Here is a 101047-nt window from a genome sequence, read left to right as displayed (position 1 = left end):
CCCTCCCCACTATTTCCAGTAAAGTACTACGAAAGAGGGTCGGATAGTGAGAGAGAACTCTGAATCAGGGAAAAGTTTATATCCTTACCATCCGAGTTAGTCCGTAGGAGAGCTAGAGGGATTTACTGTTGGGTTTGATTCTAGTGAAACAAAATAACACCACAGCTCAGGAGACCCTTGCTACTAGCTTTACTGGAAACAGTGGGGGGGGAGTGGATAAGACACGATCATCAGTTCATTGTGTGAGCGTATTAGTGGAAATGGTGGTGTCTGACTCTCGTCAGACGACCTACACCGATTAACCAACAAGTGGACGGGTTTCCGCCTTGTGTTGGTTAATTACGCTTCGCGAGTAGAACGCTGTTCTAACCGAGATCAACGAACAAATGAAATCAGTATTCCCAACTTCCACACCACTGTTTCCAGTAAATCGATGTCTCCCCGACCAACCGACCTCAACGAGGACTATTTTTCCGGATCAACTGGGCCTTTGTATTTTGAGCGTATCTTTTCTCCATCCCGCCACTGCCAATAGTAGTAGCGGTTGTCGTTAATCTCCTTCACTGTGATCGTGGCCTTCGACGGGACGTCATCTGGAAGGTCCTCTGGTTCCTCCTCGATCTGGTTGTCCCCTTCGTTTTCCGCTAGTCGTGCCTCTCGCTCGCGGTATTCCGCAAGATCCTTAGTGTACCTGGCGACGTGCCGAAGGAGTTCAGGCGAGTAGTGGTCAAGTGTATCGACGACGTCGGCGGGAAGTTCCTGTGGGGGTGTCGGTGGCTCGTAGGACATGGCAACTCAATCCGTGTTAACCAACAAAAACGTTGCTGACATAGTATTGTTGGTTAAGACTGTGTTTGACCGTTCTCCTTCAATCCTCCCTCTGGTGTAACACTACTCGAAACTTGTTTAAATATAAAATTCGTACTGTGTTACAACGTGCTGCGACGAATCGAACTCGAGGTCCTCGCTACCGTCGAACGTGGTGATACGATCTCGGAGCTCGCGACGAAGCTCGACCACAGCGAGAGTTACCTCTCCCGTGCTGTCGGAGATCTCGTCGAGAAGAGGCTGGTCTATACGGAACGTGACGGCCGCCGTAAATGTGTCACACCCTCAGATTCCCGGGCTGTTGAAATATACCAGGATCTCGTCCGCCAGCACTCTCATATCGACTTTTCCGAGTTACTGACGGGAAAAGCCCTCGAGGTACTGTATTACCTCGACCAGCCACGGACCGTTACTGACGTCGCCGAACGGAGCGGCAACTATCGCAACACCGTCAACCGGATTCTCAAACAGCTGCGCGACCGTGGCCTCGTCGGCACTGATGACAGCCGCTACCATTTCAACGGTGACTTCGACCGACTGCACAAGTTTGCTCGCGAACTTGTGCACCATCTGCATCGACAGCGTCTCGAATCGGTTGCGCCGAACGGGACGATTCTCTGGAGGGACTACGACGAATTTCTTTCCCAGACCGAGATAGAGATCGAGGCAGAGAACTTCCACGAGACCGGGCTTGCGCGGTTCGCGGCCTTCGATCTCCAGTTTCTGCTGACCCACCACCGATACTACCTCTACTCTGAGGACCTAGAGGACGTCTCGCCGGCGGAGCTCTGCTGTCACACGTTGCTGATCGACGATGGGTCCCGTCACCACTCGTACTGTCTCCTGTTGCTCAGCCACGTCGACATCGACAAGAGCGACCTCCGAGAGCAAGCCGCGAAATACGGCCTCGATGACGAAATCGACACCCTGCTCCGATATCTCGAGACGCAGGGAGCAGTCGACAGCGACCGCCTCCCCGAGTGGGACGAGTTCCAGAAGCTAGCTGCTGACTATGAGGTGGACCTACCCCAATGAGACCAACGTTCGGACGCGAGTACATCGAGAACGAGTTCCAACGAATCGCAGATGGATTATCTGACCCGCTCACGGTCTATCTGATTGGTGGGGGCGCGATGTCGCTACACGATCTTAAGGGCGCGACAAAGGATATCGATCTGGTCGTCGCTGACAGTGACGCGTACGGCCAGCTGTGGGCTGTCCTAATGGGCCTCGGGTATGCGGAGGTACAATCGCTGGACGCCGATTACCGGGCGCTGGGCGCGACCAGCTGCGTCGAGAACGCTGACAGGTGCCGCCTCGACATCTTCAATCAGCAGGTCGCGAACAAGCTCGTGCTGACTGAGGGAATGCGGGAACGCAGCAAGTCGTTCCTCGCGACGGATCAACTGACCGTCCGCCTAGTCAGGAACGAGGATATCTTCCTGTTCAAGTCGGTCGCAGGGCGGGACGACGACATTGAAGACATGAATATGCTCGTGCAGACTGGTCTCGACTACGACGTCGTCCGAGGTGAACTCGAAGCGCAGATCGACCGGCTCGGCGACGACCAATTCGCCACCTTCGTGAACGAGGCCTTGGTTGACCTCGAGGAGCAGTACGGAGTGACCACGCCAATCGAGGACCGCGTCCAGGAGCTAACGACGCGGTACTACCGTGGGCTCGAAGTGCTCCAGGCGCTTGACGTTCCGATGACCGTCGACGAACTAGCTGCCGATCTGGACCTAGACGTCGCTGAGGTCCGAGACCGGGTTGCATATCTTGCGGAGTTCGATCGGATCGTACATGATGACGAAACGGTCCGCCCGACGGAATAGCACTAGATAACCATCGTTCAACTACCTTACGAGGCGATGCTCGTGCTGTCTCGCCCCACATCTCTCTTAGGGGGTCGAACAACACCTACGGATCAACTAAGATCATCGTGATAGTCGGATCCAAGCCGTGCGTAAGCCTCTGCAGTAGCGTTTACTTCCCTGATCGAATCTGTAAGCGACAGCGGCTCTGGAAGGTGTTCATCGAGTTGTTGGAGATCATTCCGGACATCGAGGAGCGCTTCGTGAAGGTTGTCGACGGGACCTCGGTCAGCATCTGTGACATCTTGTTCTGGATGGTATTCTTGATCCCCATACTCAGCGTCAGGAACTGGGTCATCGATGCCAAGTGCTCTATCGAATCCAGGGACATCGTGTGGATCTTGATTTTGTTCGTTCGGTGTCATCGCTCGAGTACCTCAACCTCGGGGTGTTTCCCAGCTGGACCGGCAACTGCTTTTGCACGTTCGAGTTCACAGAGTTCGTGCTGGGCCTGTCGTTCGAGTGCCTCTGCTCGCTGACAACGTTCGATGGCTATCTCGTCGGTAGCATCTTCGTGACCAATCGTGAACCGCTTACCGCGGTGATCGCGCTGTTCGAGCATCAGTGACCTTCCTCCCGTTCAGCGTGCGGCATCCCGCGCATCTGCTTGGAGGTGGTCGTACCGAACCTCGCACCTGTTCGAACAGAAGCGGCCGGCGTATCCCGATCGATCGCGAGCAGGTACTGAGCAGGTTGGTACTCGACACTCACCGCCTCTGCTCATCTGGCGACACCTCGGTGAAGAAACGCCACTGTGTTTGTCAACTCCGTTGGTTTTTCGATTATTTCCATAATTCACCGTGAGAGCTCTCGTGAGCCCCCGCAGTCTTTCAGGGGCAGATAAACCAACGAGAACGAGTTTGTTGACCTTAGAAAGTCACAACTCACTGTGAATCTCTGGATCGTCGAGTCTGATTTGAATATACTTCACGCAGGCTCTGCTAGGACCCTTAGAATTTGACAGGAGTTACGTGCTGCATCCAGAGTATGAGGGCGCAGTAAAAAGGAGTCCCTTTTGACGATTCATTGGTCACAGGTAGGCACTGAAAAACTTACCGAGATTATATGCGATAGCTATACGTTACTTCAGCTCGATTAGTTGCTAAACTGGGTGAAAATGTGTTTAGGGAAAACTACGAACATCAGCAGGAGAAGCTCTTTTCGCCCGTCAAAGACCTTCCTACTGGACCGAAGAAGAAATTGCGAAATCACTGGTCTACCCATTTTTACGAACACGTCTTCACTCAGATAGATGAGAGAACGTTCGGACGGCTATACCATGGCGGGTATAGCCGTCCGAACAAGCCAGTCAACGAGTTGGTTTCGCTGGAGATTATCAAGCACCTGCTTGGACTGTCCGATAAGCAGCTCGAACATGCCTATCTGTTCGATTTTCGCGTCCGAAACGCCCTGGGTAAAGAAACACTCGGCGACAATATCTGTGCGAAGACGTTCACGAATTTCCGCCGACGGTTGATGGAGTACGAGGAAGAAACCGGTCGAGACCTGTTGCACGAGGTTTTCCAGGATCACCGAAGTTACATCCAAGACGAGTTCGAGATTGACGCCAGCACCCAGCGGATGGATTCAACGTTTATCGAGGCTAACGTCAAGCAACTCTCTCGAATCGACCTCATCGCTAAAGTCGTTCACAACTTCCTGGACGATCTCCCTGACGAGATCGTCCAGGAACTTCCGGCTGGTCTAGACGAATTCGCCGACACGGAGAACCTGGAACTGTCCTATGAACTGGACCCAGGTGAGGTTGGGTCGACCATGGAAACGCTCATCGAGCACGCTGTCTGGTTAATCGACGCGTTCGAAGCGGAGGAAAACTACGCTGAACTGGAGAGCTTTGCTCATCTCCAGCAAGTCCTCGACGAACAGTGCTACCGCATTCCTGATCTCGAAGATGATCACCGTGAGCACGATGAAGACGAGGATGACGACCATCCCGGTGACTCGCCGTCACCGGGATGGGAACCACTCAGAACGTTCACATCCAGCGACGGTGAGCCAAGCCACGAGCAGGCGACCGATGAGCCAGCTCAGCCCGACGAGGACGGTCCCGAGCACGATCGCATTGGGCTGAAAAAACCTGAGGAGATCAGTAGCGGTTCGATACAAAACCCGCATGACGTGGACGCGACTCACCGCCGGAAGGGCGGTGAGTCGTACTGCGGGTATAAAGCGAACGTCGCCGAGACCTGTGATGCGGAAAACCCGTTTCGCCTGATCACGACGATTCGCGTTGACACGAACAATACAGCCGATGGCGACCTGTTAGCCGAAGACGTCCCAGAATTGCCAGAAGAGACCGGGTTAACTGATCTCCTCGTCGACGGCGGCTACATGCACAAAGAAGTGGAGGCGTGCTGCGGTGATCACGGGATCACGCAGCACTTCACAGGACTAACGGGGCAGCCCCCGCCTGCCGAGAAGTTGTCGCTAGCAGAAGCAGAGTGGGATGAGCATCGAATGGTTGCCTGTCCTGCCGGACACGAACCATTCGAGCAGCGATACATGTCCGAGAGTGGTCGTATCTCAGGACGAATGGACAAAGAGTTCTGTGAAGGCTGTCCACACAAGGAGACCTGTTTCGTCAAGGAGAAAGAGGAGTTCTACAGTTACGGCTTCTACGAGCGAAAATTAGCTCTCGCCCACCGACGCAAGCGGTTGGACGATCCGGCAGAGAAGGAGTTTCTGAACTTACGCGCTGGGGCTGAGTCGTTGGTCAATGAGGTGTATCACCAGGACGGGGAGAAAACACGGTTCACCGGGACGATCAAGGTGAAAAACGCGTCGATAGCGAAAGCTATCGGGACAAATCTCAAGCGGGCCTCACGATTCCTCGAATCGGAGGCCCAGCGGAAGCAATCGGCGGGATAAACCGGGAAAGGATTGGTTTTTGTCGATATAGCGGATGGAGAGCGACGCATTTGGCTTAAGTGTGTGATCACTGCCGGAGATGAGCATGTCATCCGGGTCGGGGTGCTCCTGCCGGAACACCCCTTTCTCCTGCGCCCTCAGAGTATCAGTTCAGTACCGTGATTGATTTCTATTCGGTCGAATATGCATGAATAATACGTTAGGATTTCGTTGCCCTTGCACCGTCTACAGAAACTCAATCGCTGCTAGCAGCGCTAACACTCTCAGGTTCCGAAATCCGTAGTAACCCCGAGGCACCGAGTACATCCTCGTTCGTCCGATTCAGACAGCAGTCCTCCCTGTGAGCCTCCGCCGAAATCCGCCAGCGAATGATTCGTTGTTTCCTGCTCAATCGTCTCATCCAAGGTTTCGAGGTGCTTTCGGATATCCGTCGACGTGAGATACAGGTCGATGTACTCGTCGGGAGCGCATTCCTGATAGAAGTCGCGAAGGAAGTCGAATTTCCCGGTATACCAAACTTCCCGTATGTCGTAATCGTTGAAGAAAACCTCGGACGCGAAGTAGTCCCGATACTGTTGCACTTCCTCGCTTTCCCCGTGATCGCGTCGAATCCCAGCCGTGTTGGTGGTCATCCGGCCTGGGGCGTTGTCAGGCTCGCCGGCAACCTTCGTGTAGGCGCCAGCAAGGTACCAACTATAGGTAATAGGGAGGTCAAACTCCTTAATCGCGAAGTAGCACAGCTTCTCTTGCTCCGTTCGCGTGATGTTTCGACCGGGATCGTCGAACACGTCCTCTATTGCAAGCTCAATACCGCGTAGAAGCGCGTCTGCAAAGGGTTCCTCCTCACTATATGGGTTGTTCGCGCCGGGTGTGGGAGGAGTCATGATTAGGGTATTCCCGCTATGGTGCGGATAGGTCTTGTGATACTGCTTCGGCAGTTCGATACCTGCTGGTGAGTACTGTTCCTAGTATCGTATTCAACAGGGACAGTCAAAGATGGTGGCCTCGGACTGAAAGTAAAATTCGACAGGCATTTTCCGTCTCTGCCGATTCGAGTAGCCCTAATCACGATCTTCGTCTGAAATCGATTCGCGCCCTGTAATCAGCAGCCCTGCTGAAACCTATCACCAGTTGACGATTCGAACAAGGCTTAAATAACGAGTATCCTGGCAAGTAGTAACAGATCTAGACAGAAATTTCCTTCATGCAGACATTAGTAGACCTCAGATCTTCACAAGTACAATCCTCCTTTTCTATAAACGCCATATCCTCCCAGCTATCATCATCTTCAGATAGTCCATCCAACACGCCAAGATCACTTTCCGTGATGAACTCGCCTACCTCTGTAATAATCCGTTGAGCAAATTCACGGACAGCTTGGACAATCCCCTGATCGATTTTGACAACTATGTTCTTCACCAAATATGCAAACAACCTTAGCCCGGCTATTTCACGCATATACCCGAGTACAAAGGTTTCTGCAGGTCTGATCACTGCACGAGACACCTGCCGGACAACACCCCATTTCAAGAATATAACCTGGACCGCTAAACCCGCAACACTGGACAAGAACGCCTCCACTTTCTCAGCGGATTCCTCCTCGCTACTATCAAGATCAGCATGAGCCAGGTCACACGCATTCTCTGCGACCGCAGCTGCTGAAGCAACAATCGGAACCATCGTAGAACCCCACTTCACCAGTCTATTGAACCGGTCTACAATATCGACTGGGAAACCTGTCTGATAGCGGTTATTGGCAAGTTGAAGAACCCCTTCGATGAATTCTCCGTATTTTTCCACCTGATCAATATCGTCTTCTAACTCCTCCACCGGCTCGCTACTGATTTCATTGGCACCGGTCGAATCACAAACTTCCTGAGCAAACTTTTGAGCATCACTCATCGTCTGTTCAGGCGAGTCCGGTTGTTCTGAAAACCAGCCTTGGAAGGCTTGAACAGTTTCTGACTGAGCGGTTTCAAACGAGTGATCCAATACTCGGACTTTTGTCTTGATATCCATCTTGGAGACGCTTCGATCCGGATCCGTACTCACATATTTCCCGCCCACAGCGTTGCTACCGTCGATAGACAGTAAGAAATCTCTATTCGGGAGAAGATAACGTGCGTACTTGGTGTCTCCAGGCTCGATCTCTACAACGTCTCCAGACACTCCATCTCTATCGTACTGCTCAGGATTTGTTGTACAGTTCAACTCGATACCAAGCGGCTCCCAGCAATTTTCGAGCTCGAGTGAGTCTTCAAATTCGCTTCTGCTATTTTCTGGGATCAGAGCAAGATTCGCTTCCTTGTCGTCGGAAAGGATTGAATCGGAAGTGTCGATTTCGCATTCAAGAATGTGGCATTCACCGTATCGAATACTGTTATCTTTTGGTTCGGGAGGTACGATCTCTGTAGTCCAGTGGGGCTGTTCCTCGGTCAATTCTAATGTGCCGTGCCATTCATCAACGGTATATTCCTCGGAAAGCGTGTAGTCTTCTGCCGCCAGCGGTTCTGGTTTGGACGGTTCTTCGTTTGATTCTTCTACGTTGTTTTCCGCATCTTCGGATTCATTCCCTGGGGGGTAGTCGTTGTCTTCGCGATTTGTATCTTGCCCGGAGCAGCCCGCAAGTGTTACGATGCTCAGAGAAGATCCGGCTTTGAGAAGGTCTCGTCTGTCTATTTGGACCTCTCCCATTTACCGATGTAAGATCAATTACATGCACAAAAGACTTTCCCAACTATAGAATTTTCTCCTTTTTCTATTGAGATTCAAGTGTGATCTGATGAGTTCAGTACGACTCCGGAAAACATCAAAATATAATATTTTCAATAAAGACTTCACTCTGGATCGGGGCCATACTGCGGTGTTTCGCACCGACTACAATTCCAAATCGGTGTCCTGGGTTTAGATGGATCAGGCACGGACTCGCGGCTATCGAACCCATGAACCGTCTCTTGGTCGCACTGATGACAGAAGAGTCGTTTCTTTGTTGGGATACACGGTTCTTCTTGCGTAGCGTCTTGCGATTGCAGTTGTTCGTGAAGTGCAAGTGCCGGTACCAACCAACGGTGGGCTTTCTCGTCGAGTTGAAGCACATCCTCGAGGTCGTTGATCGATTGCCCCCACTCGTCGTAGAGCAGTGGTGGCTTGCCATGGACCATTGACCATCTGATGGACTCCTCATCGCCAACGTTGGCGAGTTGCTCAAGTAGCTGTTGTCCGGGTTCGGAATCGAGTGTAGCCGCTGAGGGCAGTGAGGACCAGGGATCGACGAGCTGTGGTGCTGGATCGTTGATGTCGTACACGAGTTGATACCCATCGATTGGCCCCTCGTCAGTGACGAGTTGGCGGCAGGCGGCTGTTCCTTTCGCCACAGCCTCGTAGTATGACCGTGCGTCTGTGACGATGAAAACCACGCTCAAGAGTGTCTCAGCAGATCGTGACGCGTCTTCATCGATTGGATCGATATGCTTGCTCAGACAGAACTGGCATTTGGTCTGGTCCGATGGAATTGATGCACCACATGAGCGACAGTCTGACTCCGATTCGCGCTCTTCGGTTTCTCTGCTTCCATACCTCATCCGCCTGGCACGAAGATTGCGGTCTTGTTTTTCTTCAAGGACGGGATCTACACCACGAAATGCCTCTCCAAGCGGCCGAAGTTCATGGCGATCATGTTCTCTTTGATCCATTGTCGTACTCTTCGTAGGCCGCGTCCTCCTATTTAAAATCGAGGTCGGGATCGATCAACGGATTTCTGAGGCGATTGTCCAGCTTTCAGTACGAGTTACCCCACGACACTTTCCAGTTGAACTGTATGGGGTAACTACTCCTGTTCCTCGAGGACCTCGCGCAAGCAGTCACGATGTGCTCGAATCGTCGTCGTCGACGTGTTTGCACTGTCCGCAACCTCTTGTTGTGAGAGCTCGTAGCCGAACTCGTGGCTGGCTCGGTATAGACAGGTTGCAGCGAAGCCTCGAGGACGACGTCCACTTGTGATACCAGCATCTTCTGCGAGCGTTGCTAACTCATGTGCTCGGTGTCGAATCTCATCTGGAACCTCGAGCGTGGCTGCGAGTTGCGGGAGGAAATTCTGCGGCCGTGGAATCGTTGTAGGAAGTTCGAGTTCGGTGTTCATCGCCGAGTACGCACACTCGAGGTCTGACCGTGAGCACGTCGCCAGCTGACTGATCTCCTCGAGGGTTCGTCCGAGTCCGTTGCACCGACACACTGCGTAGACGCTCGCTGCTGCAACTCCCTCGAGTGACCGTCCCTGACAGAGGTCCTCTCCTTGAGCACGCCGAAAGAGCAGACACGCCTGTTCGCACAGTGAGTCTGGAAACTCGAGGGCACTTACGATCCGACGGACTTCGCTGAGACTGTATCCAAGATTTCGTTCACGCTTTGTTCGCCACTGACTGCGGCGATGCTCCCTCCGAAGGCGGTTGAGTTGACTACGTTTTCGTCCGGGGAGTGCGTTCCCTTGCCCATCTTTCTTCCATCCAATCTCCGTCGACAGCCCACGGTCGTGTCGGCCTGCTGTGAGCGGAGTGCCTGTTCGGCGCCGGCTCGAGCTCTCAGGTGAGTCGAACCACTCGGGTCCGTAATCGAGGTGGTCTTCATCGACGATCAAGCCACACTCTCGACAGCGTGTTTCGTGGTTCGCTGTGATGACATCTCCACTGCACTCAGGGCACAACGTCGTCGATCGCGTTGTTTGCGCTGTCTCTCGAGTAAAGTGACTGCTGCATATCTCGTTTGTAGCCATCTTGCTCCGACGAGGCAACTGTTTTTTTTCACCCCGTCACCCTTTTCGGGGCCATAAACCGTCTCGAGCGAGTATTCCAGTCGTTTCAGCTATCGAATGAAAGTCCCGTCTGGAGCTGGGACGAGTCCAGTCCGAATCTCGAGGTCGACACGTCGGAGATGCTTGCAGCCACCATCTGGTTGGCGCTGTTCGAAATCAGGACAGGCGCACGTCTCTTTCTCGACGTCGACCACGTAGGTGCTGCCACTCTGACTGAGAACATCGTAGACAGGTCCTTGTTGGCCGAATCGGACATCCATGTTTTCGGTAAGCGCGCGGCGGGTCCGTGGCTCGTCGATCGAGTATCCGCCGGCCTCGAGTGCAGTCGGTGGCTGTGGGTCATCACAAAGACTGGTGAATTCGTCTCGACGGTTACGTTCTTGCCTACACTTCCTGCAGCGCCAGTAGCGGGTACGGTATTCGTAGCCCTCTGTAAGGTCGATCTCGTACGGTGATGGCTCAGTGCCGGGAAGCCACTCGTCGATTGCTACGAGTTCGTGGCCGTTCAGGCGAGCCACGCCACCTGGATAACTTCGATCCCGGTTGCTCGTTGACTGGTGATTCGATTGATGTTCTTGATGCGGCTCGCTCTGGGTGGAGTGATCTATACTCATTGATGACTGAGGCTGTTGGATGTGCGCCTCAGCCATTCAGGCGCAAAAATGCTGCACGGTTCTTATAGCGGTACCCACTTCCGAAATGCAGAGATGACGATTGAACTGTTACACCGTACTGGCCACATCACGCTATGGACAACGGAATAGCATTCACTCCCTGGACAGAACAAATTTTCAATCCAGAATAGTAATCGCCACGAGGCTGGTCGTCACCAAAAAATTCGTAGACCGGTGTGATGTTCTATTGCTCGTCTTCGCGCGCTTCTTCGACCTTCTCTGCGACCGTCTCGTAGGCATTGTCATCTGCAAACCGATAGGTACTCGGTTCGGAGACAATGACGAGCACGGTCTTTCCGACCGCCTGGTTCACCGCTCTGATGACCGCATTGAAGTCAGTCATGTCGACATCGCCCAGTGCGGCCTCAGAGAGCCCGTACAGGTCGAGAATTTGGAAGACAAGATCGTGGAACCTGCTCAGATCACCGAAGGGTGCGACCTCGTGGTCGTCTCGGTTCTCATCGTACTCTAAGAAGAGCACGATGGGGCTGGATCCGCCTTGGAACGTCTTGCTTAGGAATCCAACTTCCACAAGACGATTGAGCAGGGATGTGCTGTTGAGCGATTTCAGCACTCGGGCCTTGTCGTCAACGACTTCCTCGACGTGGGAAGAGGCCTTGATCTCGTCTCGAAGCTCGGGGCGTTCGAAGTCACTGTGACCATTAACTGCGGCAATGGCCATCAGCAGCTGCTGTCTCTGGTGAGTCAGTTCGACCCACCGAACGTTGCGATCGTCGGAATCTGGTGTAGAGCTCATTTGTCGAGCCTGCCGCCACCTGAAGAGAAGGGAAAATTACTTGTCTAGGTACACCTAAGACCTTGACAAGCCCCTCAATCCCTTCTCAGACCCCCAATCCGGGTGGTCGACGCAGGGGTGATTTGGGGCTGCACCTTCGACCCACGGTAGGCCATCAACCAGATCGTGGGTCGAGTTCTCCGATGTTGTCTTCCTCAATCAGGCTGACCTTTGTCAGCGTTGATAGGTGTTGGTGTGCGATCTACATAAATCCTGTGCATAGACACATCCCAATGTCAAAAACCCCCAGAACTACTATTTCGGGGGTCTGATGCGGTTTTAGTTAGGTTTGAGGTTTGTATTAGTAGATAATACGGGGCAACATTGGTATACAGAACCCAGATATAATTAGGCGTCTCTTAGGAAAATAACCTCATCTGAATGCTGCAAACGATCTTCTTGGCCTAGCAAGAGCTTCTGGCATCAAGGTATATACTTCTGGCTTGTCATTCCCAACTATACGATGGGTCTCGAGTTAACAGAAGGTCAGATTCAAAGTAGGGTAAATGAATATAAGCGAAATGAGGATTGGGAAGAGAAGATAGAAACAACAAACGAAATTGCTGCAGCTGTCCGTGGACTGGCAGAAAGTATAGTAGAGTACTACGATGACCAAGTTGGAACAGATGAGATGTCTACTCTATTTCGGTTATGTCAGATCTCATCAAAAGCCACACTTTCTAAAAAACGAAGTAGAGTTGAGGGACTGGATCTTCCAGAACACGTTAAAGAGGACATCAAATCAGAAATTCCTGATGTGGGTATTGTTGGTGGAGGGCAAGCCCAAATTTCGATTCCAGCGGAATACGAGTCAGATGCGTATCAGCTGTTAGATGTTCTTGTCAACTCTGACGATCAACACGAACTTGACGTTGCTATCGATGAGTTTGCTGCGTTGAATATCAAAGGAATACAGGCTGGTGTTTTGTCCCCGATTTTGTTCTTTCTTCATCCAGCGAAGTATCCTATTATCAACAGTGCATCTCGCAACGGAATGGAAGCGCTCCTTGATTACCCGGTGAGCTCTCAGCTATCCGAATATACGAAAGAAGCCGAGAAATTCAGAGAGTTTAGAGACGAATATGATTTAGGCGGTGACGATGGAAATCTTCGTGATGTTGACTGGTTCTTTTATACACTTGAGCTTGATGCTACGCCAGCTGTGTGGATCGAAAAGACAGCGATTCATGGTGAATATAAAAAGCCTGGTGCAGGTGAACTTTCTCTGGGCAAGGCAATTATGTCTCCGCAACGGGCAAGTGGTGGAAGAGATTTCTATTCGACCCTTCGTGACGCTGAAATCGGAGATATTGTTGTTCACCTATTGAAGGACAAAAAAGAGATTACTGGTGTCTCAATTATCGATTCAGAACTCATCACAGACTATGACTTTCCAGAAGCAGTTGAACAGCGGTGGGAGGAGGATCAACGTGAACGAGGTGGGTATCTCAGGCGATTAACCAATTTTCGAGACCTTGACAATCCTCCAGCCGTTTACGACGATCTCCTTGACAACGAGTCGTATGAAGAAGAGCTACAGAGAATCTATGACGAGCATTCTGGCTTATTTTACGACAAGAATCAAAACATCGTCCAAGGGACATACTTTACTGCATGTCCGGATCCTCTCGCTGAGGTGTTAGCTGATACCTCGTCTGAGCTTGCGGAGTATTTCCGTGCACATGGGTTTGAACCACATAATCCTCCACAGATCTTCCAAATTCCGCTCTCTGACACGCATTCTATGCGAGATAATTTTGAGCAAACAGTTACGCAGAATGTTTCCGTTACGGATATCGAGGATCTTGTAGAGACTGAATATGACCGAGAGACAATCCGTGTCTGGGCATCTGGCGAAGAAAGTGAATCGGAAGAACCTGGTGATCTTCTACTCTTTGGAGACCGAGATACCGAGGAGTATTTCATCGGGGCTACTGTCGGTGGCTCCGAACAACTCTCAGAAGATCGAGCACGAGAATTTTGTGATGTTGTTGGATGGGATTATTCTGAGCGATACCGATATCTCATCTATCTTGATGAGGTCTATGAGATCGAACTCGATGGCGAGTATTTCTGGGAGTTGATGGAATATGATGGGTTCCCATATGATGGATTTAGTCGGATTTACCCAGACCGGGTAAAAGAGAATCTAATAGCAAACAATGATTACGGAAGCGTCGATGCTTTTCTCGAGGAAATCACTGTATCAAAGCTATATCCTGTGGACCAGAATGGCGAAGAACCAGGAGAAAGTGACGACGACTTGGAACCAGTCTACTATCTCTGGAATACAAACTACGAGAACGAGGACACAGACGGATCACAAGCATTTCAACGAGGAGTGGCTGCAGCATATGGTGGAGATGAGTGGGGCAAGGATCTAACCCGTCCTAACAAGGGTGACATCCTCTTTGCGTACCTCGCCGGTACGGGGGTCGTCGGGGTTGGTGTCGTGATCGACGAAACAGATGGTGAGCCGATCGATAAGAATGATCCCTCTATTGACCCGATTAAGGGACTTCAGACCCCTGAATACCATCTTCCAGTTGACTGGGTTTACACTCTCCCACAGGAGTCTGCTGTGAGCATCTCGAAAGTTGCTGATCTTCTTAACCGAAAAAGGATGTCGCACGTAGGTACGATTGAAAAGCCAACCGATCAGCAAGGTGCTCGAGACCTCTATGACACTGTTCGACAGCGCTTCACAGAGCTTCATGAAACATCTCCAGTAGAGCAGCATCAAAACAAAGATATTGAACGGCTACTTGAATCGAAGAAGCAGGTTGTCTTCTATGGCCCACCTGGTACTGGAAAGACCTACACAGCTCGACGATTCGCGGAGTGGCTTCGAGCGAAGAAGGATGCTAACGCATTAGGTGTTGACCAGATTCGAACAGTAACGTTTCACCCGTCTTTTTCCTACGAGGACTTCGTCGAAGGCTTTACCGCATCAGTTGAAAATCAACAAGTTGAGTACGCGTACGAGAAAGGAACGTTTGCAGAGATCGTGCGAGATGCTACGGATGCATACAACAATAGCGGCCAGAACAACGATGCACCGCCATTTTTTCTCATTATCGATGAGATCAACAGAGGGAATTTAGCACAGATTTTCGGAGAGTCGATCACCCTATTGGAAGCAGACAAACGACTAAATCAAGAAAATGAGATTGTGGCCAAGCTCGCCCACTCAGGCGAGGATTTTGTTATCCCGCCCAACCTCTATATTATCGGGACGATGAACACTGCTGATGAATCCATTGCCTTGGTCGATACCGCTTTACGCCGACGCTTTCGCTTCCTCCCGTTCCCACCAGAACTTGAGATCGCCACCAATAGTTATCCAGCGCTGGCGAATGTCGATGAGCTGGATGATCTTCTGCAAAATGGTGGAAATCAACGAGATCAACTCGTTGCAGCGTCTATTCTTGCTCTCAAAGAGCTCAATGAGCGGATCATTACACTCCAGCATCTCGGCAAGAGGAAACAAATTGGTCATACTTTCCTCTTGGGACTCGAAACATCCCAGGACGTAGTCGATATGTGGCGATTCGAAATACTGCCACAGCTTGAAGAATACTACTTTGGTCAATTCAACAGGCTTCAGAGCGATCTATTCCAGAACGGTGGTGATCAGCTTATCGACTGGGAGGCAAATCAGATCTTAGCCTTCGACTCTGAAACGCTGTACAGTGCGCTGTGTGAGATTGCGGGTATCAGTACTGACGACAGGGCACCACTGTCAGTAGAGTTCACCAGCATGGAGTAAATATTGATGATTGACGACAATGCAGTTGTAACAGTCTCAGGAGCGGCCGTCTCAGAGTCATCATCAGGTAAAACGGTGCCACCAGAAGACCCCATCACACTCGCAGAGCACGACGAAACGGAGCCGTTCCTGCTCTCTGAACCAGACCGAGATTTTCTCGAATCACTCAGTGAGAAATCACGGCCACTGTCGGTGACCTACACTGCGGATGGCACTGCCTCAATCCGTTCCTCCAGCTACGTTGGAGTAATGACGCTCCCCAGTGGTACCACGGTTGAGGTAACGCCCAAAGAGACCGTCAGCAATTTGCTGTACTTGCTGCAGTACGCGTTTGAGGTTCCTGCCAGTACAATCGAACAGACGACTGGACTCAAACCTTCTGAGACGTTTATCGACGCGTTTGGGGCACTATTCCATGCTGAACTCAATGAGGTGCTGAGGCAGGGCATTCGGCGCGATTACAAACGAGTGCAAACACTTGAACAGGAAGTTCGAGGCCGACTCGATGTCCAGCGGCAAATCCAGCGACCAACCACGGTTCCGACGGATTTTGCTGTCGAGTATGACGCATTCTCGTCAGATACGGTACTCAACCGCGCAATCCACCGGGCGACACAGATTGTTACCTCTCTGGTTGAAGACGAACATCTTTCCTCGAAGCTGTCTTACCAAGAAAAGAAACTTCGACAGTTCGTCTCGCCAGCTCACGTTTCTCTTGAGGAGATGAACACAATTGAAATTACGCGACTCAACGCATATTACGAGGATCTCCTAGAGCTTACTCGACTCGTCCTTTCACGGCGGTTTTTCGAGGATCTCTCATTTGGTGACCGACAATCGTTTGGGCTCTTTATCAATATGAACAGTATCTTCGAGAAAGCAGCTGAACGCGCGTTCCGCGAGGCTGCGAGGGATATTTCCAGCGAATGGACGGTCGAAGGTCAAGCCAATATTCGAAACATCATTAGTGGGCCGCATGCGGTCACTATGAAACCGGATTTCGTGGTAAGTGATTCCTCGGGTTCCGTTTTCCTTGTCGGAGACGCGAAATGGAAAACTGGAAGCTTACAGTCTGGGGATGTATATCAAATCACATCCTATATTTTATCAGAGAAAGCGCCAGGCATTCTCGTATACCCTCAGCAAGGTGGCCGCAAGGAGCCGTCACGAGTTCACGATGGGATGAATGATTGGTCGCTTCAGTCCGTTGAACTTCCAACTGCTACTGACGCCAAGTCATACTACGGATACCGTGATCGACTTATCGAAACTGCCAGCGAAATTTTATTCGAGCACAGACGCTAATCCCCTTGTTACGAACTCTGTGCTGTTCTATCTGAAGGTGGGTAGCTTCGTCCATTTTGCACTTCATATGCTTCTTCGACGATGCCATCTATCTCCATTTTGACGAACACATTCCGCATCCCAGTCATACGAAACAGACACTTTACCTGGCTAAATCGGTAATCTGTATAGAACGCGAAGTCAAAGATGAGAGCTCGTGTTGCATCCTCTCGCGTAGTGTAGTCTCGCACGGACCATTAACCTTGCACAAAGGGTATGATTCGGTTGCTGTTAGCAGCTGTCTGGAGCAACTCCCAGACTTGGTCATCCATCACTGGCTGCTCGTACCGTGGTTGGGAAACCGGATACTTGATTGTTAAAGTTACCCCACAAAATCTGATGATTATTCCCATGTGGGGTAACTCGGATCTCATCAGGACACCATTGTTTCCAGTATTGCCGCTGTTAGCGCTTTGAGACAGTGACACTACCTTCTCGCTCTGAGTTCGTAGTTGCGAGCGTTAATTTGTCGATGCTCTCGAAGCAAACTCTTGAGCTGTCGACAGGCGTCTTTGGCCCGCCAACCAAGTTCATACTCTCGAGTTCTTTGTAGCGATTGAGCGTACCACTCACAGGCGTCAGCAGCGAAAGCCAGCCACGCAACTCGAGTGTGGACACGCCTATGTCGACGTCCAACCATCCAGATCGTCGCGATCGCGTCCAGCCGATTTCCGATCTCCTTGTCACCGTGTGTCTCGAACCACTCTCCTCGAAGCTCACAGGCCGAGACGACTGTCTCGCAGAACTCTTCGTCGGCACCGAGTACAACGTGGTGTCCTCGAGTCTGTTGGACCTCGAGAATCATGACTGCGCCTCCTCGAGCTCGGATCGGACCTGATCCTGGTGCGAAATGGCGCATGCCGGCGAGCAGTACACTGTTGACGTTGGGTTTTCACAGACCGGATTCAAACACGCCGTCTTTCGATGTTCGGGAGTATGTGTCGATCGCTGTTTCATTGGGTTTTCACGCAGGCACCTACTCTGATGCGCCTGCACCCTTGTTCAGGCGCACAGAACACAACGCGAACACGAGTACCGGGTTGCCCAAATAGTGATGTGAGATCTCTCGAAATGGCCGTGGTGAATCGCCATACTGCGGTTGATTTCACTGTTCGATGGCACGCTTGATGTTATAGACGACACACAACAGGACGATTTCACGGAACTCACGATACCAGGATCGCGCACGCACGGCGTCGCCGAGCGTGCGCTTGATCACGGAGAAGACGGTCTCAGACAGGGCTCTCTGGCCATAGAGAAGTACAGGTGTCGGACACCACCCCGCCCTTTCCGATTCCAGCGGGAGCATAACCTTGGTCTTCGTATTCGCCTTCAGGGATTCGGTGAGCTTCCCGATAAGCACCTGGTCTAGGAGAACGGTGTGGTTATCAGGATTTGTCAGGTCCTGGAGACCGGTGAATGGCTGCGTTGCATCTACTCTAATCTTGTTAGTAGTGTCCAGGAAAAATGGATAGACCAAGCGTTGAATGATGAGTGGAGCAGCTGTACTAGTGTAGAGGTAATTCCCCGAAGAGAGTCCCGGAGGTTGACGGAACGACCTGTATCTCGAAGTACTGCATGGGTGACGAGCTGTATATCTGTACGAAGTGTAGTGAAGAGATCAAGGGCGGAATGAATTTTGCCCGGCACATTTGGAGTGAGCACGATATTATGGAGGACCCTCGACAGTATCGTGATCCGGCGAGAGGTCAGATGAGTCTCGGTGAGAGGTGGTCGAGTTGAATAGAGATTCTCATTGTCACAAGTCCCTTGACGAGTTTGTCTCTTCTTCTGAGAATTGTGTGGAGGGCCAAGAACAGGTAGATGACGAAAGATCTGAATTAGTAATCGTGGAGAAGGATGATTCTGATACCGGCGACGATCTGATCCTGCTATGAGTAACGAGGTCAGGGAGAAGTACTGTTGGCTGGACTGATATTGGCGGTGGGACGTGTTGTCTACGTCACTTTGAAATCTGTTTTTCAGATTTTTAGCGGGATTGTCTTCCAGGGTTTAACGGCCTAGCATTCTATCGCGGACGTCGTTTGCAAGGTAGTCTTCGTATCCGATTTCATCCTGCTCTAAGTTCTCGATGGTTCTTACCAGGCTTTGAGCTATCTCGACTACTTCGACCAGTTCTTTCTCGATTCGTTCCCGGTCCGGGTCGACGTTCGTTTGCAGTTTTTCCTTTCCTTCTTTCGCCGCTTCATGAGCTATCGAATACTCGTTGGCGAACTTGTCAAAACGTGGCTCAGAGGAAAGCACCTGCTGCAGATTTTGCTCTGCAAGGTTGATCAGAGATTCTTTTGGACTCTTGTTTTCCCAGGCGTGGAAATAGGCTTCCGCCATTTCTTCAACTTCTCTTCTCCATTCAGGGGCTTGATCCCGTATTTCCTGGAGATCGCTGATTTCTTGTCGTGGGTCGTACCGGTCGTTGTGGGTTACAGGGTTCCGGGCTTGGATGAGCGGGAAGGGAAGTATCTCTATTTCTTCCGGTATCTGACCGGGTATTGACTCGAATTTGGCTCTTACCTGTCGCCACTGTTCGTCTAAGTAGTCTTGATTGATAGAGGTCATTGACCCCAGTTTTTCTTCTGCTACGTCGGTTAGTACGGTGGAGAAGTAGTTTCTGAGGAGATGAACACCGATTCGACGGTCTTCAATATTATCGAGGTCCAGCTTGTCGAAGAGTTCAAGATACCGTTCTGGATCTGGTGGCTGACTCATTACTCAAAGTTTTCTATTTGATAGCGTTGATGATTTTGTCCCGCATTTCGGTGGTCCGGGTAAGTGCGTCCGGGTACTTGGCCCGGTAGTCTTCGACGTCTTCGATTTCTCCGGTGCAGTTCTGGCTTTGCAGGTAGCCTTTCTCGATGGTTTCGAGTTCTGTCCCGCATTCTCGGCATTTGATGGGGCCGGGAGCGTAGATTGTGTCGTCCATGATCCATTCTCCCGAGGCATTGCACATAAACTGTCGGTGGTCTACGGTACGGCAGAATAGGTCTAACCAGGTATCTTTCAGGCCCAGGTTTAGGAACAGTGATTTGTCTAGTTAGCTTGTACCGTTTTTCTATGGGCAGTAAGACGTATGAGGAGGAGCGAGAGTGCAATGAGTGCGGTTCGACGTACACTGCCTCGGTTTATATCGGTGTAGGCCAGGATACGACGGACGGTCTCTGCAGGGACTGTTACAGTAGCCAGAGGGAGGAGAGGATTGAACGGATTCTCTCTGAGCACGACGATAAGTGGTATCGTCCGGATTCCGAGGATAAGGAAATTGCAGTCTACAAACCTGATGGCGGCCGAGCGGACTACAAGCACGATATCCATGCCGTTCAGAATATCGAATCCTGGTACGGTAAGTAGTCTACACCCCAGATGTGAACTGATTGACTATTATTGAGGTCCAGATCATAACTGTTGTTTATATATCAATGGTTCTGGATTACTCTGTTGATCTGTGAAGCCCGTGTTTCTAGGGTTTAGGCGGCCCTAGACGCCGGTTTGAGGCGATAGTATTATGGTGGGTTGGCACGTAACCTGACATGTCTCCCACGAATACACACCTGGAGACGGAGAGCACGACCTTTGAGTTCGAACGTAGATACCCGAGAAATCGGCAGAGGGCAGCAAACACTTCATGAGGCGGTAGTTTCTCACCGGATATACAAACCGGTTAGAGGCGTTCATCCCCGCGTAGAACTACCGGATCCAGAGTATGAGGACTGGCTTGACGGGAATCAGGACGTCGAGTACGTGGTAATCAATTTTTCCGACGCCCAGGAGGTCATTGAGCGAGACGGTGACCTGAGCCAGGTCCTCGAGCCGTGGCATATCCCGGTAATCCTCGGTACGGAGCACGATGATGACGTGAACGAGCGTACTTTCCAGGATGTAGTGAATTTGCTGGAAGTGGTTCAGCCAGCGATCTACGTTCCCGACGTGGTCTACAGCTACAACTGGATGGACGAGGAGATCCAAGACAACGCTATCGAGGCGTACACCGGCCACGTCCGGACTCTTCAGAAAGAAATCATCGAGCAAGACTTCGATGTCCGGTTGATCCCGACAAACAAGGGCTGGAAGTACGGGCACTTCGTGGAATATCGGGAATTATACGACGAATTCGATTACCAGGAGTTCGCGTTTTACGCTGTCCAGTACACGGGCGGTGACGCCGGGAACGCGATCAATGTGCTACACAGCCACGTCAGGGACTGTATCGCCGCCATAGACATGGAGGATGTTTTCCTGATCGGACGGCTTGCGGAGGATGACCTGTTTGATTTTGCTCCGCGTGTCCGTGGGGCTACTGGGCTTCGGCAGTGGAAAAGTGCCTGTACAGAAGGTGACGGGCTTTCGCAGGATCCGTGGCCGGAGTTCCAGGAGAGCCGGGAGGCCAAGCTTTCGTTGAACGATGATCAGGAGCAGAGGCCGGTAAACGAGTTCTTCGGCGGGAAGGAGGATAACTGAACGATGTTCGTATTCCTTGGTTCATACAGCGGTGGTGATTACGATTCGTCGGATGATGATGATTCGCAGGATGATGGAGCGACTGACGATCATACTCAGACCGGTGTAGACGATTATACTGGTGACGATGGAGGCGATAACTCTGACGAGGATTCGGGTGGTGGCAAAGTAGCTGCTGCGGGTGTTGCCGGTGCCGCTGGTGCTGGTGCTGCTGGGTCGGGTGCCGGTGCAGGTACAGGTACAGAGCCTTCTGAAGGCAACGAATCCGGCGACAGTGGTGAAGCAGAGGAAGAAGAGGGTAAAGACGAGGACGACGAGGAAGAGGAACAGCCGGATTTAGAGCTAGAAGACGACGACGTCGACGAGCCTGAGACAGAGGAAGACACGGAAGAAGAGGAGGACACCGACGACGAAGACGACGAGGATGAGGACGAGGACGACGAGGAAGAGGAAGATGAGACAGTGGTCGTGGTCCAGGAAGTCGATGCGTTGAGCGCGATGTCATGGGGTGTCCAACCGGTGATGAAACGTGTCGAGGAGTGCTACAGTGAAGAGATCGAACTCTTCTACAAACCGGCTCCTGTCCGCGCGATCAATCCGGTGCAGGAGAAGCAGAAGTGGATTGACGTCGGTCAGCAGCTGGGTATGCCGGTTGATCCTTCGTTCTGGGACGATGACTCGCCGGAGTCCACGGAACTGGTCAACAGAGCGTTCGAGGCAGCAGACAGGCAGCGGCGTGGAGAGGATTACATCCGGGCGTTGTGGCAGCGTGGTGTTGCAGCTGGCCGTGACATCAACGACCGAGAGGTCTTGATCGACCTGGCGTCAGATCTCGGCCTGGACTCGGAACAGTTCGAGGAAGATCTGGAAGAAGCCGAACTGGAATCCGGTGAGCGTGGCGAGCTTCCGTTCACGTTCATGGAGATTCAGGGGAAGCCGGTGCTGAAGAATGGCCGTGTCCGGTACTCGGATTTCAAGACCCAGTTCACGTTCCAAGGGATCGAGGAGCAGGACCCTCAGGAACTGCAGGGGTTCGTTGAGGAGCATGGTCCTGTGGCCACTCCCGAGGTCATGGAGGTCTACGGGATCAAGCGTGAGGAAGCACGGAACCGTCTCCAGGATATGGATGGTGTTTCGTCGTTCGAGGTGGGCGGCGAGAAGTTCTGGAGTATTTAGGACAAATACTCTCTGTGCAATCTGAAGCGGTTTTTCCGATGGTGATCTGCCAGGGGGTTTCAATTCACAATAAACGCCGAGTGGTATCGAATTAGGTGATTGAGTTACCGAAGTCAATTTTGAGGAGTTTTCTTTGCCTCATATAGCTAGACTTTATGGGGGTGATGACGGCGGTCATGTCCCAGATCTGGGTGACGATTCTTCCGTTGACGTTGCCTGAGGTCTGGAAGATTTTGTCCAGTGCGTCTGCGTCTAGTGTTTCGTGGAGTGTGGGTTCTATCTGGAGGCAGTCGATGGAGTGTGCTGCTTTCAGGACTCCTTGGGAGATGGGTTCGTATTCGGTGAGTAGTTCTCTAGTTTCGTCTGTGTTGTTGCACTCCGCCACTTTCTTGGCTAAGCTCTCGAGCTTTCTCTGACATAATTTATGGATTTTCCTAAATTCCAGTTCCCGGTATGAGGGGGCGATAATTATTCCTCTTGCAAATTCGTCCTGCTGGTTCGTTAGGTCCTTGGAGGATCTCTGAATTTGGATTTGTTGTAGAGTTCTTCTGAGGCGTCATTTTGAAAAGCATGAAGTAGGTCCGAGTCAGAACAGAAGCGTATGAACTTTTCAGAGCTCCTGACGCCCCGTAAGGAAGTCCGTGAGGGGCGTTTTCAGGGGGTTCTCCAGGCGCACAAGGTAGGTGGGTCGGAGGACCGGCTTGAAAATGATCCGTCCCGGCTTCTCTCCATGACCTATCCCTCGAATGCTTTGGAAACTGCGTTCGACCATGTTGATAACAAGTTACGGGGGCGGGACAGTCAGGGAGGAATCACGCTTTCAGGGCCTTATGGGGCAGGTAAGTCTCACGGCTTGTTGACCCTGTATCACCTCTTCAATAGTCCAGAGGTTGGCCAAGAATGGCTCAATGATTGGGAGATTGCTCTTGATGTCCCGGAGTCAACGGATGCGACCATTCTGTCTACCAGTGAGACTGATGCGGATCATATCTGGGAGCCGATTTTCGAGGATCTTGGCCGTGAGGATATCTCAGATGATGTCAAGCGGTATGTTACGACTGAGCATATAGAGGATCTCTGTGCTGATGGGCCGGTTGCCATCTTTTTCGATGAAATTGAGACGTGGTGGGAGTCGTTTAGCGATTCGGTGGATGAGGAATTGGTTGAACGTAACGAGTTCTTCATCCAGAATCTACTGGAGGTAGCGAACGATCCTGACGAGGACCTGTTTGTTTTCATCACACTATTGGACAAGAGCGATGACTTCAAGCGGATTCTCAATCGGACGAGTCCCTACGCCGTAGATCTGAACGCCACCGGTGACCGGGAACGGATTATCCTCCACCGACTCTTTGAAACTCGGCGTGAAGAACTGGATGAAAACGAGGTTCGGGATATAGTCCAGAACTACGTTGAAAACTACTCTTATCCTATCGACATTGAGGAGGAGAAACGGTACGAGAATAGGATGGTGGAGACCTATCCGTTCCATCCTGAGCTCCTTGACATCCTTGATAACCTGTACGAAGGTGGGAAGGAAAGACAGAACGTTCGAGGTGCCATGAACGTGCTCGCTGATACAGTGAGACGGCTCTACCAGGATACCGATCTGATCATAACCAGCGATATCGAAGCAGCTGCGTTCCGGGGGATCAACCAGACACTTTTCAATCGGTATGTCTCCGACCTTGATTCTGTCGAGGATATCGACTTCGGTGAGGATCTGCTGAAGACCATTCTCCTCTACACTCTGGACGAAAGGTCTCAGATGGCCTCCGTCACGGAGTGTTTGCTTGGGACGTATAAGCCTGGAAAGAACTCGGTGTCGAAGCTGGATATGTCCCTCCAGAACCTGTATGGCACTGCTCACTACTTGGACCGAGATGGTCAGAAGGACAACTACTACATTACCGAGGATCCCAAGCTCACCGCTCTCGTAACTCGAGAACAAGAACGAGTTTTAGACGGAGATCGAGATGCTATTGAGGAGAAACTGGCTGAGGTCGTCCGGGACGATGTTTGGAAAGGAGACGTATTTGTCTATCCTGAAGACGATGTCTCGGATTCACGGGATATCTCGGTCGTTGTGATGTTGGACTACTTGTCGAACGGGGCCTTGGAGAAAAAGTTGGACAGCTTCTTCGAGGGTAGGACCTATCAGAACACGGTTCTCTTCGTCACTCCCAACCAGAAGATCCGCCAGGATGATGACCTGATCAGCAAGGCAGCTCGTGTGCTTGGCGCTGAGAACCTGAGAGGAAAGGTTGACGACGAGCAAGGTGAATTGGAGAAGATAATCCGAGACGAACGTCGTGAGCTACGGAACGAGCTTGAGGACAACTACGGGAGCTGGGTCAAGTGGACTGATTCCGGCGGAGGTCTTCGGATGAGGAAGAAATCGGTCAATCCCGACATCGAGGATGTGAAGAGCAAGGTAGGCCGTGATAAGACCTACATTGGAGAGAAGATCGTCGAGGAGGTCCAGGATGCAGAGAACGGGGTTAACGTAGGTTCGATGCTCAATGATTTCCGCCAGTTCCGTAGGATGCCTGTGGTCTTGGAGGACAGTGCGTTTTACTCTGCTCTCGGCCAACTCTACCGAGATGGGAAGATTATCTTGGAAAGCGACCGAGCGAAGTTCTACGCGACTCAGAAGGGCGATCCATTACCGGATCTCAACGATGAACTGACCATCCATCACCCAGACAATCTTGATGAGTCGGTTTACACGGAGACGGAGCCAGAGCCCGAGCCTAACACGGGCACTACTGGTTCGGGAAGAGCTACGACTGGAAGCAGTATCGGTACAGGTGATGGAACCACGACGACTGTCGGCCGTACCGGGTCAGGGACTGGATATGAAGGAGAAACGGCCAGTAAACCGACCGAGACCAAGACGGTTCAGTTAGAGGGCAACAGTGCTCGTGTTCTTCGAAGTGTAGCGGAGTCCCGGGTCAACGGAGACACAGACACTGCAACACATATCGATCTCTCCTACGATTTAGACGATCTGTCGAAGGAGGAGCTGATCGAGTTCCTGGAAGAACTGCCAAGTGCGACCCATATCAACGCTCAGGTGGTGATCGAAAGTGAAGTTCAAGACTGAGGTCCTCACCAATTTAGTCGACGCCGAGGACCCAATTGATCCGGTATGGGAGGCAGTCTGGAACATCTGGGCTCCTGCCGGAGATGATATCGCCTCGCACTATAGTCGGGAGTCGCAAATGGTGGAGTATGAACGCCTGCTTCTCGATGTCTACAGCGAGTTCTATACTGAGATCCTGGCAGACAGGTGTGTAAACCAGGCCTCCATGACCGTTCCCGAGGATGGAGCATTGGTTATGATGGACTCAATGAGTGTCCGAGAGGCCTCCCTCTTCGTACAGTTGTTGGAGGACGAAGCCAGTGAGCTGTCGGTCGGTTACTCGTATTCGACTGTTCCTTCCGAGACAATGCCTTTCCGAGATAGAGTAGGTTACTCCGATCTGAAGAAAGAGTACAAAACTGCCAGCGTACAGAGCCAAGAACCATCCCTGGATGGTGACGAGCAAATCATCTGGAGCCGGTACCCTGACGCCCTTCTCGAGAATATTCAGGAAGGAAGGACCAAATTGTCCTCCATCGAGGAGATGTACGAGAAGTCAGAGACAGCACTCCGCAACATCATCAACCAGCTGGATACAGACTCCTTGGTGATCACCTCAGACCACGGGTACGCCCGATTGGACTCCGGTCACACCTTCCAAATTTCAGACCGACAGAAAACCCGTCTCCAGAACACATTTAGTGGACGGTTCGAAAGTGTTGGGAACGTCAACGCTGACGACCTCGTGGAGGATGGTCTTGTCGTGGAGGCAGATGGGTACTACATGCCCATCGGGCGGTACACTTGGCCTGCCGGAGGGAAGTACTCGAATTTCCAGCACGGTGGTCTCAGCGTATCCGAGTGCATTACGCCCCGGATTAACGTCAATCTCTAAAAATAAGCATGAGCAAGGAAAACAGTCGTCGACCTATCGAGATTTCGTTCCCAATTGAGGGGGTCAACGAAATCGCATCGAAGGAAGGCCATGCCAAGCGCTACTACCGGCCTGTCTACACAATGCACAAGTACTGGGCCAGGCGACTGGGCTCGGTCTTCCGCACCATGCTCCTGTACTCCCTAGCGGAGGATGAAATCCATATCAAGGAGAACGGCCAGGAGAGTTTCGAGGAGTTACCGGACGTCGACTGGGATAATCCAGAGGCCCTATGGGACTACTACTTGGAAGACGTCGACTTTGGCGATAAGACTGTTCTCGACCCATTCATGGGCGGGGGAACCACGATCGTTGAAGCCCTGCGGATGGGCTGCAACGTCATCGGCAGCGATCTAAACCCGGTTGCCTGGTTCACAGTGAAGAAAGAGATTGAACCCGTGGATATTGATGATCTGCAAGAGGCCTACGACGAGATCTACGAATCTGTCGGTGAGGAAATTCTCGAGTACTACCAGACACCGTGCCCAGACTGCGATAACATGGCGGATGCGATGTACTACTTCTGGGTGAAGGAGATCGAGTGCCTGAACTGCGGCCACGATATTCCCCTGTTCAAGGGCTACTACTTCGCTAATTCCCGTTCCTCCAACGACAGCTACAAGAATGTTCTCTGCCCGGACTGCTGGACCGTCCAGCAGACAGACGACCACACTACGGAGACAACATGCGTGGACGACAGCTGCGGGAATAAGTTCATGCCCAAGGAGGGGACCGCTTCAGGACAGAATTATACCTGTCCTGATTGCGGTGTCCGGAGTAAGATTATCGACGCCACGAAACGCTTTGGCAAGCCAGATTCCCAGATGTATGCAGTGGAATACTACTGCGATTCCTGTGACGATAAAGGATACAAAGACCCCACTGACCACGATTTAGAGCTCTACGAGAGTGCTAGCAAGGAGTTGGAGGAAGAGTGGGACGAGCTGCCGATCCCAGAGCAGGACCGGTACCAGGGGAGCAGTGACCGTGCTTGGAACCACGGCTATCACAAGTACCACCAGATGTTCAACGACCGGCAGCTGTTGCTGCTGGGCCGGCTCCTCAACGAGATCGACGACATCGAGGATCAGAACGTGAAGGAGTTCCTGCTCACCACGTTCTCCGCCATGCTGGAGTCGAACAACATGTTCTGCATGTACAACCGGGTGGCGAACAAGCTTGAGCCTATTTACAACTATAACACGATTATCGCCCGGCACACACCTGTTGAAGGGAATGTCTGGGGCAGTGATTACGGTCGTGGTACCTTCAAGGGGATGTTCGATAAAACGAAGGCCGCGAAGGAGTGGTGTCAGAGCCCGGTCGAGAAATACATCGACGAGGACGGGAACTCTCAGGATAAGCAGATGCAGACTCCGGTAGAGGGTGTCCTTGTGGACGATGCCTCTCACCTAGGAGAGGAGGGGAATTCCTTCTTACGCTGTGGAACCTCTGAGTATCTACCTATCGAAGACAAATCAGTAGACGCGATCATCACGGATCCCCCATACTACGACAACGAAATGTATGCCGAGCTCTCGGACTTCTATTACGTCTGGCTACACGAGGTTCTCAGCGACACCTACGACCACTTCCAAGGAGAACGTACGCCGAAGAAGAGCGAGGCCGTTGTCGACCCGGCGAAAGATGTCGAGGACAAGAGAACCGAGGAGCACTACATCGAGACACTGACGAACGTCTTCAACGAATCCCGTCGGAAACTGGCTGACGACGGTATTATGGCCTTCACCTTCCACCACAAGGAGACCGAGGCCTGGGGTTCAACGCTCCAATCCGTACTTGATGCTGACTTCTACATTAGCGCTCTCTACCCTGTAAACAGTGAGACTCGTGGAGGTACCAGGCACGGAAGAGCAACCGTCGACTACGACACCATTATCGTCTGCAGGAAACGCCAAGAAGATCCCAAGGAGGTCTCTTGGAAGTCGCTTGAGGACGATATATACTTCCGGGCAGAGGATGAGATCGACCGACTGGAGCAAGCAGGTCGCCGCTTGACTGGAGGTGATATCTTCGTGGTGGCGATGGGGAAGTGCCTGGAGATCTTCTCGAAACACTATCCGAACGTCACTCGTGACGGAGAGCAGATGGACGTGGTCGAGGCTGTCGACGCTATCAAAGAAATCGTCGACGAACAACTGCTCGAGGAACGATTCCAGATTCTGAGCGAGGAAATGGATCCTCTCAGTGCAGTCTATCTAACCCACGTTTTGGGCCGAGGCGAGGAATTATCTTTCAACGCCCTCAATAAGGATCTTCGACAGAGAGGAGTCGACGTGGCTGAATTGGTTCATGAAGATCTACTGGAACAACAAGGTGACGACTTGGTCATTCTAGATCCGTTTGAACGGGCTGACTGCCTGGAAAACAAGAACGAACCACTGTCGATTGACAAGGCCCACTATCTGTACTACCTCTTCGAGACCGACCAGTTAGCCAAGCGATTCGGGAAATGGACTGATGAAGGTGCGATCAACGCGCTTCACAGGCTCTCAGAGATCGAAGGGGACGATGACTACGATGATATCGCTGAATACGTGAAGGAGCAATCCGACACTCAGCTGGAGATTGAGGACTTCCGCTGAGAAATCCTCGGCCAGTAAAGGCCTTGATTTCCGATTACTTTTATACCATTTGCCATATTATAGGCTGCTAGAATCTGATGAACTTCGATATCGGCTATCACGTCGTCGGTGAAGAGGCCTTAGACGTCGGTGACGAGTTTGATGAACGTATGAGTGTAGTCGAGTTTCTCCGCCGTGTCGACGATATGGGAGATTTGCCTTACGATATAGCGGTGTTCGGTCTTGACAGCTATCTCCGAGGTGCGGAAGATCCTGAAGAGATCAGCGAGTTCATCCACGACATCCTGTCCGAGCGCGTGAACTTTCTGCTGGCGAATAATCCCCGGGTACAGTTCGTGGTCGACAACGTGGAGTACTGGGATGAGCCCGTACTACTTGATGGCGACGAAAGAATAGGGCTGAATAGGATTTTCCGTGGAAGCCTTGAGCAGGTAGGACCTGGATGGTATTCGAGCAATCTCAACGTTACCTCGTAGCCCAGGATAGAGATGAAGGAAGTATTATAGTGAATCATCGTCTATGCTCCGGTCGTGACAAAGTCTGTGTTTCCATTTCCGGGAGGGAAATCCTATCTAGCTCCCTGGATCATCGAGCACTTCCCGGAGCATAAGTGCTACGTGGAGGTCTTTGGCGGTAGCGGTGCTGTCTTAGTGAATAAGCCTGAGAGCCATACTGAGGTCTACAATGACTTGGACGGTGATCTCGTCCAGTTTTTCAAGATTCTGCGCGAGAGAGAAGATGAGCTAATCGACTGGCTTAATAAAACTCCGTACGCACGAGAGCAGCATCAAGAGTGGAAAGAGGACTTCTATTCCGGCGAAAGACCTGACGACTCGATTGAGCGGGCAGGCCGGTTCTTCTACCTCAGGTATTCACAATACGCTGCAAAGTACCGGACTGCATCTGGATTTGCCTCAGCCCACCAGCGGAACAAGGCACGTAAGCTGAGGAACGCCACGGAGAAGCTATACGAGTTCGCAGACCGGTTCAAAAATGTCCAAATCGAGAATCTTGACTATGCAGATCTGATCGACCGCTACGATAGTGAAGACACGTTCTTCTATTGCGACCCGCCCTACGTCGATGAGGGGGACGCTCTGTACCGTCACGACGGGGACTTCGACCACGAGCGATTCGTGGATACTCTAAGCGAGACAGAAGGTAAATGGGCAGTATCGTACCAGCGAATCCCTGAAGGCCTGCAAGATTACACCATAGTGGAGAAAGGCCGGTCCCAGTTCATGAACAAGCAGCACGATAACGACAGCCGGTCTATCGAGGTAACCGAACGTCTCATCCTCAACTACGACATGGACGAGGCAGGAACCTTCGAGTTTGACGATACCGAGCAGACAACCCTAGATGGACTTGGAACCGAGGAATAGCCAACAACTCGCTCTTCTTTCGCTGCCGTTATTCTACGTTCAAATCAGCTCTATCCAAGACTCTCTCAAGTCCATCCTCTAATTCGGAGGCCTGTAGGATCTTGATCTCGGAGTCGCCCTGTTCCTCGAGAGGGGTAGTGTCTCGTTCGAGATCCTGGATGACGAGGAGGCCGTTCCATCCGCTTCCGAAATAGTCCTCCCCATCCTCATCCTCAAATACGAAATCATCATCGACTCGGAGGAAAGCTAGGTATTCCAGAGTCTCTTTGATCCCCGTCCTAATCGTGCCTGTATTTGTACTGTTCTTGACCTCGGTGACGAGGTATTCATAGGTTTGTGTATTAGGATCCCTGATTTCGAGGACTATGACGTCAGGCCTACTGGTATAGTTCTGGAATTTTTTGTCGAAGTATTGGTTCGAGATATCGTGAGCTACCTCCTGCACCTTCTCACTGCGGGACAGAGGGCGCTCCGTGATGTCTTCCTCGGTTACAAAGGAAAGATCTCTATCCGTACCTGCCTGATCGTAGTACAGCACTAGTTCCGGGTCACCATCGAACATGGCAACTTCTTTCCTATTCGATCGAATTGGCTTGAACTGAGCCTGCTGCTTACGGATAGATTCAAGGACAGATACGAATCGGAACAGGACGTATAGCTCGAACAGGGTTTCGTCATCATCAGGTGTGATAGCCGTATTGTTTAGCAGATCCTTGATCTCGCCCCGGTCTCCGGCAACCAGATTATCGTGAGTACGGAGTAGTTCAGCTGCTTCTTGATAGATAGGTTTTCGAGAGCTTTCCGCCGCTATGAGCATCCGTTCAGTTGGTTCGTAGTTTTCGGGAGAGCGGATTCTTCTGACGTGGACATTTCTATCTACTATCCGTTTCAGTTCGTCAATGAGGTCCTCCTCGCCTCGCCAGGTATCCTTCGCCCAGGTGTACTGCTGCTTGATGTACTCCTCTGCTTGGTCGATCGTGTTATATATAATTGATATCAGCCGTTTTAATACAAGGTTCTCTGGGGTGTCATAGTCCTCAGACCGGTTGTCGCAGACGAATAGTGAACTGTCTGAAGGATTCTGAGAGTATCGTTTCTTCATCGTCGCCCCCCAATTTATGTGGCCGTCGACGGTCCCTCTACGAGTCCGTGAGACAGTCTTCGTTTCTGTACTGATGCTTCTTAGCCGCTTTGGGAGTTTCTTGACGAATTTCACGACATCATCTTTCAGAACGAAGTGGAGGTTAAGCAGTAATCGGTAGTCCTCGAACCGTTCATCAAGGTCTCCAGGTTTGATCTCACGGGCGATCTGCTGCTCTTCGAAGGATCCAGCCATCACATAGGAGACGATATCCTGACTTAGCTGGTCGATGATCGTTTCCCTATTCATCGCCTTCAAAGGATACCTGAAGTATCTCTCTAGCCCCTTCTGTGATTTTGTCCTCGTTGACTTCCGGTGAGTCTTTGATACTGTTGACAATCTGCTTCCGCTCTGGGACGCCTTCTAGTTGCGGGAAGATGTAACTGATTACCGCGTTCGTGAGGCGTGGCTTCAACTCAGTATCAGACCGGGGGTACTGTGTTATCGTAGCGAGGATATCCTGTACGAGAGCGGGACCGATCGCCCAGCCGTCAACCTCATTATTAGCGTTCCTCCAGACACGGCCAACTGCGAGTAATTCGTCAGTATCCGCATCGATCCCGTCCCAGGTAGATTCGTACCCTTTCATGAGCTTTTGAAGGGCATCCTCCTCATCCGGGTCCTCCTCTTCTGGAAGCTCAGGGACATCGACGGGGATGAAGGAGAAACGCCGCATGAAGGCATAACTCATCTCATACAGTGAAGTCTTGTCGTAGGTATTCATCGTGGCAAAGATGACCCAAGACTCCGGCACAGCGTACTGGTGAGCACTCGGTAGCTCGTCAAGTTGACCAGCGGTTACGATCTCGACTTCTTTGCTGTTCTTGGTGTATGGTAGCTGGACGGATTGACCTGATAGAACAGTAAATAGCTGTCCGAACGCTTTGTCAATATCAGCTCGGTTTAACTCGTCAATCACAAGCGGTTCGTTCTGAGGAGTCTCAGTTTCTCTATCTCTGAACCGGTTGAGGACGATGCCTGGAGAGAAGGATAGGTCTCCATCTGTGTCCTCGTCTTCTTCAGGCATGTAACCGCCGACCGTGTCGAAGGTCGACCAGTCGGAGGTAGCCGTTGTCATCTGGGAGCCCGAGTACATCCAGGGAAATTCCTGGGCGATTTTATTGGTTACACGCTGTGCGATCTCTGTTTTGCCTGTTCCTGGTGGCCCTGTGAGGATGACATGCTTTCCAGCGTGGAGGGCTGCATGGATCTGGTCCAGTATCTCCTGTTCGCTGTCGGGGAAATAGAGTCCTTCCAGCAGATCGTCATCGAATGATCCCGAGAACTCGGTGTGGATGTTGATCGGCGGTGCTTCTCGGAGTCGGGATGCCATCTCTGCTATTAGTGCGATAGGACGGACGATTTCATCCGAACCATCGATATCGCTAAAGCGAGCTAAGGTGTCCTCAATAGGCATTCTTTCATCGAAGGCGGCGTGACAGATGCTGTGAGCGGTGGAAACATCGAGGAGGCCTGCTGTCAGAGATTCTATCTCCTTCTCGAGATCTGACTCGTCCTTGTCTGCAATACTATCGCTAGTTGTCCACTCTGACTGAGCGGCCAGCTAGCTAACATGTAGTGATGAAGGAAGCGGGTGAATCAGTTACCTGATTCATCCGCTGTCCGGATACATTCGTGATGAACATCCCCTTGCTCAAGGAAGTTCTCACAGATCCGGACGAGTTCATTTCGAACCGGCAACTCAAGGCTCTTTCTCTGGAGCTGCTCCTGTTGATTCCGATGCCGGGAATCGAGGGCTCGCCCCTCGATCCCGGCGACATCATGGAAGTCGTTCTTCGAGCCGCCGCTGGGACAACCTCTGTTAACGGCGTCACGACCAACACAGAGGAAACACCCAATAGAGAGCCCGTCATGGACTGGCTCCACACGATCCAGAAAGACCCGATGCTGGACGCCGTTAACGATATTCTCGCTACGCTGGTGATGACGGTTCTCGACCGCCGCAGGTCGAGAACCGTCTGTATCGACTTCATGGACAACCCTTTTCACGGAACTCCCAGAAGTGACGGCGAGACCAGACGGATGGCTGCTCGGGACGGGACTACCCAGTGTCATCGCTACTGCACAGCGTTCGTGATTGCGCAGGGAAAGCCGCTGACACTCGCGGTTGAACCGGTTGCTGGCGAAGATAGCAAGGCCGACGCGGTCGAGCGACTGCTCGCCCGCGTCGAGACGTATCCATTTGAGATCGACCGTATTCTCATGGATCGAGACGCCTACGTCGGGAAGCTGATTGGCGTCCTCCGAGAGAGTGCACCGCCAGTCTTCCCGGTTAAGACCGGGAAGGCGTCGATCCGAAAGAAGCTCTCCGTAACAGCGTCATACATGACCGAGGAGACGATTTGTGAGGGGAAAGAGCACGAACAGACGTTTCCGATGGCAGTGAACGTCACTTACCAGAACGGTGACCGTGGAAAGTCTGGCGTGAAGGCGACCGGATACGCGGCGTTCGGTCTGGAAGACCGGACGCCGGCGCAGGTTGCGACGATCTACAACAAGCGATCACAGATCGAAAAGAGCTACGAGAAGTTCCGTGAGGCGCGTGCACTGACGACAACACCGTCAACGACGATTCGTCTCTTCTACGTGGGTGTCGGGTTCTTGTTAGAGCAGCTCTGGCTGGTATTACAGTGGGCCGTGCTCGCCCGGCCACGCCGTGGCGGGCGAGCACTTCCCGTTGAGTTCACGTTCGGAGATGCGTTTCTCTACGGAGTCGTCCGGGAGTTAGACCGGGATCTGGGATGGAAAGAGAAGCATCGGACGAACGGTACCGGATTGCCACCTGGATGTGATCACGGACTCGGCTGAGCCGCCTCGCTTCTGGCGAAGCGAGGTCGGCTACTAGCGTCAGCTATCTTTCTCTTCGTCAGAATCTCTGGCAAAGTAGACATTATGCGACAGATTTCCATCTGTGTTCTGTCTCCTGGTCAAGTGATATACTGATTCTGCCTCACCCCTCGTCTATTTCCTCGGATCTGTACGTGGCGTGATCGGTACAGTGGACAACTAGCGACTATTCTCAAGGTTGTAGTCAAACTTCTCAACTGAACCGGTGTAGAAAACGCGGCTGAAGGACGCGACTAGGGGGTGATCTTCTCCGTCTTCATGTTCCTGCCACCACTGATCGTCCTCTTTCTTTTCATCGATGATGGTAGCACCTATGAGGCCTACTGGCTGTTTAGGCAGTTCCTCGTTTACTGTCTCTCTTTCTGAATAGAAGAATACGATATCACCAGATGAGAGGTCATCGTAGAGCTCCCGATCATCTTCTGAAAACGGAATTGCGTTGTACCTGGCTGAGGTCAGCCAATGATCTGGAGAGGCAGAAAAGGTGTATATGGAGGTTGAAGACTTGTTTTCGTGTATGTGTGTTATGAGTGGATGCTGGGGGCCGTCCTCTTCGTCCAGTAGTTCTTCGATGTCGATATCATCTCTCCATCTTGCCTCGACCTTTTCTAAAGCCGGGTCAAGGTACTCCTGCTGGTAGCCACTGCTGGGTCGATCTCGATGCTCCCAGAGTTCTCCTCGAAACTTATTCTGGATAGTATCGAGATTATCACCCCGGTCCTCCTTAACGATCTTCTGAGCGGTTTCTCTTCTCTCCTTTGTCGGATTGTCCCTCGAAGTCTCCTCAAGAAATATATCCACTACCCGTTCGATAATCTGTGCTCTTGCGCTGCTGTCACGCCATCCCTCAGGAAGGACATCATGTAGAATCCGCCGGATTTTGAAGAGCCTGTTCCGCATCAAAAGTGCATCAACCAAATGGTCCTCATCCACCGCAATGACGGTCTCGCCGCCTTCACCTCGTTCCCGATGATCCCGCCTTTGTGTAGATAGGCCCGTTCTGGCTGCCTCCTCGATTGTCTCTTCTTTTACGTAGGGCGTGTAGGGTTGGCTCTCCTCTGGTCCATAATCGTAGTATAGGTCATCGTCCCAGAATACGAATACCTCGTAGTCCCGGTTATAACCTCCTAGAATCGCCAGATGGTCCTCTGGGGGATCTGTGATAATATTCCCATCTTCGTTGGTCTTATCGAGACGAACATTTATTGTGTACCCATGCCCTTCATCAGCTATTCCGAGACCGTATAGGTAGAAACATATCTTGTTTGGAAGAGGATCTTCAAACTCTACTTTGAATGGTTGTTCCTCAATGCTGCTATGTGATATGATGCGATCGTGGAGTAGTTCAAGGATTTTCTCTCTGACTGTCCTCGAAGACAGGCTTTCAGACATTTACCAGTGGCCAACACAGGGAGACGAAATAAATGCACGTCAAGCGAGATCTGTGATGTAGCAGCAAGGATATCGCTCAATACGGGTTATAATTCGATGTACTCGTTTTCCCAGTTGCGTCGGGCTTCGATTTCTCGAGTTCCCCGCTTAGTTACCATGTAGACGTTGGTGCGTCGGTCCTTCTCTCCTTTCTCGACAAGTCCTTTCTTTACTAGCAGGAGGAAACGTAAATCCCTCAGGAAACGACTGTAAAAGGGGATCAGAATAATCATTTCAACTACAAAGCTTATACCGTCAGAAAGCCGAATGTTCATATGCCTATAGACGTTGATTCGGAAGCTTGGAACTCAGGTGCAACACATGATCGCTTGAGTGTGTATATTGCCCACCGACTATTGATGGATCATTCTGAAAAAGCGTATACCGTTGAAGAAATCACAGATTGGGTATTAGAAGAATACCCTGATATAATCCCCCAATCCCTCCGTGATGATGACAACAGAGACGGGGCAGTAGCTCTCGTCGGGTCAGTGCTTGATCGGTTAGACCGGCGTCGGTTTGTTACGTGCAAAGCAATAGAAGAGGATGATGGAGGAGTAAACCTCTACTACAAGAACTCAGAAAAAGAGCCATACTATCCAAACGTCAGACTGAACCATGAAGTACCAGAGCGCTTTGAGGAAGTGAAAGAGGATGTTGAAAAATTAGAGGAACGACTGAGCAATTTAGAATACCAGTCCCGAACTGGAGAAAGTACTTTGTAATCCTCTTTCCCTAACATAAAAGGGGCTTTGAAGCACGATTTCCAAGTCTACCCACCTACCGACCTCCCGTTCCGAGTGTAACACGCGCCCCCGTCACTGGCGTGATCCTGATCCACAACGACGAGAAGAGAGGAAGTTTCCATGACCTCTCCTTTCAGACATAGATCGACAACACTCCTGTATAGTCGATAGGACTGCTGAAGATATTCCTCGAGTACTTCAATGATCTCGAACAACAGTGTCCGTCATACATCGACCATTTCCTCCTCGACGATGTCGATGATCTCTTGAGCAGTCGAGCTAATGCGCTCGAGTCGATCGAGGATCGTCTCCGGTTCGTCACCTTCCCACGCAGCGAGGTAGAACGCTGACCCACTCGTGTCCAGCTCAAAATATCGACCGACGATGTAGCCAACGGCTTCGGCCTCGAGCTCGCGTTTCGATCGTTCGTCTTCAGTATCGGAACCACCGTGCAACAGCGCGTGACTGTACTCGTGAACGAGTGTGATGGCAAGATCGGCCTCGTTTTCACGATCACGGATTTCTACGAGTGGCTGCTTCCCCAGACGATACTGACAGACGCCCTTGGCGCTGCCATGAGACCACGCCCGAGGAGGGACGACATCTACATCTACCTCAAGTGCGGTCGCCGCCTCGAGGAGTGCTGGCACCAGTTCATCGGCATTACCGTTTGCCTCTGTCTCGAGTTCCGGAAGTGGTTCTCCCTCAGTCTGCGATACATCGAAGACCGGCGCTGGCCGAAAGCCTACGAGTCCCTTCTCCCACTCGTCGGGTTTAGTGTCATCGTACTCGCAGTCACTCCGTCCGTGGTATGATGGTGAATTCTCGCATTCAGGGCACTGTCTCGCGATGATCGGTGCCCAGATCCAGATCGCCTTCTCACCCTCTTTCACATGCCGGTCGAACTCGTTTTGCCACGTTCGATAGCCGGCGACCTTGATCGCGTGTGGACATTGTAACTTTATCAACAAAGTGTTCCGGTGAGAGTAGTCGTGGAATCGACTCTGGACGTCGAGCCACTCTCTGAATTGCTCGCTCGAAACAGCGTCGTCAACCTCCTCAACGAGGTCCTCAAGCCATGTTTCGATCGTACTGTGCATCTCGTCGTGCCGGGTATCCGAATCGTCGAACGTTTCCCGGGTGCTACTGCTCGTAACCATGATCGAGTCACGCTTCTCGAATCGTTCTCGAGAAGACCTCCACCATTCAGTGGGTTCCAAAAAACACGCCAACAACGAGCAGCCGCAAAATCGCTAGTCAGCAAACGTTGGAGTTTCCACTTTGACCGGTGCGTCGTCTGGTGTCCCACTCTTGTTCAAGAGATATTCTGGGTACGCATCGTACGCTGTCCCGATCAGCAATGCTTCGACCTCTGCGAGTGTAGCGGGTGTTTGATGCGGACTGCTGTCTGCCTCACTATTCCAAGCATAGACCCAGAGGTAGGTCTGTTGCGACAATGTTCGTGAGTCTGGTTCGAAGAGCGCTTCTACCCAGTGTTGTTTGCGCTCGTCTTTGCCGGTGAGTGCCATCGAGAGTTCCCCAACGTGCCAATAGTTTCCGTCACCCCATCGTGCAAAGCTTCGTGTCGCGTTCCGTTCGTAGGCGATTTCTGTAAAATTCGAGCTGAGTTCTCGCTTCTTTCCGTACGCTTCTGCCTTACCGATGTAGCGAGGTACAATATCAGCTGATGTCGCAGTCGAAGCAGGCTCCTCGAGTTGGTACATCACGTACAACAACCCGTCGCAACCCTCCTCACGGATGCCGTTTCGAGTAACACACTTTTGGCCTTCACGGCGAATCCGTGCATCGATCTCAACAGAGCGCTGGAGTATCTCACTATCGCTTGTTCGAACCTGCAAATCGTCGTTCACTTCGAAAAGTGGAATTGGATCCGATCTCGTATCGCTTTGTATGTCTGCTAAGATGTACTCTTTTACCCATGCTCTCCAGCACTCGGCTTTCGTCGTGAGACCGGCCTCTGTATTTGGATTGTAAGTCTCCGATTGTACAGACCCAGACGTTATTTCCTCTGCTACCCATTCGGGGCCCGCTTTTCCGATTTCGTGTAGAATCTGATTTGGAACGAACTCGCGATTGGCGAAGATGCGCTCGTACTGGGACTGTGCGTGAACCAACCCAACGAGTTTTGCCTCGAGTTCCTGGCGATAGGTCTCATAGCCATATGGACCGTACTCAAGATCGTCGACGTCGATAATCCAGACGTACAACGGATCGTCTGCACGTTCTGCAACGGCTGCGATCTGATCGTATTTCGAGAAGCCTCCCCACTGGTCGTTCTCTTCCCACTCTGTGATGGGGAGTGAATCGCGAATCTTTCGAGAGTGTTGCCCAATTCGTGAGCTGATGTTACTTGATTCTCCCACATACACCGGGACCACGCTTTGTGCATCTGTGACTGACCCCTCCAAGAGGTATATGAGATAGAGGTAGTCACCGTCGTTCTTTCCCCACTTGTAGCTCCCTAGCTCACTGCTCGTTTCGAGTCCGTTGTCGGTCGTCTCGAAAAGTGGAACTGGATCTGGTTCCTCAGAAGAATGGAGATCCTGTAAGAGCGTTTCCTCAAGCCATGACTCCCACAACGCTGCTTTGCTCATTCAGTACACAAGGTTTTTGACTGATAGATAAAATATAATTCTGTTTAAATCTACAACCATTGATACACCTAGGCTTCCTCTGGTCAGTACAGCAGCTACGGAGCATACGGCGTTATCCTTTTCAAAATTTTCGCTAAAATTGTCGATACCAAAGGTATTTTTATTAACAATTAGCGAGCTAGTCAAATCATGGTGTCTAATGAGACCCTGTTGATGTTTGAGGAGGACGAACGAAAACCGCTTGACAAGGATAGAGAACGTACCTTTCACAAGGGGTGGGAAGATGCATTGGCAGACGGCCCGTATAGTGAGGGAACGTTCAATAAGCTAAGCTGGCAAAATCTAGGCAATCGGTTGGGTTGTCTCTTTGGCGATGTGCCTGATGAAATGCGAGATGAACTAATGTTTTGGGCTGAACGTCAACGTCGACTTGACTGATAAATTGGCTGCACTCTGGAGTGAGGATCAAATGTAGAGTTGTTAAGACCGAAATTATTTACTTTTCTATGTCTATACAAACATGATAAGACTGTGGCATCGACAGAAAAACGACGATGGCGGTATGCAACCGAATCCGAACTTGAAGATAAGATTCGGTCTAAAACCCTGCCAAGAGTTGAATCTGCGCTTTTTGATCCCGTTAGCTCTGATTGTCCAAATGAGTGTTTATGCCATAATGTCGACGAACGACGGATCGCAGAACTACTGAAACAGTTTGCCGATGGGTCACTCCGAACTGATGCGGTCTATGTCCTTGAGTGTCGCCAACGGACAGTCACTGAAAAAGTACTCCGCGAAGAATTCCATCTTCAAACGAATCGAAGCTGGGCACATCGAGCACAAGAAAAAGAGCGTCTTCTATATGTCGGTGTGACCCAAGCGGCTGCGACTCGATTAAAGCAACACGCTGCAGGTCGAGGGCGAGGGGCTAACTTCTCACAGATCTTCCCAGCTAGCCGGCTGCTTTCAGTTGATTGGTATGGTTCGACCTCTGAAGCTTATCAAGCTGAGTCAATCACAGCTGATGTCCTTGATGAAGCGACCAGTGATGATGTGTACGTATCGCAACCAGGGTAATGTGGGCGGTTTGATCCGGATAAGATCTCTGTTCAACATCGAATCATCCCGTCCCATAGGAGACTGAGTTAGTGACTGTTATTTGAGTATGTTCATTGTAAGCGAAAGCCCGGCAGCGCAACGGCTGTAGGCCGTGAGCAGCCCGGAACGTGGAGGTGGTGGGCGGTGGCGGTGACCGTACGCATCAGCAAAAAAGGGGCTACGAACGGCTATTCCCACCACGCGTCACGCTCTGGGAAGACGACCTGTGACCACCGGGTGAGTGCGATCGAACATCGACCGTTGTACCAGTTCTTCGCTGCGGCCCTGAATCGCACCCGTTCGCCCTCGTCGACCAGCGGCTGCTTGCTCTTCTTCCAGACGGTGAACTTCGTTCGTCCCGTCTCATCTTCGATTAGCCCAACCTGCTGCTGACTCGAGCAGGCAGGCTCCCACAGTTCGATCACGCACCCTTCGACACTGACCTCACCGCGATTGATCTCCTCGAGTTTGCCGATCGGGACGATCGTTCCTGCCTCGTCGAGCAGCTCTTCTTTTGTCTCCATCACGGCCTCGAACATGTCCGCACCCTTGAGGACGCGGCTGGCGATCCGCTTCGCGATGACCGCCCGACTGTAGCCACCTTGGACGTCGTCGGCCAACCGCTGTGCCTGTTGATTGACCGCTGCCAACTGCTCGCGCTCGAGCTTCTCACGGGGATCGATCCGGCTTTCCGACCGCCGCTGCTCACGACGCATCACTTCGACTTTCTTTCGGGTTCGCCACGCCCGCCCCTTCTGCTGACCGAACTCGGCCTGAGCACTGATGTGCTCAAGTTCTTCTTCTCTGGCTCGAATGCGCTCTTCCTGGGCCAGGGTCACGCCGTAGATCCGATCCTCGCTTGTATCGACGATTCCGTCTGGGTGGTTTGCATCCACCTTCGCCTGAATCTCCATCTCAACCGTTGCCCGGAACTCCGGGGTTTCGTCGATGACGTACTCCGCGTCGGGGTCGCGCTCCGCTCGAGCGTCTGCCTGTTCGTATGCCTGTTCATCGACCGAAACGACCTTACTGACTGAGTTCTCACTAGACATTGGAATCCTTAGTTCCAAAGACGCTCACTCGGCGTCTTTTCCCAACACCACGACTCTCCAGCCGTGGCTCTCGACGTTGACCGACTCATCCACCATGTGCGCTCTCGCTCGCGCCTTCGCTCGCGTCCCCCTGGGGCGCGAGCGAGAGCGCCTCTGGAGAACATTCAACCAGCACCGCGCGTGGTTCTGCCGAGCTAAGCGAGGCAGAACTCGAGGCGCGAACGGAGTGAGCGACTCGGCGACCCGCCCGGAGCGAGCGGCCAGCACACAAGCCGATTTCGTGTCCGTCGAGCGACCACCGGAGCGAGACGCAACCGAAAGCGCGCTTGGTGCTGGCGTCGAAACCAGATGCCCGGCAGGAACCGCACCGACTGGAGCGGAAGCCCGCCCGGAATGGTCGGTCGCGAGCGAAAGAGGCGCGACCACCGGGAAGCGCCTCGAGACGAGCGGCGAACGCAGTGAGCCGTGAGCATGCGGAGGGCGGCAGCGACGAGCGGGGCGGGCCGTAAACGTAGAACAGTCAATTGCTTCAGATAGCCCCCAATCAAACCACGTGGGTGGGATCGAAAGGGGCTGACGCGTTGAGCGAACGCGGAGCGTTCGCGATGCTCGGAAGGCGCTTGCGCCTTCCGTTGCTCGGGGAACCCCGACGACACAAGCACCGCAACCGTGTGAGGAGCGCAGCGAGATCCTCACGAGTGAAACGAGCGAAGGCCAGCGAGACGCGTGCGTCTCGCCAGGCGCGGGACTCAAGCGCGACAGGGGCTTTTAGTGTCTACGTGTCGGTTTTACCTTGTCAGTATAGCCTGTTGCATCTTCAAAATCAGTTCGCACGACGTGGCAGGGTAGCCGCTGTTCAAGCGACCGAGGACAAGATCGGGTAGATCGATCGTGGTTTACCTGACAATAGCGGTCGAGTTGTGTCTTGATTCACCGCTACTGGTCGAAGTTTCGTCATGAATTGAGCCGCCTGAGAGCGACGCCTCTCAGGCGGCGATCTGTTTTTCGGACAGGTGTTTGCTTCCGTCAGATCAACCGGCTTGGCGAGCGTATCAGCCCTGGTTTGCCCTGACGTTTTGCGGTCAGTGAGGCTGCAACCAGTGCCACCGCAGAGAGAACGACATGAGTTTCGACGTTGTTCTTCTTGCGCGCACGGACTCGGTCAAGACCGGTAAACGACTTCAGACGCGAGAAGACTCGCTCGACACCTGCCCGCAGGTGTCGATGCATTCGCTCCTTGATCGCCTGAAAAATGTACGTCTCCTCGACGCTTCCCACCTCGACGCCGTATTCCGAGAGCTGTTTCTGTGGGAGCCGCTCAAGGGCATCGTAGGGACTGTCGATCTCGTCACCATACTCCTTGAACAGCTCTTTGATCTCCTTCTTGATCGCTTTCAGCGGTTGGCTATTGTCAGTAGATAGTAGCACGATCTCTTTATTCAGAATATCCTGGGAATGAATCAGGTGAACGGTAACTATGTGGAGGGCATCATACAATTCATCTCATGCCACGAGCTTGGTTCGACCCGGGTTTTCACCCTGTTCGTAGTTCGTGATGGCGACGATTACTCGGAGACACAGCTCAAGATACGTTTGTACCCGCGCATGGGCGCGGCCTCGGGAGCGAAGCGTCCCGAGGCCGCAGTCTGAACACGCTCCAAACGTTCGTTCAACTTGCGTTCGACGCTTGTAGGTCTCAGCGAGGATCGAACGCTTGAGCGTCACATCCTCTGTAAATTCGCTGATTCGGTCTTCAACGCGGTATTCGATATCAAGCGGATCAGTGGTGTTTCGTGCGCTGTACGGGGCGATCGGCACGACTCCTGCTTCCAGCAGGAAGTCGTGCCAATCGAGGATGTCATAGCCACTGTCCCAAGCATCCAAATCGGATACTTGGCCGCGAGCTCGTCACACGTGACGCGCATTGCCGTCTCCTTCGAGGCTTGTTTCGCCTGCGTAAACTCCGTTGCAATCGGAACCTTTGGCCCTGCGGAAACGATCGTGAGGCCGAACCCGTAGTAGTACTCTTCAGCCGTTGGATCGTAGTTCCACGAAGCGTCATCGTTCCACGCGAGGGGCTCGAGATCGGTCGAATCGATTCGGAAGGTAGAGTCGAGCAGGCCGCGAATAGCGGCCTGTTCGACGAGGTGACTGAACACGTCGTCAACGACGAGGCCGAGATCAGTGAGAAACCGATCGACCGCGTCTCTTGACGGCGGTCGATTGAACCCGCAGCTGAGCCAGACGGCCGTATTTTGGAGTTCTCGGGTGACAGGACGAGGGCCGTAGATCTCCTTGTAGTAGCAGTGAAGAAAACCTTTGAACAATTCTGGCGGATAATGATCTCGTGTTCGCCCCCGAGCGGGGGCGAACACGTCATACTCACTGAGAAAGTCAAAGTCGAGGGATTCGAAGAGCGGAAGCGTCTCGACTGCCACGAGATCAAAGAACTCGTCTATCCAAGGCTCATCTTGCAGGGTCGCTGAACTCATTCCACCTCAGCGTTCACCCTGCTCTTTGGTATGCTAACTGTTCTATGACACCCTCTCCTTTATATTAATAGCGGGTATGGCTTAAGACCCTTCAACAACCCTGATTTGCTTTCCGTATACTGATATTAATTAGCCAAACCCAAACTCCGAAAAAATAACTCCCCTTTGTGACTCTACAAATTCTATGGGGCTTGCCCCCTGAGCCGATTCACGGCATTGGGTGTTCGAAAATGCGCTCGTCTGTGTCCTCACACACTGCTACAATTACTTCATGAGTACTACAGCAGGATTCAACTGTTTCTTCGCTGAGCACGATCTCGCCCTCAGTCGTTGGGTAGGTATCAAGGAATAATCGAAGCCCGTTGAGAAGCTCTCCTTTTTTGTCAGGTTTGTATTTGTCCCAATCCTCATCCCGTGATCGTAGTATCCGAGAAGAAGCAACGTCAGCAATTAAAGCAGCTTCAGATGGCCATTGGCCAACGACCCGTTTATCACGCTTCAAGCGACGAGTTTGATCATCTTCTTGAATCGTGAATTCGTCGTTCTCTATGTTGAGGTCTAGTGCTGCTGCAACATCTTCTGCTGTGAAATCCCCATTACTGAGATCACTTATCTCTTCAACCCATTCTGATTCGAAGGCTTCTGCTATACACAGATCGTCTTTATTTTCGCATTCTTCTACAGCCCCCATTGAAATGAAATATTCTTCTGGAGATTCTGTAGGCATTTTCATCGTGTCAGAGTCATCTTGAGTATCGTTATTGGTTGTTGAGGGCGTGGTTGAACTAGTATTGCTGGTTTCGAGACTTGAGTTATCGCTTGTAGTTAAACCGTTCCGTATTTTGGGTTCTGAATCCTTGCCGAACAACTGGAGGACTGATGCTGGCATATACCGTTTTGTGAGGGTTGGTGTTCCTGGGATGAGATACCCTCGAAGGTAAATTAACAAGAGGGAAACGCCTATCGACGCTATTCCTGCAAGTTTCGATTTCCGGCTAATGATTGCTCCAATCACACCTGCAATTATAATGTTCACTACTGTGCACGCTTCACATCGATTTTCTCCGGTATATTCAGGTTGATGCAATTTCTCAGTTAGCTTTTCTCTCATCAACTGATGTTATTTTCTGAATACTTATTGGGTTATCGGTCGGCTTACTAAATCACATATTGATATATACACCACATGTTGAGTATTAGCCCAATATATGAGCAAACCACCAATAGAACTACCCATACTAACCTGCTTTGGGTGCTCTATAGTGGTGATTCAGTCATCTTTGCGTGTACGTGCGTGAAACTGAGAGACGGATCCACGAAGCTCGCGATGGCAGATAAAGACGCCCACAGGAACGATCTCAATGAACTGGACAGGGGCTCGATGAATTGTGTCACTCAATCTGGTTCCATTCCCGACTTTTCCACGATCAGATCTCCGGGTGTTTTTCCATTTACGCTTTGAAGTCGTTGTCCACGTTAACCGTGATACTGGACATACAGAAACCTATGGGCTCACAGAATATTGTGCCTTCCGGTGTGTCCAATGTTAAACGCTTCGAGCCCACCGCACCAGGTGGACGAGAGAGTTCAACTCGAGGGAATACAAACAGCAATCGGCACCGCTTTCGACCAATTTCCGATTCCAAAGAGGAGTAATTACTTCTAATGAATGCTACGTCTCACTCTCTTTGGACATTCCCAGAGGAATAAACTTCCCAAAAAAGAGCTTGAACAACAGAAGCATCCAAGTTGTATAAAACACGGTAACGACTATGACTCTCTCTAGAGTTTGTGGGCTGTACTCGGTATACGGAAGAGCCAGCATCAGAAGGCCGGTCATTAGCATCGCTCCAGCTAATGCCACAATGATTTTCCCCGTCTTTGATGCGAACTCCTTCGGAGTACTCCAGCGTATGCTTTCCTGACTCATATCTATAGGTTACACCTGCACCAACTTAATATATGCGGTCAGCGTCAGTTAGCGAAGTTTGAGAAACCAGCGAGTCATTAAGTTAGTCTGGGATGTTGCTCACAGGATGCTCAGCGAGTGGGAAGCGGTCGCTCACAACGTTTTAGATGATCCACCTGTACACGGGAATCACGATGTTCGTATACTGTTTTAGCTCACAAAACAGAATCACGATTAACATTCAAAGCGTGTAGAAATGGTTTCACACGTTAAAAAAGCGTGTTGGTAACTCTTTTGCATCACGAGACGGCGAAGCCTACTATCTCACGGATGATGTTATCTTAGACGGGGACTTGGTCACCTAAATCGTCAGCCAAGTCACTCATGATATCTGCGGCCGCACTTGCCGTGCAACCAGCCACATTGGTACAGCCGATGTCTGCCAAGATAGTTGCGATCGGTACAGCAGGGAAGCCGAGGCACACAAAGAGGATACAGACAGCAAGAAGCGGCCCTGTAGCAGTAGCAGCGGCACAGGGCAGGCAGCTAACTGCCTCGATGACACAGAAGACAACGTCATCTTGGTCGCAGGATGACTGTGTTCCAAATTCTCCAGAACCGCCGGAGAAATGCTCAGTATCGCGGTCAGTCACCTCTAATCCAGATTTAGCGGCAGTCAAGCCGTTACCTTCCGTTGCAATCTGTGCCCCAGCATCCTGAGCAGGTGCCGCCTGAATGCGATCATATCGACGATCTTCGCTGTCGACATGAGTGATCGTGACTTCGCCAGTGTCCGGCTGGACTGCTACATTCGTGTTCTCATGATCGAGCTCATCCGTATCGATGGAGCTGAGGAATGCCTCGGACTCTTCATCAGTAGCAGTCCGGATCAGAACCGTTTCATCGTCCGTTACCCTCAGCCGTGCTTGAGTTCCTTCAACCCAATCAGAGTCCACACCACGAACCCACTCGTCGAAATAGAAACTTGCGGCGTCTGTCTGTCCTGGTGGGCGAGTAAGAGCTGTCCCATGATTTGCAGGAATAGCGACAATGCCTTCTTCCCCTCCAATTGCGCGGGCATCTTCCAAATGGAACTCAAGATCGGGGATTTCTTCTTTAAGCTTTACTATCCTATCTGATTCCATCAATCGATCGAAATCAAATGAAGCTTCTTCCGGGGTTGCACCAACCGAGCTTGCCATCCCAATGAGGGATGCAGACCCAGCAGCCGCAGCATTTCTTAAAACTTTACGTCTATTGAGGTTGCGATCATCTGACATTGCGTCTACAACTAATAATTTCATTGGATATAAATATTTTCACTAACTAATACATCGTGTTGGCTCTGGTGAATCGCCAGACTGCGTCCAGTTGATCCGTTATAACTAGGGAGTTGAAGCGGGAAACGGCGGATGCCCTATGTCCAAGATTTCCCGCTTCACTGGGAAGGTCGTGTCGCTGGCTAAAAGTGCTGTTGATGGCCGAGGCGAATCCGCCGCCCCGCAGGGTGGCGGCGGATTCGCCGACTATGCCGTCGTTTCGCTGCATTGTCTGCGGATTTATCTGAACAAATCCTACCGCGAAGCGCTTGACCTCTTGAGCGAGATACCACAAATATTGGCTAAGATAGGCCTCAACGCGGCGGATCTCCCGGATCACTCGACGCTAGTAAAGGCGTTTGATAGGATCAAGATGGCAGTCTGGCGAGTGATGCTGCGCCTGTCGGCGCAGCTTCACGGCCCATCTGGTCATGCAGCGATGGACGCGACGTTTTTCGACCGCGAAAACGCGAGCAAGCACCACTGCCGACGAACGAATTACCGCGTGCAGACGCTCAAGACCACCACTCTCGTCGATACAGCATCACAGGCTGTCCCCGACGTTCACTGCACGACCAGAAAACGTCACGACACCCAGATCGGCTGGCAACTCGCCCGCCGCAACGCGGGCGAGTTACACAGCCTCGCTCCAGACAAAGGCTACGACTGGCAGCGCTTACGCGAGAAACTCCGGGAAGAGGGCGTAAGACCGCTGATAAAGCATCGAGAGTTCCGCCCCATCGATCACGCGCATAACGCGCGGATCGATGAGACACTCTACGGCCAAAGAGCGCTATCTGAAACCGTCTTCTCGGTGATCAAGCGCACGCTCGGCGACGCCGTGCGTGCGCGAGCCTGGTATCGAGAGTTCCGTGAAATCGTCCTGATGTGTGTCGTCTACAACATCAAGCGTGCCATCAACCAGTGAAATCAACCTCCGTATGGCGATTCACCACGGCCGCAAACACAAAAACTGAAATTTATGCAGTTCTGAATTAAAACTGTCCTCCACGTATGCGTGTCTCCTACCAACATGCGAACGTTCACAGCGGCAACGAGTCGACGCTCCTACGCTTCACCACTGAGGATGGCACGCGTGCGTGTGTTCTCATTGATGCTGGCGATGGTGTCGATGTCGAATCCATGCTCGGCGACGACGAGTATCTAAACGCAATTTTGCTTACCCACGCACACATCGATCACTACCGAACACTCGCGAGAAACGTTCAACACAGCGCCCCGATTTACATCTCACCCGCGACGGCGACGATCCTCGAGCAGGCGTTACCTGAAGCCCAAAAGGACAACGACCTCGGCGACATCTCGGTTGCGCTCGACGCTCTCGAACCGATCGACGAGTGGACGTCGATACTCCCCACGCTCGAGGCCCGACCGGTCGTGGCCGGTCATACTCCTGGTGCTGCCGGATTCGTACTCCGATTTTGCGACGAGAACTCGAGTGACGACCTTCTCAGCGGCGAACAACACCTCCTCGTTACCGGGGATTTCACGGCGCGACCGTGCGCCGGGTTTCCAGGGCTCGAGACCGCGTACCCGTTCGATATCGACTGTGTGTTGCTAAACGTCTCGAGCGACGATTCGTACACGACCGCGCTCAACGAGTCACTCGAGACAGTGCTCGAGCGTGCGTTCGCCGGTTCGCGAGTCGTGGTCGCAACGAGTTCGCTCACCGGAGTTCACTACGCGACGATCCTCGCCCACGTTGCAACGGCGCTCGAGCGCGAGTTGCCGATTACCATCGTCGGGCAGGCCGCCAAACTGTACAACGCACTCGAGTACGACGAGCTATCGGTCACACCTGTCGAAGTGTTCGAGCGATCTGCGGAGGTACTCGAAGCTGGTGGCGTGACGATTACGGGCCCGGAATCACCCACAACCGGGAGTTCCCATCGACTGCTCGAAACAATTGGCGGCGATCCAGGAGCGTTGTTTCTCCAACTCGCGACAGGGAACGGTGACGGCATCCCGAATACCCAGTGTACGACGCGGTCGATTCGGTTATGCAACCATCCCACACTCGAGACGATCGACGACGTCGTCCGCTCACTCGCTCCGATCGAGGTCGTGATCAAACATGCAAGAGGTGATACGCTCAACCGGTTTCAACGCCGCTTCGATCGGTGTTTCACCTGGGGGACGAATGACCAGGACGTCCACCGACTCTACGAAGATGGGCGCTGGAACGCCCCTGGGTGGATCGCAGAAGCGACTGCGAGACGAATTCGAAGACGCCATTGGGAGGCGGTCCAGGAACAATCTCTCAAGGCTGATACCACGCTGGATGTCAACCGACGCGAACCGATCACTCTCGAGGCCGAAGGCGTCAACCTCGACGCCCTCGAGGCAACGTTTGCACGGACTGCGGCAGATCCGTATGCGTCGACGGACTCCGACAGTGTGGCATCTGACACTGAAACGCTTCCTGCAGAAACGGAATCACTCGAAGAACAGTCGCTTGAGGCAGAACTCCTCGCTCGACTCGATGCGATCGACGCGAAACTCGAGCGTTCGGAGGAGACAGTCAGGGCTCGTGTGTTAAGTGGGGAAGAAGGCGATCACTTTCTGCACCTTCTGGATCCGGCGGAACTCGAACCTGGGGAGATTATCGAACTAACGCTCAAGACAGATCCACGCAGCGAGTAACCCTGTTCGGTTCAAATCCAAAGTAGAGGCTCTGTTGAAACCCTCGGTAGATGACAAGAGTTGACTGCTGAATAGAGGGCGCGAATGTCGCACGAGATGTGATTCAATCTGCGATGGTAGTGAGCAGTCAGTATAGGCGACAGACTTAACGAATGTTTTCCTGAGAGTAATTGATAGAACCATTACCCGATTACTTATCTGGTTGACACACCTTGTTTAGAGTACAGCATCCGAAATCACATAGTGTGCGTCCGCTCTAATACGCAGTGGACGATTTGACGACGGCGTGCCGCCGTCCATTCCCGTGGATTCTCACGTGGTTCGCATACCAGTCCATACGTGTGCTGCAACAAGCGAACTACAAAAATGGAAAACCCACAATCAGGACAGACTGTTATGACGAACGATCTGCTAACTATCTGTGCCACTCAGTACTGCCGTCCTATCCTCTCGTATTTCCGGAATTCGTCGGAAGATACTACACAACTCACTGCTCTCATTGACCATCTCGAAAAGGAGGCTCATGGCGGCAGAGAACAAATATCTGGGCAGTTGTATCATAGTGATGTCCAAAGTGATTTACCGGTCTGAATGCAACGAGATGTGATGGGTCGTCTGGACGATATCTCTATAGAAGAGCTTCACGAGCTTCGAGAGCAGACAGAGGGAGAGATTCCACGGGAGCGAGTGCTTGCGGCGATCGGCCGCAAGCAGGGCGACAAGATCGCGACGCTGGCTGAACGTCACGGGGTTGTCGAGAAAACCATCCGTAACTGGCTCGATCGGTTCGAGGAAGAACCGATCGAGCAGGCACCCTACGACGACCCTCGACCGGGTGGACCATCGAAACTCACCGCTGACGAACGCGAGCAGTTGGAAGAAGCTCTCCAGCAGCCACCGACCGAACTTGGCTACGAGCACCAAGCGTGGTCGCCAAAGCTTCTGCTTCACTACGTCAAAGAAGAGTTCGACGTTGAGTACACCGAAAGCCACGCGCGATATCTCTTGCACGAGGCCGGGCTGTCCTGGCGGACAGCGCGGCCTCGCAATCACGAAGCCGATCCCGAAGAAGAAGCCGAATTTAAAGAGACAGTCGAAAAAAACGGCCCGAACTGAGCGAGAAGACTGTCGTTGTCGTTGATCAGTTCACCAAGCGAGTCGGGACGGTTCAACGACGTGGGTGGTATCCGATTGGCTCGAATCCAACAATAGAGACCTCGAACTCTTGGAAGAAGGTGACAGTGCTCGGCGCTGTCACCGACGACGGTGACAGCTTCTACTTCTGGACGGAAGAAAACCTGAACAGATTTCACGGGATTCGGCTGTTAGAAGCGTTGAAAGAGAAGTTTGGGGAGGAGTTAGTGGTATTTCTTGACCGGGCAGGGTACTTCTATGCACGGGATCTGTGGGAACACGTTAGTGGTGAGCGGGCGACCGAAACTGTCGGAGACAGTTCGGTCGCCTGCGTGCGTGGAGACGGCCTCGAAGTGTGGTACTTTCCGTCGAAACTCCCCGAGCTGAACCCTGTCGAAGGTTGCTGGGATCAGCTAAACGAGTGGTTCAAACATCGGTTGATCCCAGATCTCCCGAGGCTGAAACAACATCTAGCGAGAGGAATCTCACAGATCAACGAACCAAACATCTGGAATTATCTGTGTCCCTGATGAACGGTAAAAATACATCTGCATCACTATCACTCAGTGCTCCCTCGACTGACCGAGATCGGGTATCTTGAGCATGACAAGAGAAGCAATAGAGTGCGGTATCATGGCCATCCTGAATTAGAAGCACTGGCAGTTGCTATTGCAAACCGATAACTCGTTTTCAGTCTGATTTGAGGTGGGTGTGTCGTTCAGTTCGTACGTGTGATGAGAGGAAGGTTCACCGCTTTCGGCGGGAAACAAACAGGGTCGTCGTGCTGCATCCACTCTCTCTATGCAGCAGGCCGGTTCTGACGTTCTCCGGATAGGTTGACGAGCGTCTGCTGAATCTATAGCGCGAATGGGTCCTAGGATGGCGGTTGTCGTAACGAGGCGCAGTTCCGTCCATGGTGTTGTCCGTCAGCTGAAGTAGATCACTCACGTAAGGCGACGAGGCGACTGTCTCCCGTTACGGCGTATAGCGTCGAGTCCGTAGCGGCAAGCTGGACGGGCCGGATTGAATCTTGCTTCCAGAGACGTTCACCGGACTCGACATCCAGTGCGACCAATGGGTACCCAGCATACACTGTTTCGTTGGCAGCAATCGCGCTGGCGTGCCCGCTCACGTCAGCCGTCCATCGTTGACTACCGTCAGATCGTATCGCAAGGAGGGGCCCGTCGCTCGTCGCGGACGGCGAGACGATCAGGCCGTTCTCGGTAACTGTGAGCCGGTACGGTCGGTAATCGAGGTCGATTCTGTGTCGTTTCTCTCCTGCGGAACTGTAGAGCACCACGTCTCCATCGTCCGCAGAGGGTTGATACTGTAGGTCACAGATTTGATCCTCCATAATCACAGGCTGGCCCGATTCCGTGGGATACTCACTCTGTGCCCGCCACCGCTCCTCGAGTGTCCGACCATCAACATCGTACCTGACGAGAATCCCCGAAGAGGCAGCATATAACGAATCGCCAGCTGACGCCATGTTTCTCACCCAATCGTCGCGCCCACGCACGATTTGACCAGTGTCAGCGTGGAGCACCCAATACCGATTCCGACCTGCGACGAACACGTATCCGTTCTGCTCGTGAACGCCTCTGATTTGTTGTGAAACGGTGGTTCGCCATTGCTCGTCTCCATCGGGTGAGCGAGCCACCAGCTCCGGTGCCTGAAGATCCCAGTTCAGCTGATATAAGCGTCCATCGATGTATTTCAGTCCGGCGGAGCCGTCGATATGGTGTTCCCACCGAAGCTCTCCGTCATTGGCGTCGAGTGCCCACAGTCGATGCCGCGTTGCGAGATACACGGTGTCATCGGCGACGACGAGCCAGCCATCGCTGAGCGCCTCGTCGAGATCGCGTTGCCAGTCGATGGAAGGCTCGGTTCGTGGTGCCGTTGAGTGGGGGTTGTGTCGGCATTTCTGGGGGCCATAATCTCGTTCGGCCCACATTCCCTGTTCGGGGCGCCAGTCGGGGGCAACACGGCGCTCCGGTGGACTGTGACGGATGTCGCCGACACGTTCTCGAGCGGTAGTACAGCCGGCGAGGCCGACAGTCGCGGAGGATGTGAGCAAAAGAATCCGGCGGCGGCGCATGGGGGACACGATTGACGATTGCTATCCCATAATAAAAAGATTCAGGTGCGTTGATAAAAACATACGAAATGTTCCCTGATTCTACTCAATGACTGCTGTGTCGTTCGAACTTGAAAGGAAACGCAATCTAAATCGATGATCTTCCTCTTACGAGGTCGGGTTCGCAAGCGCATACTTCCAACAGATTCAGCTGATTTTGAACGAACAAAACAGACACTGCGTGCTGAACTTATGCTCTGTGTGCAGCACGACAAAAGGAATTTATCACCGCTTGAGGATTTCAACAAGGCCAAAGTAGGCATATCTACTCACTTTGCTCAAATTAACCGCATCGAATCACCGGAATCATTTCCGATGATGTCTGTCAATCCGTAGACGGAGATCACATCAGTATAGCCTTGTGCGGTGACCGCGTTTTCGATCCCTTTTCGGGCAGGCTTATCATCGGTCAGTACGACCACACGCTCTGTCGATCGATCTCTAACGTACTGGATGGCTAGTCCTGCGAGAATTGCATCCGTTTTTTCGACCTCATGTTCGGGCTTGCCGGTTTCGTTCGCGATCGTTCTCGTGGCGATATCGCTTGCTGCGACGGCATCTCCGTCTGTCGGCGGTGGTGCTTCGATGATTTCGGCCCATTCTTCATCAAGAGCTGTCTGTACGCGATCCGTCTCTGAGCCACCAAGCTCTCCAATAACGCGCTGAGGAAGTTTGCACACGACACCGGCGTTCCGGACAGCACTCCGAAATCGGGCGTATTTCGGGTTCGATGGGTGACCGATCGCAAAGAAGACGTTTGCGTCGACGAGGACGTCTTGTTCGGAAGAGAGTAGATTGTCTTGGCTCATCCAACGTCCTCACTCGTGGGAATCTGACTCTTTGGGGGCACCATCTACCTCGTCAAGAGAAGGAAGGTCCATTTGGTCGTGGACATCCGGAAACAGATGCTCGAAGAACGGATCGTGGGTTCGGCCCACAGTCAGCGCTGGCTCGAGCGCGTAGATGATCATCATTGCTTCGGTCTCGCGAACGTCGATATCGGTGGCGACCATCCGTTGGGTCGTCTTCCCTGCGAAGTGTAATCCTGCACCTCGCAGCGCAGCGATGAGTTTGCCAGCACCGTAGCGGTCCATGAAGTACTCGACATCCTCGTCAACTTCCTGCATCGCAAGTGCGTGCAAGACCGTCGGCGTGATGACGATGGGGACGTACTGCTCGACGATGATGATCGGATCGGCCGTCAATTGCTGCGGACGTGTCGAGTCATCTCGATCGACGAGACCGAGGTCGACCAGCTGGTCGGCGTATTCGTAGGTCGTCGATTTCGATAGCTCGAGACCGTCCATAATCTCCGGCGGCGAAACGGGCCCCCAATAGCAGACGTAGACGTACACACGAGCCAGCGCTGGCTGATTGAGGAGTTGAACGACTGTCTCGAGGCGAGGTGCGTTCTGGGCAAGCGCTGCCGGGTCGAGCGTCTCTTCGTCCATGATGTCTGTCGGTGGTGGGTCTAACGCGTCGATTCCACCATCGGGACGAATGCGATCCGTATCGGTCATACTCGTTTGTTCGAAGTCCATGTACTTCAGACTACCGCTGGCTCTTCTCTACTTCTGGGAGACTATTTCTGGCGGAATTGCTAGATCGGCTTGAAAACAAAGTGGTCACACCGATACGTTGTGTCGAGAGACGGATCGGATGTCTCTGGACGAGATCTCGATAATCGGCTTACGAGTTCCGTTCGGAGTTCTTCTCGGTGGAGTGTCTCGGTGTACCAGCCGAGTCGAGCATCGTGGTGTCGCTTCAAAAAGAACTCTCCTGTGGAGTCCGCTGCAGTATACTGAGTTCGCTTTTGACCCCAGAGATGTGACGACCGGTACTCAGCGCCGATATTTTCGTGTGTAAGCTCAACGAGTACCCATTCGACAAAAGAGATGATTGACGTAGTGCTTCGATCATTTGGAACGAGGAGTTGAGGAACGTCGTCGGCTTCCCAATCTGTGCGATTTCGAAGCGCTTCTGACTCACTGCTAACTGGTTGTGATCTCTGAGAACTCATGGTTCAGAGGGAGAATTCTGTGACTCCCTCGCCCCTCCAGGGAGCAAGAAACACCAGTTACCCCACACACCAGACAATGGCCTTTTTGTGGGGTAACTAACCGGAATTCGATGGACACGCCGAGTCAACTGCTTCGAAACAACCGCTTCATGCGACTACGGACGGATCGCTCATCTACAAGTTGATCACGAATTTTCTCCAATTCCTCCTCTCGCTGATCGAGGAGCGTACGCAGCTCGTCACGCTCTGCGGTGAGCATCTCTAGTTGCTCACGTTGCTCAGCGATGGTCCCTTCGAGTTCATCGACTCGTTGCTCGAGCAGTCGGTTTTTCTCCTCGAGGTAGGTCTGCTCAGGCCTCGAAGCATCGTTCTGGACATGGCCCTCGAACGGAGATTCGACTCCAGTTTCCGTCGTCTTTCCTGAGCCAGTTGCTGACGGATCGTAGAACTCGTCCGTTGCACCGATAGCCCGTTCGATCGTTTTCTCACCGTACGTCGACCCATCCGCATAGTGAACCTCGTCCCACTTTTCGCGGATCAGTCCAGACTGTCGAAAGAGATGGTCCATCCGTGTGCGATCCCCACCGGTCCAGAATGCAAGCAAACAACACAGCGCCATATCGGCTTCCGACTTGCTGTCGTAGCCAGCTGTGGATCCACGCCACAGTCGATCGAACTTCTCCCCGTTGCTCGCCGACCGTGCTTTCTCTAGGAGGTCCTCATCCTCGAGTTCCAGTGACTGATCACGAGTCCCTGTGTTCGGTGGATCGGCATCAACAGTGTCAGCCGCGCCACTCACCTTGGATGCGATGAATTCCTCGTGAACCTCCTCGAGTGCCTCCTGGCGCTCGTTGATCGACGCCGGTGTTCCGTCGACGTGGTCTGCGGTCACCGTAAAGAAGCGAGCTTGATCGTACATCTCGATCGAGCCATGCCGGTTCCGACCATCGGGAAGGTCGCCCTCGAGGATTACGTGATATCCCGTTCCCGACGGGGAGACTTCGGTGAACGAATCTAGCTGTTCGATGATCGACGGCGCCGGCTCGAGTGGTTCGCCTGTCTCAGGATCGCGGCAGTCATCTAAGTCCACACCGACCAGCGGATCCGTCGCCGTGAAGACGAATCCGATCCCATCAGCTGCACCACTCGTCGCGTACTCGAGCGCTCGCTCGAACACAGTCCACGTCCGGTCGTCCATCGTCGATGCAAAGTTTCCTGTCTCTGGATCGACTGGCACTTTCGTTGTCTTCCCATCGCGATCCTCTGCTCGCCAGCAAATCCACTGGGCTCGTTCGATGAGCGCTTCCGGAATCGTCCCCCCATTAATTGGTGCTTCAGTCTCACTCATTGGTTCTCACCTACAGATTTGACTCCGCACTTCTCTGGAGTCAAACAATTCACCATCTCGACTATTCTACATTGTGAGTTACCCTGACCAACGGGGGACCCCTTCTCTATACTAGTTGGTTTTTGCCGTAAGAATCGTGCCTGGGTCCGGAAAAACGCATGACGTGAACGTCTTACGGCAAATCGAAATGCCGTAAGACTGCGTCCAGGCTTATTGAAAATGCCGTAAGAACGCTGAGACGCCCGAAGTTGGTCGAATGAGAGGGATACAGCAATTGGGTACCCTAAATGTCGTAACGACCTAATAATGGACATGTAATTTGGTATAGGTGGTTTTCTTGGACAGGCTACCCCTTCGAAAGGACACCATCGATCAAGGATTGAACCACTCATTGCTTGACCTCTGGGTGGAGTGCTAATCCTGCGTAGCACCGGATCGTTTTGCCATCCCGATAGACAGTCTCACGCTCGAACTCGATATGTTCTCCGAGACGACGAGCAAACCAGTTCTTGCTCTCGACCGAGATACCGTGGTCCGATGCCCACATCTCATACGCTGCATAGACCTCATCCGGAGTAAGGGAACCTTCATCTGCAGTACAGAGGCAGGCGTCGACAAACGACGCAATCGCGGTATCAGGATCATCATACGCTTCTTCTGGGATCTCCTGGGTATCGGATGACCCGTTGACGTCTGCGTGCTGCTCGGTCTCTGCCTCCGTGAAGTCACGATCGGAATTCTGCGTTGGACTCGAGAGCCACTCATGGATGTCTGAAAGCGGGATTGTCTCACCATCGTCATAGATAACAAGTGAGGCGTCGTCAGTATCGTTCGAACTCAGTGCGAGAACAGCGTACTCACGACAATTGAAATCGACTGCTGGAAGGTCAACATCGGGAACAAATGGACGCTTGATTCGAGCCCACTCACGCTCGAACTCTGCTTTCGTATCGTACCGGTGTTTGTTCCCGTGTTCGTAGACGACAAACTCTCCGCTGGTCTGGTTATAGCTGTAGACCGCTGGAACGTCCTCCCGTGTAAGTGACTCAAATGACGTAACCCGAGTGAGTTCGTTACCGTTCTCATTGAGAAGAACGTACGAACCCTCATCGAGAAGCCAGTTCGTTCGCTTGGACCCATCAGTGAGGGGGCGTACTGCAGTGACACCTTTTCGTCGATGTGCACCGCCATCGAACGTGATGTACGTATCAGTCGTATACAGACGGACATCTCCTGACTCGAGTGTGTTAACCGGCGACGAAAGAATTCGATCGACACGGGCTGCCGTCGACAACCGATCTTGATTCGCTTCATCAGAGCCGACAACAAATAGAGGAATGTGTCCAGCTTCATGTGCTCGTTTCAGGTTCTGCAAGACCTTCACTGGGTTTTCCGGCGTCGTCGACTCAACCTCGATGTCGAAGACGTGCTCAGAGTCAGGATGTGTCGCTCGAGCATCGGGCTTTTCGCTCCCGTCTTGAGTGAATACGGTGACGGCGAAGCCGTATTCGGAGAGGATCTGCTCCACGTCCAGTAGTGCAGCATCATGTTTTTCGCCACCTGCTGCTCGAACGTGCCCCGTATCTGGCGCAGCGATGGATTCACCGTCTTCAGTAAGCCGAACGACGATATCATCCCGTTCTGAATCGAGCGTAACCTCGATTAGGTGTGATCGCTCTCGAACGTCACCAAGCTCTGCAATTGCAGGTGGATCTGCATCAACTGCTTCGAAGCGCCTCCGAAGTTCGTCGTCAACATCTGGAGCAGGTACCCATCCGTTTTCCTTCCGAACCCCGTGTTGAAGTTGGACGCTTCGAATGACCGTCGCAAGCGCTACATCAAGATCATCAGTGGGTAGGTCAAATTCATCACGAACGGCCATCGGTGTCTGAGTACTAGGCGGCGCGTCCGTTACGACGCCGTGCTCGGTGTCCGCCCGCTCATGAATCCGCTCGAGCGCGTTCTGAAACGCCTGCTTCTCACGGTCAGTCAGGGGATCATCACTCTCGGGATGGCCTGGCGGAATCGGTAGCGGAGCCAAACTGAACGGCTCCGGCCCAGTTTCACCGAACGTTGGACTCGGTAAGCGGACAATCCACTCGCCACGTGGAAGTGACCGGATCCGATTGGCGAACTCGACGGGGTCCATGTCTTCGTGCGCCATTACCTTCGCAATCTCATTGTCGACGGCAATCTTGCCGATGATTGGACTCCCGACGTCGTTCAGAACGTTCAGGTAGACCTCACGGCCGCCCTTGACGTCGAGTTGCTCGGGGAACTGCAGTGAGAGCCCCACTGAAAGCCGAAAGCTCCGTCCCTTCTCCAACAGCGTGTTCATTACGTCAGAGACGGCCAGACTCGAGGCCTCATCGATTATCAGATTGACCACGTAGTCATCCGGCTTCTGCTGCAAACCGTCACCACGCTCTTTCAGCGCGTTGTAAAGCTCCGTCAGAATCACACCCGTCATCGCCTTCGCCGAGTCATCGCGAAGCCCACTGAGGTCGAACAGAATTACCTTGCGATCATCGAGGACGTCGCGGAAGTCGAACTGCGACTCAGTGTTGTTGAACACCCGCCGGAGATGCTCGTCCTGGGAAATGTAGTCGAGGCGGTTGCTTACCCCACCCATCACCGTTGCGAAGGTATTCGAATCAAGCTGGAGCTGACGATCGATCCGTCGTTGCACCTGTGGATGATTCGAGCGTGGGGCAGCCCCTTCCTCAGGCTCTGGTGGTCCAGCCCGCCAGAGTTGGTCGACGACGTACTCGAGTTGATCGTGGGCAAAGTAATCGACGCTCTCTCGGTAGCGACCGTTCTCACGGCCATATTCGTCGTCATAGAGCGTTTTGATGAGATACTTGATGAGCGTTGGCGCGACGACTGCTCGCTCGTAGCGCTCCTCACCCATCACCATCTTCAGAATTTCCTCGTAGTGATCGGCCTTGTTCTGGACCGCGTCGACGCGCCGGACACCATTCTCGAGTTGGCGCTCGATGTTGAAGAACGCAAATCCGGGGAGTACCTCGGGAATCGGGAAATGTACGACGTTCTCCTCGAGATCGTCGACACCGAATCGACGAGCGTGGGCTTGCATGTAGTCCTCACAGAGGCCGTCGCCCTTTGCGTCGATCAGGATGATCGGCCCGTCGGTCTGCTCGTAGAGCGAGAGCTTGTCGTTGGTCAGTGATTTCGACTTTCCGCCGCCAGTGGTTGCCGCACGGACGTAATGAGTCGGAAGTAACGACGGCGGGATACAGACCGGTTCATCCTCTGTCTCACCGTTCTCATCGATCGCATATCCGATTGCCATGCCCTCTCGAAACTCGTCCATCAGATCCGGGTGTGGTCGTGGGAGCGGATTCCGAGAGCGTTGCTCAGAACGCGTACCACGGCTTCCTTCGACCGTCAGGTCCTGGGACGATGGGACGACAGTGAGATTCGCGAGCTCATCAGCGTTCAACACGAGGTCCGGCCTACATTTCCCTCGACCTGTGGCCAGTTCTCCATCGAGAATATTTTCGAGGACCGCTCGAGCACGTTTTCGTTTCATTCGATTCAACACGCCCTTCGATCGGAGTCGGTGTCCCTCGAGTTCGTAGAACGGGCCATCCAAGGCGTTCAGCGATTGAGCGAGTTGATCAAGTTGGATTTCGATACGGTCGTCCGTCTCGCCATCATCGGGCGCTGGTACTGCAACTGCTCGAGCATTGACGGTGAACGTCCGCTTTGGATGTTTAGCTTGGATCCGGTCGATTCGGTTCTGGGCTTCGGTCCCGAGATTCTGCTGTCGGTCCTCTGGGTCAATCTCGCCGATCTCGAACAGCGGGCCGATGTACCGTTGCCCAAACGTATCTCGTCCATCTCGAAGGTCTTCGATTCGCAACTCCGCGTCAGCACCCCATTCGGCTTTGCGCTGCCAGACCACCTGGAACGCAATTGGGTACTCGAGTTCGGTGAGGTGATCGATCAACGTCGCGAGTGGAGGCTGCTCAGTGTCGTACTCGGTTGGATCTGGATCCCGGTTCGCGAACGATTTGATAGTTGTCATCCAGTCGCGTTTGCGCTCGGCCCGACCGTACCACTGGACACCGATCGGCTCGACCTCCTCGAATGATGGCCGGGTGAAGATGGTCGCGGACTCTGAAGTGGACGACGTTTCTTCATCGAACGCTGAATCCCCGTCTTTAGTAGACGCGTCGGATGTGTACTCGAGGACTGATTCGTCACGTTCGATGTCGTTGGCTTCCGTCTCGAGGTTAGCCAACTCGGGTTCGTCGTCGACGATCGACCGGCCACCGTCAGTTCTCTCGACTCCGTCTTGCTCGTGGTCTACCTGTTCATCAGTGTCTGGAGACTCCAGCAATCTTCCGTCTGCAAGTCGTTCCCGATACTCGTTTTGCGTGTATTCGACTGGTTGGATGAGTTTTCGCTCAAGGTCCAGCTCACACCGCGTGATGTCGAACGTCCGCGGGTAGATCGTCTTGAGCCGTTTCTCGAGCGTCTCGAGGTGTGCTGGTTGGTCAACACCGTAGTAGAACTCGACCGGCTCGTCTTCGCCCTCACTGACAGCGAGGAATTCGAACGTCGGCGGGGCAGTATCAGCAAACGGATTCAGCCGGTCCGACAACCCACGTACATTCGGGTTCGTCAGTTTGTGCAGGCTCTCCAGTGCGGCTGGAATCTCTGTGGTGTGAAGTTCTTCAGAGGTTGGTGTCACTCGAATATACTCACGCATTGGGACGGTCACCTCCGTCTGACCACGTCAGCACCTCACGATCCGCGTCTTGCTGCTCTTTGGGCGCCGTCTCGTCTGGTCGCGTATCCTCTTCGGGTTGTCGTCCAACTTCTTCAGAGACTCCGGGCAGCTCTGTTCGAGATTGCTCTTTGGCGTCGAAGTCGATCACGTCCTTCTCCTTCTCGAGTGCGTGGACCTCGATACCTCGCCAGTCACCGTCGACGCCGACGAGCGCCTCCGAATACCCGATGTCCTCACTTCCGGGGACAGCGTCCTGTACGAACCGCATCTGTGCCGAGTTCAGCCCGAATTCGTTGGCCCAGTGCTGGTCCATCCCATCGAGATGGTGGAACTGCTTGATCGCACACTGATCGAGGATCGCCTCGGACTCAGTGTGCTGGAAGAACTCATCAACGGTCTGGGTGATCATCCGAATGGAGAGGTCGTGATGACGGTGGTGACGGAACACGATCTCGAGGTACTCGAGGCTCGCTGCATCCTGCATCAGGTACCGAGCCTCGTCGATAACGAACACAACCTCCTTGTCCGTCTCCTTCGCTCGTTCGTAGACCAGCGTGATCAACAGCTGCATGATGAGACTCGTGCTGCCGCCCAGACTGCCCTCCTGTTGGGCCAGGTCGAGGTAGATGACTTTCTCGTCGCGAAGGTCGAACTCGGTCGGTCGCCCAAGATTTTCGTAGCGGCCGTCCTCTGCAAAGGACCGGAGCTGGTCGATCAGCCACGTTGCATCCGACTCGATCTTTCTGGCCTCTTCATCGGTTCTAACCACGAACCCCTCTGCATTGTCGACCATCTCCTCGAGGATATCGAGGACGTCTCGCATCGTCGGGCTCTCGTTATCGTGTGTCGCGATGTCGTCCGTAATTCCCTTTCGAGCGTACGCTTCTTCGATGGCCGTCTCGAGTGTCGTTCGTTTATCGCCGAGTTGGATGCCACGGAGGGCGAAGTAGTTCGAGAGGAAGCTCATCACGCTGTCAAGCTTTTCTCGATACGGACTCGCATCCTCACCCATCGCTCGCTGGATCCGCTCCGGTGTCGGCTTGATCTCGAGTGGGTTCAGTCCCATATCGCCACCGACCGTAATCCGCGTTCCACCGAGGGCTTCGGCGACGCCAGCCCAATTGTTCAGTGGCTCGAGGATGATCCCAATTCGATCCTCGCTTTGTTCGATCGAACGGATGAAGTTCTGCTTCGCACCAAACGACTTTCCGGAGCCAGGATCGCCGATGGTGAACATTGCGTACCCGTTTTCGCGAGCGAACGGATCGATCACGACGGGACTTTCGTTCTTCCAGTGGGTTCCAAACTCCACACCGCCGTCCTCGAGAATCGTCGCGTTATGCGGTGAGGCGAGTAATGCGCCAACGGCGCCACCGAGCGAGATCGCTTCGCGGCCAAACGGATTCGATCCGATCGGGGCCGCAGCCTGGAGTGCAAGATACTGCTTACAGATCGCCGTCTTCGGTGAGAGACCGGCGGGCTGCTCGCGAAGGCGGCTCCGGATGATTCGAACTGACTCTCGAAGTGCTTCCTTGGTATCTGCTCTGACGGTGACGAACATCCCCTGATCGAACACACGGCTGCCGTTCTCGACCGCCTTGTACGTCGATACTGCTTCGTTGGCCCGCTCCTGCAGGTACGCACCGCGAACGCTTTGCTCGAGGTCCGCATCGATCTGGAGATCATCCGCGACTCGCTGGAGTTCGTCACGGGCTTTCTGCTGATTTTTCGGTGTGATATGGACGGTGAGATCGAACTCGATATCGGTCAGTTCGAACAGTTCGTTCAGGTAGCCGTCTTTGGGGTAGTCGGGATAGTCGGCAATGTACAGCGTGGACGTCCACTGCTCACCGACCTGTGCAGCTCGCGTCTCCCACGTGATCGCCGATGGAGCAACAGCACTCTTGTGCCGTTCAGCAATATCCTCGAGGAGCTCTCCTTCGACGTCACCGGCCTCGAGTGTCTCCTCGTCCAGGAGGGCTGAGAGGTCGACTTCTTCCTCATCGTCGTTCGCTCGGTCCCGATAGGTCTTCACGCCAACACCGAGGAGGACACCAACCAGAACCAGCCCTGCAACGATGTGAGTCGGCTCGAGTGACGCGAGAGACTGCTCGAGATCGGTGACAGAGACGCCGCCAACAGAGAGTGGGCTACTCATCGTCCACCCTCCGTTGGTGACCGATAGCAGGCTGTTCGCGAACGGCGTCGCTCGCGTCGTCGTAATCGTGCTCTTCGCCGTTCCAGAAGTCCATCGCGAGGACGAACAACTCGACTGTACTCAGGCGACGAGCCGACCATCCGGGTGCGTTCTGGACCAGTTCAGTCTGGACAGCCCGACAACGACGGTCGAGTTTGTCGAACATCTTGGCCCGAACTTCTGCGTCGCTCAGATCCTCACGACGAGTTACGAAGGGGTTGAACAGAAACCCGATAACTGGTAGCGTCGTCAGTTTCTCAGCGGGCGATTGTTCGTCACGATATCGGTTGTAGACCTCAAGGGGATTGACCTGAACACCGATAAAATAGCGAATCTGCTGAGCGCCGTCGAGATCTCGAGGACGTTGCTCGCGGTACTCTGCTAGTAGTTCCTCGAAAATCGGGTTCTCAGAAACGTCTTCGTCCTCGAGTCGCTCATCGATCTGTGTGATCAGGTCCTCAACGGGGAACGACCGGGTCGTCGCATGGAACTTCAGATTATAATCGAGCTCTTTGTTTGCGAATTCGGCGGCGACATCCTGAACGTGGACCCAGTCGCCGCTCATCGCGAAGTCCATATTCCCCGGATCGATCTCGAGAAACGCCTCCATCGTCCCATCGGCACGCTGGACGGTTCGTGCACCGGGCCACGCTCGCTCGATAGTGGTTAGATCCTGCGTTCGCTCGTCCGGTGCGAAGGGAGTGTAGTTGACCAGTCCGCCTTCGTTCTTCGTCGAATTCGAATGGTTGTGGGCGTGTTCGTCCTTTTCGGGGACGCTGTATGTCACTCGAGGGCGTTTGCAGTAGTGTCGATAAACATCAGTGAGCCATGTTGCAGCCGACAGATGCGACGGGCTGGCGTAGACGGATGCCACCCCGAGAGCAACACCACCCAGTACAAGTGGGAAGACGAGTGCGTCGATACCACTGAAGCCACCAACAAGCAATCCCGCAATCGGGAATCCGAGGAGGACATAGACGTCACCCTCGTCGACGTTGACGATCGGAACGCGGTTCTCTTCACCTAGTTCGTCCATAATTCGTCGGGAAGCTGCTTCTCGATCTGCCATGGTTAGTAGTATCCAGGATCGTTCTCTGTGCGACGGTACTGTGGAACGCCCTGCTGGCCGTAGGCGTCCGACACGACGTTGTCGTGAGCTGTTCCACTGGTTCCACCCGAACTCGAGTGGCCACTACTCGATTGAGCACTGGAGGCACGACGCTGCCCACTAAGTCGCTGGCCGGCGACCTGCCATGCGGCTGCTTTCGGTCCCCAGCGAGCGGCCGTTGTAGCAGCCAGCGGCCCAGCTACCTTCGCGGTTCCAATTGCTGCTCCAACGGTGACTGCGCTTTTCGTGGCACCACCGATAACCTTCGCCGTCAGCGGACTCGCATAGGCGAAGAGCTTCCAGATCAAGACGAGCGCAAAGACCGGGAGTGATGCCCCAACCAGGTAACTCAAGAAGGCGCTATCTGGTGCAAGTGAAGATTCTGCTCCGGTACCAAAGAGAAGATCATATCCGCGAAACAAGATCGCAACCGGGAGTGGCATAATCGCCAGCGGAACGAATTTAATAGCGATTTGCTTCGTGATACGAGAGACGACGGGAAGATACCCGTATGCAACCGCGATTGCGATCGGCATGGCGTACAAATAGATGTACAAGAGGATCTCTCGGATGAAGAACAGCGCCTGTAAGATCCACATCGCAATAGCGCCAATCGCAGCTAGCAACAACGCCAGCGCGGGATTCGAAATTGAGACCTCTAGAAAGTCTAGAAGTCCATCGATAAGTGCATCAACACCAGGTACAAGGGCTATTGTGAAACCGTTCACGAGATAGAGTACAAGAACTGCGACCCAGTACCACGTCACAATCAGAACTGCTCCAGTCCACGCTGATCGTCGAGCCTTGCGAGCCTCATAGATGCTCCCAAAGTTGAAAATGCGAATTGTGTGACGACCTTGGACGAAGATCACAAGCAAGAGCAGCGATAATAGCATGATCTCGCCAGTGACAAGTGAATTATGCAAATCCACCCAAGGCATGTTCGTTGGCTGGCCAAACACAAAATCCCCATCCGTTTCGGGAACAGGTGTTCCAAACAACTCCTCTGTGAGATCGTTATATCCGTCTACGAGACCCTCTTGAAACCACTCAATAACCGTCTCAACGATGTCTTCGAACCACCGACGACCAAACTCGGTGAGTGACATAGGATTCATCATCTACGTCACCTCAATCTCAATATCACATTCAACTAGATTTTCGCCTGTGTATGAGACCTCGTACGTCTCTGCGGTCACTTCATCCGACACTTCAGTCTCAATAGTTACCTCAAACTGTCCGTACTCGGTTTCAGGTGTACAGTCTACTCTCTCTGATGCTGATGAGAATGGCCTCCGTTGACTATAGAGGGTTACCTCTTCGCCAGCAGGAATCACAACAGCATCTGCATGACCACTGAAATCGCTCTCCATGTCATAAATTCCACTTTCCTCGTACTCGTCCTCATCCGGTGTCTGGCGGGGAATTTCGCCATCAAATGCAAGACGGATAGCAGCCTCTGGTCCAGTCCCATGGTTCTCGAGTGTGAGAATAGCCTCACTTCGAATTTCACGATCACTCGCACCCTCAAACATCTCATCTGGGTGGTTCCGACCAAGTCGAAGGTCGGTAATGCGAACATCTGGTTCAACCGTCACTGACTGCGTTGTCTGTTCGTCACCGTTCTCGAGCGCGACGACGTCGTACTCACCGGGTTCGTATTCAGTCCCGATTTCGATCGTCTCACGATCGACACCGGCTGCAATGGACTGTTCAGCGAACGCCTCTCCGTTCGGATCGATCACGTTCACCTGATCGACCGACGAGTCCTCGGTGAATTCGAGGACGAGTTCGGTTCCCTCGACGAAGAGATCCTCAAAAATCTCGTCATCATCGAGGCTATCCGCTCCGTTCTCTGAACCTCCGTTCTCGGAGCCGCTAAGGCACCCACTCACGGCGACAGCTGCGCCGGTCACGATTCCACTCAGGACGGTACGTCGGGTTGTGTGATTGTGTTGAGTCATGGATTGTGTTCGTCTGGGATGTGAAGGAACGAGCCGAGTTTCAGACCTGCATACAGCGCGACCACGAAGGGGATCGAGAGCCAGAGGACATCGACAACAAGTGTGAACCAGCCATTGGCCGTCGTCAGTGGATGCCACGAGACACTCGCCGTATCCCCAACGTACGCGGGGTCGTGCGTCCGCCACGAACCGGGATGGTACTCTGCGGTGTGGATTCCGGGCTGGGTTAGAGTGACTGTCGCACGACCAGATTCGTCCGTCTCGACGCGCTTGTCAGCGATTGTGATGTAGCCGTCACGGGTCTCGACACCGATCGGTGCAAACCGAGGGTCATCCTCGAACGGCTGCTCAAGCATGATCGGATCGCCAGACTCGGCATCACGAAGTTCGATCTCGAGCGTTGCTGCGGACTCGTTTTGCTCGCGAACCTCGACCGAGAGCTCACTCTCATAGATATCACGCTCGGTCCCATCGTCCGGTTCGACGAGTTCAGCAGTCGTGCCTCGGACGATCCCCTGCACTTCGAGATAGTCGGGATCAACCGTATCGTGGCGAATCGCAAGGCCATACGAGCGAGTGTACGGTTCGTCGACGATATCGACGTCGACGTTCTCGTGGACGGTCGTGTTCGGTGAGGCACTCTCTGCACCCCACGTCTCTTCGATAGCTGGCCCATCACGGATCGGATCTGCACGTGGCCCGGTCTCTGATGGAAACGCTCGCACGTACACCGGCAGGGCAGCAGCGTCGACTACTTCTCGATCAGTGGCCGACGCGTGAACGAGCGAATCCCAGTCGGTGTCTCGAGCTGTGTAGTACCGCCAGACGCCTCGGACCCTGGCCTCATCATCTTTCGTCAGAGCGTAGCCGTGCCATGGCTGTGACTGATAGATCGCGACACCAGCGTCGCCATCCGGATACTCAGCGTGATAGACGGTTGCAGTGAGATCGTATATCTCGACATCGAGGTCGCTCGAGACGGTGAGGGTATCTGTCTCGAGTTCGGTTCGCGTTACGGTTCGATTCCCGACTCGCTCCGTAACTTCCCGCTCGAGGCGGACCTCGATATCTGCCTCAACTGTGAGCGTCGACGAACCACTCCCATCGAGAGTATACTCGAACATAGGCGTGTGTTGGCCATCTTGTGCAGCAATGACGTCGCCGTCCTGCTTCAGTCGAACCTCGTCGAGGTCGTGTTCAAGAAGGGACCACTCGATGGTTCGATTGCCATCGACGTCATCATCCGGAACACGAACTCGATAATCTACGAATCCTCGGAACTCGCCTTCAGGAGCAACGTATAGCGGCGTTTCGTTCTCGTCTTTGTGAACAATCGTCGACGGCTGAACGGCAAACACGGTTGCGTGGGCGTCCGCGATCCCGAGTGAGTCCTCCGTCTCAGCGGACTCTGGATACACGGACGTGTCACTATCACCGGGCTCGAGTGACTCGAAGTCGTATGCAGTCCAGGTTTCCGCTGTATCTGGGGGCTCTGCAAACGTGATATCGGTGCAGTTCCCAAGCGCGTGAAGGTCGGTGCGGTTCTCGCCGTAGCGGTCGTAGTACTCCTCGTCACTGAGACACTCGTTTGGCTCCTTCGACCACAGCGTAGCTGTCTCGTTCTCATCGAGATCGGTATCATCGGTGCCGGGTCGCGGTGGATGGTCGGCACTCACGAGACCAACAGCGGCAACGAAACCACTGATGATCAGGACAATCCCGAGGGTGAAGGCCAACTGACGCATTCGAGGGCCGTGTTGATGGGCGTGTTCAGCTGGGAGACGGCGTTACCAGGGGACCAGATCAACGCACTCAGCGAGGGGGAGTCCCATCGTCGAACCAGCGACTGTGTACAGGGGACCGAGTACCAGCAGGATCACTGCTGATTTCAGCGCGGTTCGTTTGTGCTGTTTCAGCCCCTTCTTCTGCTCAGGATTCACCGTGAACATTTCAGCGAGTGAATCGGCCTGCCAGACAACGACCAGTCCAACGATTCCGAGCGCCGTTGTGATCTGGAAGAATCCCGAAATCATGCCTGGCAGTTGCTCTGCCTCGCAAACAACGTCGTCTTGAGCGACGACCGGTTTGATTGCGATGAGACTGAACAGAACCACTACAAGGGCGAGCTGGCGAACGAAACGCCCTTGAATGCGGTCAGAGGTTGTTTGCGCTCCAGTCGAGTCCGTATTGCTATGGGGGTTGTTGGTCATCGTTGATCACGTTGGGGGATGCCAGATTTGGCTACGCTAGTCTGTTCTGGTTGACCGAGTTGAAGCCACACTGCCCTCTACGAGACGCTCTAGGTCATCGATCCGATTCGTTTGCTCGAGAACCTCTTCGAACTCGTAACCTTGTTCTTCTGCCCGCTTGAACAAGTCGCGAAACTCGTGTGGATCGATGTCACGAACTCGCATTTCTTCTTTGAGCGCCTGTCGGAAGAGGGCTGACGCGTTAATGTGGTCGTTCCACTTGAGGAACAACTCGTCAATCTCTTCGAGCGTTATTGACCGTGATTGCATAGGGCATCTGGAGGGATGATCGGGGGTGAATCACGATACCTCACCAGCCAGTATTGATCCAGTATACATAAAATTTCCTGATAAAATAACCAATCAATATGAGACATCAAGATCCACATCAGCAATCGTAGATTCGAGAGGATAATCCCCGTATTCAACTGCAAAATCAACTGGTAGTCCGATAAGCAAGACGTATTCACCAGCGGAGAGGTCGATCGATCGCGAAGCGTGATTCACTTCCCAAAGAGATCCTTCCTCGTAATACCGATATTCTCTCTTGGCCTCAAGAGCACGAAACTCATGACCGTCCAATAGCACTGTTTCAATCGGTGGCCCATCGAGAACCTCGATTGAGTACTGACACTGCCCTGGTTCCTCAAGAGCAAAAAAGAGTGTCTCATAGGATCCCGGCTCAATTTCAATTCGATCTGAAAGAGTAGTCTGCCGGCGTTCTTGTTTGAGGTGGTGCCAGAAGCTAAGGCCAAAGACGAACGCAACGAAGTTCCACCAAGCCATATTGAGATCTGACCTTTCGATCATATTTAAATTCAATCTATGGAGAGGTAGTGAATTACCATATTAGAGTAGAAGAAGCAGTCAGTTCTGCCTTCAGTGGATTTACTGCCAGATGAATCGTTCCGAGGACAGTTCCAGATAACGGTGGCGAGAAGTTGCTTAAAGAGTATCTCTTGAATTACCCCACAAGTTACAAGATGTTAGATCGTGTGGGGTAACTATGAGTGCCGCCCCAGTGAAACCAGACCCACCAGAGCTACCTGCATATGTACTGGATCCCCTCGAGAGCCAGTCACCAAAACGGCTCGAGTTGATCGCCGAGTATGCAGCTAACCTAGCAACCTGGAAACGAGCAAAACAAAGGCACGAACTCGAACAAAAACGAGATGAAGATGAAATTGAGGAAGGTGAACTCAAGAATCTTGAAGATCGTGAAATCTCAACAGACCCAAAAGATTACGAGAAAGTTCCCACAGGTGGCGCCTATATAACTATCAAAGAAACAAAGCCGGGCTATCAATACTATTATTGGCAGTGGCGAGACGGAGAGTCCTGGAAGAATGAGTACATTGCACCAGTAAATCCAAAATAGGTGTTCAACCAATAGCAGAGGAATAGAAGCTAGCAAATGAGAAGGAACAACCAGTAGGGGATGTAACAGAGATCGACACCTTCATACTCTACGACAAGTGAACCAGACTTCGTCACTTCCTTTGGCAAGCTATCGGTGATGATAAACCGATAAGGCGCTTCATAATTGAGATCGCGAAGTTCTTCCCCACCGGGTATCGGATGTTTCCCAACGGATGGGTCAAATTCTGCTGCGATTTCGTCGGCATTTCCAGCATGTGGATGGTAGGAGAGAACGAACGGGACAACTAACCCATCCTCATTGTGGAGGATGTAATCGACCGTCCCTGACTCAGTTTCGAAGTATTCGACCTGAGGATCCTCGTCACCTGAGCCGCCAACCCTCCACGCCAGTCGTTTTGCATGGTCGAATGCGACGGTTCGAGCTAGCTTATACTCGAACTCGTGATTGAGTGACCGGGTCTTCTCGTATGTTTCAAATCCGTGGTGCTCCTGACGCTGAGACAGAAGTACAACGTGGCGCGGATTCCGGAGATAAAGTCGAGTACGACGGTGACGTTGAAGTGAGAAGTCGTGGGATTCCGAAACTGAGAGTCCGTCATCCAGCACGGATAAGTACGAATCAACAGTCCGACGGTCAACCTCTAATTGATCACTGATGTCCGTATATCTGAGTTCATTCCCTGCCTGGCTCGCAGCTAATGAAGCGACCCGATGGAGGTTCTCTGGTCGTTGAATCGATTCATACTCTGCGAGTTCCTTGTAGAGATACAAGAGGAGATGAGATCGGATAAGTTCGTTTTTCACCGGGGTTTCCTTAGCGCGTAGGAAGATTCCCCCTTTCTGCAGGTACTCACGAGCGGCCTCATACAGCCCATCTCGTTCAACATCCGAGAAAACCTCAAAGTAAAGCTGATTCAACGAAGCGACTGCGTCGTCCAAGTCATCCGATTCAGACAAATTACTACGAACATCCTTTATCAGCGACTCACCATCCATACTCCTCGTTTGATGAGACTCCACTCGAAGAGCAAAATCAGAGTCTGTCTCGATTAACGCAGAATCATCATATGCCCCCTGCTTGATTGTGTCTATGAACTTCATCGGCAACATCGGTCGAGGATAATTGAGTTTGGGCTCGCTCGAAGCCGAGATACCACGCAGATCGACCTGCGATTCTACAATACCGGTCAGCAGTAGATAGGTATCATCGTCTACGAGGTCCAGAAGCGCACTCTGTTCATTTTCATCGAGTCGTAGAGCACCGATATCGTCGAGGATGATGTACTTGCGGCCTCGGCGGGGAGCCACATGGGAACGGAAGTAGTCGATAACGTTTTCTAATTTTTCCACAGCACTGCTCGAGGGTTCGAGATGGTAGAGAGAATCCTCAAGAGGAACATAGAGGATCTGACGTGGATCAATAGACCCAACGATATCTAAATCACGGTGTCCTGGAGAGAATTCGACAATGTCTGAATGAAGGATTGCAGCGATGAATTGTTGGAGAAGCGTCGTCTTCCCGATTCCGGTTGGCCCATAAATTGGATATACGAGACTCTTGGTTCCGTTCTCTCGCTCCTCGTCAATTGACTGAAGAACCTTGAGCAAATCCGATCGAGGGTCTAGAGAAGCGGTTTCCTCTAACTCAGATAATGAACCAGCATCTGTATCCCACCATTCGTTGTGCCATTCAGCATCTGCAATGAAATCAGAACCATCAGATGGGTCTGTCATATAGGAACTTCACTCTGGCATAATATAAATATGTACCATCTGAATGGTCCAATTTTCAGTTTTAGCGTAGCACGAACGTTCTTGTAGGTGGAATGTGAGACCTTTCAGTATGATGTATATTCATCCAGCAAGATCCTCTTTCAGAGTGTATCCTAATTCAGACTCAAGCGCTCAGATAACGGGAATCTGGAGCAGTTCGAAACCTATCATGGAAGGACAGGTGAACCTATGGGGTGTCAAGCGTGTCTGAGGTACAGTACTTTGAGGGGACTTTGATTACCGTTCCATTTGGCACTGGAGATCTCATATCCACGGTAATTGAACAGTATGAGTCGTTGCTCAACGAATACGGCCCAGAGGACATCCTCGTCATCACCGGGTCGCCGACTAGCATGGATACGTTTCGGGACGAACTCGAAGATACAACACCCGGTGCAGCAGTCCCGCGAGTAACGTCTTTAGTCGTTCAAGCGACCGACGTCGTAAACCAGACCGATGACCGGGCGATCCTCTCCGACGCGATTCGTCGCGAACTCGTCCATCGGTTCCTCGAAGATCAAGAGTGGGACAGCGAGCATTTCCAGCGTGCAGCCGAACAACCCTCCTTCCTGAGTGATATCGCCCAGCTCATGGAAACTATCACGTGGCAGGATGTTTCCTTTGAGAAGACACCAGAGCTAGTCGAAGTTGCAGAACTCGTGGAAGCGTTCCACAAATGGCTCAGCGAACATGACCACCTGGAACGCGGCCAGCTAATCACTGAGGCGAATGCGGCGCTATCGGAGACCGAGAAACGAGACGACGTAGTGGATGTCGAGGCAATCCTCACCGTCGAGTTTGAGGAATTCTTGCCGCTTGACCGTCGCTATCTCGCTACCTTAGCAAATGGGCTGGAACTCGTATGTGTAGCAGAAGAGAACGCAAGTGTTCGGCGTACATGGATCGAGCCGGGGCCAATTACTGACTACGTCTCATTTTCGAGGACAGAGTCTACTGCAAGGACAGCGCCCCCATCTCGTCCGGATGCGACGGGTGCGTACCTAGCGAATGAAACCGTTCACGAAGATCCCGAGGCGGGGGAGGTGAACGTTATTCCGACAGAAACCGCCGACGAACAGATCAAGAAAGTCGCCGATGAAATCGAGCGGCTTAGAGATCGAGAGAACTGGGAGTACGAGGATTTCGCCGTCGCACTGAAACAGAGCGGTTCCGCAGTAATCGAGACGCTTCGTGCCTTCCAGCAGACAGGGGTTCCGACAGAGTCCTCGACTGTCACAGGGTTCGGCGATGACCCCGCGATTCGAGAGCTACTACAAGTCGTTCGCTATCTGGCAGCCGATGATGACGATACTCGAATAGAGCTGCTGGAAGCCTCGGTCTTAGACGAATCGATTCTGGCCTCTATCGAGCAGATGGAGGGCCTCTCGAGTCCGCTCCGACGGTGGGCAACCGAGTCAAACATGAAGGTTCGAATTGCTGAGGAGACGTCCCCACTGAACGTTCGTGCCCAATTCGGGAACGTTCGGCGGGCGTTCGCTATGGCGGAGTTCGTAGAAGACACGTCGTTCATCGAAACGACCTGGAAGTCGTTCGCCTCGATGCTTGAACGGGCTCACGAGTATGCCCCTCAACAGAACCAAACAAGTTCGACCGAACTTGACGGAGGTGTCCGGGTCGATCACTTACAGGCGATTAAAAACGGAACCTTCCGAGCAGTCTTTTTGCTGGACATCGTCGACGAAGAGTACCCTGGATCACCTTCCCTGACTCGGTTGTTCTCCCAAGAACGCCTCTCAGAGATGCCGGACTATCCGGGCGTAACACAGGTCGAGGCGGAAGATGTCACCAACACCTTCCCGACGTCCTCGACAGCGTCAAGCCGCTCGTTCCGACGATACCATGCAGAGCACGCGCGGCGGCGGCTCGCCATCGGAGCAACCGCTGCTGGCGACCGCCTGTACTTCTGTCTGTACAATCACAAAGACACCGCACTGGAAGAGCGTGCTCAGCCGTCGCGGTTTCTCACGGACGCTTATCGGCAGTTGCCGTGGGTGAAAGAGGCGACAGAATCAGAGATCAGGAGCGAGCGAAGAGCGGAAGAATACCTGCTCTCTCGGATCGACAACGCCCTTGCAGACGTCCGTCGCTCTCACAGCCAGGATGTGACGGTCTCTCTCGACGAGGTCGAAACTGAGCTTTCGGAGATTCAGCACCTCCTCAGTGAAAGCGGAACCCGTGGCGAGCAGCTTCGGGATGCGCTGCAAGCACGTATCGAGTTCGCTGCCGGAGGGATTCGTCGTGACTGACGTTACCTTCCTTTCGCCGTCGCGTCTTGCGACCTACGCGGACTGCCAGCGGAAGTTCGATTATGAGTACGTACAGAAGGTCAACACCCCAGAGAAGACACGGTTGTACCTGAATCAGGGGCGTGCCTATCACGGAACAATCGAGGTTGTCTGTGAAGCAACTAGTCCAGAAGATGACGCCCATCTCATCTACGATCGGGCAGTAGAGGCATTCCCAGAGCAATGGAGAGAGCATATCGACCCGGATGAGTACGCGTCCAACGCCCACCAGGAATACCAGCGCCTCGAAAATCTAGAGGCTATCAAGACCTTTTTTGACCCGGATGGTGGCCACGGCATTGATCACGCTCGTCAATCGATCGCGACGGAGAAGTGGCTCGAATGCGTGGAGAACGGCCTCGGACTGCGTGGGAGAGCCGACAACATCCTCCGTACTGACGAAGGTCTCCATGTCATCGATTACAAACGGAACCTCAATGACGTGATCACGTCGTATACTGCGAGCGTCCTCGAGGATCACCTAAACGGAACGGATCATGACCCGAAGAGAGTCAGGAACGCATTTCAGGCGGCCACATACATCGAGGGCGTCAAACAGTCTGACCTCTACGAGGATGGGATGAATGTTCGATTCAGTTTCTACGGTCTCCTGAATCGGACGTCGTTCGAAAGCACACCAGACGGATACGAAATCTCTGTACGGGGCTATCCACGCGATACGACGGACATCTACGAAGAGTATCATGACACGATATGGAATCTCCTGCGACGTGCACACGAAGGGATTACGAGCGGTTCTCACGACCCAGATCCATTCCCACTCATTCACGATGAGGCCTGTCCCGACTGCACGTTCCGAGAGATGTGCGTAGAATCTCTCGCGGAGGGGGTGCAGCGATGAGCGACGACGTGCCTGACTGGCTCCCAACCATCGAAGACGATGAGGATCCGAAGCCACAGCAGCGGACGATAATCGAGTCGGAGCGGTACCCTATGCGAGTACTCGCGGGTGCGGGTACTGGAAAGACGTTCACGATGGTCCGGAAAATCGAGAATCTCATCGATGAACACGGGGTCTCTCCGGATCGGATTCTCGCGTTGACCTTCACCAACAACGCCGCTGATTCGATGCGTGAGAAACTCAACGTAAAACTCGGACCAGCAGGTTACGACGTCGACGCGTACACATACCACTCTATCTGCAACGAGATACTGACGGACTATGCCTATGACGCGGGATTAGATCCAGACTTCGAGATCGCAACGGATGCTGAAAAGTACGTCATCGTACTCGACGTCCTCGACGAGATCGAATACCGTGCCGTCAAACCCAATGTCTACGGCCCAGATTCATACGGGAGCGGCGTCGCATCGAAACTCCTCTCGTTTATCGGGTCGATGAAGCGAAGTGGGATTTCGCCCGCAGAGATCGAGGAATATCTCGGATCACCGGAACAAGTCTATGAACTCGATGCTGTGCCAGATCGTATTGAGGAGATTGCAGGCGACCATCTTGGTGGCCGTTCAGTTTCGACCGTCCTCGACGGCATTTCGGATACACGAGCCGACCTCGTCGCAGAACGGGATACCCTCCGCGATGAAGGATTAGAGGCGAGCATTAAAGACTTCCTCAACCGACTCGTTGACCTCTGTGACGCGCTCGAAGTGGCGTTTGAGGAGCATGAGGCTGGTGAGCGGTCGCTTCCCGAGGATGCACACAAGCTGCCGAAATATCTGCTTGGAGGGTACAGTAGTGGAGCTCCGAGCGGGATACCAAACGACCTGAAGCTCGAACTGACAGACTATCTCCGAGATGCCCTCAGCGAGTGTAAAACTGCCCTGGATTTGAACGCAGGGTATGAGGCATACGAGCGAGAGCTCGACCGGCGAAATCTGCTTGACTTCGATGGTCTCGTGGTTAAGACAGTAGAGCTGCTCGAGACTGACGTCGGAGAGGGACTGGGCGATCGATGGGACTACGTTTTCTGTGACGAGTTCCAGGACACCGATCGTCTCCAGTTCGGCCTCATTACGTCCCTCGTCTCAGAAGATCGCCTATTCGTCGTGGGCGATGACGACCAAGCAATCTACGAATGGCGCGGCGCGAACGTCGCGAACATCACTGACGAACTCGACGACGTCTTCGGGCCCGATCTCGAAGACGAACCGCTAGAACAGAACTTCCGGTCACGTCAGCCCATTCTCGACCTCGCAAATGAAGCACTAGAGCGGTTAGCGGATCGGCGGAGTACCAAAACGCTCACACGTGTCCACGAACCCGACTTCGACGGAGACACGGTCGCAGTCGTGGAGGAAGCCGACGACGAAGGCGACCGAGCTGAGCAGTTGGTAACTGTCACCCGAAATCTTCTGAGTGGTTATGCAGAAGCACTAGATCGGGCGTACGATCCGGGGGAAATCGCACTCCTCGTTCGGAATAACGACCACGCAACCCCAATTCTCGAAGGGTTCGACGAGGCAGGAATTCCCTATCAGGTTGCGGGGGACCTCTCCACCGAATCAATCGGGGTCGGCACCGTCGTCGCCTATCTAAAGGCGCTGGCACGTCCCGAAGAAGACGACGTAAGCTGGAACCGGGTACTGACGATGCGTTACCGTCTCACCGATGCTGATCTGCGTCGTGTCAATAGCCACGATGACGGTACATATGCTGGGGTATGCAACCAACCCCTCGAAGTATTCGATGAGCCCAACCGTATTCAGGAAGTACGAGAACACATTTTTCGCCTTCTCAAACTACGTGAAACAGCCTCCCTCAGCCACCTTTACCGGGAACTCAAACGCCTGACCAACATCGACTGGTACCTCAGCGAGCAAGAGCGTCGTGACCTGGCGCAGCTGGACGAGATTATCGACCAGTATGGAAACGACGCTGTACAGCCCCCACTCACGCCGCAATTCATCGATTCGCTGCAGCATTATGACTCGCTCCTCGAGGAGAGCGGGTCGGCACCGACAAGTCAGCCAGAACTGGCCGACGACGCGGTCAACGTCATGACCATTCACAAGAGTAAGGGACTCGACTTTCCCGTGGTTCTGATGCCCCGGTTGACCGCTGACGAGTGGGAACCAGGGTCACGAACCTACGATACATTCGAGTCAGCACTGTCTGAAGGTCCAGAATCAGCATTCGACAAAGATTCCGTCGCTCAAGATGCCAATGAAGCCCGTAGGATACTCCACGTAGGGATCACCCGCGCCGAAGAGATACTCGTACTCCACGGGAGCAGGGATGAAGACGACACTGACGACGAAAGGCCCGTACACGATGCTGTCGAGAGCATCCTCCCAGAATCCGTTCCCTGGCGGCCAGGTAGCGGTCATCTCCCGATCTGGCGCGATTTGCAGGAGTGCCTTCCATCGGACCATGCTGATTGGACAGCCTCCCTCGCGAGCACGGTAGTTGGGGATGTCTCTGGACAAGTGACGTACGGCTCTGAGAAGCTCTCAGCATCAGACGGACGAGACCGGGTAATCACATTCGGAAACAAGCTCATAGAAGGCTCAATAGAGAGAGAACCTGAGAACCGACGATTTTCAATTGACGCCCTGACTGGGCCAATGACCCCAAACCCGGCACTCCAGCACAGTTACACCTCACTTGAGGCCTACGAGGAGTGCCCCCGACAGCACTTCCTGGACTACGTCGTCAACGGGTTCTCCGACTACCGCGAGAACGGCTATGGCGGAGACGGTATCTCACAGCGGATAGTCGGGCTTCTGTTTCACGATACCGCAGAGATTGCTGCGAAGGAACAGGCAGCAGAGCGAGCAGAATGGTACGCTATCTGTGAGCGGCTGGCCGGACAACGGCGTGCCACGGATGAATTACCGGTCGCGAAGGAATGCATCGACCGGTATTTCGACCTCGATCTAAGCGGCTGGGAAATCGTCGATGCTGAACGAGAGTTCCAGCTAGAAGTGGATGGCCACGAACTCGTCGGGTTTATCGACGCCGTCTATCGGACCCCGGACAGTGAGTTGGTCGTCATCGACTACAAAGCCACCGAGCGTCACCGAGACATTGACGAGAACAAGCAGCTGCCACTGTACCTGCTCGCCTGTCGTGACCTCTACGAGGAACCGATTACCCGCGCGGGATACGCCTATGTCGGCAATATCGGTCCGAAAATCGAGACCCGTTCGTTCGATGAAGGTGAATTAGATTCAGTACGAGCAGCAGTGTCGACGACGATGGATCGAATCAATGAGACATCGTTCAGCGGGTACGAGACTGGAGAACACTGTAGGTGGTGCCAGCACAGTTCCCTTCCCTGCGGGGAAGAATGGCGTCAAGAAAACGGAGGCCGCTAGTAGGTCATCGAGAATGACGGTTGACCGGTCGACCGCTCATCGTCAGCTATAGCGAACAAGGGATGGATGTCTGCGAGCGTATAGGTTTGGAGACACGCGTACAGGTTCGAGGCTCGGTTGTCCTCTCCTGCTGCGCTAGCCGTTAGCCACGCCTCACCGAAGTATGGAATATCGCTATTGAATACGGTGGGATCCCCAAGATCGTCAGACGGGGGGTCGCTGTCTTCCTCTCGCATGATCTCCCACTGACTCTCGCGCCACGTCTGCGGTTCAAGGCCAGTTTCGTAATCCGTCCAGAGCGTCTTCGGTGCGGGCGATCCAATATGTTCAGCCATATCCTCAAGTGAACCTTCCCCCAGCACCCGATTCTTTGCCGACGAGAGGTCGGCATGGTAGTAGGACTCGAGTGCTGTACGTACATTCTCTGCTCGTCCAGGCTCACCGATTTCCGCAGCTGCCCGTTCCGCACGACCCACCAAGACTGGGAGGTCGAACCACGCGCCCCCGAAGGTGATGAGAACATCGACATTCCTCGCATCGAGCCAGTTCACAACCGACTCAATAGCGTCGAGTTCCGCAGAAGCCGTCTCGCCTTCACGGAAGAGGACCTCAGCCTCAATCTCCTCGCTCGGACTACCTCGGTATCCAACGCCGATACAGAGTAGTTCTTGATGGTCTGGGTTTGGTGGTTCGAGTTCTCGCTCGGAAACAGTCGTAATCGTCTCGATGTCGAGTGCTGCAATGGCATCGACTGCACCAAGTCGACGAACAATGTCAGTCGTGTCTGAAGGCGACCTCTCTGGTCGCCCAGAGAGCTGGCGGACCTGCCGATCCCACTTTGCTTTGATACCGATGGTTCCCTGGTACACGTCAGGGTTGACGTCGTCGAATTCATACCAGGTGCCTTCTTCAAAGGAGTAGTCAACGAGATCGCAGTCGTCATCGTCGAAAACTGTGATCTTCACGTGCGTCCCCAGCACATCTGAACAGTGTACAAGCTGCGCCCACCAGTCGTGGTCTGGGGTTCGTTCGACCTTGTCGATCCGCAACGGGACTGTAAGACCGTACTCGCCATCTCGTTCCGCCGCGACGAGATTACTCGCGGTCAGGGTATCTGTTGCCATAGTACCTCAACCAGACTAGAGATATAACTACTTTTTGATGGTAGTATTTTCATAATACCGTGTTTGAGATGGTTCTAGTCGGAACATTTATTTCCTGACAGAGTATTGGTGGCCTCAAAGAGGATGGCATATGAACACACGAGTCGGAATCCATCCCACAAACGAGCCGAGATTACAGCTGGATGGATCGAACCTACAGATTGTCGTACGGAAAGTGGCCCTAACGAACCTCGGCCGGACTACACCTAAATGATGAAGGTCCAATTTCGAATCCAATGAAGTTCGACGTTCCCCTTGATACCAGAAGCAGTGATCACAGCCACGTCGAGATTTTCAAGAGCTGGCGGTCATTCTCCGACGTATTCGATGGTGCAAAACGAATGCGTGTCGTCACCTATTGTGACTCCCCCGAGTTTATTCTGGATCTCTTCGAAGACCTCGACGACTTGGAGTCCCTGGAGGTGGTCGTTGGGGACGTCTCTGACTACCGAGAGCGCCTCATCGACAAGCCGGATCTCGCAGATCGGCTTGAACAACTCAGGAGTGAAGGCAAGCTCGTAATCTACCTCTGTGAGAACAAGGAGGTCCACTCCAAGCTGTATCTCATCGAGTACGACGACTCTGTCTTAGAAGGAGAGGATGAGGACGGTGATAAAGATCAGATGACCCTCGGCGGAAAGGCTACGGATGAATCCGAACTCGAGGACACCGGTGACGGTACACCAGCAAAAGTCATCGTTGGCTCTCCGAATCTCTCGCGAAATGCATGGTCGAATCAGACCAACGTAGGCGTCGTCTATGATACGAAGACAGACAGTAATCTCTACGGGGAATTCGAGGAACTCTATCGCGATCACCGAGACTCATACAACAGTGGCGGACCCTTCCTGGAAGATCTCTCCGAACAACTCGAACTCTCGGACGATGACCGGGAAGAGGTAATCAAACTGTACACCGAAGGACGTGTGGGGACACAAGACGAACTGGGAGAGGTTCACGGTCGTCTGGCGGACCATATCGATGCAGAAGTTGAAACAGTGGATCTCGCACTCGATGGAGGTACAGATACCGCCGCAGAACAGGAATCAGAGGAGGCAGAGCTCGATTCAGAAGGCGAATCTAGCAAGAAGGATCCGGACTTAGAAGATGCGCCACAGGACCGCATCACCTTGTCTCTACGCGGGTACGAAGAGTCGACAGTTGATACGTTGTCGCAGATGACCGATTTCGATGCGACGGTGTCGAATGACACGTTGACGACAACGCCAGATGCCTTCCAGCGGTACGCACAACAGGTGTTCGATGTCCCGACAATGCACCTGAACGAGTCCAAGGACGAGCTCAAGTTCCACTACGACGGCACAGTCTATCGTGTCACGCAGCCCCCATCTGACCCAGAGCAGGTCAATCAGGCACTTGTTGAGATTGAGGACTACTTTGCGACGGTAGACAACTATGGGAATTCCAACAACCCAACAGCGGTCAAAGCCCACATGTACGAAGCACTACTCTGGTTTTTCTGGGCCCCATTCGCCAATCGGCAGGCCGCGTTCTACCGTGAGCACGGGATTAACCTCGACAAGGCTCTCCCGTACCTCTACGTCTTTGGTGAGTCAAACGGAGGAAAAGGGACGTTCTGTCGGTTTGCCTTGTCGCTGATCAGTGGAAACCGTGTCGAAGCACCCGTCGACGCAGATGAAATTGGGAAACGAAAAGTCCGGAATCTACGTTCAGCACACACGTCGTTCCCCGTCGTCGTCGACGACATCACCAAGCAGAAGGTGAACTCGTTGGACACGCTTCGAAACTATTGGAGTGGATGGACCGGCGAAACGGCCTATCCGATGTTCGCCTTCATCTCGAACGATAAGCGGCCTGGAGAGTGGTTCCGAAACCGTGCTAAAATCCTCCGATTCGATGTGAATTTCATGACCTCACATCAGGGGGAAGCTGAAGTAAACCGTCTAATCGACACGGAGAACCCGATTTTCCAGTGGTTCGGATACGAATATCTCAACCGCGATCTCGTACTTGGAACGGACTCTGACGCACTTCGTGAAGTGAGGGCAGCCATGCAGGACCTCTATGAGCATGCCGACCGACCGCTGCCAGACTACTTCCCCACCGAACCGGCTGAGAAAGCATATGACACTGGCAGAGAGCGCTGGCGAAACCTCATCGACCGAGAGGACGTCGAAATCACTAAAGACAGTGACACGCTACAGGTGACCTTCCCGGAGTCAATGAACTTCGAACTCCACGAGTACAAACGCGATCCACCTATGACTATCCGAATCGAGAAACGAGGGCTCGATTTGATCATTAAGACACCAGATGAGTTCTTTGATTGGCTCGGTGAGACCTCAACTGAAGATTCCCGTGAAGGATTCTTGTCACGGGCACGTAACCTTCTGAGCCAGTAAGAAGATAAAACGCAAATGATACCTATAACACAAAATCTCGTGAAGGGAAGATGTCTATAGAGGATACAATCGAGTGGCTGAAAGATCGGCCCTACTACGAAGGCCAAATTATCCACCAAGAACGAACGCCAGGGACATCCGCTGAAACCGCGCCGATTAATCTCGACGATCGGTTAGCACGTGCGCTCTCTCGACGCAATATCAATGAACCTTTCCAACACCAAGCGGATGCAATCGAAACCATTCGAGATGGGGGGCATGTCGTACTCGCTACTCCAACAGCCAGTGGAAAAAGTCTCGCCTACACGGTTCCAGCTCTTGAACGCGCTCTGGATCATCATGGGAAAACGCTCTATATTGCTCCAATGAATGCTCTGATCAATGATCAAAAGGACACAATTTCCAATATAGCTGAAGACCTTAATAATGATAGGAGCATCAACATAGCCACGTATACAGGTCTATTAACAGATTCGGAGAAGCGCGAAGTTTGGGCCCAGCAGCCAGATATTCTCTTGACTACTCCTGATATGATTCACAAAAGTTTTCTCCCATATTCTAAGTCGCCAAAGCACTGGAAATGGTTATTCCAGCAGCTCGAAACGATCGTAATTGACGAAGTGCATGAGTTCCGGGGGATATTCGGGAGTCATGTCTCTCTTGTCTTCCGTCGACTCTCACGTCTGGCAGAATATTATGACTCTACTCCCCAGTACATCTGCTGTTCAGCAACCATTGGAAACCCGATTGAACACGCAGCATCCGTCACTGGACAACCGTCCTCTCAATTCACCCTTATTGACGACGATGCCAGCGCAACAGGTCCCCGCCATTGGATCTTTTGGAATCCCCCGATAAGAGAAAACGAGGAACACGATCCAAAGATCTCCACTGCCGATGGATTACCATCAACTACGGATAGAGATCCAAAAACAGGTCAGTCACCAACGGTGCCAGTTGAAGTCCCTCATCACAATGAGATCATCGGTGGCGAGCGTCGATCTCATCATCCAGAGACGGTTCAGTTGTTTTGTGATCTCGTTCAACGAGGCTATCAGACGCTAGTCTTCACACGAGCTAGACAGGGGACTGAGCAATATGCGAACTGGTGCGACAGCAAGCTCCGGAAGCGTGGCGAACACGAGCTTGCAGATCAAATTACTGCATACCACTCAGCGCTTCCGGACAAGCGGCGAACAACCATCGAAGCTGGCCTTCGAGACGGATCCATTCGTGGAGTTTGGAGTACGAACGCCCTCGAACTCGGAATTGACATCGGCAGTCTCGATGTCGTCCTCCTCGACGGTCACCCGGGAACCAATATGAGCACATTCCAGCGTGCAGGTCGTGCTGGACGAGGAGAGAGTCCAAGTCTGGTCGCCCTCGTCGCGAGTCCTAACCCATTGGACCAATATTGCATGGCGAATCCAGATCGTTTGTTCGATGGTGATCCAGAACAGGCAGCTGTCAACCCCTCAAACACACAAATATTAGATGACCATGTCTGCTGTGCGGCTCAAGAATTGTTCCTGGGAACCAATGATGAGTCCTACTTCGGCGACGAATATCCAACGACTGTTGCATCCCTCGATGAGGAAAACCAATTAGAGCGATTCAGTTCCCGAACCGGCCCTCGGTGGAAGTACATCGGAGAGGACAGCCCACAGCATACGATGGATATCCGTTCCATTGACGATCGGCAAATCGACCTTTACGATCGCCTGCGAGACAAGACACTCACCTCGTTACCGTTTGGGGACGCACTGCGTGATGCTCATCCCGGAGCGATATATCATCACCAGAAGGAAACTTACCGTGTGACGGAGGCAGATTTCGATGCTGACCGTGTGCTGCTAAAGTCGGTGAATACGATGGGTTACACCCGCCCACTCACTGAGAAGCAGATTATGGTCAAAGAAGAACTCAAGGCAAGCAAGCTGGCATCACACAAAACGATCTCAGTTGGGTTCGCGGACATCACAGTAGCAGAAAAAGTGACCGGCTACATGTTATACGATCATCCGTCAGATGAAGACGGGGTCGAGCGGGATTTTGACGAGCCGCTTCCTGAACGAACAATTCATACCCGTGGTCTCTATTTCACGATCCCGTCCCAGATTGAGGAGGACATTAAAGCAGTAAGCGAAAAAGAGGATGGATTCCTCGCGAGTATTCACGCTCTGGAACACGCACTAATCTCGCTGTTCCCGCTCGAGATACTCTGTGCTCGTCGCGACGTCGGCGGTCTCTCAACTGAATATCATCCTCATACGGGTCAGAGCACGATTTTCGTTCACGATGGCCATCCAGGTGGAGTAGGTCTCTCGCAAGAAGCGTTTGGGAAGTTAGAAACGATGCTCAAGCGGACGTTAGAGATGCTCCGTAGCTGCCCATGCGAAGATGGGTGTCCTTCATGTGTTCATTCCCCTCAGTGTGGGAACGCGAATCGAACACTGAACAAGCAGCTTGCAGTTCGTCTTGTGGAGCAACTGTTAGAAGTCCCTGTTCGGCACTAAAAAGATTCAATGGGTGACTGGTGAAATTTTGATCTTGTTAGAATAGAAACCATAGTGAGTATAGAATGAGGATGGGCTAAAATCTAGAAATAGCAACATCGTATAGTGACTAGTCGCTAGTTATAAGACATCTGACTCCTAGGTACTACTACGCACTAAGACATGACAGGTGATTCCGGCGTACGCTTGCTCGCCCTTCGATGCGACGCGTTAGCCGAAGCAACAACGACCGCTATCAGCGATCTCGTCGGCTACTTCGAGGCTGATCTCATCTATATCGTCGAGGAAAAGCTGGATATGCGAATTGTAAGCACGATCGAACGTACCGCCTCGTGCCCAGTAGTATACACCCGGCGGAGTGCAGTCCACACCGAGAAAATTGAGGGTACTACCGTATCTATCATCAGATCTCTCGATTACATAGGCGGAGCCTCTACCGCTAGTGGTCAGAGTATCCCGAACGACGCGGACTACGTCATCTGTGATGAGATCCAGACGAACACTGACTCGGTCACAATGGATGCCTCGCTCGAGGGTCTCGAACATCTTGCTCGCTACCAGCACCACGCTGCTCAAGATACGACGTACCTCACAGGGACGATGGAAGCCAGTTACGATTTCGTATGGTATGCCAATGTCGACGGTGAGAGCGTTCGCCTCTCCGTTCGTGGACTCGCTCCAAATCGTCGTCAAGGAGAACCGGAACTCGCATGTTTTTCGCTCGGTCCAGATGGCCACATTGCAGTCTCGACAACACCAGCGAATAAATTCGGGCTTCGTGCGTTGTCCGGCGTAGGTGGGGAAACCGCCCAGAATTTAGCTCAGAACGGCTATAAGACGCGCGATGATGTCATAGCTGCAACTGAACGAGAACTTCAAAAGATTCGGGGAATCGGAGAATCAAAAGCTCAGAGCATCCGCCAGAGTGCCCACGCGCTTTCCAAAGGATGTGTCATCCGACTCACGAACGAAGCTGTCCCTGCAGCAGAGTACACTCCGCTGTTCATCGATATCGAGACGGATAGCCTTAATCCAAGTATCATCTGGCTCATCGGCGTCTACAATCCTGAGTCAGATGAATATGTAGACTTTATCGATAAAGAGCCGTCACGAGACAATCCTGGAAAAGCCACCCGAGAGTTTATCGCATGGCTTGCCAGTGAGCACGATCGTCCTTCACTTATTGCATGGAACGGCCACGATTTTGACTTCAAATACCTCAGCCGATTCATCAGGGGACACGCACCGGAGTATACGGACTATTGGACAGATTCTGTGTTTGAGTACGACCTACTGGACTGGGCCGTACGAAAAGGCAACGCCATTCTTCCTGGTCGAACAAACCAGATCGAAGATGTCGCTGAAGCACTTGGACATGGCCGTGATGCGTCAGCAGCAAGCGTCGACGGAGGATCGCTGGCCAAGACCGTTCAGCGCCTTCTCGCGTCACCAGAACGTGCACGTGACGTAGATTGGGAGTCGGCTCGAGCATATTGCGAAGCTGACGTCCGCGAGTTGGCTGCAGTTTACGAATCCATTGCTGAGGCAGCACCCGGTCACAAACGTGCCAGCATCCTAGCCGATGAAAACACCACACAGACCGGACTCATGGACTTCTAACAATGTACGACGACCACAACACCGATTACAGTCAGACAAGCCTCGGGAACGATTCGGGGAACAAAAACGACGAAGAAGGCGTTGACACAGGGAAAGACGTCCTCCAACTTACTGGCAGGGAACTCAAGAATACCTACCCAGAGAACCGATACTTTGGACAGGTCCACAAGAACTTCGAGATTCCCGCTCGAGAGGAACAGACCGTTCCTGCAGAAGATGTACTTCCTCCTAAGATCGCTCAAAATCTCGAATTTGACCCGTGGAGTCACCAGGGAGAAGCGCTCCGCGTGCTTGAACGTGGGAGAAACGTCTGTGTGGCAACCAGTACGTCCTCCGGGAAGACACTCGTGTACGGCCTCCACATCGCCCGCCAATACATTAAGAACCCAGATACACGGTCTCTCATCGTCTATCCGACGAAGGCGCTCAGCCGTGACCAGGAGCAAGAGCTCAACGAGTTCCTGCGTAACACGCTTGGACTGGACATCAGTGTAGGCGTTTATGATGGCGACACAAAGAGCGAGGAGAAGTCTCGTATCCGCGAGGAGTGCAATGTCGTGATCACGAACTTTGTTGGATTAAATCAGTACTTAGAAGGACATCACCTCTGGGCTGATTTTCACTCGAATTGCTCGCTAGTTGTTATCGATGAAGCCCACATGTGGACTGGCCTCGGCGGTATGCACGTCGCTTGGATACTTCGACGCGCCCAACGAATCATCGACTACTATGGCGGCGACCCACAGTACGTCTTAACAACAGCAACGATCGGTAATCCTGCCGAACATGCTCTCGCACTCACGGGTGAGCCTGCGACGGTCGTCGACGAAGATGGCTCTCCAAGAGGAATCCGCCACCTCGTCTTTTGGGATCCCCCGATGAGCGGCGATGACGGCCTTACTGACGATATCGACTCACCGGCGCTGGCTAAGCGTCCAGCAACGGTTGAGGCCCCAGAAGTATGGGCGCATATGTGCCAGAAGAATGTCCAATCGCTCCTATTCTGTGACTCGAGAAAACTTACTGAATTGTCCGTCAATCGCGCCAAAAGGTTCCTCAGCAATCCGAAGAACAACTATCAGAAGGGGTCCGATCTTGCCGCCTACCACGCTGGACACGGCAAAAAGTCACGAAGAGCGACTGAGTACCAGCTCAAAGAGGGCCACCTCGATGGCGTCTCGACGACAAGCGCCCTCGAGGTTGGTATCAATATCGGCGGTGTTGATGGAACCGTTCTTATGGGCTATCCGGGATCACGACAGTCGTTCTGGCAACGGATAGGCCGATCAGGCCGGGGAACTCGAGACGCACTCTCGGTGTTCGTTCCGAGCCATTCCACTCTCGACCAGTACATCCTACAACACCCAGAGTACGTCCTCGAAGAGGACCACGAGAGCGCCGTCGTCGACTTGGACAACAACCCAGTGTATCTCCAGCAACTCAACTGTGCTGCGCAGGAACTCCCGCTTACATGGGATGATGCGGACGCTTTTGGAGGAGAGGAACGGTTGAAACGTGCTGTTGAGTACGGCCGACGGAAGGGTGATCTCGAAGGATCACTCGATGGCGGAGTGATGTACAATCATCGCGATCGCCCCCAGGACTTGATCAGCCTGTATTCTTCCGGCGGAAACACCTTCGATGTCCGGCTGGTCGGCGATAATACGATCGATCATCAGTCAATAGGTCGCGATAGAGCATACAGAGACTACCATGAGGGGGCAACTGTCTTGCACCAGGGTGAGCAGTATCAGGTCGTTGAACTCAGAGAAGACATTCCTCAGCCATACATCTCTCTTGAAAAAGCAAACGTGAATTACTACACTCAGTCACAGGGGCAAGTCAACATCTATGACACAGTTATCGAAGACTCGCGCGAGGTTGGGCCATTCACGCTCAATTGGGGGTATGGAACGGTATCGGTCCACTATAGCACGTACCTCAAGCGTGAAATCGGAAGTGGAGAAGTACTTGAGTTAGGCAATGATACTGGTGTCCCCCCGTTAGAGATGCGAACCCAGCTATGTTGGGCCGAGACCCCCAACGACATCGAACGGGCGATGCTCAACAAGCACTCGGAGTACCACAACCCGGAGTGCATCAACCTCCCACCACGGCTTCATGGGTACCTCGGTGGAATTCACGCTGTCGAGCACGCCATGATCGCTGTCTCTCCACTTGAGTTGAAAGTCGATGGCGGAGATATCGGCGGGCTTGCGACGAATCGGCTTCCTGGTAATCCCGAGAAAAGTGGATGGTTCATCTACGACGGGATCGAGGGCGGTCTCGGGTTCTCGCGGTCGATTTACGAACACTTCGAAGACGTTGCCCAACGTGCCCACGACCTCATCGCCGACTGCTCATGCGGTCGTGATGAAGGGTGTCCGGCCTGTACGATGGACGACCGCTGCGGGAACGACAACCGCCCGCTGTACTCTCCTGCAGCTGCGGACGTCCTCAAACATCTGCTCGGCGATCAAGAGGAGGATGACCTCGATGAGCACCTACCAAAGACGGATAGTGAAGTGATTCCTGCCGATGAACAGCGACCACCAGCCTCGATTTCATAATCCGGAAGTACACAGATTAGAAACTGCAGCCATATTTTTGTAATCTTGGAGGCCAATATTGATTAGAATGCCTCGGTCATCATAAGGCCGACCAGAACATTCGTTGTAAACACCATTGTACTACCTTTCTTTGTTATATAGACTAGAGAGTTACCTCATATGGGCAAAATATATAGTACACTGAAAATCATATTCAGATACACTAAGCTGCAACAATGACTGATTTTGACCGGATCTGTAGTGCTCAAGAGGCTCTTGGGGATCTAACTGCTAATAGATATCCCATTTTCGACGACGCGACACAGGACAAGCAGGTTATGATCTGGCAACCGAGTGGACGAGTGAGAAATCTCCATGAATTGCCATCATTGGTGGACATGAAGGATAGAGCCGAGTCGTTCCTCCAGCGAGCTGTCGAAAGCGGATGTCAGCTGGCAGTGGCGCCTGAATGGGCATATGATATTAGCTGGATCCACGATCATGAAGAATTTCTGTTCGCCCCCGAGAGTCCGCTTTTTTTGCTTGGGTGTGCGCCTGTGGAAATCGAAAATATGGGCAATTTCATTGAGCAGTTGGATTCGAACTATGAGTGTCTCTCCGCTGAAACTGTAGTCGATAGGAACAACACTCTTGTTCCGCAGAATGACGCAAAAGAGTTCGTCACGCCGACGATCATTCCAATTAAGGCTGCCGCTCGTAGCAGCAACGCAGAGGACGCACTGCTAATTCAGTTCAAAAACAAACACATGAGCGGCGGCATAAACAGCGCTGAAGAGCGGAAGCTGGCTGAGGGGAGCGGCGTCTGGCGAGTCAATCCCGCAGGTACTGAATCGGAACTCGCTGTGTGGACCTGTTCCGATGTGGGAGATCCAGAACTGGAAGAGCAAATGATCGAATTCGGCCGCACAAAACGGTCCTATATTGTGCACGTACAGTGTAATCCGGGACCGTTTGATAAAAACTGGACACGGTTTCGCGAAGACCTGTTCGAAACTCAAACACAAGTTACATATATCAGTGCAAACTGGGGAACGATCAACGACTCTGAGCACTGCGGGTACTCAGGCATATATACTAAAACCGCTCACTCAACAGTGCTCGGCAGCGAATACGACAAGACCTGTCAACTTGGCGGCTTGATTGGGACCAGACCTGAGTGCAAATCCGAGTATGTGTGTCTGCTGCTAGATGATGTGATCAGTAAGTTCACATTTGCTCGTTCAGACCCCAATAGCCCTCCTGCCATGAATCGACGTATGGCGAATCTCAAGCTCGTCAAAACGTGGGTATATAATGGCGATAACTATACTGAAATCTCATCAACTTCCTCCAATGGGTCCGCTCATTGCAGGGATTGGCGCGAGCTGCTTGATACAACCCCACTCCATGAAGAACTGATCGGTGCTATCCTGCGGGCAGAAATCGATGTCAAGTCGATTCCTGACAGATTCAACCCATTAGAGCACCTGCGGTGGGAAACATTAAAAGCGCTTCATGGTGGTGAGACGGAGGAATTTGGCCCATTACTCTGTTTGCACGATCGCCGTGAGCCGACGACAGAACACCGGCCAAGTAATAAAAACCATCCAGAGACAATTGCGAACGAATTGCTAGGGGTTGTGAGACTCGTCGAAGAGAAAGAGGAGATCGAGCTGGATCCAGACTTTGATCAGACAAAAGTCCCAGTGAACGCGACATACCAAGAAGATAATGTTCCCATCTGTCTCTCGTTTCTCCCCCAAGAGTCAGAGCCAGACGAAGTTGCCCGCGCAAAATGGCTGCAAGAGTGGCTCAGAAAAAAGGACATTAGCTTCAAGCCAGTCGTAGTGGTGAATAGAATAATTGGAGATGGGCAGATGAAAACGCTTGCACAATACGAGGATGCAACTAGTGTGATGAGTGATCCAGAAGAGGTCGACGCGAATGCCGGACTTGTGGATCTATAACAATGAACGGATACGAAAGGCTTACTGATCTATTTTCGCCCCAATCAATCCAGCGAGTGGATCGTCCAGGCGAGCTGTACAAAATCGAGCACGAACGTGAAGGATTCAGTGATGAGACATTACTCATTCGCTTCTTAGGGTCGGAGTCGGATCCTGAGAAATTACTCGAGGAAGACAACCGGGAGTTGGAGGTCCTTTTCTACAATGAGGAGATCGCGAATCGCTGGAATATCCAGCTTATCTGGGCTTGTCGTGAAGGCACAGATCTGGATGAAACGATTCGCGACGAATTGGAACAAGATACGCGATTTGCAATTCGACGCTCTGTCACTGCCGACGCGTTGGAAGCTTTTCTCACACCTCTCGGAGCTGTAGAAGAAGAGCTCAAGAAGATCGAATCGGATTTCGATCGGGGCGAGTTGATTCAAAGTCTTCTTGATGCCGATCTCGGTTTCCTCTTTGACACTGACTCGACAAATCGTGATGAGCGGCTCGAACTGCTGATTAGCGATTCTCCTTCAGAGATTGCAGAGCAGGAAGTGAAGATCGAGGATCCCTACGAAGGAATTATAGAAACGATCGAACTCGGGGAGTCATTCCGTCCAGCAGCAAAATGTCGCGAGCTGTCTGCCGAGCCGTTCACGCTTCTCTATGGCCGCAACGGGAGTGGAAAGACAAGTTTACTTGATGGGGCAACTCTTGGAATGGTCGGACAGATTCGACGGGGAGAGAACCGCAGCCACGCCTATGATGATTTGCGTGTCACTCTGATCGATGATGATGAGAACTCAGTTTCACTCTCTAACGATCCAGCAGATGTAAGTGATCGAATTGCTGATTGGTTCGGATTCCGTCCCCAGGGTAATGAACACAAACATATTGAGTTCTATCGAGTAAATTACCACGAAGCAGGTGCGACTACCCGTCTTATTGAGTCGGATTCTGATCAGAATCTCGAAAGGACGATTCGACGATTTATTTACGGTGAACGACTGTCTCAAGCAAGTCACGAAAAGGATGAGCTCATCAAGAGAGCAAACAACGAAATTTCCGAACGGGAAGACAAAATTCGGAAGCTAGAAATCCAACTCCAGGAAGCAAAAGAGGACAGAGAACGGGCGACTTCGATCTTATCTCAGGCAAGCAATGCTGCAAAGAACTTATCGCCTGCTACCCAGTCCCTGGTTACCAAGCCGCCTAATTTCGAGCACGTCGCTGACGTTCCAAGTGCGGGTTCTAGAACTAAATGGCCTGAAAGCTGGGCAGAGTGGAAGCAGCGCTTCCAGTACCTCCGCACGAGCCTCAAAGCCTTAGATGAAGACGAGCAGCTGCCGACGACACCAGGTGACCTTCACACCCACTTTACAGTCACAATCGATGAGATAGAGACACGTATCGACCGACTTGAGGAGATCAAAACGCTCGAAACGGATCGAGCTGAATTGAAGCGGCTTCAAACTTTTTTTGAGAAGCCAGCATGGCAGTCTATTTCAACCCCCACAGCCGTTATTGTGATTATTCTCAGCACTCATGGAATCCAACCATCTGATCTACGCGTCATTGCAGACGCTACAAGAGACCTTGATGATTCGATCGAAGTAGGCTCTATCGAGGAATGGCGATCGACGCTTCAAGAGAGACTTATAGAGCACAAAGATGAACTAGTGGAGCGGCGAGACACACTAGAAGAGATCTCTGATTTGCAGGCCCGTCAACGCGAGCTGCAGGCGGAAATTCGATCGTTAACAGAAGACTATCTTACGATCACAGATACTGTCAAGTACTGTCCTGCCTGTTACATTGAGCAGAGTCACGCGGATATTCGAACTAGAGACAAGCCAGCTGATCTGCTCATTGACGAGACCGATGTTCCAGAATCGCTTCGCCAGACAATCACTACTGTCACGGACGCAATTGAGATTCTTGAGCAGACTTCCTGGTCGGAGATTCAATACGATGTCTCTGCTCGATTCGACGATCTCTGTGGTATGAAACACTTTGAACAACTTCAGGCACTGCTTCAGGAAAATCCAGATGTTGAGTCCTTCCCCAATGCAACCTCGTCAACGAGTACCACCGTTGGAGAGGCCTTGCGAAAGCTTGGTGTGGACGCAGCCGACCAAACAAAACCGGCTAAACGTCTTCAGCAGACTCGAAATGCGATTTCGCAGAGTATCGTTGAAGTAGGCGTTGATATTCCAAAGTTTGACGCCGAAGATGACGATACCTCGGCGATGTTGAGCAACCTGCAAGCGCGATTAGATGACCTCGAAGCTGGAAAACAGGTCATCGAACAACACATCTCTGATGAGGAGTGGCATAGTACTCTGAATGTCCAAGACGATTATCGGATTCTCCGTGCCACGCTTGCTGAGATCGATGATGAACCGACGATGCTGGCGTCGGCGGCTGAACTATCGGAAGAGATTAAGGATTTGAACGAGCGTATCGCTGAGCTGCAGGCTGAGAAGAAAGCATATCAAGACGGGATTGAGCGGCTAGAAACGGCCTTCGAGCGGGTCGGCGGAGAGTCAGAATTCACATCTTTCGTCAAAAAACATATGTCCGTGATCACGACATTGTTCCAGGCTTTCCAGCGACCCTACGAGTTTGAGAGTGTCCAGCTTGAAAACGGAGAAGTCCGTGTAACACGCCGTGGCTACCAGAAGAGTGAACCCATCAGCAATATGAGTTCTGGCCAACGTGCAGCGTTGGCCCTCGCAATCTTCGTCACGAACAACTTGGCCCATCCTCACGCACCGCCGCTAATGCTGCTCGATGAGCCGTTTGCCCATCTCGACGATATCAATACGGTTTCGTTTTTTAACTTACTCATCGAACTTGCCACGGATAATCGTCGGCAGATACTTTTCGCAACAGCTAACAAAGATATTGCAGAGTTGTTAGAGCGAAAGGTTGGTAAGTCGTCGAACTTCAAACGTGCTCAAATACAGTGATTTTCGATAGGTCTACGTTGACGACCCCTCGCCGCCTGAACAACTTGTATAAGTTGCAATTACACTGATCAAGCAGACATCGAGAGTTTCGTAAGTGGACTCACGGTCGTGAATTAACGCGGAACATCCTTTGACAGACTGATTTACCGTTCAGCATCTGATTTTTAGAAGGCAAATTCGTGACTTCGGGTAAAGGGCCACCAGAGTTTGTATCGCAGTATGTGGTTTATCAAAATGGCGTATTATCTCGTCGAAATTAACATGGGTTTAGCAGACTCTGTCAGTCAGCCAAACCCACAAACTAATAAGGAATCCAACTAAAACGCTGAACAACCCGAATATGCCACTCTCAGAATTGCCAACCGGTGACGCGAGTGGGCTTCTAACAGAATTCAACTCCACTCGAGATCTGAACAGACGAAATCCTTGGAAAATAGTCCAATGAGCCAGTCAGAGACTGATCAGGATGCCGAAATCGAAGTAGAGCAGACACCCTCGTTCGATGGTGTCCGATGGACATCATGCTCACTCGAGGACTTCACCAATCTATACTGGAACGAGATCGCCCCATGTCTCGAGGCGGAGGGTATCGATCCGACAAGCGAGAAACCGACCCATCAGTGGTTTCGAGATCATGATGCACGGTCGTTCCTTGCAGCACTACGACGCCATCACGATCGCTCCTTCGGAGAGTTTTGGAACAAGGACCTCGGTCTCGGTGACGATGACGAGGGCTACGCGTGGGAAACAGAAGACGAAGAAACGATCGATGCCCTGTGCCAGTTTCTTGACCGGCGAAAGTCCCGATACAGTCTCTCGACTTCTTCCGTCAACACGCTCCGAACACGACTAAATCTCTACGTCTATGCGTATCGTGAGGCGAACGGCACAGGTGATCTCCTTTCACCAATTCAACGGGAACAAGAGACACCAGCCTACGAAGCCGTCGACGCGTGCTACGCAGCATTCGACTGGTTGAACGAAGGAACAGAGCGCTCATACAGTGCTCAGACGCTTCAGCGTGTGCGACGGGTCGTCGACGCCTGGTACCAGCATCTCGTTGGGCGGCGGATCGCCTCGATAAATCCTGCGAGCGGTCTCTACGACGAGTTCAAGTGGGAGGTCGAGGAGTCACCTACACCAGCCCTTTCGGCAACGCACGTACGGAAACTGATGCAGGCAGCAAGAACGACACGAGAACAGCTGCTAGTGGTAGCATTAGCTGCCTGGGGGCTTCGAGCGAGCGAGGTCGCAGCACTACACGTCTCACAGTTCAATCGTGATGTTCCCGAAGACGACGTCCCCTTTATTGCGTTCGAGAGCCGCAAGAACGGGCCAGGAGAAGTGTCGCTACTGTTTGGCCTCGATATCCTTGACTCCCGAATCGACGAGCTAGCGGACGACGAGTCGTGGACTGGGTATCTGTTCCCATCTTCACAAGGAGAAACACCACACGTGACACGAGATACGATCCGGAACTGGTTCCAAGATCTATCGTCGAAAGCTGGCCTCCCCGAACGGATCGAAGGTGAGCGCCCGAGTCCGCAGCTTTGTCGTCGCTTCTGGTACGACACCTATACAGCAGTCCTCGAGGGCGTTCTCGAGGGTGTCGAAGACATAGCTGCAGAACAGGGTAGTAGCGATCCTCAGGTAGTCATGCGGAATTATCTTTCAGACTCGCGATCTCGCCGCGTCCGCCGTGAATTCATGCGGGACCAGCTGGATACAGCCTTCGGCGAGAGGACATAATAGGCGCTCATATAATAGATGAGGAGTCACCTTTCGTGGTTTGAATACTGGTATGTTGGCCGAACATCCTCGAGGAGATCCTCGACGATTTCCCAGAGAATCAAGGAGGGAGTCTCGTGTTCGAATATGATACCCCACCGGTCCTCTACATTGGCGACTGAATACTGGAAATGTGCCCGTCCAAGGTCGGGATGGTCCTCGTCCTGGTGCCAGCCAGCGTGAAATCCCGTGTTTGGGTCGGTGTAGTTGATTCGAAACCAGTCGTGTGGATCCTGTCGATACCATTTGACGGTCAGTGCCGGCGAATCCGGCCCTGTTGGTGGGTCAAGACGGTCTGGATCGAAAATTGCTCGCAACTGCTTAGCCTCGAGATCATCCGGAACGTACTCAACTGCAGTGATCTGTGGAACACGGTCGAGGACGTCCCGCTTCAGTTGGGCGTATAGATTCGCGTTCGGGTCGCCACCCGGATGCGGGACCGACATCCGTTAGCTGCGGGCCTCAGCGGGCTCTGTTGTTGGGGCCAAAAAATCCCATTCACGGATGGTGAACCCAACGATTCGGATGCGACGTTGGAGGTGCTCCCATTCGCGGGCGATCTCACGGCGACGGCCTTCCTCGTCAGCGTCGAGGACGTCGTCGGCGAGCGTCCCGCGAAGTTGATTCGGTGATTCGACATCGAACTCATCCTCCCAGTCCCGGATTTGTGCCTTCATTTCGGCGAGACGATCCGTGAGCTCCTCAACGGTGTGCTCGCTGTCCCGAAGGCGCATCGCTTCCTGCATCGCTTGTCGGCGGTAATCAGGATAATACGTCGTATGGGTGCCGCTCTCGTCACGATGGAGGATACCATCATCGACGAGTCGTTCGAGGACGCGTTTGGTGGGCTCATGTGACCAGCCCGCTTCGGACGCGATCCAGTTTGCCGTCCGCGGCTCCGATAGCTGTCGGGCGACCATCCGCACACGGTCTTCACCCGTAGTCTGGCGATCCATGAGTCCACCCTCGGAACTCGATCCGTTTTCGGTCATACGTGCAGTTCGCACCCCGTCTTAATATAGGTTGAGGTAGTTCGTTCTATATCGAAATATGATTTCAGCTATCCCGTCGACGCGAACGAGCCAGTCTACAACGATCTCGGAACCTAGGGTTGGGGGCTCTACTGGGGAAGCGGTGTCGTGAAACGATTCGAAAAGAACACCAGTTGACATCAGTCAAGCCTGTCCAGTTGTCTTTCCTAGCCGATATTTGTACCATAGAATCATGGAATCAGTGATTCTATGAAGTAGTGAATAGTGGAAGCGGCGGCTCTGTAATCCCATGAGCTTTGAATCATGTAACAGCTAGCAGGGGCATTCATTGAGTCCATGATTCAATGATTCACTGAATAACTGAAGCACTGAATTGAAGATTCAGGAATCCCCACAATTTAAGTCACAGATTCATTGAATCTATGAGTCAATGAGTGTCTGAATCAGCGAGTATTTGAAGCATTGAATCGGAGATTCCAGACCCCCCAACAACCCAAATCAGAAAATCATTGAGCCCCTGAATCAGTGGTTCACTGAATCAGTGATGTAAAGATGCAGTGAATCACTGATTCAATGATAAGGAAGGCATGTGGTGATATCGCGCCATTCAACCCCTCAGACAACGATATCCGTTATGAACAGATTGGGAGGAACACAACTAAGTGTCTGACATGGATTTATGAGTCATTGATTCAATGATCGAACCATGACCGAGACACCTCGTGGATGGGGCGTCACACCATCAACTGGCATCCCTACGATCGCCTTCGGTAACCAGAAAGGCGGGACTGGAAAGACAACGGCGACGATCAACAGTGCCGCGGCGCTGGCCACTCGCGACCACGATGTTCTTGCAATCGATATGGACCCACAAGCCGACATGACGAAAGGACTTGGACTGGGTCCAGGCGACGACAACGATCCATCAAGCCCGAAGAACGAACTCCCCAACACACTAGTCACCGATGACGAGAACCTACTCGACGTACTCGTCGACAATCCGCGCACGCACGATACTAGCCTTTCAGAGATCGTGATCGAAGCCGACGAGTACGACCATCTGAACTTCGATCTAATTCCCAGTCACAAGGACATGGGCCTTGCTCGAGATTGGATGGACGATGCGAACGCCCGGCTCTCTCTGAAACTCGCCCTCGAGGAGATGGTTGAGGACGGATACGACTACGATTTTATCTTAATCGACTGTCCTCCCGACCTCTCAGTCCTGACGGATGCGGCGTTCATCGCGGCTCAGAATGTCTTCCTGGCTGCACAAACCCAAGCAACGTCACGGGATGCGCTGGATGACCTGTGGGACCAACTGGAGTCCATCGAGGACAACCAGCAGCTCGAGATTGCTATCGTCGGACTCCTAGCAAATATGTATCGTGACGACGGTCAGTCGCAAAAGTTCCTCAGCGCATTCGACGAGTCCTTCGCGTCGATGGCGCCGATTTTCAAACTCCCAATGCGGGTGGCGATCCAGCGTGCGTGGGACAACGGACGGGATATTTTCGAATGGGAGGACGCGAACGACCAGCAAGTAGAGCGCGATATCTTCCTCGAGGTTGCAGAAACAATGGAGCGGGCGTTCGACAAAACGCAGGTGGAGGTGTAAGTATGCCTCGAGGAATGGATGAGCGATTCGAGGATCCTTCAGACGAAGGGGAAGAGGAGGACGCGGTCACAGACGAGGAGACCACGGAGACGTCGGTGGAACCAGAAGGAAAGGGACGTGAAACTGCGGCGGCGACTGAAAGTCGATCAGATCAGCAGAGGACCGCATCGACGACCGATACTGATTCGTCGACCAGTGAGGCAAGAAAGACAGATGACGAACCGCTGAACATCCGCGAGGATTGGGATTCAGCCACGATATACGTTGAACCCGAGCAAAGCGAGGACATCGAGATCACGTTTACCCGCCTAAAAAAGCAGCTCAAACGCGAGGACATCACGCTGGAAAAAAACAAACACTTCTACCACGGGGTTTTCGAAGTGGCGTTCGGCGAGCACCGCGAGGAAACGAAAGAAAAGATTCGCGAACTCGCCAAGCAAGACGTTGATCAATGAATCACTGATTCACTGAATCCCGAATGTTGTGAGGACTGCCCGGTGTCGAGATGAGAGACTCAGTATCGACTCTCCTCCCTTTTTGAAGACAATATATATCATCACTCGCTATACTATCCAGTCATTGGCGAGAAAGGTCAAACCAAACCCTATCGATCCACCCTGAAGTGATACCCTTGGAAAAGTCTGTGTAGTCGCGAGTCGCAGGTAGTCTGTATGCCCTACTGCCCGAATTGCGGAGATCGAGTCAAAGGCGTTCATCACTACTGCGGGTCATGTGGTCAGGCGCTTTCAGATATTGCAGAGTCAGAAAACGATCCTCCGATGGCAGTCGATCGTGAAGGCTTCCTCTCGTTGCGCTCACTCTCGTACGTCAACAACCTACTGAACGGAGAGCAAGATCTGGACAGAGACTCGGTATCTTATACCCAATTGTCGCGAGAAGTGAGTGCCGCCTTCGCTGATTTTGCTCGTCTGGCGATGGTCAAGGACTTAGATCTGCTCCAACTCTGGGCTGCGGGTTCCAGTTCCGAGGGGTTGAACACTCCTGTTGAAGACATGAGTAGCGAGCAGTTTCGTGACTGGCTAGCCGCAATGGGTCTCAGTCGTACGTTACAGATGTATGACGAATCTCTGCACACCGAATTTGAGGACGAATTCAATGATCGGCTTCAGAAGTTACTCGAGTTTGCCGAAAAAGAACTTGACGAAAATAACGAAGGATAGTAGCTAGCCGCCTCACTACATCACAGCAAATTCTTCTCCGGAATCAGGGAGATATTCAATGATGCTCCGGTGTGCACCGAACTCGCTGATTGTTGTTTGGAGCGCATCGACGACGGTCGCAATATCGCGGTTGAGTTCATGTTCACGGTATGTACCACCGTCCTGACCACGGTGCTCCATCTGCGAGAGCGTTAGATTGAGGATCTCGAAATCAGAGAGGAAGCTACGCATCCGCCGGGCTGTACGGGGATCTCGACCCTGATACTCACAGAATTCTTTGTAACGCTGATAGACAACACGTGAGCGAGCTGGCGTGGCCCCCTCAGCAGCGAGCGTAGTCAACGCATAGAGAGTTAGCTGCTCGTGTTCGGTGAGATCGCGCATGATGTCCATGCTCTGTTGTGCTTCAAGTTTCTCCTGGGCGCGTTCAACATGATCAGTCGTAACCGAATCCGCGTTCTCGGTGCGTGCAAGATCGCCAGCCTTCCGAAGGAGCGTAATCGCTCGTCGGGCGTCTCCACCATCCTGGCGACCAAGGGCAGCACACAACGGAATCACTCCGTCCTCGAGTGCGCTTTGATGGAACGCGATATCTGCTCGCTGTTCGAGAACTTTCTGGAGCTCTTCAGTTCCATACGGCGGAAACGAGATCTCGGTTTCACACAGAGACGATTGAACCTTCGCGTCAAGCTGCTCTCGGAACGTCGAGTCGTTGCTAATCCCGATGAGGCCAAGTTGAATGTTGTCGATGTATCCGTTGTTGTCTGCGCGAGTAATCTGGTAGAGGAACGTATCATCCGTAATGTGGTCGATCTCGTCGAGAACGATGATGACAGTCCCAGAGAGATTATTGAGTTCATCCCAGAGAAGGCGATAGACCTTGGATTGCGGATGACCGGTTTCAGCGATGTGGTGTTCGGGTTCTCGGAGACTGTTCACCAGACTGATCGCGGCCTGATAGCTCGTGCTGAGGCCATCGCAGTTGAGTGTGATGACAGAGAGATCGACTTCAAAATGTTTTGCAGATTCCTGGAGTTCGTTTAGCAAGAAATTCGTCACAGCAGTCTTCCCGACACCGGTCTTGCCGTAAATGAAGATGTTATCGGGGTACTCACCGTTGATGATCGGCTGGAGGGCTGCCTCGTACTCCTCAATCTCGTTATCCCGTCCGACGATGTCGTCTGGAACGTACTCGACTTTGAGTGTATTCCGTCGTTTGTACAGTGTGTCGTCCGGCTGGAATCGTGGAGTCATATTGTGTTCGACTGATTCAGGCAAGAATCATAACTGTTTCGACCACTGTTTCCGCTATTTCCAGTATAACCATGAGGAGCATGATTTCCACTATTAGAGATCGACCCCACTGTTTCCAGTCTATTGAAAGAAGGTCATTTGGTTTGTCATGAAGAAAGCATCTTTGAGGCACTACACCCCACTATTTCCAGTAAAGACCTCAACTCACAAGTCATCAAACTCTCCCCGTTATTTCCAGTAATTCTCGGTGGTTCCAGTTGGATGCTCACAGAACAGAAAACCACGAGGTTCCAGTATTTCCAGTAAACGATCTTTTATATACATCACAGGCCCCATCGTTTCCAGTATACCTTGGAAGAATAGGAATCGATAGACAGCAGAGGGAATCAATAGATAAGAATGGCGGAACACC

Annotated in this window: 75 protein-coding genes and 3 pseudogenes; 35 read left to right on the top strand and 43 right to left on the bottom strand. The window is 52.7% G+C overall.

The window, feature by feature from the left end; all coding sequences use genetic code 11:
* Positions 1-465 precede the first annotated feature (465 nt).
* The gene (locus AArc1_RS00400) at positions 466-789 is read right to left on the bottom strand and encodes a hypothetical protein (RefSeq protein ID WP_117362404.1); all 324 of its coding nucleotides are present in this window, start codon (positions 787-789) and stop codon (positions 466-468) included.
* Positions 790-936: 147 nt separating this feature from the next.
* On the opposite strand from AArc1_RS00400, the gene AArc1_RS00395 reads away from it, so the two are divergent.
* Both AArc1_RS00395 and AArc1_RS00390 read left to right on the top strand, forming a co-directional pair.
* Positions 937-1863: an ArsR family transcriptional regulator gene (locus tag AArc1_RS00395; RefSeq protein WP_117362403.1), complete on the top strand. Its 927-nt coding sequence runs from the start codon at positions 937-939 to the stop codon at positions 1861-1863.
* On the top strand, positions 1860-2663 hold the full coding sequence (locus AArc1_RS00390; protein WP_117362402.1) for a DUF6036 family nucleotidyltransferase: 804 nt from the start codon (positions 1860-1862) through the stop codon (positions 2661-2663). Before AArc1_RS00395 ends, AArc1_RS00390 begins: the two co-directional genes overlap by 4 nt.
* 92 nt (positions 2664-2755) lie before the next feature.
* Here the strand turns inward: AArc1_RS00390 and AArc1_RS00385 are convergent, their stop codons facing one another.
* A complete protein-coding gene (locus tag AArc1_RS00385) occupies positions 2756-3067 on the bottom strand; it encodes a hypothetical protein (protein ID WP_117362401.1) in 312 nt (103 codons plus the stop codon).
* Positions 3064-3264, bottom strand: coding sequence for a hypothetical protein (locus tag AArc1_RS00380; protein WP_117362400.1), 201 nt, complete (start codon positions 3262-3264; stop codon positions 3064-3066). The genes AArc1_RS00385 and AArc1_RS00380 overlap by 4 nt, the downstream gene beginning before the upstream one ends.
* A gap of 557 nt (positions 3265-3821) precedes the next feature.
* Between AArc1_RS00380 and AArc1_RS00375 the strand changes: the two genes are divergently transcribed.
* The gene (locus AArc1_RS00375; RefSeq protein ID WP_117362399.1) at positions 3822-5591 is read left to right on the top strand and encodes a transposase; all 1770 of its coding nucleotides are present in this window, start codon (positions 3822-3824) and stop codon (positions 5589-5591) included.
* 263 nt (positions 5592-5854) lie between these two features.
* Here the strand turns inward: AArc1_RS00375 and AArc1_RS00370 are convergent, their stop codons facing one another.
* From AArc1_RS00370 to AArc1_RS00345, 6 genes are all read right to left on the bottom strand, one after another.
* A complete protein-coding gene (locus AArc1_RS00370) occupies positions 5855-6475 on the bottom strand; it encodes a hypothetical protein (protein WP_186336577.1) in 621 nt (206 codons plus the stop codon).
* A 301-nt stretch (positions 6476-6776) separates the two neighbouring features.
* On the bottom strand, positions 6777-8285 hold the full coding sequence (locus AArc1_RS00365; protein ID WP_117362398.1) for a hypothetical protein: 1509 nt from the start codon (positions 8283-8285) through the stop codon (positions 6777-6779).
* A gap of 143 nt (positions 8286-8428) precedes the next feature.
* Positions 8429-9283, bottom strand: a complete 855-nt coding sequence (locus AArc1_RS00360) for a biosurfactant protein 1 (RefSeq protein WP_117362397.1) — start codon at positions 9281-9283, stop codon at positions 8429-8431.
* Between the two features lie 134 nt (positions 9284-9417).
* Positions 9418-10359, bottom strand: coding sequence for a transcription initiation factor IIB (locus AArc1_RS00355; RefSeq protein ID WP_117362396.1), 942 nt, complete (start codon positions 10357-10359; stop codon positions 9418-9420).
* An 89-nt stretch (positions 10360-10448) separates the two neighbouring features.
* A complete protein-coding gene (locus AArc1_RS19240) occupies positions 10449-11012 on the bottom strand; it encodes a hypothetical protein (RefSeq protein ID WP_117362395.1) in 564 nt (187 codons plus the stop codon).
* 244 nt (positions 11013-11256) lie between these two features.
* Positions 11257-11754, bottom strand: coding sequence for a hypothetical protein (locus tag AArc1_RS00345; protein ID WP_154670840.1), 498 nt, complete (start codon positions 11752-11754; stop codon positions 11257-11259).
* A gap of 577 nt (positions 11755-12331) precedes the next feature.
* Between AArc1_RS00345 and AArc1_RS00340 the strand changes: the two genes are divergently transcribed.
* Together AArc1_RS00340 and AArc1_RS00335 are read left to right on the top strand one after the other, a co-directional pair.
* On the top strand, positions 12332-15637 hold the full coding sequence (locus AArc1_RS00340; RefSeq protein ID WP_117362393.1) for an McrB family protein: 3306 nt from the start codon (positions 12332-12334) through the stop codon (positions 15635-15637).
* 6 nt (positions 15638-15643) lie between these two features.
* Positions 15644-16942 (top strand): McrC family protein, encoded by a 1299-nt coding sequence (locus tag AArc1_RS00335; RefSeq protein ID WP_117362392.1) that lies wholly within the window; start codon positions 15644-15646, stop codon positions 16940-16942.
* A gap of 1144 nt (positions 16943-18086) precedes the next feature.
* Here the strand turns inward: AArc1_RS00335 and AArc1_RS00325 are convergent.
* The 3 genes and pseudogenes from AArc1_RS00325 to AArc1_RS00315 all read right to left on the bottom strand — a co-directional run.
* Positions 18087-18236: pseudogene (locus tag AArc1_RS00325) on the bottom strand (transposase); the annotation flags it as partial.
* Positions 18237-18994: 758 nt separating this feature from the next.
* Positions 18995-19708: a hypothetical protein gene (locus AArc1_RS00320; RefSeq protein WP_117362390.1), complete on the bottom strand. Its 714-nt coding sequence runs from the start codon at positions 19706-19708 to the stop codon at positions 18995-18997.
* A gap of 13 nt (positions 19709-19721) precedes the next feature.
* Positions 19722-19922 carry a hypothetical protein gene (locus AArc1_RS00315; protein WP_133412308.1) on the bottom strand — a complete coding sequence of 67 codons (201 nt, stop codon included), beginning with the start codon at positions 19920-19922 and terminating at the stop codon, positions 19722-19724.
* Positions 19923-20053: 131 nt separating this feature from the next.
* Between AArc1_RS00315 and AArc1_RS00310 the strand changes: the two genes are divergently transcribed.
* The 3 genes from AArc1_RS00310 to AArc1_RS19230 all read left to right on the top strand — a co-directional run bounded on the left by AArc1_RS00310 (position 20054) and on the right by AArc1_RS19230 (position 22630).
* Positions 20054-20347, top strand: coding sequence for a hypothetical protein (locus AArc1_RS00310; protein ID WP_117362388.1), 294 nt, complete (start codon positions 20054-20056; stop codon positions 20345-20347).
* Positions 20348-20569: 222 nt separating this feature from the next.
* Complete coding sequence (locus AArc1_RS19235; RefSeq protein ID WP_228442293.1) at positions 20570-21454, top strand: hypothetical protein; 885 nt, start codon at positions 20570-20572, stop codon at positions 21452-21454.
* A 3-nt stretch (positions 21455-21457) separates the two neighbouring features.
* Positions 21458-22630 (top strand): DsbA family oxidoreductase, encoded by a 1173-nt coding sequence (locus AArc1_RS19230; protein WP_228442292.1) that lies wholly within the window; start codon positions 21458-21460, stop codon positions 22628-22630.
* Between the two features lie 91 nt (positions 22631-22721).
* Here the strand turns inward: AArc1_RS19230 and AArc1_RS00290 are convergent, their stop codons facing one another.
* On the bottom strand, positions 22722-23015 hold the full coding sequence (locus AArc1_RS00290) for a hypothetical protein (RefSeq protein ID WP_117362387.1): 294 nt from the start codon (positions 23013-23015) through the stop codon (positions 22722-22724).
* Positions 23016-23231: 216 nt separating this feature from the next.
* On the opposite strand from AArc1_RS00290, the gene AArc1_RS00285 reads away from it, so the two are divergent.
* The 5 genes from AArc1_RS00285 to AArc1_RS00265 all read left to right on the top strand — a co-directional run bounded on the left by AArc1_RS00285 (position 23232) and on the right by AArc1_RS00265 (position 30640).
* Positions 23232-25736: a DUF499 domain-containing protein gene (locus AArc1_RS00285; protein ID WP_117362386.1), complete on the top strand. Its 2505-nt coding sequence runs from the start codon at positions 23232-23234 to the stop codon at positions 25734-25736.
* Positions 25720-26610, top strand: coding sequence for an alkaline phosphatase (locus AArc1_RS00280; RefSeq protein ID WP_117362385.1), 891 nt, complete (start codon positions 25720-25722; stop codon positions 26608-26610). The genes AArc1_RS00285 and AArc1_RS00280 overlap by 17 nt, the downstream gene beginning before the upstream one ends.
* 8 nt (positions 26611-26618) lie before the next feature.
* Positions 26619-29255, top strand: coding sequence for a DUF1156 domain-containing protein (locus tag AArc1_RS00275; protein ID WP_117362384.1), 2637 nt, complete (start codon positions 26619-26621; stop codon positions 29253-29255).
* A 77-nt stretch (positions 29256-29332) separates the two neighbouring features.
* The gene (locus AArc1_RS00270; RefSeq protein WP_117362383.1) at positions 29333-29731 is read left to right on the top strand and encodes a hypothetical protein; all 399 of its coding nucleotides are present in this window, start codon (positions 29333-29335) and stop codon (positions 29729-29731) included.
* Between the two features lie 54 nt (positions 29732-29785).
* Positions 29786-30640, top strand: coding sequence for a DNA adenine methylase (locus AArc1_RS00265; RefSeq protein ID WP_117362382.1), 855 nt, complete (start codon positions 29786-29788; stop codon positions 30638-30640).
* 28 nt (positions 30641-30668) lie between these two features.
* Here the strand turns inward: AArc1_RS00265 and AArc1_RS00260 are convergent, their stop codons facing one another.
* Positions 30669-32030, bottom strand: a complete 1362-nt coding sequence (locus tag AArc1_RS00260; RefSeq protein ID WP_117362381.1) for a hypothetical protein — start codon at positions 32028-32030, stop codon at positions 30669-30671.
* Positions 32023-33198, bottom strand: coding sequence for an AAA family ATPase (locus AArc1_RS00255; RefSeq protein WP_228442291.1), 1176 nt, complete (start codon positions 33196-33198; stop codon positions 32023-32025). The genes AArc1_RS00260 and AArc1_RS00255 overlap by 8 nt, the downstream gene beginning before the upstream one ends.
* 221 nt (positions 33199-33419) lie before the next feature.
* Between AArc1_RS00255 and AArc1_RS00250 the strand changes: the two genes are divergently transcribed.
* Positions 33420-34610: an ISH3 family transposase gene (locus AArc1_RS00250; protein WP_117362380.1), complete on the top strand. Its 1191-nt coding sequence runs from the start codon at positions 33420-33422 to the stop codon at positions 34608-34610.
* 198 nt (positions 34611-34808) lie between these two features.
* Here AArc1_RS00250 and AArc1_RS00245 read toward each other — a convergent pair whose 3' ends face one another.
* Both AArc1_RS00245 and AArc1_RS19225 read right to left on the bottom strand, forming a co-directional pair.
* Positions 34809-36041, bottom strand: coding sequence for a hypothetical protein (locus AArc1_RS00245; protein ID WP_186336576.1), 1233 nt, complete (start codon positions 36039-36041; stop codon positions 34809-34811).
* A gap of 86 nt (positions 36042-36127) precedes the next feature.
* Positions 36128-36256, bottom strand: a pseudogene (locus AArc1_RS19225) (PadR family transcriptional regulator); the annotation flags it as partial.
* 99 nt (positions 36257-36355) lie between these two features.
* Here AArc1_RS19225 and AArc1_RS18410 point away from each other — a divergent pair.
* Positions 36356-36805 (top strand): hypothetical protein, encoded by a 450-nt coding sequence (locus AArc1_RS18410; RefSeq protein ID WP_133412307.1) that lies wholly within the window; start codon positions 36356-36358, stop codon positions 36803-36805.
* A gap of 245 nt (positions 36806-37050) precedes the next feature.
* Here the strand turns inward: AArc1_RS18410 and AArc1_RS00235 are convergent, their stop codons facing one another.
* Both AArc1_RS00235 and AArc1_RS00230 read right to left on the bottom strand, forming a co-directional pair.
* Entirely contained in the window at positions 37051-37986 is a 936-nt protein-coding gene (locus AArc1_RS00235; protein ID WP_117362379.1) for an ArdC-like ssDNA-binding domain-containing protein, read from the bottom strand.
* Positions 37987-38079: 93 nt separating this feature from the next.
* On the bottom strand, positions 38080-39441 hold the full coding sequence (locus AArc1_RS00230; RefSeq protein WP_117362378.1) for a GIY-YIG nuclease family protein: 1362 nt from the start codon (positions 39439-39441) through the stop codon (positions 38080-38082).
* A 531-nt stretch (positions 39442-39972) separates the two neighbouring features.
* On the opposite strand from AArc1_RS00230, the gene AArc1_RS18795 reads away from it, so the two are divergent.
* Positions 39973-40518, top strand: coding sequence for a GIY-YIG nuclease family protein (locus AArc1_RS18795; RefSeq protein ID WP_133412306.1), 546 nt, complete (start codon positions 39973-39975; stop codon positions 40516-40518).
* A gap of 209 nt (positions 40519-40727) precedes the next feature.
* Here AArc1_RS18795 and AArc1_RS00220 read toward each other — a convergent pair whose 3' ends face one another.
* The 6 genes and pseudogenes from AArc1_RS00220 to AArc1_RS00195 all read right to left on the bottom strand — a co-directional run bounded on the left by AArc1_RS00220 (position 40728) and on the right by AArc1_RS00195 (position 47272).
* On the bottom strand, positions 40728-41591 hold the full coding sequence (locus AArc1_RS00220; protein WP_117362376.1) for a DNA-binding protein: 864 nt from the start codon (positions 41589-41591) through the stop codon (positions 40728-40730).
* Between the two features lie 1026 nt (positions 41592-42617).
* Positions 42618-43019: a transposase gene (locus tag AArc1_RS00215; RefSeq protein WP_228442290.1), complete on the bottom strand. Its 402-nt coding sequence runs from the start codon at positions 43017-43019 to the stop codon at positions 42618-42620.
* A 75-nt stretch (positions 43020-43094) separates the two neighbouring features.
* Positions 43095-44083: pseudogene (locus AArc1_RS00210) on the bottom strand (transposase).
* 208 nt (positions 44084-44291) lie between these two features.
* Positions 44292-45194, bottom strand: a complete 903-nt coding sequence (locus AArc1_RS00205) for a hypothetical protein (RefSeq protein WP_117362375.1) — start codon at positions 45192-45194, stop codon at positions 44292-44294.
* A 561-nt stretch (positions 45195-45755) separates the two neighbouring features.
* The gene (locus AArc1_RS00200; protein WP_117362374.1) at positions 45756-46013 is read right to left on the bottom strand and encodes a hypothetical protein; all 258 of its coding nucleotides are present in this window, start codon (positions 46011-46013) and stop codon (positions 45756-45758) included.
* 320 nt (positions 46014-46333) lie between these two features.
* Positions 46334-47272, bottom strand: a complete 939-nt coding sequence (locus tag AArc1_RS00195) for a hypothetical protein (RefSeq protein ID WP_228442289.1) — start codon at positions 47270-47272, stop codon at positions 46334-46336.
* A 139-nt stretch (positions 47273-47411) separates the two neighbouring features.
* On the opposite strand from AArc1_RS00195, the gene AArc1_RS00185 reads away from it, so the two are divergent.
* From AArc1_RS00185 to AArc1_RS00170, 4 genes are all read left to right on the top strand, one after another.
* Positions 47412-48239 carry an IS5 family transposase gene (locus AArc1_RS00185; protein ID WP_117362373.1) on the top strand — a complete coding sequence of 276 codons (828 nt, stop codon included), beginning with the start codon at positions 47412-47414 and terminating at the stop codon, positions 48237-48239.
* Positions 48240-48325: 86 nt separating this feature from the next.
* The gene (locus AArc1_RS00180; RefSeq protein ID WP_117362372.1) at positions 48326-49975 is read left to right on the top strand and encodes an MBL fold metallo-hydrolase; all 1650 of its coding nucleotides are present in this window, start codon (positions 48326-48328) and stop codon (positions 49973-49975) included.
* A 606-nt stretch (positions 49976-50581) separates the two neighbouring features.
* On the top strand, positions 50582-51091 hold the full coding sequence (locus tag AArc1_RS00175) for an IS630 family transposase (protein WP_117362371.1): 510 nt from the start codon (positions 50582-50584) through the stop codon (positions 51089-51091).
* Positions 51088-51639, top strand: a complete 552-nt coding sequence (locus AArc1_RS00170; RefSeq protein ID WP_117362370.1) for a transposase — start codon at positions 51088-51090, stop codon at positions 51637-51639. The genes AArc1_RS00175 and AArc1_RS00170 overlap by 4 nt, the downstream gene beginning before the upstream one ends.
* A 410-nt stretch (positions 51640-52049) precedes the next feature.
* Here the strand turns inward: AArc1_RS00170 and AArc1_RS00165 are convergent, their stop codons facing one another.
* The gene (locus tag AArc1_RS00165) at positions 52050-52919 is read right to left on the bottom strand and encodes an outer membrane protein assembly factor BamB family protein (RefSeq protein WP_228442298.1); all 870 of its coding nucleotides are present in this window, start codon (positions 52917-52919) and stop codon (positions 52050-52052) included.
* Here AArc1_RS00165 and AArc1_RS19725 point away from each other — a divergent pair.
* The gene (locus tag AArc1_RS19725) at positions 52848-53012 is read left to right on the top strand and encodes a hypothetical protein (protein ID WP_228442299.1); all 165 of its coding nucleotides are present in this window, start codon (positions 52848-52850) and stop codon (positions 53010-53012) included. The genes AArc1_RS00165 and AArc1_RS19725 overlap by 72 nt on opposite strands.
* A gap of 512 nt (positions 53013-53524) precedes the next feature.
* Here the strand turns inward: AArc1_RS19725 and AArc1_RS00160 are convergent.
* From AArc1_RS00160 to AArc1_RS00100, 12 genes are all read right to left on the bottom strand, one after another.
* Complete coding sequence (locus tag AArc1_RS00160) at positions 53525-54055, bottom strand: hypothetical protein (protein ID WP_117362368.1); 531 nt, start codon at positions 54053-54055, stop codon at positions 53525-53527.
* Between the two features lie 9 nt (positions 54056-54064).
* On the bottom strand, positions 54065-54787 hold the full coding sequence (locus AArc1_RS00155) for a DUF7437 domain-containing protein (protein ID WP_117362367.1): 723 nt from the start codon (positions 54785-54787) through the stop codon (positions 54065-54067).
* A 603-nt stretch (positions 54788-55390) separates the two neighbouring features.
* Positions 55391-56614, bottom strand: coding sequence for a phage NrS-1 polymerase family protein (locus AArc1_RS00145; RefSeq protein ID WP_117362366.1), 1224 nt, complete (start codon positions 56612-56614; stop codon positions 55391-55393).
* A gap of 388 nt (positions 56615-57002) precedes the next feature.
* Entirely contained in the window at positions 57003-61352 is a 4350-nt protein-coding gene (locus tag AArc1_RS00140; protein WP_117362365.1) for an ATP-binding protein, read from the bottom strand.
* Positions 61345-63531, bottom strand: a complete 2187-nt coding sequence (locus AArc1_RS00135; protein WP_117362364.1) for a VirB4 family type IV secretion system protein — start codon at positions 63529-63531, stop codon at positions 61345-61347. The genes AArc1_RS00140 and AArc1_RS00135 overlap by 8 nt, the downstream gene beginning before the upstream one ends.
* Entirely contained in the window at positions 63524-64606 is a 1083-nt protein-coding gene (locus AArc1_RS00130) for a hypothetical protein (protein ID WP_228442296.1), read from the bottom strand. The genes AArc1_RS00135 and AArc1_RS00130 overlap by 8 nt, the downstream gene beginning before the upstream one ends.
* Positions 64607-64641: 35 nt before the next feature.
* Entirely contained in the window at positions 64642-65796 is a 1155-nt protein-coding gene (locus AArc1_RS00125; protein ID WP_186336579.1) for a hypothetical protein, read from the bottom strand.
* A gap of 3 nt (positions 65797-65799) precedes the next feature.
* Positions 65800-66594, bottom strand: a complete 795-nt coding sequence (locus AArc1_RS00120; RefSeq protein WP_133412305.1) for a hypothetical protein — start codon at positions 66592-66594, stop codon at positions 65800-65802.
* 44 nt (positions 66595-66638) lie between these two features.
* Positions 66639-68387 carry a hypothetical protein gene (locus AArc1_RS00115; protein ID WP_228442295.1) on the bottom strand — a complete coding sequence of 583 codons (1749 nt, stop codon included), beginning with the start codon at positions 68385-68387 and terminating at the stop codon, positions 66639-66641.
* Between the two features lie 42 nt (positions 68388-68429).
* On the bottom strand, positions 68430-68852 hold the full coding sequence (locus tag AArc1_RS00110) for a hypothetical protein (protein WP_117362361.1): 423 nt from the start codon (positions 68850-68852) through the stop codon (positions 68430-68432).
* A 36-nt stretch (positions 68853-68888) separates the two neighbouring features.
* Positions 68889-69161: a hypothetical protein gene (locus tag AArc1_RS19215; RefSeq protein WP_117362360.1), complete on the bottom strand. Its 273-nt coding sequence runs from the start codon at positions 69159-69161 to the stop codon at positions 68889-68891.
* 93 nt (positions 69162-69254) lie between these two features.
* The gene (locus AArc1_RS00100) at positions 69255-69677 is read right to left on the bottom strand and encodes a hypothetical protein (RefSeq protein ID WP_117362359.1); all 423 of its coding nucleotides are present in this window, start codon (positions 69675-69677) and stop codon (positions 69255-69257) included.
* A 220-nt stretch (positions 69678-69897) separates the two neighbouring features.
* Here AArc1_RS00100 and AArc1_RS00095 point away from each other — a divergent pair, with 220 nt between their 5' ends.
* Complete coding sequence (locus AArc1_RS00095; RefSeq protein ID WP_117362358.1) at positions 69898-70269, top strand: hypothetical protein; 372 nt, start codon at positions 69898-69900, stop codon at positions 70267-70269.
* A gap of 29 nt (positions 70270-70298) precedes the next feature.
* Here AArc1_RS00095 and AArc1_RS00090 read toward each other — a convergent pair whose 3' ends face one another.
* Positions 70299-72005 carry a DUF4143 domain-containing protein gene (locus AArc1_RS00090; protein ID WP_117362357.1) on the bottom strand — a complete coding sequence of 569 codons (1707 nt, stop codon included), beginning with the start codon at positions 72003-72005 and terminating at the stop codon, positions 70299-70301.
* A gap of 242 nt (positions 72006-72247) precedes the next feature.
* Between AArc1_RS00090 and AArc1_RS00085 the strand changes: the two genes are divergently transcribed.
* Genes AArc1_RS00085 through AArc1_RS00075 form a run of 3 tightly spaced genes read left to right on the top strand, consistent with a single transcriptional unit; the run spans position 72248 to position 78646 of the window.
* A complete protein-coding gene (locus AArc1_RS00085) occupies positions 72248-74311 on the top strand; it encodes a PD-(D/E)XK nuclease family protein (protein WP_117362405.1) in 2064 nt (687 codons plus the stop codon).
* Complete coding sequence (locus tag AArc1_RS00080; protein WP_117362356.1) at positions 74259-75212, top strand: RecB family exonuclease; 954 nt, start codon at positions 74259-74261, stop codon at positions 75210-75212. Before AArc1_RS00085 ends, AArc1_RS00080 begins: the two co-directional genes overlap by 53 nt.
* A complete protein-coding gene (locus AArc1_RS00075; RefSeq protein WP_117362355.1) occupies positions 75209-78646 on the top strand; it encodes an ATP-dependent helicase in 3438 nt (1145 codons plus the stop codon). Before AArc1_RS00080 ends, AArc1_RS00075 begins: the two co-directional genes overlap by 4 nt.
* Here AArc1_RS00075 and AArc1_RS00070 read toward each other — a convergent pair.
* Complete coding sequence (locus AArc1_RS00070; protein ID WP_117362354.1) at positions 78643-79770, bottom strand: 3'-5' exonuclease family protein; 1128 nt, start codon at positions 79768-79770, stop codon at positions 78643-78645. The genes AArc1_RS00075 and AArc1_RS00070 overlap by 4 nt on opposite strands.
* A gap of 275 nt (positions 79771-80045) precedes the next feature.
* Between AArc1_RS00070 and AArc1_RS00065 the strand changes: the two genes are divergently transcribed.
* The 7 genes from AArc1_RS00065 (at position 80046) to AArc1_RS19590 (ending at position 95551) form a co-directional block, all read left to right on the top strand.
* Positions 80046-82193 carry a tyrosyl-DNA phosphodiesterase gene (locus tag AArc1_RS00065; RefSeq protein ID WP_117362353.1) on the top strand — a complete coding sequence of 716 codons (2148 nt, stop codon included), beginning with the start codon at positions 80046-80048 and terminating at the stop codon, positions 82191-82193.
* A gap of 50 nt (positions 82194-82243) precedes the next feature.
* The gene (locus AArc1_RS00060) at positions 82244-84709 is read left to right on the top strand and encodes a DEAD/DEAH box helicase (RefSeq protein ID WP_117362352.1); all 2466 of its coding nucleotides are present in this window, start codon (positions 82244-82246) and stop codon (positions 84707-84709) included.
* Between the two features lie 162 nt (positions 84710-84871).
* Positions 84872-86329, top strand: coding sequence for a ribonuclease H-like domain-containing protein (locus tag AArc1_RS00055; protein WP_117362351.1), 1458 nt, complete (start codon positions 84872-84874; stop codon positions 86327-86329).
* Between the two features lie 2 nt (positions 86330-86331).
* Complete coding sequence (locus AArc1_RS00050) at positions 86332-88899, top strand: DEAD/DEAH box helicase (protein WP_117362350.1); 2568 nt, start codon at positions 86332-86334, stop codon at positions 88897-88899.
* Positions 88900-89114: 215 nt separating this feature from the next.
* Complete coding sequence (locus AArc1_RS00045; RefSeq protein WP_133412304.1) at positions 89115-90845, top strand: hypothetical protein; 1731 nt, start codon at positions 89115-89117, stop codon at positions 90843-90845.
* A gap of 2 nt (positions 90846-90847) precedes the next feature.
* Positions 90848-93802, top strand: a complete 2955-nt coding sequence (locus tag AArc1_RS00040; RefSeq protein WP_117362348.1) for an AAA family ATPase — start codon at positions 90848-90850, stop codon at positions 93800-93802.
* A 441-nt stretch (positions 93803-94243) separates the two neighbouring features.
* Positions 94244-95551, top strand: coding sequence for a tyrosine-type recombinase/integrase (locus tag AArc1_RS19590; protein ID WP_117362347.1), 1308 nt, complete (start codon positions 94244-94246; stop codon positions 95549-95551).
* Positions 95552-95577: 26 nt separating this feature from the next.
* On the opposite strand, the gene AArc1_RS00030 is transcribed toward AArc1_RS19590, so the two are convergent.
* Together AArc1_RS00030 and AArc1_RS00025 are read right to left on the bottom strand one after the other, a co-directional pair.
* Positions 95578-96036 carry a hypothetical protein gene (locus AArc1_RS00030; protein WP_117362346.1) on the bottom strand — a complete coding sequence of 153 codons (459 nt, stop codon included), beginning with the start codon at positions 96034-96036 and terminating at the stop codon, positions 95578-95580.
* 3 nt (positions 96037-96039) lie between these two features.
* Positions 96040-96582 (bottom strand): DUF7342 family protein, encoded by a 543-nt coding sequence (locus tag AArc1_RS00025; protein ID WP_117362345.1) that lies wholly within the window; start codon positions 96580-96582, stop codon positions 96040-96042.
* Positions 96583-97288: 706 nt separating this feature from the next.
* Between AArc1_RS00025 and AArc1_RS00020 the strand changes: the two genes are divergently transcribed.
* From AArc1_RS00020 to AArc1_RS00010, 3 genes are all read left to right on the top strand, one after another.
* On the top strand, positions 97289-98200 hold the full coding sequence (locus tag AArc1_RS00020) for a ParA family protein (RefSeq protein ID WP_117362344.1): 912 nt from the start codon (positions 97289-97291) through the stop codon (positions 98198-98200).
* Between the two features lie 14 nt (positions 98201-98214).
* Positions 98215-98655: a hypothetical protein gene (locus tag AArc1_RS00015; protein WP_186336578.1), complete on the top strand. Its 441-nt coding sequence runs from the start codon at positions 98215-98217 to the stop codon at positions 98653-98655.
* A gap of 324 nt (positions 98656-98979) precedes the next feature.
* Positions 98980-99381 carry a hypothetical protein gene (locus AArc1_RS00010; protein WP_117362342.1) on the top strand — a complete coding sequence of 134 codons (402 nt, stop codon included), beginning with the start codon at positions 98980-98982 and terminating at the stop codon, positions 99379-99381.
* Positions 99382-99396: 15 nt separating this feature from the next.
* On the opposite strand, the gene AArc1_RS00005 is transcribed toward AArc1_RS00010, so the two are convergent.
* Entirely contained in the window at positions 99397-100635 is a 1239-nt protein-coding gene (locus AArc1_RS00005; RefSeq protein WP_117362341.1) for an orc1/cdc6 family replication initiation protein, read from the bottom strand.
* Between the last annotated feature and the right edge of the window lie 412 nt (positions 100636-101047).

Origin of the sequence: Natrarchaeobaculum sulfurireducens (assembly GCF_003430825.1) — an archaeon.
GTDB lineage: Archaea > Halobacteriota > Halobacteria > Halobacteriales > Natrialbaceae > Natrarchaeobaculum > Natrarchaeobaculum sulfurireducens.
The sequence above is the reverse complement of the archived record's forward strand: the minus strand, read 5'-3'. Positions and strand labels throughout refer to the sequence as shown.

Bases quoted from the DNA above. Each gene is read 5' to 3' on its own strand.
- AArc1_RS00270 (WP_117362383.1), top strand. From the start codon at position 29,333: ATGAACTTCGATATCGGCTATCACGTCGTCGGTGAAGAGGCCTTAGAC.
- AArc1_RS00200 (WP_117362374.1), bottom strand. From the start codon at position 46,013: ATGAGTCAGGAAAGCATACGCTGGAGTACTCCGAAGGAGTTCGCATCA.
- AArc1_RS00090 (WP_117362357.1), bottom strand. From the start codon at position 72,005: ATGACAGACCCATCTGATGGTTCTGATTTCATTGCAGATGCTGAATGG.
- AArc1_RS00135 (WP_117362364.1), bottom strand. From the start codon at position 63,531: ATGAGTAGCCCACTCTCTGTTGGCGGCGTCTCTGTCACCGATCTCGAG.
- AArc1_RS00160 (WP_117362368.1), bottom strand. From the start codon at position 54,055: ATGAGCCAAGACAATCTACTCTCTTCCGAACAAGACGTCCTCGTCGAC.
- AArc1_RS00055 (WP_117362351.1), top strand. From the start codon at position 84,872: ATGACAGGTGATTCCGGCGTACGCTTGCTCGCCCTTCGATGCGACGCG.
- AArc1_RS00125 (WP_186336579.1), bottom strand. From the start codon at position 65,796: ATGAATCCTATGTCACTCACCGAGTTTGGTCGTCGGTGGTTCGAAGAC.
- AArc1_RS00310 (WP_117362388.1), top strand. From the start codon at position 20,054: ATGGGCAGTAAGACGTATGAGGAGGAGCGAGAGTGCAATGAGTGCGGT.
- AArc1_RS00335 (WP_117362392.1), top strand. From the start codon at position 15,644: ATGATTGACGACAATGCAGTTGTAACAGTCTCAGGAGCGGCCGTCTCA.
- AArc1_RS00180 (WP_117362372.1), top strand. From the start codon at position 48,326: ATGCGTGTCTCCTACCAACATGCGAACGTTCACAGCGGCAACGAGTCG.
- AArc1_RS00145 (WP_117362366.1), bottom strand. From the start codon at position 56,614: ATGAGTGAGACTGAAGCACCAATTAATGGGGGGACGATTCCGGAAGCG.
- AArc1_RS00005 (WP_117362341.1), bottom strand. From the start codon at position 100,635: ATGACTCCACGATTCCAGCCGGACGACACACTGTACAAACGACGGAAT.
- AArc1_RS00205 (WP_117362375.1), bottom strand. From the start codon at position 45,194: ATGAGAGAAAAGCTAACTGAGAAATTGCATCAACCTGAATATACCGGA.
- AArc1_RS00400 (WP_117362404.1), bottom strand. From the start codon at position 789: ATGTCCTACGAGCCACCGACACCCCCACAGGAACTTCCCGCCGACGTC.
- AArc1_RS00355 (WP_117362396.1), bottom strand. From the start codon at position 10,359: ATGGCTACAAACGAGATATGCAGCAGTCACTTTACTCGAGAGACAGCG.
- AArc1_RS00340 (WP_117362393.1), top strand. From the start codon at position 12,332: ATGGGTCTCGAGTTAACAGAAGGTCAGATTCAAAGTAGGGTAAATGAA.
- AArc1_RS00115 (WP_228442295.1), bottom strand. From the start codon at position 68,387: ATGCGTCAGTTGGCCTTCACCCTCGGGATTGTCCTGATCATCAGTGGT.
- AArc1_RS00185 (WP_117362373.1), top strand. From the start codon at position 47,412: ATGTCCAAGATTTCCCGCTTCACTGGGAAGGTCGTGTCGCTGGCTAAA.
- AArc1_RS00095 (WP_117362358.1), top strand. From the start codon at position 69,898: ATGAGTGCCGCCCCAGTGAAACCAGACCCACCAGAGCTACCTGCATAT.
- AArc1_RS00070 (WP_117362354.1), bottom strand. From the start codon at position 79,770: ATGGCAACAGATACCCTGACCGCGAGTAATCTCGTCGCGGCGGAACGA.
- AArc1_RS00390 (WP_117362402.1), top strand. From the start codon at position 1,860: ATGAGACCAACGTTCGGACGCGAGTACATCGAGAACGAGTTCCAACGA.
- AArc1_RS00365 (WP_117362398.1), bottom strand. From the start codon at position 8,285: ATGGGAGAGGTCCAAATAGACAGACGAGACCTTCTCAAAGCCGGATCT.
- AArc1_RS00245 (WP_186336576.1), bottom strand. From the start codon at position 36,041: ATGTCTGAAAGCCTGTCTTCGAGGACAGTCAGAGAGAAAATCCTTGAA.
- AArc1_RS00250 (WP_117362380.1), top strand. From the start codon at position 33,420: ATGAACATCCCCTTGCTCAAGGAAGTTCTCACAGATCCGGACGAGTTC.
- AArc1_RS19230 (WP_228442292.1), top strand. From the start codon at position 21,458: ATGTTCGTATTCCTTGGTTCATACAGCGGTGGTGATTACGATTCGTCG.
- AArc1_RS00020 (WP_117362344.1), top strand. From the start codon at position 97,289: ATGACCGAGACACCTCGTGGATGGGGCGTCACACCATCAACTGGCATC.
- AArc1_RS00175 (WP_117362371.1), top strand. From the start codon at position 50,582: ATGGGTCGTCTGGACGATATCTCTATAGAAGAGCTTCACGAGCTTCGA.
- AArc1_RS00220 (WP_117362376.1), bottom strand. From the start codon at position 41,591: ATGTCTAGTGAGAACTCAGTCAGTAAGGTCGTTTCGGTCGATGAACAG.
- AArc1_RS19215 (WP_117362360.1), bottom strand. From the start codon at position 69,161: ATGCAATCACGGTCAATAACGCTCGAAGAGATTGACGAGTTGTTCCTC.
- AArc1_RS00345 (WP_154670840.1), bottom strand. From the start codon at position 11,754: ATGGCCATTGCCGCAGTTAATGGTCACAGTGACTTCGAACGCCCCGAG.
- AArc1_RS19590 (WP_117362347.1), top strand. From the start codon at position 94,244: ATGAGCCAGTCAGAGACTGATCAGGATGCCGAAATCGAAGTAGAGCAG.
- AArc1_RS19725 (WP_228442299.1), top strand. From the start codon at position 52,848: ATGGTGTTCCCACCGAAGCTCTCCGTCATTGGCGTCGAGTGCCCACAG.
- AArc1_RS00140 (WP_117362365.1), bottom strand. From the start codon at position 61,352: ATGCGTGAGTATATTCGAGTGACACCAACCTCTGAAGAACTTCACACC.
- AArc1_RS00100 (WP_117362359.1), bottom strand. From the start codon at position 69,677: ATGGCTTGGTGGAACTTCGTTGCGTTCGTCTTTGGCCTTAGCTTCTGG.
- AArc1_RS00315 (WP_133412308.1), bottom strand. From the start codon at position 19,922: ATGGACGACACAATCTACGCTCCCGGCCCCATCAAATGCCGAGAATGC.
- AArc1_RS00235 (WP_117362379.1), bottom strand. From the start codon at position 37,986: ATGGTTACGAGCAGTAGCACCCGGGAAACGTTCGACGATTCGGATACC.
- AArc1_RS00065 (WP_117362353.1), top strand. From the start codon at position 80,046: ATGAAGTTCGACGTTCCCCTTGATACCAGAAGCAGTGATCACAGCCAC.
- AArc1_RS00230 (WP_117362378.1), bottom strand. From the start codon at position 39,441: ATGAGCAAAGCAGCGTTGTGGGAGTCATGGCTTGAGGAAACGCTCTTA.
- AArc1_RS00260 (WP_117362381.1), bottom strand. From the start codon at position 32,030: ATGAATAGGGAAACGATCATCGACCAGCTAAGTCAGGATATCGTCTCC.
- AArc1_RS00155 (WP_117362367.1), bottom strand. From the start codon at position 54,787: ATGGACTTCGAACAAACGAGTATGACCGATACGGATCGCATTCGTCCC.
- AArc1_RS00060 (WP_117362352.1), top strand. From the start codon at position 82,244: ATGTCTATAGAGGATACAATCGAGTGGCTGAAAGATCGGCCCTACTAC.
- AArc1_RS00360 (WP_117362397.1), bottom strand. From the start codon at position 9,283: ATGGATCAAAGAGAACATGATCGCCATGAACTTCGGCCGCTTGGAGAG.
- AArc1_RS00050 (WP_117362350.1), top strand. From the start codon at position 86,332: ATGTACGACGACCACAACACCGATTACAGTCAGACAAGCCTCGGGAAC.
- AArc1_RS00030 (WP_117362346.1), bottom strand. From the start codon at position 96,036: ATGTCGGTCCCGCATCCGGGTGGCGACCCGAACGCGAATCTATACGCC.
- AArc1_RS00080 (WP_117362356.1), top strand. From the start codon at position 74,259: ATGCGCTGCAAGCACGTATCGAGTTCGCTGCCGGAGGGATTCGTCGTG.
- AArc1_RS00285 (WP_117362386.1), top strand. From the start codon at position 23,232: ATGAACTTTTCAGAGCTCCTGACGCCCCGTAAGGAAGTCCGTGAGGGG.
- AArc1_RS00275 (WP_117362384.1), top strand. From the start codon at position 26,619: ATGAGCAAGGAAAACAGTCGTCGACCTATCGAGATTTCGTTCCCAATT.
- AArc1_RS00075 (WP_117362355.1), top strand. From the start codon at position 75,209: ATGAGCGACGACGTGCCTGACTGGCTCCCAACCATCGAAGACGATGAG.
- AArc1_RS00015 (WP_186336578.1), top strand. From the start codon at position 98,215: ATGGATGAGCGATTCGAGGATCCTTCAGACGAAGGGGAAGAGGAGGAC.
- AArc1_RS00320 (WP_117362390.1), bottom strand. From the start codon at position 19,708: ATGAGTCAGCCACCAGATCCAGAACGGTATCTTGAACTCTTCGACAAG.
- AArc1_RS00255 (WP_228442291.1), bottom strand. From the start codon at position 33,198: ATGCCTATTGAGGACACCTTAGCTCGCTTTAGCGATATCGATGGTTCG.
- AArc1_RS00130 (WP_228442296.1), bottom strand. From the start codon at position 64,606: ATGGACGAACTAGGTGAAGAGAACCGCGTTCCGATCGTCAACGTCGAC.
- AArc1_RS00110 (WP_117362361.1), bottom strand. From the start codon at position 68,852: ATGACCAACAACCCCCATAGCAATACGGACTCGACTGGAGCGCAAACA.
- AArc1_RS19240 (WP_117362395.1), bottom strand. From the start codon at position 11,012: ATGAGTATAGATCACTCCACCCAGAGCGAGCCGCATCAAGAACATCAA.
- AArc1_RS00195 (WP_228442289.1), bottom strand. From the start codon at position 47,272: ATGTCAGATGATCGCAACCTCAATAGACGTAAAGTTTTAAGAAATGCT.
- AArc1_RS00040 (WP_117362348.1), top strand. From the start codon at position 90,848: ATGAACGGATACGAAAGGCTTACTGATCTATTTTCGCCCCAATCAATC.
- AArc1_RS00010 (WP_117362342.1), top strand. From the start codon at position 98,980: ATGGCAGTCGATCGTGAAGGCTTCCTCTCGTTGCGCTCACTCTCGTAC.
- AArc1_RS00380 (WP_117362400.1), bottom strand. From the start codon at position 3,264: ATGCTCGAACAGCGCGATCACCGCGGTAAGCGGTTCACGATTGGTCAC.
- AArc1_RS00385 (WP_117362401.1), bottom strand. From the start codon at position 3,067: ATGACACCGAACGAACAAAATCAAGATCCACACGATGTCCCTGGATTC.
- AArc1_RS00045 (WP_133412304.1), top strand. From the start codon at position 89,115: ATGACTGATTTTGACCGGATCTGTAGTGCTCAAGAGGCTCTTGGGGAT.
- AArc1_RS00370 (WP_186336577.1), bottom strand. From the start codon at position 6,475: ATGACTCCTCCCACACCCGGCGCGAACAACCCATATAGTGAGGAGGAA.
- AArc1_RS18410 (WP_133412307.1), top strand. From the start codon at position 36,356: ATGCCTATAGACGTTGATTCGGAAGCTTGGAACTCAGGTGCAACACAT.
- AArc1_RS00025 (WP_117362345.1), bottom strand. From the start codon at position 96,582: ATGACCGAAAACGGATCGAGTTCCGAGGGTGGACTCATGGATCGCCAG.